This is a genomic window from Nonomuraea sp. NPDC001831, assembly GCF_042892035.1.
Taxonomy (GTDB): Bacteria; Actinomycetota; Actinomycetes; order Streptosporangiales; family Streptosporangiaceae; genus Nonomuraea.
Genome location: NZ_JBIATU010000023.1, coordinates 1 through 111,964, shown reverse-complemented (window position 1 = coordinate 111,964; position 111,964 = coordinate 1). Strand labels below are relative to the sequence as shown.

The following is a 111,964-nucleotide window of genomic DNA, read 5'->3' as shown; positions in this document are numbered from 1 at the left end:
GGTGGTGGGAGGCTCCATGGCAGTAGGACCTAGTCAGCCAAGAAGTCGACGGCAGGCCATTACTAGCAAAATCGCTAACGGATGGACAGATCACCCATTAGCGGACCTACTGATTCTACTCGTCGTCGGCGCACATCTACTCACCGTCGTCATATGGCAATCAGGCGATGTAATAGCATGGTCCTCGACTGGTAATCGCCTCGCTACATATGCGGCCGGCGCCGGTGCAATGTCTCTGATCGCAGGCTTCGCCGGGACGGCGATCGCACAATATGGAAGCTCTTCTGGCCCCATAGTGAATGCCCTGCGCGGCCGTTTTAGCCGTACCATCAGGCGCAACTGGATCAGTATCACTAGCTGGCTTCTCATCTGCGCAGTGCTGTGCATAGTGGCGATGTCCATAGATGGAGAGAAGGCAAATACGCGTGGATCTCAATGGATATTTGAGGCAGCTCTAGCGGTTGCGGTCATGAAGTTCACGCGACTGATCTTCCTCTTCAATCTTATTCTTAAGACTGTCGATGCAGACAGCAACGCAACCCCGAAAAGCAAGCCACCCGCAATGCGTGACTTCTAGCATGACGCCTTGCACTGGAAGATTCGGCCGTTGAGGGCCTGCCTGTAGCCACGCTGCTCGGTGAGCCGTGCTGAGGAACGAAGCACGGATCGTCGATCGCCCCCAGCCATCTACCGCGTCCAGCCATGCAGTGGCGATCGTAGGGCTGCATCTGTGCGGCGGCGCGGCAACCCCGGTCGGAGCGTTCGGTCGGTACGGCGGGGCTGGCGTGCGGCGGGCCGGCCCGGTGTCCCGCCGCCGTTCGGGACCGGCCCCCAGGCCGCACGCCCGGACGGCGGGCGGGCGGCGGGCCGGGGGTACGGCGGCGCGCCGCGCCGCCGCTTGATTCTTATGAGCACAATTCGGCAGTGCTCCAACCCTCCAAAGATATTCAGAGGCTCGTATCATGGACCGCCCGCTTTCAGACAGGACAATCGCCCTACTTGGTTGATTGAAGCCATAGTTACCTAGTGGCAAGGCCCGGCGGAGGAGGGCCTTGCCAGCGATCGCCCCAGCCCGTACAACGGGTGTCGAAGTCCGCGATCGTCACGGCCTCAGTCACAAGGCTGCCTTCTGATCCGTAGCAAGGTCACAGTCATCCGCAGGTGTCCGTGGTTGCCTGTCGGCTCTGGTTACGCCCGGGCGTGAAGACTCAGATCCAGATCCGTACAAGGTCATCCATGGCTCCTGTTAGCTACCATGCTGGCAAGATCACCCCGCCCATCCCCGGAAACCCGATGGTAGCCCCGACAAAGGAGGCTCTGGTGGTGATTCAATGCGGGGATGCTGATCGCTGCGACCGGCCGGACGACCGCAGCGCGACCAGCGACCGCTCGACGCGGGGCGACTACTGCCCAGCCCGCCCAGAGGAGAAAGGCTCACCGGCCCCGCAAGGCAGCCCTGGGAATGCAAAGGGCGATCGTCAAGGAACAGGTGAGCGTAACCGTACCACTGCTGATCACGGTTTCGTTTGTCAACACGGGAAGAGCTCAATGCAGTGAAGCTTTTTATGGACGAGTCCGGCAATGGAAACTTCGCCCAACCGTTAATTGTCGGCGCAGTTGAGCTAGGCGATGATGCAGATGATATAGAGAAGCGAATCCGGGAGCTACATAGTCGCCTATCCGCCAGGAGCAACTTGGCGGGGCTTCGCGGCTTCGAGAAATTTCGCGAGAGTGGTTTTCATAGCTCGATTGACCCGCGAGAGGTCTCTGGGCCATTTCTGGAATTAATGCGGTCCGTCTTCTTTAGGGTATACATGGTCGTCACCGACCGAACAGGCGTTCCCGGTGAAACCGAATCCGAGCAGATCGAGTTCATGTACGTGAAGTTGTTGAGCGATATATTAATCAGGCACCGCAATAAACCCGAGTTGCTGTGCTATATAGAGCAGAGCGAAGGCATGACTTCAATCATTAGCCGACTTCCCATAAGCGTCGCCAGGCAAGCCCACAAAACGGCCGGTAAAACTCTATCTTTGCCGAAACTGAAAATCCAAATGGTCACTAAGACCGATTACATGTCGACTGCTATCATTGACTACGTCATGGCAGCCGTAAGCAGATGGCTCCAAGCGGACTGTACTACCAGCCCGAAAGACTGGCCATATAGAGCATTTCGTGAGATTGAATCGTCAGTTTCCGTGCTCTATTCATTCGAACGCGGTCGCATCTCTAGCCGGAAGGATTCCCTTCATTGAAGTGTGATATGATCACTCCCAAGGTAGAGCCGCAGTCAACTTTGTGCGCGAGTTCGCGTGCGTTGCTTGATAGTCCTTGCGTGCGACTGCGGCTCTACCGCCTGACGCTCTGCTGCGTGAGGAGGAATAGTGACCTTCTCAGTCGACGACTTGGCGGAGCATGCAGGCACGTCAGTTGAAGTCCTGGAATGGCTTTCCTCGGCTCTCCCCGTAGGTGCCGGGCGACTCTATGCGCAGCGGCCATTCCGAAAGAAACACGGCGGAATACGAGAAGTATTCAAACCGGAACCTCCATTCGACGCCATTAGCAAGAACTTGCATAGAAGCTTCACAGACGTGTTGTCGTATGAAGCTCCCGATCACGTCCACGGATTTGTCCGCGGACGCTCTACGGTCAGCAATGCTAGTCACCACCTCGCAAAAGAGTGTGTATTACGCATAGATCTCGAGGATTTCTTCCCATCAATTAGTGCCGCAATGATCGGGACGGCACTGCAAGCGCAGGGTTATCAGGAGAAGGCCGCGGAACTAGCCGTAAGTCTTGTTACTATCGGCGGCAAGCTGCCAATCGGACTGAGCACGTCGCCCTTCTTGTCTAATCTGGTCTTCCTGACTACGGATCGCTCCCTTGTCGAGTACGCACAGGCGGAGAGCCTTTCCTTTACGCGTTATGTGGATGATCTAACATTTTCCGGCGAAGTGGCTGACCGCCACTTGGCGGATATCAGCCGCATTTTGGGCGACGCTGGCTGGTCCGTTAATACACGCAAGACCGCTTTCATGCGTCGTGGTGGTCCACAATACGTTACCGGCTTGTATGTCGGCCGGCCGGAAGGGCCGCGAATACCGCGCAAGATAAAGCGTCAAATGCGATGGATTTTACATGTGATTTCAAAATTCGGGTATGACGCTTACATGGAAGAGTTCGGCGGCGAGGGCGAGGAGATGCATAGGAATCGCCTATTAGGCTGGGCGTGCTACATCGCCGCAGTCGAGCCGGAGTTGGGTTATCCCCTTCTGCGAAAACTCGATGAACTGATTCCGGAAGGGTATGGCCGCCTAGCAGAGCGAGGCTATGGAGTAGAGGATCTATAGACTTGCCTTAGCGCTCACGCGACGGCGCTCGCTTGGCTGCAAGGGGCGGCCGGTCCCGGCGCGGCGGGCCAGGCCGCGGACGCCCTCGTCGCGCATAGCCGAGAGCCAACCATGGCAACGGTATAAGCAACATCTCGGGCTTTGTTCCGGCAGACAAGAAGGTCCGCTCCAGGTTCTCCTGGTAGTGGCCCTTCTGCTGTGCGCGGCCGAGAGAGGACTCGAATCTCTGATCTCTTGGTCCGCAGGGCAAGGCGCGAAGCATGATTCTGGTCCTCAGCTGTAGTTCCGCAGGTCAACACGACCTGCGGCAGAGGATCGTGTGGAGCCCTGTTTCTGTACCTACTGCTGTATCGGGAGGGAGGTCGGAACGGGCGCGGGCTTCGTGAGGGATGCGGGTCGTCCGACCCGCATCAGGCCGGAGCGACATCACCAGCAGCCGCCTTGGTCCGATGGATCAGGGGAACCTGGCGGCCGGGCGGGAAGTTGATCAAGCATCTACCTGCCCCTTTTGCTCAAGTTGTAGATGTAGGTTTGCTATGGAAAAATTTCCTATGTGGACCTACACCCCCGCGAGGCCGTACAGCAGTACCTGCAGTGCTACGGCGACCACCTGAGCATCGTCCGGGACCTCCTTGACGCCAGCATCCAGGATGCTGCCGCTTACTGGGAGGAGGAGATCCCCAACTTCAGAGACATGGATCCCTGTTCGAGGGCGAGCCACATCCGCCAGTACTTCAGCGCCAACTGGCGTTCCCCCAACGACTTGAAGCATGTCCTCAAGCTGGAGGTGCGCTTCAACAACGGACTGCACCTGTTCGCCCCGAACGACGTGCGTATGCGGATCAAGACTCGCCCCAAGAACCCGAAGAACGGTCTCCCGTTGGACGTCACAGAGTGGGTCGTTCAGGAGGACCTCTTCGGCAACGAGGTCGGCTCTGGCCCCTATGAGTTCGCGGTCCTGTGGACGATCGACTTCAACGCCTCGGCTCTGGGGACTGCCACGCTGGCTGCTGTCGATTTCGGCCAGGATGATAACGGCCCCGCGATCATCTATCACGAAGAAGAGATCCCTCAGCTCTCGACCGCGAGGGGTAGCAGGGACAATGATGACGCCCGAGACATACACTCCGAGTCTGCCGGCCCGGGGACGGACGACTTCAATGAGTTCCTGGAGGATGACGGAGAGGGTTACGGTCAAGACCCAGCCTGAGCCGCCCTTGTCGGCGCTTGTACAGCAAGCGCCGACGCGACCACAGTGAGTAATATACTATGACGTCCATGATTTATGGAGATCGACTTCGCCAAGCTCGCATTCTTCGACATGAGAAGCTTGCCGACATAGCCGCCATTCTTGGACACACTTCGTCTGCGCTCTCTAAGCGAGAGCGCAGTGAAACTATCGAAATCTCGTCCGAGCAGCTGGAGCTCCTGGCCAGCAAGCTGCGATTCCCTAAGGAATATTTCACCCACCCTCCCATTTCCCCTTTGGGTGAAACCGATCTACTATATCGAGCTCCTAAAAGCACGCTTAAGCGCGAGAAGGACTTTCTCCGCGAATTCATGCGGTTCACATCAGAGCTTATTGAATGGCTTGACGATAGGCGACAGTTGCCGCCGGTAAGCATTCGCCCTCAAGCACGCGAGGGCATCGATATCAAGGAAGCTGCTCGGGCTACCCGAGAAAGTCTTGGCGTTAGCGCCACGGATCCAATCGACTATCTAACACATCCCGTGGAACGTGCAGGGGTAGTGGTGGTCGTACGGCGTCGAAGGCTCAGCGATAACACGACTGGCAGCGAGAGTGCTCCCGTGCCCCTTGAGCGACATGAAGGCTGTTCGGCCTGGGTGGGAGAGTTCCGTGACAGGCCGCTCATTGTAATGCGTTCGGTCCAAACTTGGGAGAAGACCCGCTGGGTACTTAGCCATGAGCTTGGCCATCTTATTCTTCATGCTGGCCGTATGCCTGTTACAGAGCACGCAGAAGAAGAAGCTAGCCAGTTCGCTAGTGAGTTGCTAGCTCCCATCGATTGCGTTCGTCGCGATCTCCCGAAAACTATAACGCTGTCCAATCTAATTAGAGTAAAGCTGAAGTGGGGCATCTCATTGGCGGCCCTAATTAGGCACCTGCACGGCAACGGACTCATCAGCGATAAGCGGAAAAGTACGCTTTATGCTCAGCTCTATACGCGCAAGAATCCGGATACGGGACGCACGTTTGGAGTGACAGAGCCTGGTTGGGATGCTAGGAATCCCGAGCGCCCGAGACTTATAGCTGCTTGGTTGAGTCGCGTGGTGGGAAGCGCCATCCCTGAAGCCGTTGCCTCTAGCACGAAGATGTGGCCCGTTGATTTACTGTCAGAAATCATCGCCGAGCAACGTCCTGCCCCCACAAGGGCGCCTACTGCTACGTCCAAAAACGCAGAGTCTAAGCCGGGTCAGGTCATTCAGCTGTCGTTGAAGCGAAAAGTGTCATCCGATGATGAACTGTCAATGGATCTGACGTCAGATGGGCGGAGTTGAGATACCGGAGCGTGGTCGCCCTATAGACATCACCTGCCTGATCACCTCGTACGCCGTCCACTCACCGCGTAGTGGCAGCGGGGCCGGGGACGGAAGGTCGAGCCCGGCTTCGCGTGTACGTTTGCCAGTCGCCGTTCCTCTAACATTCGTTGCCCTGCGGTGTCACAGCCGAGGTTGATACGGAGGAGCCGGTCTGCTGGACTTGCTTGAGTCGATGGTGTGCGAGGTGATCAGCCCCGGTCATACATTTACTTTCGGGGCCGTGCGGCGATCACCTGTGGGGCCCGACTGCTCCCGCGGGAGGCATCCTGCAACCTCATCGATGCAGTCCGGGAGTCAGCGTCTCACATGGTGCTGATAGACATCCTGCGTGCCTGTTCTGCCTGCGTTTGTTGGTACGGCGGGGTGGCAGGGCGAACGGGACCGGACAGGCCGGACGCCCGTCCGCACCGTCCCGCCGCCTGCAGCCCATCAGGCGGCGGCTTGGTTGCGTGGAGATATTGCTCATCCGTTGATGTGTCGGTACTTCGTGCTGGGTGAGTGGTAGAACCTCGATGTGGATGAGCGGCGGGGTCGGTTGAAGGCGCTGGGAGAGTTGCTGCGGAGACTACGGCGGGAAGCCGGCCTTACTGGTAAGGATCTTGCGGTGCGGGCACAGGTGGCGCAGCCTACGATCTCTCGGATTGAGACCGGGCAGTTGCTTCCGGCACCCGAGACGGTAGAGCGCTTGGTTGCTGCACTTGGCTTGGAGAGTCGTCATCGAGCCGAGTTGGATGCTCTTCTCCTGCGGCTTCGCGAAGAGATTTCGCAGTTGAAGGGTGGGCTCGCCGGCCGGGAGGCCGCGAACGCTGCACGGCTGAAGACCGGTCGGCAACTTGCGTCCTTCCAGTCGGCAGTGATTCCTGCCCTACTCCAAACGGCGGAGTACGCGCGGTTGGCACTCGTTGTGGGGCGGGACGTCGAGGAGAGCGACGCGGCGAAAGCTGCGGCTGTACGGATCGAAGCTCAGGCCGTGCTCTTCGATGCCGGTAAAGAGTTCTCGCTTGTACTGACCGAAGGTGCTGTGCGGACGTGGCCGGGGCCGCCGTCGTTGATGCTGGCACAGCTTGATCGGTTAGCTCAGGTGTCCACCCTTTCGCATGTGAAGCTCGGGATCGTGCCGTGGGCGGTACAGGTGCCAACGTTTCCGCTGCATGGGTTCACGATCTATGACGGGGCCGTGAGCGTGGTGGAGAGCTTGACCGGGGATCTGACGATGACCGATCCCGGGGAGCTGGCCGCTCATCTCCAGGCGTTCGAGGCGTTCGCTGGCGTGGCTGTCTACGGGGACGAACTCCGCGAACTACTGCGAACCATCGCCGATGACTACCGGGAGCTGGTCAAGCGGCTTGCGAAGTGACGCATTTATGCGTCGAATAGCTTGAGGTAGTTCTAGGGTCGCTCATACTCTGACGCCATCCGATGTATAGCCCCCTAGACGACGGAGCTCCTTCATGTCGGCTTGGCGCTTCTCCCGCTACTTCCTCGGCTCCGCCCCATCCATCACGGAAGCACGGCGCTTCGTCACCGCGCTCCTGCAAGGCTCCCCGACCATCGACGAGGCAGAGCTTGTCGTCAGCGAGCTGGCCACGAACGCGATACGGCACTCCGCGAGCGGACGCTTCGGTGGCCGGTTCCTGGTCACCGTCCAGGCCCACCCCGACCGGCTTTGGCTCGGTGTCCTCGACGAAGGAGGGCCGTCCTCCCCAGCGGTCTTCTGTCCTTCCATGGGAGCGGAAGGCGGGCGTGGCCTGCTGCTCGTCTCCGCTCTGGCGCTCGACTGGGGCGTCTGGGGTGATGACGGTGGGCGGACGGTCTGGGCGGTGTTGCGGTACCAGCCACAGACGGCCTCCTGCTCATGAGCTCCTGCCTGTCGCCGCACGTACCGCTGCCCCAGGGCGCCTGCGCAAAGCTCACCTGGTATCCGTCTCGGCGGGATGAACCGTGCCGCGTTACCGACTGGACTTGCGCCTGCCGGAGCGTCTACTACGAGCTGTGCCGGGCCGGCGGCTTGGCCTTCGTCCGGCGCATCACACAAGGCGAAGAACTGGTTGCGGCGGAGACCCGCCGAGTGCGGCTCGCCCAAGCCCAAGCGATGTGGCACGCCCTGCTCACGGGCCTGGCACGATGAGCCCGAGAGGCGTCCCTAACCGGCGATCAGCGATTCGTGCAGTCAGTTCCAAAACCGGCGAACCACTACACTTCGTTCTGTCGAGGGGGATAGACGGCAAACCGTCTAGGGGCCTAGACTCACGTGTAGTGATCAAGGGGGGACCTGTGCCGCCGAGCGACGTGGATCGCATTGCCGCGATCGAAGACCCGTTCCAACTGCTGCGGGTCGCGACCGAACGCCTCAATGCCGCACAGCAAGAGGTCACTGAGTTGGCCCGGCTGCGTCGCCGCGTGATCCAGGACCTCCACGCGCAGGGCCTGTCGTACGCGCAGATCGCCAAGGAAGCCGGGCTTACCCGGGGACGCATCCACCAGATCCGTCACACCGGGCCGGCCCCTGAAGGCGCCTTCCTCGGAACGGGGACCGTCACCCTGGCCATTCCTCTCAAGCGCGAGGCGAACAACGCCCGTCCCGTGGTCGCGATGGAGGACGTCACCGCAGCCAAGCGCCTTGAAGACCTCGTCCGCGGCTTCGACCTGGCGATGGAGCTGGAACACGTCCCGCTCAATGGCGAACTCAACCTCAACCGGCCGAACCTCATGGTTCTCTGCGGCCCTCGCCTCTCCCCTGTCACCGGAGCTCTGTATGAGTCCGACCCAGTTCTGAAGTGGGTCAAGGACGACGTGTGGACCCTGCACGACACCCGCACGGACACGATCTACCGTTCCGGCTCCGACAGCGAACCGGCCCGGCCCGTCGACTACGCCTACCTCGGGCGGCTCGCACGGCCGGACAACAACGGCAACCTGCTCATCTTCACTGGCATCCACCCCCAAGGCTCGCTCGGTGTGGTGCAGCTCCTCCAGACCGAGATCGCGACCCTGTGGGGACAGGTCGGCGACAAGCGCTTCTCCACGGTGGTCAGCGTCGAGTACGACCCGTCAACAGGCGAGCCCATCAAGGCCGAGCTGGCCAGCCCGCTCTACCGGCACGAAGAGGAGTAGGTGGTGCGGGTCACCTTCGCCACCCAAGCAGCCCCAGGCCGGCCGAACGAGGACTTCGTCGCCGCCACCCCGGACACCGCCGTACTCCTCGACGGCGCAGGCACCCCGCCCGGGTCCGACTCCGGCTGCTCGCACGGCGTGGCCTGGTACTCCCGCACCCTCGGCACCACCCTCATCACCTCGATCAGCCAAAATCCCAACCCGCTGTCTGAACTGCTAGCCGAAGCGATCAAGACGGTCAGCTCACGCCACGACGACACCTGCGACCTGAACCACCCTGGCTCCCCCTCGGCCACCGTCATCATGCTCCGCCGCAGGAACGAGCTGCTCGAATGGCTCGTCCTGGCCGACTCCGTCCTCGTTCTGGACGTCATCGGCGCCCCGGACCCGACGGTCATGTGCGACGACCGGGAAGCCCAGGTAGGTGCCCGCTACAGAGCGGAGATGGACGCCCTTGACTCCGGTAGCGACGCACACGTCTCGGCCCACCGGCGCTACGTTGAGACCCTGCGCTCCTACCGCAACCGCGACGGCGGCTTCTGGGTCGCCGCCACCGATCCCCTCGCCGCCGACCAAGCCCTCACCGGCAACATGCCCGCCAACCGGGTACGCGCAGCCGCCCTGCTCAGCGACGGCGCCTCCCGTCTCGTCGACCGCTTCCACCTGGCCACCTGGCGCGAAGCCCTGGACACACTCGACCAGCACGGGCCGGCCAACCTCATCTCCACAGTCCGGGCCGCCGAACACTCAGACCCGCACGGCGAACGCTGGCCCCGCGGCAAGACCTACGACGACGCCACCGCCGCTCACATCTCATTCACTTCGACGGAATAAGCATGTGACGTTGTCGTGGCGGTTGAGGGCGGCTACCAGGACGCTGGTGGCCATCTGCTCCAGGTGCCACCCCTGAGCCTCGATCGCCTCGATGATCGAACTGATCACGGGGAGGCTTCTGCCTTGCGGCGCCCTGTCCAGAGGGGCGCTGAATCGGGCGACGAAGACCTGCCGCCCCTCTGCATAGGCTTGTTCGGCATCCTCGACGACATGCTGCTGGCTACGGCTAGGCCCACGAAGCACCATTAATGGCGCACCTTTCTGTCATTTACGGAGAGCTGCCTCAACACAAGACACAACGGGCATAATCCCAGCGCATGACCAATGGACATCGCGGTAATTTCGGCCATTTCGCCGCAGCACTCCAATCGTCATTCCGAAAACACGCCCATTAGCGTTTACCCCCCTAGACAGTTTGGGGAGACTCTGGCTATCGTCCTCTGCATAGCCCCCTAGACAGCTCACGAAGCGAGCCGATCGCAACTGTCTAGGGGGGTAGACGAAGGAGGTGGTGGACGATGGCACTTCAGGGACCGATCCCGGTGACGTTCGACATGGTCTTCCCGTACGGCTGCTACATCGTCGGAGACGTCGAGCCGGTCAAGGACTTCGACGCTTCGACGAACGGGCGCTTCGTACAGGCCCGTGACAAGCAGACCGCTGAGCTGGTCTGGCAGGTCTCGGTCATGGACGCGGACCCGTCACTCAAGGCCGCACAGAAGACGCTGGCGGTGAAGATCCTCAGCCCGGTTCAGCCGGCTCCCCTGCCCGCGATGCCGGGGCTGCCGTTCACCCCGGTCGAGTTCGACCAGATGACGGTCACCCCGTACGTCAACGGCAACGGACGGCTCGCCTACTCGATCCGGGTCCGTGAGATGCGGGCTCCCCGGCCGGTGGGCAAGCCCGCCACCACGAAGGACGCGGCCTGATGGGGCGGCGAGTACAGGCACGCCCGACAGGCGTGATCACCCTCAACACCGGCTCCGGCGCCGACGCGAAGAACCACGCCTACCCGCTGCGGACACCCGTCCTGGCTCTGGCCTTCGGACTGGTTCAGGTACAGGTCACCACGGGCTCGACGGACAAGGTCACGGCGGCCGACGTCGAGTTCGCGCGCAAGCTCGCCCGCCAGGCCCAGGACTTCGCCAGGTGCATCGAGCGCATCCACCGGCGCGGCGTGGCGGCCTGACATGCAAGACGGGGCCGCAGGAAGCGGCTACTTCCGGCGGCCCCTCGATCTTCCACACACTCCACATGCTTGGAAGGACTCCAGCCTAATGTTCAAGAAGATGCCCGGCGAAGAGCCGTCCCGCATCGTTTCCACCACCCCGGACACGGCGGTCGTGTTCAAGCCCGCCGTCGTCAAGACACCCGCGATCATCACCTTCATCGTCCTCGGCTGGCGCGCCGTCGTGAGCCTGGTCCTCACCGTGTGGCGGCACCCGGTTGCCGTGCTGGTCGTCACGGTCCCGTGCGCCCTGTCGGTGCTGTACGGCTGGCGGACCGCACTGCTCCTCGTCACCCCGGCACTTGTCGGGATCGTCAGCTGGGGCATCCTCGACCGGCCGACCTTCATGCGCTGGATCGGCTGGCGACTGCTCGCCTGGTGGCGACTGGTCTCGGTGTACCGGCGACACTGGCAACCGGTGATGATCGTCTCCGGCCTCGGCAGGCACATCCGAGGACGCGACTACCTGCCCAAGCTGGGCAAGGTCACCTGCACCTCATGGGCCGACCTGGTGACAGTCCGCATGCTCTCCGGCCAGGCGGTCAAGGACTGGGCCGACCGTACGGACAACCTCGCCTGCGGGTTCGGCGCGCGTTCCTGCCGCATCTCAGTCATAGAGGGTGGCCGGCTACAGCTCACCTTTCCACGACACGATCCGCTCGCCACTCCCCTGCCTGCCGTTCCGATTCACGAGACAGCCTCTGTCGGACCAATCGAGATCGGCAAGCAGGAGGACGGGCAGCCGTGGCTGCTCAAGGTGCATGGCACTCACGTCCTGGTCGCCGGCGCGACAGGGGCCGGCAAGGGGTCGATCATCTGGTCCGCGATCCGCGGGCTGCTCCCAGCCGTCAGCGCTGGTCTGGTCGAGATCTGGGCGCTCGACCCCAAGCTGATGGAGCTGTCCTTCGGCCGCGCGCTCTTCGGCTCCAGGTACGCCGCTGACCCCGGCGACTGCGCAGACCTGCTCGACGACGCCGTCAAGGTCATGCAGTCCCGGGCCGCTCGCTTCGCCGGTCACCGCAGGTCGCACACGCCCACTGTGGACGACCCGTTCGTCCTGGTCGTCGTCGACGAGGTGGCGTTCCTCACCGCCTACCAGCATGACAAAGAGCTGCGACGCCGCATCTCCGCAGCGCTGGCGACGCTCACCACTCAAGGCCGCGCGGTCGGCGTCGGAGTCCTCGCGGCGCTTCAGGACCCCCGCAAGGAGGTCATGAATATCCGCAACCTGTTCCCGGACAAGATCGCCCTGCGCCTGGACGAGTCGGAACAGGTGGACATGGTCCTCGGCGACGGCGCTCGTGACAGGGGAGCACTGGCCGACCAGATCTCCCCCAGGCCGGAGGTGGGCGCTGGCATTGGCTACGTCCGTCTGGAGACCTCGCCCGACCCTCTGCGGGTCCGCGCGGCCTACGTCTCCGACGAGGACATCCGCGACATGGTCACCGCGTACGGAGAGGAGGCCCATTGAACAGTCCACAGCACCCGACGGAGACCGGGAAAGCAGCAACCCACCGCTCCGTTCCTCGGAAGGTCCGGATGGCGCAACCGCTCGCCCGCGAGGTCGCCGAAGAGGTCGCCAAGCTCAACGGCGTCTGCATCCGTCCCGTCGCACTGCGGCGGCTCGACCTGGTCACCGGCAAGGACGAGGTTATTGACGTCCCGTGCGGGGCGACGCTGGAGAGCAAGTGCCCGTCCTGCGCCAAGCGCAACCGGCAACTCCGGATTGCCCAGTGCCGTGAAGGCTGGCATCTCACCGAAGAGCCCATCGTCAGCCCTGACGCGGCCACCGAAGAGCAGCGCTGGCTGGTCGAGTTCCGAGCCGACATGCAGGCACGCCGAGACACGGCCGAACGCGCGGGCGAGGAAACCCACGACTGGGACGCCGTCCTCGCCGGCCTCGACGAAGAGATCAACGCGGCGGGCATGCGCGGCAAGATCGTGGGGCGAACAGCACCCAAGCGCATCCGCTCGACGAGGCGGCGGCAGGACGCTCCGGACCTGCCCAAGCGCAAGATGGCCAGTACCACCCTTGGACGCACCTTCGAGGCTGGCGACGGCAAGGTCTACCGCCCCTCCCTGTTCGTCACCCTGACCCTGCCCTCATACGGCAAGGTTCGTGACGGGGTCCCGGTCGATCCAGAGACATACGACTACCGACGCGCGGCCCGCGACGCCCTGCACTTCTCCAAGCTGGTCGACCGGTTCGTGCAGAACCTTCGCCGGGTGGCGGGCTACGACGTCCAGTACTTCGCCACGGTGGAGCCGCAGAAGCGCCTGGCCCCGCATCTCCACATGGCAATCCGCGGCACGCTGCCTCGCGCAGAGGTCAAGCAGATCGCCGCAGCCACCTACCACCAGGTCTGGTGGCCACAGGCAGAAGAGGTGCGCTTCGAGGGCGAGCACCTACCCGTCTGGGAGGAAGAGGCCGGCTACCTCGACCCCAACACCGGCGAGGTCCTGCCGACCTGGGAACAGGCCCTCGACCAGCTCGACACCGACGAGGACGCCAAGCCCCTGCACTTGATCCGCTTCGGCGACCAAGTGGACGTCAAGGGCGTGCTCGCGGGCACTCCCGACTCAGACCAATGCGTCCGCTACCTGTCCAAGTACCTCACGAAGAGCCTCGGCGATGGCCTCGACAACCCAGCCCAGCGGCACCACACCGCCCGCTTCGTCGAGGCGCTGCGCTACGAGCCATGCTCACCGACCTGCCCGAACTGGCTCCGGTACGGCATCCAGCCCAAGGGAGCCAAACCCGGCATGACTCCGGGCCGGTGCCGCAGCAAGGCCCACAAGCCCGAACACCTCGGCTACGCGGGCCGTCGCGTCCTGGTTTCCCGCAAGTGGTCGAACAAGACGCTCGCCGAACACAAGCAGGATCGCCGCACCTGGGTCTTGGAAGCCCTCGGCCAGGCCGACGAGCCGACCGACCCACACCGCTACGTCTGGCGACCAGTCAGACCGGGAGACCCGGACATCGCCCCAGTTGGCATGCGTCTGCTGCGCAGCGTCGCAGAACGCCAGCGCTGGCGCGCCCACCTGCGCGAACTCGAAGCCAGAACCAACGGACAAGATCTTTCGGCAACCGGAGAGGAGGCAGCGTGATGGACAAGCTTCTCAACGTCGAGGAGGCAGCAGAACTCCTCAACACCTCCCCCAGGTTCGTCCGGCGGCTGATCGCCGAACGCCGCATCGAGTTCGTCAAGCTCGGCCGGCCCGTCCGCATACGCGAGTCCGCCCTGATCGCCTACGTCATCGCCGGGACCGTCGAGCCGATGCGCACGGCCGATGCAACGTCGTCAGCAGGGAGGGCCGCCTGATGCCGAACAAGGACGGCCACCGGCGTTTCGGCAACATCCGCAAATTGCCTTCCGGACGCTTCCAGATCCGCTATCCCGGCCCTGACGGCAGGATGCACACCGGCTCGACGACCTACCCCACCAGGACGGACGCCGACCGGGCACTCACACTCATCGAAGCCCAGATGATCTCAGGGGACTGGACGGACCCTGACCGCGGCAAGGTGCTCCTCGGCGACTACGCGCGTACGTGGCTCAAGGAGCGTCCCGGCCTACGCCCCAAGACCAAAGAGCTGTACTCCTGGCTGCTGGAACGACACCTCATCCCCGGCCTCGGCGGAGTCGCGGTCGGCAAGCTGACCACGCCACTGATCCGCTCCTGGCGGGCCGGCCTCATCGACAAGGGCGTCTCGGTCTCCACAACCGCGAAGGCGTACCGCCTACTGAGGGCCGTACTGATGACGGCCGTCGAGGAGGACAAGCTGATCGCGCGCAACCCATGCCGCATCAGGGGCGCCGACAACGAGCACACCCAGGAACGCCCAGTCCTGACGGTCACCCAGGTCTTCGAGCTGGCCGACCGGATGGCGGACCGGCGCTTCAAGGCCCTGGTCCTGCTGGCCACGTTCGCCAGCCTGCGCTGGGGAGAGGTGACGGCCCTTCGCCGCAACAACATCGACCTCGAAGCCCGAACCGTGGACGTACGAGAACAGCTCATCGAACTCGACGGCGGCGAGATGCGACTGGGCCCGCTCAAGTCACGAGCAGGACGCCGAAGGGTGAGCATCCCGGCAGTCATCATCCCCGTGCTGACCGAACACCTGGCCGCCTACGTCGCCCAACCGGACGATGCCTTCGTCTTCCTCGGTAAGCGCGGGGCCTTCCTCAGGGGCGGCAACTTCCGACGAGAGGCCAAGTGGGCGGAAGCGCTCAAGGAGATGGGCGTACCGGGGCTGCACTTCCACGATCTCCGGCACACCGGCAACACCCTGGCCGCCCAGTCAGGGGCCAGCCTGGCCGACCTGAAGGCGCGCATGGGACACGACAGCGACCGAGCAGCACTGATCTACCAGCACGCCACCCGCGACGCGGACCAGAGAATCGCCGACGCGCTGAGCGCCCGCGTAGAAGCCGAACAGAAGAAGATCGCCAAAGGCTAATGGCACGTTAATGGCACGAACGCCGCTTCCCATGATCAGAGAAGCGGCGTTTTGGCTGGTGGAGCCTAGGAGATTCGAACTCCTGACATCCTGCTTGCAAAGCAGGCGCTCTGCCAACTGAGCTAAGGCCCCTTCGACGAAGATAGCTTACCGGGCCGGGGAAGCCACCCGCGTCGTCCCGAGGTCGTCGCTCAGCACCAGGTCCGGGAAGTCCGCGATGGAGTCCAGGATGTGCGTGGCGCCGCCCTTGAGCAACCGTTCCCTGCTGTGCACGCCGGTCATCACCCCCGCCACCACGGAGGCTCCGGCCCGGCGCCCGCAGAGCATGTCGCTCTCCGAGTCGCCGACGACCGCCACGTGCCGTACGTCCGTCACGCCGAGTCGCAGCACGGCGTGCAGGACCATGTCCGGCCAGGGACGGCCGCGGCCGCCCGCGTCCTCCGGGGAGATGGCCAGGTCGATCTTGTCGTGCCAGCCGAGGACGCCGAGCACGCGGCTGAGCGTCGTACGGCTGAACCCGGTGATCAGGGCGAGCTTGACCCCGGTGCCGCGGAGTTTGTCGAGCACCTCCAGGACGCCGGGCACGGGCTCCAGCCCGGCACGTTCCAGCGCACCCTCGTAGGAGCGCTCGAACGTCAGGTTCGCCGCCTGGGCCTGGGCCTCGTTGCCGGGGAAGATGCCCCGGAAGACATCGATCTTGGGACAGCCCCGGGACCGGTGCACGTGAACCATGGCACGCGCGTACGCTCCGGTCCCGGGCACTATGCCCTGGGTGGCGATCGCCTCGGCGAAGGCGCGCTCGACCATGGCGATGTCACCGACTGTGGTGCCTGCCAGGTCCAGGCACGCCAGCTCGATGGGGACGACGTCACTCATCGCCTCGCCGGTCGGTTAGTTCTCGCTGCCGGTCGCCTCGGTCCAGAGATCGAGCTCGGCGCGGTCAGCCTGCACCTTACGCCAGATCAGCAATCCCCCAAGGGCGACCAGCGCCAGAACGAGCAGCTTCTTCACGGTGTGACCCCACTTCTTCGACGGTCTCACCTGCCGGGGTGAGACCCAACGGTTGACATGCAGCCTAGCAAGGGATGGCTGCGCTCCTTGTGTTGCGCACGAACCTGATGTGCGGCTTGTGCGTAGAACGAGCCTTCAGCTGGGCCTGGATCACCCCTTCGACCCCGGCCTGTCTCCATCCCGTCCTGGGCACACCTGCCAATCACTTCGGACAACATCCCGATCATGCCAAATATCCGGACGTCCCGCGCGCGCGGTATACCCCCGCAGGTATGTTACATGCCCACTGCGGCCCAGTTCATGGTGATCAGGGACGTGTCCGTCATGGACATCGCATTGCCGGCCTGGTCGACGCGCGACCGGCAGGTCTCCGGCGTGCATCCTCGCAAGGCATGGCCAGGTGGCGTCCGGTGGAGGCTGGTCCTCTGACGGTTTTCGGGCCGCCTTCCCGGGCAACGCGGTGGTGGCCGTCAGGGATGCGGCGCGTCGAGGCGCAGGCCGTCCGTACGCGGAAGCGTGAGCTGAATCTCACGCCCTCCGGAATACCCCGGGGGGGTACTGTGTTAGAGTATTCGGCAGGAACCGGAACCACGTTGAAGGAGACCGTAATGAGCACCGCCACCTACACCGTCAAGGGCATGACCTGCGGCCACTGCGTGAGCTCGGTGAAGGAGGAGGTCGGCGGCGTGGCCGGCGTCACCGGCGTCGAGGTCGACCTGGCCAGCGGCCGGCTCACCGTGACCAGCGAGAGCCAGGTCGAGGAGTCCCAGATCGCCTCCGCGGTCGAGGAAGCCGGCTACGAGCTGGTCGGACAGTCATGAACACTGCCGCCAAACTCGGCGCCTACGCCCTGGGGCTCGCCGTCGTCTTCGGCGGGGCCCTGGGCGTGGGCCGGGCGGTCGGCCCGGTGGCCGAGCCGCCGCCGACACAGAGCCACGCCGCCATGACGAAGGCCCAGGAGGGCCACGAGGGCCGGAAGAGCGAGAAGAGCCAGGAGCACGGGACGCCGGAGCAGACGTCTGGTGACACCCCCGGGGGGCTGCAAGTGTCGCAGAACGGATACACCCTCAACCCGCTGACCCCGATCGAGACCGGCAAGGCCACCGACTTCCGCTTCGCGGTGACCGGCCCGGACGGCCGCCCGGTGACCGAATACCAGGTGGAGCATGACAAGAAGCTGCACTTCATCGTGGTCTCCCGCGACCTGACGACCTTCCTCCACCTGCATCCGGAGATGACGCCCGACGGCATCTGGTCGGTCGGGCTGACGCTGCCGGCGGCGGGGGCGTACCGGGCCTTCGCCGACTTCGCCCCGACCGGCGGCGAGAAGCTGACGCTCGGCGCCGACCTGCAGGCCGCCGGCGACTACCGGCCGCAGCCGCTGCCCGAGGCGAGCCGCTCCTCGAAGGTCGGCGACTACACTGTGAGCCTCGACGGAGACCTGGTCCCCGGGCGGGCGAGCAAGCTCACCCTCTCGGTCAGCAAGGACGGCGAGCCGGTCACCGACCTGCAGCCCTACCTGGGCGCGTACGGCCACCTGGTCGCCCTCCGCGCCGGCGACCTGGCCTACCTGCACGTGCACCCCGAGCAGAGCGAGAAGGCCGGTCCGCAGATCACCTTCTACGCCGAGGTGCCGAGCATCGGCGACTACCGGCTGTTCCTCGACTTCAAGCACGGGGACGAGGTCCGTACCGCGGACTTCACCGTGCGCGCCACGCAGGGCGACGCGACCGCCGCGGAACCGTCGGCCCCCCACGGCCACTGAAAACACACTGCAAACACACTGAGACCGGGAAAGGAGAGGTGATGTCTTCCCTCACCGAGGAAAAGGCCGTCGAACTCGCGATCGGCGGAATGACGTGCGCGTCCTGCGCCAACCGCATCGAGCGCAAGCTGAACAAGCTTGAGGGCGTGACCGCGACGGTCAACTACGCGACGGAGAAGGCGAAGGTCACCTTTCCCGACGGGCTCGACCCCCAGGCGCTGATCAGCGAGGTGGAGAAGGCCGGGTACACCGCCGCGCTCCCGGCCCCCAGAGAGCAGGAGGAGCAGGCCGAGCCCGCCGACGAGCTGCGTCCGCTGCGCGACCGGCTGATCACTGCCGTCGCGCTGAGCGTGCCGGTGATCGCGATGGCGATGGTCCCGGCGCTGCAGTTCACGAACTGGCAGTGGTTGTCGCTGGTGCTGGCCGCGCCGGTCGTGGTCTACGCCGGCTGGCCCTTCCACAAGGCCGCCTGGACGAACCTGCGCCACGGCGCCGCCACCATGGACACGCTGATCTCCATCGGCACGCTGGCCGCGCTCGGCTGGTCGTTGTGGGCGCTGTTCTTCGGCACGGCGGGCACGCCGGGCATGACGCACCCGTTCGAGCTGACCATCGAGCGCACCGACGGCTCGGGCAACATCTACCTGGAGGCCGCGGCGGGGGTGACCGCGTTCATCCTGGCCGGACGCTACTTCGAGTCGCGTTCCAAGCGGCGGGCGGGGGCCGCGCTGCGGGCCCTGATGGAGCTGGGCGCCAAGGACGTCGAGCTGGCCGACGGGCGGCGGGTGCCGGTCGAGCAGCTCAAGGCGGGCGACACGTTCGTCGTGCGGCCGGGTGAGAAGATCGCCACGGACGGCGTGATCGAGGAGGGCACCTCCGCGGTCGACGCCTCGATGCTGACCGGCGAGTCCGTGCCGGTCGAGGTGCGTCCGGGCGACGCCGTCACCGGGGCGACGGTGAACGCGGGCGGCCGGCTGGTCGTCCGGGCCACCCGGGTCGGGGCCGACACGCAGCTCGCCCAGATGGCCAAGCTGGTCGAGGAGGCCCAGACGGGCAAGGCCGAGGTGCAGCGGCTGGCCGACCGCGTGTCGGGCATCTTCGTGCCGATCGTGATCGCGCTGGCCCTGGGCACGCTGGGCTTCTGGCTCGGCACCGGCAATGGCGCGGGGGCCGCGTTCACCGCCGCGGTGGCCGTGCTGATCATCGCCTGCCCGTGCGCGCTCGGCCTGGCCACCCCCACGGCGCTGCTGGTCGGCACCGGCCGCGGCGCGCAGCTCGGCATCCTGATCAAGGGGCCGGAGGTGCTGGAGTCCACCCGCCGCATCGACACCATCGTCCTGGACAAGACCGGCACGGTCACCGAGGGCAGGATGACGCTGGTCGGCGTGCACCTGGCCGAGGGCGAGAGCCGCGAGGAGGTGCTGCGGCTGGCGGGCGCTCTGGAGCACGCCTCCGAGCACCCGATCGCCCAGGCCATCGCCAAGGAGGCGAAGTCCGACGCGACCGTCGAGGACTTCGCCAACGTCGAGGGCCTCGGCGTGCAGGGCATCGTGGACGGGCACGCGGTCCTGGTGGGCCGGCCGAGGCTGCTGGCCGAGTGGTCGCAGCACCTGCCCGCCGACCTGGCGGCCACCCTTGAGGAGGAGCAGGCCAAGGGCCGCACGGTGGTCGCGGCCGGCTGGGACGGCAAGGCCAGGGCGCTGCTGGTGGTGTCCGACGTGGTCAAGGAGACCAGTGCGGAGGCCATCGCCAGGCTGCGCGCGCTGGGCCTCACCCCGGTGCTGCTGACCGGCGACAACGAGGCCGTCGCCCGGCAGGTCGCGGACGAGGTCGGCATCGACGAGGTGATCGCCGAGGTGCTGCCCGCCGACAAGGTGGACGTCGTCAAGCGGCTGCAGTCGGAGGGCAAGGTCGTGGCGATGGCCGGCGACGGCGTCAACGACGCGGCCGCGCTCGCCCAGGCCGACCTGGGCCTGGCCATGGGCACCGGCACGGACGCCGCCATCGAGGCGTCCGACCTGACCCTGGTCAGGGGCGACCTGCTGGTGGCCGCCGACGCGATCAGGCTCTCCCGCCGGACGCTCGGCACGATCAAGGGCAACCTGTTCTGGGCCTTCGCCTACAACGTCGCCGCCCTGCCGCTGGCCGCGCTCGGCCTGCTCAACCCGATGATCGCGGGGGCCGCGATGGCCTTCTCCAGCGTGTTCGTGGTCAGCAACAGCCTGCGGCTGCGCCGCTTCAAGTGACCGCCGAGGGCCCTGCGCCGGTTCACGTGATCGTCGAGGCCCTGCGCCGGTTCACGTGACCGCCGGGTCGAGTGATCGCTGAGCCCATCTGACGGCCGGTGCCATCGCGGCGCCGGCCGTCATGAACGCCAGCCCCAGCAGCAACCAGCCGACGGTCCCGCCGTCGAGCACCAGGGTGGTGAGCACGGCCGGGCCGAGCATCCGCGCCACGGCCGTGCCGGTGCCGAAGAAGCCCTGGTACTGGCCCTGCCTGTCGTCCGGGGCCAGGCCGAAGCCGATCTCCCAGGCCCCCGCGGCCAGCAGCATCTCCCCCGCGACCTGCAGACAGCCGGCCGCGATCAGGAAGACCCAGCCGTGCGGGCTGAGGGCGAACACCGCGCAGGCGGCGAACAGCACGACACCCGCCCGGCGGACGGCTGTGGACGCGTCCCGCAGGTCGCGCACCCGGCGGGCCACGCGTACCTGGAAGAGCAGCACACTGCCGGTGTTGAGCACGAGCAGCACCGAGACCATCCAGGCCGGCCCGGACGTGCGCTGCGCGATCCACAGCGGCACCACGAGGCTGAGCAGCGGCATGTAGAACAGCATCACGGCGTTGATCACCGTGACCAGCGCGTACGGCCGGTCCCTGAGCACGGCCAGCCGCGGCCCCGGCGCGGCGGGCGCGGGCCGCACGGCGGGCAGCCTGAGCAGGACCAGCGCGGCCACCAGGAAGCTCAGGGCGTCGAGCGTGAACACCGCCACGTATCCGGCACGGGTGCCGACGGCCAGCGCGACGCCGCCCAGCGCGGCCCCGACGGCCATGCCGCCGTTGAGCGTGGACTGCAGCACCGCCCGCACGACCGTGCGGCGGGCCGGCTCGACCAGCCCGGCCAGCAGCGCCTGCCGGGCCGCCGACAGGCCGGTCTGCGCGGTCCCGTAGAGGCAGGCGACCAGCAGGAACAGCGGAAACGAGCGGACGAACACGAACGAGCCGGCCGCCACCGCGGTCGTGAGCGCGAGCAGCACCGCCACGCCGCGCGGCCCCCGCCGGTCGGCCAGGTGCCCGAGCGGCACCCCCGCCACCGAGCCGACCGCCCAGCCCAGCGTGAGGCCGAGGCCGATCTCAGTGGCCGACAGCCCCACGACGTCGGCGAAGTAGAGCGCCGAGGTGACCAGGTACGCGCCGTCGCCGATGGAGTTGGCGAGCTGCGCGGCGGCGAGCACGCGCTGGGTTCTCATGACTTGTATGACTCCGGGGTCATCCGGGTGGCGACGCCCATCCTGTTCCAGGCGTTGATGGTGGCCACGGCCACGGTCAGCGCGGCCATCTGCTGCTCGTCGAAGTGCGCGGCGGCCTGCGCCCAGACCTCGTCGGTGACGTCGTCGGTGGACAGGCGGGTGGCGGCCTCGGTGAAGGCCAGGGCGGCGCGTTCCTGCGGGGTGAAGAACGGGGCCTCGCGCCAGACGGCCACGGCGTGCAGCCTGGCGTCGCTCTCCCCCGCCTGCTTGGCGTCGGAGCTGTGCATGTCCACGCAGTAGACGCAGCCGTTGATCTGGCTGGCGCGCAGCCGTACGAGTTCGAGGAGGGGCTTGGGGAGGGTGCTCTGGGCCACGAACCGGTCCAGGCCGGCCATCGCCTTGTACGCTTCGCCGGCGAACTTCCCGAGTTCCATGCGTTCGGTCATATGCCCATCTTGGCCGTACTCTTGTCCCGACATAAGCTCCAATTTCCGCCAAGTTGATTGGGCCAAGTTGGACGTTCACATCAGCCTTCAAGGGCGCGGTGACCTGGCCGCACAGGTCTACCGGCAGCTGCTCGACGCCATACTCGACGGACGCCTGCGCTCCGGCGAGCGGCTGCCGCCCACCAGGGAGCTGGCCGGCCGGCTGGAGATCTCCAGGAACACGGTGGCGGTGGCCTACGACCGGCTGGTGGCCGACGGCTTCCTGGTCGGCCGGGCGGGGGCGGGCACGTTCGTGTCGGCCGAGCCGGTGCGCGGCCGGGCCGCGCCCAAGGGGGTGGTCAGGCCGCGGGCGTTCTGGCGGGAGCTCGAGGAGACCGCCGAGGTGCCGCCTGCCCGGTACGACTTCCGCGTCGGCGTGCCGGACGCGCGGCTGTTCCCGATGGAGACCTGGCGCAGGCTGGTGGCCAGGGAGCTGCGGGTGGGGCTGGCGACGTACGAGCCGTCGTCCGGCTATAAGCCGCTACGTGAGGCTATTTCGCGTCATATCGGGATCAGTCGGTCGGTGCATGCGGGGCCCGACGACGTCCTGATCACCAACGGCGCTCAGCAGGCCCTCGACCTCATCGGACGCGTCCTGATCGAGCCCGGGACGACCGTCGCCGTCGAGGAGCCCGGCTACCCGCCCGCCCGCCGGCTGTTCCGCTCGCTCGGCGCCCGCGTGATCGGCGTGCCCGTGGACGCCGAGGGCCTGGACGTGGCGGCCATCCCCCGCTCGGCGAGCCTCGTCTACGTCACGCCCTCGCACCAGTTCCCGCTGGGCACGCCCATGTCGCTGGCCCGCCGCGCCGCCCTGCTCGCCTGGGCAGAACGCCGCGCCGCCGTGGTGATCGAGGACGACTACGACAGCGAGTTCCGCTTCGGCGAACGCCCGCTCGAACCCCTGCAGAGCCTCGACCGGTCGGGCCGGGTGATCTACGTGGGCTCGTTCTCGAAGACACTGCTGCCCATGCTCAGGCTCGGCTTCCTCGTCGCCCCCGCCTCGCTCGGCCCGGCCCTGTGCGCCGCGCGACAGCTCTCCGACTGGCACGGCGACATGCCCACGCAGGCCGCCCTGGCCCGTTTCATCGACGAGGGCCTGCTGGCCAGGCACATCAGGAAGGCGACCCGCGAGTACGCCGCCCGGCACGAGCTGGTCACCGCGGCGCTGGCCGGGGACGAGCGGCTGCGCCTGATCCCGTCCGCCGCGGGCCTGCACGTGTGCGCCCGCCTGGCCCCCGGCGTGTCCCTGGGGCCCGTGCCGGACCTGGCCGTCGAGCAGCTCGACGCCTACTGCGGAGAGACCCCGGCACAGCCGGGCCTGGTGCTCGGATACGGCGCGATCGGGCCGCGCGACATCGGCCCCGGGCTGCGCCTGCTCACCGACAACCTCAGGACGGCGACGCCCGGTCAGTAGACGCCCGGTCAGTAGACGCCCGGTCAGTAGACGCCCGGTCAGTAGTCGCGCCGGCTCCAGAACCGCCGCGCCCGGTCCCCCGTCAGCTCCGGATCGTCCGGCGGCGAGGGCTGCTGCACGATGACGACGGTCGTCTTGGCGTGCCGGGCGCAGTACATGCTGGTGGAGGGCAGCAGGATCCGGCTCAGCAGCCGCCGCCGGCCCCGGCCGAGCACCAGCAGGTCGCCCTCGCGGGCCAGATCGACGAGGTGGTAGCCGGGGTCGCCGACCTTGCTGAGCGTCGCCACGCGCAGGTCGTCGGGCACGCCCCCGGCGACGTCCTCGAACACGCCCGCGATCACCTCCGCGCAGCGGGACTCCTCGCCCTGCCGGATGGCGTGCTGCACGGGCAGCGCCTCGGGAAAGGGATGGACGGGCGCACGACTGACGTGAACGGCCACCAGGGCCATCCGGTGCAGCCTGGCCGCGCCGATGGCCCAGGCGAGTGCCCAGCGCGAGGCCGGGGACTCGTCCACCCCCACGATCAGCCTCACACCGCCAGGCAGATCCTGTTCCACGGTGCCTCCTGGAAATGAAGTACGACCATAGTGCGCCAACCGGCCAGTTACCGGGAGGTGGCACTTTGCGAACTCTGGAGTCCCCCGCGAGCCCGGGCGTAGCATGCGGGGGTGGAACGAGGGTGGGTGCAACCCCGTCCCGCCCTCGACCGGCGGCTCGACGGGGCGCTTACGCACAGGCTCACCACGCTCGTGGCCTCTACAGGCTACGGGAAGTCGATCGCGCTCGCCGGTTGGAGCCACGCCGTGGGCGGCGTCCTGCACCTGCTCGGGCCCGCCGACCGCGACCTGCCGACGCTGGCGGGCTCGGTGGCGTCGGCGCTGGCCGAGGCCGTCCCGGGGTTGCCCACCGACCTGCTGGCCGCGGCCGGGGCGCCGCTCGGCCCCGACGCCGACGAGCTGTCCAGGGCCGCCGCCCTGGCGGGCGCGCTGGCCGAGGCGCTGGCCCGGCGGCTGACCAGGGGGCTGGCGCTGGTCTTCGACGGCGTCGACGCGATCACCGGCGCGCCCGGCTCGGTGCGTTACGTCGAGACGCTGGTCCGCGCCGCGCCCCGGCACCTGCACCTGGTCACCGCCTCGCGGGCGCCGCTGCCGTTCCCGACGGCCCGGCTGCGCCAGGACCACGAGGTGCTCGACCTCGACGCCACCGACCTCGCGCTCACCCCGTCCGAGAGCGCGGCCTGGGCCAGGGAGCGGCTGGGCGAGCAGGGGGCGGGCATCGCCGCCAGGCTGCACGAGGCGTGCGCGGGCTGGCCGGCCGCCGTCCAGGCCGCCCTCGACGCGCTGGCCAGGGAGGAGCCGGCGAGCTGGCCGCGTACCGCGGCGAGCCTGGCCGCCAACTCGGCCACGCTCGAACACCTGACGCTCGCCGCGTTCAAGGACCTGCCGGCGGGCATGCGGGAGCTGCTGCGCGCGGCGACCGTCCTGCCGGTGCTGACGTCCGGGCTGGCCGCCACGCTCGGCGCGCCGCCCGACACGCTCGCGGCCCTGACCAGCCGCGGCCTGTTCATCGAGGCCGACCAGGACGGCCACCGGCTGACCACGACCAGCAGGCACGTCCTGGCCAGGCACGCCCCGCTCGACCGGCACGAGGCCCACGACGTGGCCGCCGTCGCCGCCCGCTGGTACGTCGAGCACGACCAGCCCGAGCTGGCCCTGCGCGCCGCCGTCGCGACCGCCCACCCCGACCTGGCCGCGTCGCTGCTCAACTCCCACGGCCCCCGCCTGGCCGAACGCGGCGACGTGATCGCGGCCCTCGACCTGCTGCCCGAGCAGGCCAGAGGCTCGCCGCCGATGCTCAGGCTGGCCGGCATCGCCGAGCAGAACCGCGGCCACTGGACCCGCGCCCACGACCTGCTGGCCCGCGTGGCCGACGGCCCCGCCTTCGACGCGTTCGTGGCCAGGCGGCTCGGCTTCATCGACCACCTGCGCGGCGACCTCGACGCCGCCATGACGATGTACGCCATGGGTCACGCCTACGGCTCGCCGCCCGCCGACGCCGCCATGTGCGCCGCCTCCATGGCCTCGGTGCTGTGGCTGAAGGGCGACCGGGCGGGCTGCGCCGAGCTGGCCGACCGGGCGCTGGAGCAGGCCGGCGGGCTCGGCGACCCCGGCGCGCTGGCGATGGCCAACACGGTCCTGGCCATGCTCGCCGCCCTCGACGGCGACCGCCGCGCCAACGACGCCTACTACCTGCGCGCCCTGGAGTACGCCGAACGCGCCGGCGACGTCGTCCAGCTCATCAGGATCCGGGCCAACCGGGCCTCCCGCCACCTGGACGAGGGCGCCTACGCCGAGGCGCTGGCCGAGACGGAGGCCGCGAGCAGGCTGTGCGACCTGGTGTCGTTCGCGCCGTACGCCGCGCTCAACGTGGCCAACCGGGCCAAGGCGCTGGTCGGGCTCGGCCGGCTGGAGGAGTCGGCGATCGACGCCGCCGACGCGGTGGCCAGGTGGGAGGCGATGGGGTCGCGGCTGGTCAGCGTCGGGCTGGTGCGGCTGGGCGAGATCCACGCGCTGCGCGGCGACCGCGGGCAGGCGGCCGCCGTCTACCGCCGGGTGATCGCCGAGACCGGCCCGCTGGGCGAGGTGCAGACCCGCTCCAACGCGCTCAACGCGCTGGCCGAGCTGCTGGCCGAGGACGATCCCGAGGAGGCGGCCGAGGTGGCCGAGCAGGCGCTCGCGTACGCCGGCGGCATCGCCGGGGTCTCCGCGCGGGTGGCCGCGGCGCACGTGGCCCTGGCCGCCGGCCGTCGTGACGAGGCCGCCCGGCTGGTCGGCGAGACCGAGCCGATCGCCGTGGAGCGCAGGGACCACGCGGCCCAGGCCGTGCTGCACGAGCTGCGCGCCCGGCTCGACGGCGATCCCGCGCAGGCCGACGAGGCGGTGCGCAGGTGGGCGGCGCTCGGCGACCCGATCGGGCGGGCCAGGGCCGAGCTGGTGCGGGCGGCCCTGTCGGACCCGGTGAGCGGGGGTGAGGTGGCCGTACGGGTGCGCGAGCGGATGCACGCGATCGGCTGCCGGGCGCTCGACGACCGGATCGACGAGCTGATCGCCCGCGCGGCGCCCGTGCCGGGGGCGGCGGTGGTGATCGAGACCATGGGAACGTTCCGGGTGCTGCGCGGCGCGGTGCCGGTCCCGCGTACGGCCTGGCAGTCGCGCAAGGCCCGCGACCTGCTGAAGATCCTGGTCAGCCGCCGGGGCGGCGCGATCAGCAGGGAACGCCTGGTGGAGATCCTGTGGCCCGAGCAGCGCGACGACGCGGTCGGGCTGCGGCGGCTCAACGTCATGGTCTCCACGCTGCGGGCGGTGCTCGACCCGGCCCACGAACGGCCCGCCGACGACGTCGTGGTCTCCGAGGAGGGCGCGCTGCGCCTGGACCTGACGCACGCCGACGTCGACGTGGAGCGCTTCCTCGACCTGACCGCCGGAGCCGTGCGGCTGGAGCAGGCGGGCCGCGCCGCCGAGGCGCTGGAGCGGTGGACGGCCGCCGAGAGCGCGTACGGCGGCGAGTTCTGCGAGGAGGACCCCTACGCCGACTGGGCGGTGGGCCTGCGCGAGCAGGCGCGGCTGGCCTACGTGCAGGCCGCCGCCCGGCTGGCCGTGGCGCGCACCCGCGAGCGGCGCTACGACGAGGCCGCCCGCTACTGGCTGCGCCTGCTGGAGCGCGACGGCTACGACGAGCGCGCCCACCTGGGCCTGGTGCGCGCGCTCGACCTGGCGGGCCGGCGCGGCGACGCCCGCAGGCGCTACCACCTCTACGCCGAGCGCATGCGGGAGCTGGAGGTCGAGCCCGCGCCCTACCCCACCTGAACCAGACCTGAACCGTCCGGGGTGATGGTGATCAGATGAGGACGGTCATCGTACGGCTGGTCGAGCCCGAGCAATCCGGCGGCCAGCTCCGCGGGCTGCTCGAAGAGGTGGGGGGCGAGCCGGTGCCGTTCAGCGGCGCCGACGCCGTGATCACCCTGTTGCTGAACGCGGCCGGCCTGAACCGCGATCCCGCCTGAACCTCGCGCGAACCTCGGCTCGCCACCATCTGTGGTGAGAGGAGGCACGATGAGCGAGCAGCTGGGGAGTGGATGGCCGTTCGTCGGGCGAGGGGGATCGATCGCGACCGTGCGCGCGGCGCTGCGGTCGGGAGCGGGCGCGATGATCGCCGGTGAGGCGGGCGTCGGCAAGAGCAGGCTGGCCGCGCAGGCGCTGGCCGGTCTCGACGGGTACGAGGTCGTGCGCGCGCTGGGCACGGAGACCGCGTCGATGATCCCGTTCGGGGCGTTCGCCCATGTGTTGACGGGGCCGCCGCAGGGCGGCGAGAACCTGCTGCGCTGGGCCGCGCGGCACCTGCGCAGGGGAGAGGGAGAGCTGCTGGTGAGCGTGGACGACGCCCACCGGCTGGACGCGGCGTCGGCGGCGCTGGTGCACTACCTGGCCGCGGGCGGGGAGGCCAGGGTGCTGGTCACGGTGCGTACGGGCGGCCCGCTGCCCGCGCCGGTGGCCGCGCTGTGGAAGGACGAGCTGCTGACCAGGGTCGAGCTGCCGCCGCTCGGCCGGGACGAGGTCGGCCAGGTGCTGGCGGGCGCGCTCGGCGGCGAGGTGGCGGAGGGGACCGTCCGGCGTCTGGCGGCCGTCACCGGCGGGAACGTGCTCTACCTGCGCGAGGTCGTCCATGCCGGGCGCACGTCCGGCTGCCTGGCCGAGTGCGGCGGCGAGTGGCGCTGGCGGGGCGAGCTGTCGCTGACGACCCGGCTGCGCGAGCTGGTCGCCGCCCGGATCGGCCACCTGGACCAGGACGAGCGGGAGGTGCTGGAGCTGGTGGCGTACGGCGAGCCGGTGGGCGCGGAGCTGCTGGTCGCGCTGACCTCGCCGCGCGCGGTGGAGCGGGTCGAGGCCCGCGGCCTGGTCACGGTCGCCGGCGACGGCAGGCGCGAGCAGGTACGCCTCGGCCACCCCCTGTACGGCGAGGTGGTCCGCGGCGACTGCGGCACCCTGCGGGCCAGGCGGCGGTTGCGGACGCTGGCCGAGGCCCTGGAGTCCGGCGGCCTGCGGCGGCGCGAGGACGAGCTGCGCGCGGCCGTCTGGCGGCTGGACAGCGGGTCGGCCGCGGCGCCGGAGATGTTGTTGTCGGCCGCGGGCCTGGCCTGGGCCAGGCGTGACCCGCGGCTGGCCGCCCGGCTGGCCAGGGCCGCGATCGAGGCGGGCGCGGGCGTGGCGGCGGTCGCGCTGCTCGGCCAGGTGCTGATGGTGCTGGGCGACCAGGACGCGGCGCTGACGGCGCTGCGGCAGGCGGCCAGGACCGCCGTCACCGAGGGCGAGCGCGCCCAGCACGCCTTCAGCCTGGGCATGAACCTCGCCTGGGCGGGCGCGGACGCCGAGGCGTGCCGGGTGCTCGACCTGGCCGCCAGGTCGCTGACCGAGCCGGCCTGGCGGCAGGAGGCGCACGTCTACCGGGGCGTCGCCGACTTCTTCGCCGGCCGGCTGGCCGGAGCCGCGGACGCGCTGGCGCGGGCGCGCGCCTGCGAGCCGATGACCGTGCGCGGCGCGGCGCACGCGGCCGCGCTGGAGTCCTGGACGGACGCCTACTCGGGCCGCACGGAGAAGGCGCTCGCCGTGGCCGGGCGGGCCCTCGCGGGCCGGGACGACTGGGACGACGACGCCCCGCACGCGCTGCCGGCGCTGCTGGACGCGCGCTGCGCCGCCCAGGTGTTCTCCGGCCGCCTGGACGCGGCGGCGCGGACGGCCGCGGAGGGCATGGAGCCGGCAGCGGCCGAGCTGTCGGTGTCGGGGTTCGGGGCGTACCGGGCGATGGTCGCCAGGCTGCGCGGCGACGCGGCCGGCGCGGCCCGCTGGGCCAGGCAGGACGCGGCCCGGCTGCCTCCCGGGACGCCGTACCGGGGGCGCTGCCTGGCCGAGCTGGCCCACGCGCGGGCGCTGCTGGGGGAGACGGCGGCGGCGCGGGCCGCGCTGGCCGAGGCCGAGGGGCCGGCCTCGCGGTGGGCGTTCACCCGCCAGCCGGTGTTGCAGGCCGCGGTGTGGGTGACGGCCTCGGCGGGCGACCTGGACCAGGCGGTGAGCCTGTGCCTGACGGCCGCCGGGCTGGCCGAGCGGCACGAGCAGTCCGGGTACCTGATGTTCGCGCTGCACGACCTGGTGCGGCTGGGCACGCCCGCCCTGGCGGCCCGGCGGCTGGCCGCGCTCGCCGAACGGGTGGACGGGCCGCTGGCCGGGCTGTTCGCCCGGCACGCGCGAGCCGCGGGCGACCCGGCCGAGCTGCGGGACGTCGCCGCCGAGTTCGAACGGCTCGGCCTGGTCCTGTACGCCGCCGAGGCCCTCGCCCAGGAGTCGGCGGCCCACCGCCGGGACGGCCGGGGCACGCTGGCCAGGGGTGCGCAGACCAGGGCGTGGGCGCTGGCCAGGCGGTGCCCGGGGGTCTCGACGCCCGCGCTGGTCGAGCTGGCCACGCCGGAGCTCACGCCGCGCCAGCGGGAGATCGTCAAGCTGGCGGCGGCCGGGCTGACGAACCGGCAGATCGCCGACCGGCTGACGCTGTCCACCCGTACGGCGGCCAACCATCTGCAGGCGGCCTACGAGAAGCTGGGGGTCAACGACCGCACGCAGGTGGGCCGCCTGCTGGCGGCGCTTTAAACAAGGCTCAGGAGGCCGGCGTACAGGGCCTGGCGGTCGTCGTCCGTCATGGCCCGGTACGGGTCGGCGGCCCGCCGGTTCGTCCCGGCCTCGATCGCGGCCCGGACGGGACCGTCCCTCAGCGCGACGATCCCGGCCGCGGTCAGCCCGGCCGCGCGCCAGGACTCGGCGTGCGCGTCGGCCCGGTGGTAGCGCAGCGCGGCGAGCCGGTTGAACAGCAGCAGGCCGGCGGGGGCGGCGTCCGGCTCGTACGGCGGCGCCATCACCTCCAGGGCGCCGCCCGGCACGCGTACGGCCCGGCCGAGCACCCCGCCCACCGACCCGGCCAGACCGGCCACGTCACGGCCCGCCCAGACGCGGCCGGCCGCCTCGGCGTGCGCGGCGTACAGGCCGTCCACGAACGCCCGTCCCTCGGGGGTGAGCCGCAACGCCCCGCCGGCGTCCCGTTCGAGCGTGCCCTCGCGCAGGTGGACGCCGACGCCTTCGGTGACGTCGCCGTACCGGTGGACGGCGGCGAGCGCGGCCGTGGTCACCGGGCGCAGCGGGAGCACGAAGCGCAGGTCGTTGAGCAGGCCGCAGGTCAGGCCGGAGCGCTCGGCCAGGTCCAGGACGGCCCTGCCGGCGGCGGCGTGCACCTCGACGTGGGCCGCGTCGATGACGGGGGCAATCGCCGCGGCGAACTCCTCCAACCCCTGAAATTTCGGCATTGAGCGTCATTATGGCGCTGAATCCGTAGCTCATCAGCAGGAAACCGTAATCGCCTGGCTCCAGGGTGAGGTCAACCGTCCGGCGTCCGCCGGTGTTCTTCCACCGCCCGGTTCCTCCCTTCCCTGGAGTCCCTGATGTCCCTCCGTCCTCGCTGGGCGGCCCTGCCCGTGGTGCTGGTCGCGGTGTTCATGACCACGCTCGACTTCTTCGTCGCGAACGTGGCCGTGCCCTCGATCCGCGCCGACCTGGGAGCGGGCGACGCGGCGAGCCAGTTCGTGGTCGCCGGTTACGGGCTGGCGTACGCGGCGGGCCTGATCGTCTCCGGGCGGCTCGGCGACCTGTACGGGCCGCGCCGCCTCTTCGCCGCCGGGCTGGCCCTGTTCACGCTCGCCTCGGCGGCCTGCGGCGGCGCGCCGGACGCCGCCGCGCTCGTGCTCGCCCGGGTGGCGCAGGGCGTCGCGGCGGCGCTGCTCGCGCCGCAGGTCCTGACGCTGATCGGGACGTTGTTCCCGGGCGCGGGCCGGGCCAGGGCGTTCGGCTGGTACGGCACGGTGGTGGGCCTGGCCGGGATGAGCGGCCAGGTGGTGGGCGGGCTGGTGGTGGCGGCCGACCCCCTCGGGCTCGGCTGGAGGGCGTGCTTCCTGGTCAACGTGCCGATCGGCCTGGCGGCGCTGGCGCTGACCGGGCGGCTGGTCCCCCGCGTCGCCGGGGTCGGGTCGCGTGCGGGGCTGGACCTGCCGGGCGCGGCGCTGGTCGCGGCGGGGCTGGCAGGCGTCGTGCTGCCGCTGGTCCAGGGCCGCGAGGAGGGCTGGCCGCAGTGGACGTGGCCGTGCCTGGGCGGCGCGGCGCTCATGCTGGCGGCGTTCGTCCGGCGGCAGCGGCGGCTGGCGGCGACCGGCCGGGAGCCGCTGCTGGACCTGGCGGTGTTCGGCGAGAAGGGGTTCACGGCCGGGCTGGCGGCGGTCGCGCTGCTGTTCGGCACCTCCGCGGGACTGTCGTTCGTGCTCGCCCTGCACCTCCAGGACGGCCTCGGCCTCGGTCCGCTGGCCGCCGGGGCGGTGTGCACCGCGCTGAACGTGGGCTTCTTCCTGGCCTCGCCGCGCGCGGCCCGGGTGCCGCGCCCGGCCGGTCCGCTGGCGCTGCTGCTCGGGCTCGGGCTGCTCCTCCAGGCGGGGGAGTCGCCGTACCTGGTGGCGGGCGCGCTGCTGGTGGCGGGCGCGGGGATGGGGCTGGTCATGTCGCCGCTGCTGTCGTCGGTCCTCGCGTCCGTACGCCGGGAGCGCGCGGGCGCGGCGGCCGGGGTGCTGGGGACCGTGCAGGAGACCGGCGGCGTGCTCGGCGGGACGATCACCGGCGCGGTGTTCTTCGGCTCCCTGGACGCCGGCTGGCCCGCGGCCACCAGGGCGGCCCTGCTCGTGCTCATCGTGGGCGCGCTGGGCGTCCTGGCCCACTCGGTACGCCGCCACCGCCGCCCCCGCCGCCCCGAGCCGTGCCCGGCGATGTCCCTGGAGCCGAACCGCTGATCACGGGGGCGTCCGGGGCGTCAGCCGTACCGGCCGGCCGTGGGCGGGCGCAGGGCGGCGGCCAGGTCGTCGGCCAGGCGCGGCAGCTCGTCGGGCCGCAGCGTGGAGACCGTCAGCCGCAGCGCGGGCGGCGTGCGGACGCGGTTGCGGGCGCCGGGCGCGGCGGCCCAGCCGAGGCCCAGCAGCCGGGTGACGGCGGTGGTCTCGTCGGCGACCGGGACCCAGACGTTGAGCCCGCTGCGGCCGTGCGCCCGCAGGCCACGCGCGGCCAGCGCGTCGATCAGGCCGTCCCGCCGACCGGCGTAGGCGGCGGCCACGGCCGCGGTGTCCACAGCCTGTGCACGCCACAGGTGGGCGACCGCGCGCTGCAGCAGATGGCTGACCCAGCCCGCGGCCAGCCGCTGCCGCCCGCGCAGCCGGTCGAGCGTGACGGGATCGCCGGTGACCAGCGCCAGCCGCAGGTCGGGGCCGAGCGCCTTGGCCGTCGAGCGGGTGAGCAACCAGCGGGTGGTCACGCCGGCCAGGGGATGGAGGGGGAGGTCCACCAGGCTCGCGCCGTGGTCGTCCTCGATCAGCACCACGTCGGGACGGGTGGCGAGCAGGGCGCGCAGGTCCGCGGCCCGCCGGGCGGTGACGGCCGCGCCGGTGGGGTTCTGAGCGCGGGCGGTGATCACCACCGCTCGCACGCCCGCCCGCAACGCCCGGTCCAGCTCGTCCGGCAGCGGGCCCTCGTCGTCCAGGCGCATCGGGACCGGCCGCAGCCCGAGGGCGGCGACCAGGTCGAGCAGGGCCGTCCAGCCGGGGTCCTCGACGCCGATCGCGTCGCCGGGACGAAGGTGGGCGTTCAGGACGCGTTCCACCGCGTCGAGGGTGCCGGAGGTGATCGCCAGCGGCGCGGCGGGCACGCCGTCCGCGCGCAGACGGGTGGCGGCCAGCGAGAGCAGCTCCTCGTCGTCGCCCGTGCCGTACATGGCCGGACGCTGCTCGTGCGCCCTGGCGGCGGCGGCGAGCGCCTCGTGCAGCGGCGGCAGCAGGGCCGGGTCGGGGTTGCCGTGCGACAGGTCGCGCACGCCGGGCGGCACCTCGACGCGGATCTCCTCGCGGGTCGTGGTGGCCGGGCGCGGCCGGACCCGCGTGCCGCGCCGGCCCGCCGTCTCGACGATCCCGCGCTCCCGCAGCAGCCGGTACGCGGCCGCGGCGGTGTTCGGGCTGACCTCGGCCGTGGCGGCCACCTCGCGCACCGGCGGCAGGTGCGTCCCGGGAGGCAGCAGGCCCGCGGACACGGCGGCCTCGACGCCGGCCGCGATCTCGCTGGCCGTCCCACCGGCGATCCTGTATGTTTCTGACACAAAGTACATTATGTACTAATACAAAGCTCGGCGGGAGGGTTTCACGTGCTCATTCATCCCTGGGACGCGGCACGGGACGACGACGAGTGGCGCACCTGGCTCGCCACCCGCGACTTCGGCCAGCTGGCCGCGAACGGCCCCGGCGGCGGCCCGCCCGTCGTCGTCCCCACCCACTTCCTCTTCGACGCCGCCGCCGGGGAGGTGCTGCTCCACCTGGCCAGGCCCAACCCGGCGTGGGCGGCGATCGAGCGCGATCCGGCGGTCCTGCTGAGCGTGCACGACGACTACGCCTACATCCCCGGCGGCTGGCGGACGGGCGACCCCGAGACCGGCGTGCCCACCAGCTATTACGCCTCCGTCCAGCTCACCTGCCGGGCCGAGGTGGTGGACGACCCCGAGGGCAAGGCCGAGATCCTGCGCCGCCAGCTCGCCCACTTCCAGCCCGACGGGGCGCACGGCGTCGTGGCGGCCGGCGAGGGTCCGTACCACCGGCAGCTGCCCGGCCTGCGCGGGCTGCGGCTGGCGGTGGTGGAGGCGCGCGCCAAGTTCAAGTACGACGGCCGCCAACCCGTCGAGGTCCGCGAGCGCGTCGCCGGCCTGCTGGCCGAACGCGGCCTGCCGGGCGACGCCGGAGCCAGGGAGCAGCAGCTCAGGCGGATGACCGAGCGCTGACCCAGGACCCCGCGGCCGAGGTCGGCCGTCACGGACACCAGCATTGGCAGCCCACGTCTCATTGCTCTTAGTATTTGACGACTCACACAGAGCGATGCCGACGGAGAGGGCCCCACATGCAGTCGCCGGACGGTCCGGGCCGGGAGCAGGTGCTCGACTGGGTCGAGCGGGTGGCGGACTTCGTCTCCGACGAGTGGGGGCTGGCCCCGATCACCGGCCGCGTCCTGGGCTGGCTCATGGTCTGCGACCCGCCCGCGCAGACGGCGTCCGACATCGCCGACGCCATCGGCGCAAGCCGCGCTTCCCTGACGACGACCATGCAGCTCCTCACGTCGATCCGGCTCGTCCACAGGCTGCGCAGGCCGGGGGAGCGCAACGTCTACTACCGGATCGAGGACGACGCCTGGTCGAAGGTCCTGCGCCAGAAACTGGCCGCGTTCACGGCCTTCGACGCGCTGGCCGAGGAGGGCCTGCGGCTCGGCTGGACGGACGAGGCCCAGACCGCCCGCATCCGCTCCGCGCACGACTCCATCGCGGCCGTCGCCACCGCTCTCGACAACCTGTGGAAAACCGACGAGCCTGTGGATAACTAGCCGTCGGCGTCCGGGTACTGGAAGACGTCGTCCAGGGGCACCCGGAACACCCGGGCGATCTGAAAGGCCACCTCAAGAGAGGGTGAATACCGGCCCTGCTCGATGGCGATGACGGTCTGCCGCGTGACACCCACCCGCTGGGCCAGCTCGGCCTGCGTCATCTCCCCGTGCGCGAACCGCAGAGCCCTGATGGAGTTGGTGACCTTGGTCGGTTTGCCCATGCCTACAGGCCCCTCCGGTAGGCGAGCAGCCGCAGCGGGGTGGCCACCAGAGTGGACAGGACGAGTGCGGCGTAGATGGCGTTGGCGATCCAGAAATGGTCGGCTTCCGCCATGGTCAGGCCAAGGGGGACCATCATGGAGGCGGCGAGGACGACGCCTCCGACATGTTGGGCGGAACGGTTGATTTCCCTGTCTCGCACGTCGCTCTTGTGACTCTCGCTGGGCTTCACGATCTCGACCACGATACGGCCCGCGACGGACAGGACGACGCTGATCCCGATCGCCCACGCCATCGGCGCGACATAGGGGACGGCGCTGAGCGGGCCGTCGCCGGCCCGGCTCAGGATGACGATGACGTAGGCCACGTAGGCGCCGGCCGTCGCCACGAGATAGACCCAGGCGCCCTTTTCCTCGTACGACATCACAAGCAGGCAAGGTAAAACGATCCAGACATCGTGTCAATGATTTCAGACTTGTCCACCACTGTGGACAACTGTCCCCAACCTGTGGATAACTTCGCGCCATCTGTGCGGCCGTCCACGGGAGCCCTTCCGCGCCGCGCACCTCGCCGCGGGCTGGGCGCCTCACCGCGGGCCGGGCGCCTCGCCGCGGGCCGGGCGCCTCGCCGCGGGCCGGGCGCGTCGCCGAGGCGAAAAGCCTCCGCCGGGGCGGGCCCGTCCACCATGCTTGCACCTGTCTAAGGACAGGAGGCCAACCTTGCGCTACTTCCTCGAGGTACCCCTCGACGACGGCGGCACCGTGCTCGTGGAGGTCAACGATCAGCCCGGCGACGAGCCGCTTCCCGCCGGACGGGCCCGCGCGGCCGTCGAACGCATGCCGGAGGCGCTGGGCGCGGGCCTCCAGCGCGTCCAGAGCTTCGCCGGCGACGTTCTGCGCCGCATGCGGTCATGCCCGGAGCCGCCGGACGTGGTCGCGGTCGAGTTCGGGATGAAGCTGACCGCCAAGGCCGGCGTGGTCGTCGCCGAATCGACCGGGGAGGCGCACCTCAAGGTCACCGCGGAATGGCGGAAACCGGAAGGCGGCTGACCCGGCCTTCCCGCCAAGCCTGGTCAGGTCACGCCTTGATGGCCGTGCCCTGCGCCGAGACCAGCCGGTGGCGTCCGTCGGGGCCGAGGGCGTACACGTGCGTGTACCGGCTGCCGGCGCTGAACGTGCTGCCGTCGGGGTTCGTGAAGTTCATCCCCGTACGCCCCACGACGATCCCGACGTCCCCGATCACCCGCACGATGGCCTCGTCCGGGAACGAGTCGATCTTCGGGAACCGCAGGCCTCCCGACTTCACCAGGTCGAGCAGGACGTCCTTGCCGGCGACCGCCCCGTCCTCGACCCCCACCAGGACGAAGTCGTCCGCCAGCAGGTCCATCAGGCGGTCGTGGTCGTTGGCCACCAGGGCGTCGAAGAAGCTCTGGTCCAGCTCGACCAGGGTGGTGCGGTGGGTGCTCACGGGCGTCGTCCGTTCTCGTCGATGTGCGGGCCACGAGGGTAGACGTTGACGCCGGTGGCAAGGTCAAACCGTCAGGCCGCGAACCGCTTCAGCAGCAGCTCCAGCCTGCGTTCGTGCTGCTCGGCCGGCAGCCGCTTGCCGCGCATGAGCGTGACCAGCCCGTGCAGGGCGGCCCAGTAGGTCTCGGTGAGCAGGGGCAGGTCCTCACCCTCGCCGGCGTGCGGGCGCAGCCCCTCGACCAGCTCGCCGAACGCCGCGTGCAGGGCCGCGGGAGCCTCCGGCGTGGCGAACGGCAGGTCGACGTTCTGGCTGAAGATGACGTCGTAGAGCGCCGGACGCCGCTCGGCGAACGCCGTGTAGGCCGCGCCCACGGCCGCGAGGGCGCTGCCGGCGTCCGGAGCCGAGGTACGGGCCGCGCGCAGCTCGTCCGCGAGGATCACGCAGCCCTCCACGGCCACGGCCGCCATGATCGCGCCCTTGCCCTTGAAGTGGCTGTAGAGCACCGGCTGGCTGTACTCGATGCGCTCGGCCAGCCGCCGCGTCGTCACCGCCTCCCAGCCCTCCGCCTCGGCCAGCTCGCAGGCGGCCGTGATGATCAGCTTCTCGCGTTCCGCACGTTCGCGCTCCCGGCGCGCCTGAATCGACATGCTCCCGATCCTAGCATCGCTAGCGCTTCTGTCATCGTTCTGCTAGCGTCGTCCTCGTTCCTAGCAACGCTAGCTTCTGGAGACGGACATGCTCACCACCCTTGCCTACGGCCTCGCCATCGCCCTCAACCTGCTGGTCGTGCTCATCGGCGCCCGCTTCCTGTTCGTCCCGGTCGCCGCGGCCGCCGGATACGGCGTCCCCGCCAAGCAGGACGGCGACCGCGCCTACCTGACCATCAAGGGGCTGCGCGACGGCACGTACGGGCTGCTCGGCCTGGCCCTGCTGGCCTTCGTGGGCGCCCGGGCCGAAGCCTGGTTCATGCTGATCGTCGCGCTGCTCCCCCTGGGCGACACCCTGATCGTGCTCCGCAACGGCGGCACCAAGGCGGTCGCCTTCGGCGTGCACTTCGCGACCGCCGTCGCCCTCCTCGTCAACGCCGCCCTGCTCTTCGCCGTGTGACCCGGCGATCCCAGAGCTATCCCGCCGTCGCCGTCCGTACGTCCCGCTCGATCTCCCGCCGGGACGTGCGCAGCGGCGAGAACCACATGACCACCGGACCGGCCAGCATCCCGGCCGAGAACACGACCAGCGTGCCGCGCATGCCGATCAGGCCGGCCAGCGCCCCGGCGAGGACCGCGCCGACCGGTGTGGCGGCCCAGGTGAGCCAGCGGGACGTGGCCGCCAGCCGTCCCTGCATCTCCCTGGGCGTCAGGAGCTGCCGCAGACTGCGCTGGGTGCTCTGGAAGACGAGCGTGACGATGATCATCAACGTCCACGAGACGCCCACCACGACCTGCCCGGCCAGTCCCGGCCCCACCAGCCCGATCGACCCGCTGCACAACGGGTACGCGAAGGCGGCCCCGAGCAGCACGCGCGGCATGCCGTACCGGTCGGTGAGCGGCCCCGCGATCGCCCCGGCCGCCAGCCCGCCGGCCATGCTCACCCCGAACACCAGGCCGGTCGCCAGTCCCGACCAGCCGAGCTCCCGTACGACGTAGTTGACCTCCAGCGCGCCCAGCCCGGCGATGCAGAAGCTGACCGTGGCCATGTAGAGCACCAGCGGCCCGATCACACGATGACGGACGACGTACCGCAGCCCCTCCCCGATCTGCTCGCGCAGCCGAGGGGCCCGCTCCTTCCGCTCCGGCCCGGCCTCCGGCAACCGGATCAGCGCGAGCGCGAGCGCGCCTGCCAGGTAGGACAGAGCGTCGGCGAGCACCGCCTTGGCCGGCCCGAACAGCGAGATCAGCACCCCGCCGACCGGCTGCCCCGCCATCCCCGCCACCGTGACCGTGCTGGTGAGCTTGGCGTTCCCCGCCATCAACCGCTCGGGCCCGAGCAACGTCAGCGGGTACGTCTGGTAGGCGGGCGTGAAGAACACCTCACACGTCGCCACCACCAGCGCCACGGCGTAGAGCTGCCCGAGCGTGAGCCCGCCGGCCACGGCCGCCAAGGGGATCGTCCCCATCGCGCACCCGGAGACCAGGAACGTGACGATCATCACCGGCCGCTTGCGCCACCGATCGCTCAGGGCCCCCGCCGGCAACGACGCGAACAGCACCGGCAACCGCCGCGCCGCCGCCAGCAGCCCGAGCTCCACCGGCGAGGCGTCCAACATGAGCCCCGCGACCAGGGGTAACGCCAGGTAGGAGATCTCGTTCCCGAACGAACTGGTGGTCTGGCTGCTCCCCAGGAGCACGAAATCCCGCTGCCGCCACAACGATCCCGCCCTCGACATCCGCGACATTCTGCCACCGCGCCTGGGGTTCCGGTGCTAACTCGCCAACCACCCGAAGTCCGGCGCCGGGACGTCGAGGACCGTCCCTTCACGGATGTGCCAGCATCGTGCCTGGCCGCGCTCGTCGGTGAGCACGAAGACTCCCCGCGGCCGGTCCCCGTCCTCGTCCACCGGCGGCAGGGCGGCCAGTCGTTCGACCTTGGCCCGGATCTCGTGCAGCGCGCCCTCCCGGACGTCGCCGCCGTAGAACAGGTAGAGCGTCCAGTTGAAGGGTTTCGCCGGCCACGCCCACCCGCCGGAGTAGGGGTCGTCGTCCCCGATGATGCGCTCGGCGTCCGGCTTCTGAGCGAACCCCAGCTCAACCCACCCTCTGACCGAGACGTACATCCCCATGCAGCCGATCCTACGAACCGAGCCGCCGTCGATCAGGGGCCGCGTTGCGTCAATGCTGACTCTGCGGCGGCTTCCAGATGAGAACGGCCCATCTGGCCCCTTTGGGCGCCTCCACCTTGACGCTACGGACAGCCACGTCGTCGGGGATCGTGCTGACGCGTACACCCCCAGGGCCGGCAGAGCACTGATGAGGAAGCTGAGTTTCGCCGACGCGGACAATTATCGTCCCGCTTGCTCGCACGCAGTCGACCTCCAGGCGAAACGATGTGCCCATCCGGATTTTCGTGGACCAGCGGTCACTCCGCCCCTCATCGACATGTCGAAGCAACACCTTGCCTTTGGCGCTTTTCGCAAGGTCTGCAAGCGGGCGATCCACAGGGCGAGGATCGATCACGAAGCGAGGTGACGGTTCTGCCTGCCGTCCCGGAAACGAAATCGCACAACCGGCCATGAGCGACGAGACGACGACAACGGCCACCACGTATGTGCGCATGCCACCCCTCAGTTGATCAAACCGCGACAAGGCTACGCCAGCACCACCAGCCCCCCTCGTAGGCAGTGTGGACGTCCACGCGAGGAGGCCAGGTACTACGCGCCGGGCAGGACCATCGTGGCGGCTCATCCCGACGGCGTGCCCTCCGGCGCCTACACCGGTCTCGTCGACGAGGCCATCCCGATCGACGCCGGCATGTACCGGAACCCCGCACGCCTGGACGTGACGCGCATGAAATACAGCAAGTAGGAGGCGAGTCCGCACGCTCCCGCCGTTCTACCCGAGTAGGTCCTCAGCCGGGTGCGGCCGTGGAGGATCGGGGATCGAGTGACGGACCGTCCGACCCGCCACTATTCACCCCAGCCCGCAATTCCCCACGCCAAGCGCCGCCCGGCCGGCGTCAATACGAATGGACCCCTGTCACCTGATGATCTCGGCGGCACATTGATGGCGAACACTCAAAAGGCCGTCTCCCGATCTCCGGGAAACGGCCTCTGAACTGAGAAAATCTGTGGGGCTACCAGGACTTGAACCTGGGACCTCTTCCTTATCAGGGAAGCGCTCTAACCGTCTGAGCTATAGCCCCGCGCACACCGAACGGTATCGCATTCCCCTGGGGGGAGGCGAACCAGTTGTTCGGACGAGAAAAGCTTACCGTGTCCGACGGGCTGCTCGTGCCGTACCAGCCACCCCGGTACGGCACGAGCCCCCGCCCGAACCTGCTATTCGGCCTCGCTGAACGTCACCTCAACGCCCCCGACCAGGTCGGAGGCGATGTTGTAGATGACCGCACCGAGCGTGGACAGAGCGGTGATCAGCACCACGTTCACGGCGCCGATCAGCGCGGTGTACCCGAGGATGCGCACCGGCTCGAACCACGAGGCGATGTTGATCGGGATCGAGCTCTGTCCCTGCTCACCCTTGCCGAGCTGGTTGACCAGGTCGACGAGTGAGTCGAACACCCCCAGGGCCGACAGCACGCCGTACAGGACGGCCACTGCCACGAAGAGCACCACGAAGCAGACCAGTGACACCACGAAGCTGAACTTCATGGCCGACCACGGCTCGATGCGGCGCAGCACCAGGTGTGCCTTGCGGGGCAGCCTGGACCCCGCGTTGTTCGACGACTTCTTCTTGGGCATCTCGACGGGCGGAGGTGCCTCGCTGGTGAGCGACGGACGGATGCGCACCGTCTCGTTGCCCTCCGCCTGCGGCTCGTCCTTGGAGCGGGGCTGAGCGGCGGCGCCCTTCGCGGGCGTCCTGTCCTGCTCGCCGTCAACCGAACTGAAGATCTCCGGCTCAGCGGACTTCTTCGGCTGCTGTCCGTTACCCGACGCCGCCTGGGCTCTGGCGGTGCCACCCTGGGCGCTCATGACTTACTCTCCTCCCCCGTCTTCCTCATTCTCCACCGGAGTCTCCAACGACTCCGCGTTCCGGGCGAGGGCAACCACGCTGTCGCCTTCGGCGAGGTTCATCAATCGCACTCCCATGGTCTGGCGGCCGGACTGCTTGATCTCGCCGGCACTCGTCCGGATCACCCCGCCGGCGGACGTGATCGCGAAGACCTCGTCCTCTGGGTTGACCATGACGGCTCCGACCAGCTTGCCACGGGAACTCACGATTTTCGCAGTCAGCACGCCCCTACCGCCACGTCCTTGAACTGGATACTGCTCCACTGGCGTCCGCTTTGCGTACCCAGCCTTCGTGGCGATAAGCACATCTTGACCGTCGGCGATGCGATTCATGGCGAGAAGTTCGTCTCCTTCGAGGAACCTCATGCCGATGACACCGCTGGTCGCGCGGCCCATGGGCCGCAGCGCCTCGTCGGAGGCGGTGAACCTGATCGACTGCGCGCCCTTGGAGACGAGCAGCAGATCGTCGGTCTCGGAGACCAGGCGGGCGCCGATGACCTCGTCGTCCTCGCGCAGGTTGATCGCGATCAGACCGCCCGACCTGGGGGAGTCGTACTCGGACAGGCGCGTCTTCTTGACCAGGCCGCTGCGCGTGGCGAGCACCAGGTAGGGGGCGACGTCGTAGTCGCGGAGGTCGAGAACTTCCATGACTGTTTCGTCGGGCTGCATGGCCAAAAGGTTCGCGAGATGCATGCCACGGGCGTCACGCCCGGCATCAGGCAGCTCGTACGCCTTGACCCGGTACACCCGGCCCTTGTTCGTGAAGAACAGCAGCCAGTGGTGCGTCGTGGTGACGAAGAAGTGGTCGACGATGTCGTCCTGGCGCAGCTGGGCGCCGCGGACGCCCTTGCCGCCCCGCTTCTGCGCCCGGTAGAGGTCGGTACGGGTGCGCTTGGCATAACCGCCGCGGGTGATCGTGACGACGATCTCCTCCTCGGCGATGAGGTCTTCGATCGACATGTCGCCGTCGTAGGCGATGATCTCGGTCTTGCGCTCGTCGCCGTAGCGGTTGACGACCTCGGTCAGCTCGTCGCCGATGATCTCGCGCTGGCGGGCCTCGCTGGCCAGGATCGAGTTGTACTCGGCGATCTGGGCCATCAGGCCGTCGTACTCGTCCTGGATGGCCTGCCGCTCCAGGGCGGCCAGCTTGCGCAGCTGCATGTCCAGGATGGCCTGCGCCTGGACCTCGTCGATCTCCAGGAGCCCCATGAGGCCCTGCTGGGCGTGCGAGGCCGACTCCGAGGCCCGGATGAGGGCGATGACGTCGTCGAGCCGCTCAAGGGCCTTCAGCAGCCCGCGCAGGATGTGCGCGCGCTCCTCGGCCTTGCGCAGCAGGTAACGCGTCCGGCGGACGATGACCTCGACCTGGTGGGCCACGTAGTGGCGGATGAACTGGTCGAGCCGCAGCGTGCGCGGCACGCCGTCGACCAGCGCCAGCATGTTGGCGCCGAAGGTGTCCTGGAGTTGGGTGTGCTTGTACAGGTTGTTGAGCACGACCTTGGCGACCGCGTCGCGCTTGAGCACGATCACCAGGCGCTGCCCGACCCGCGAGGAGCTCTCGTCGCGTACGTCGGCGATGCCCGAGAGCTTGCCCTCGCGCACCAGCTCGGCGATCTTCAGCGCCAGGTTGTCCGGGTTGACCTGGTAGGGAAGCTCGGTGACGACGAGCGCCTGCCGGCCCTTGTCCTCCTCGACCTCGACCACCGCGCGCATGGTGATCGAGCCGCGCCCGGTGCGGTACGCGTCCTCGATGCCCCGGCGTCCGACGATCAGCGCCTTGGTCGGGAAGTCGGGCCCCTTGACCAGCCTGATCGAGGCTTCCAGCAGCTCCTCGTCGTCGGCCTCGGGGTTCTCCAGGTACCACCTGACGGCGGCCGAGACCTCGCGCAGGTTGTGCGGCGGGATGTTGGTGGCCATGCCGACCGCGATGCCGCCCGAGCCGTTGACCAGCAGCTGCGGGAACCGCGCCGGCAGGACGTCGGGCTCCTGCGACTTGCCGTCGTAGTTCGGGCGGAAGTCGACGGTGTCCTTGTCGATGTCGCGCAGCATCTCCATGGCGATGGGCGCGAGCTTGCACTCGGTGTACCGCATCGCGGCCGCCGGGTCGTTGCCCGGCGAGCCGAAGTTGCCCTGCCCGTCGACCAGGGGATAGCGCAGCGACCACGGCTGGGCCAGGCGGACCAGCGCGTCGTAGATCGAGGTGTCGCCGTGGGGGTGGTAGGTGCCCATCACGTCGCCGACGACGCGGGCGCACTTGAAGTAGCCGCGGTCGGGACGGTAGCCACCGTCGTACATCGCGTAGAGCACCCGCCGGTGCACCGGCTTGAGGCCGTCGCGTACGTCCGGCAGCGCCCTGGACACGATGACGGACATCGCGTAGTCCATGTAACTGCGCTGCATCTCGGACTGGATGTCCACCGGTTCGATGCGGTCAGCCGGGGGAGTGGTGTTCACGTCCGTCACAGGTTCAGGTCCTTCTTAAACGTCGAGGAAGCGAACGTCGCGCGCGTTGCGGATGATGAAGTCGCGCCGCGCCTCGACGTCCTCGCCCATGAGCACGCTGAACAGGTCGTCGGCCTGGGCCGCGTCGTCGAGCGTGACCAGGCGCAGCAGTCGCGTCGCCGGGTTCATGGTGGTCTCCCAGAGCTGGCCGGCGTTCATCTCGCCGAGGCCCTTGAACCGCTGGACGTTGTCCCGCGGGCGCGGGTCTGCCTTGCCCTGCGCGATGCCGTCGTTGATGACCGCGTCGCGCTCGGCGTCGGAGTAGGCGTAGGAGGCGTCCTCGCCCTTCCGGTCCCACTTGATCTTGTAGAGCGGCGGGCAGGACAGGTAGACGTGCCCGGCCTCGATCAGCGGCCGCATGAACCTGAACAGCAGCGTCAGCAGCAGGGTGTTGATGTGCTGGCCGTCGACGTCGGCGTCGGCCATCAGGATCACCTTGTGGTAACGCAGCTTGGCGATGTCGAACTCGTCGTGCACGCCGGTGCCCAGGGCGGTGATGAGCGCCTGGACCTCGTTGTTCTTCAGGACCTTGTCGATCCGCGCCTTCTCGACGTTGAGGATCTTGCCGCGGATGGGCAGGATCGCCTGGAAACGCGAGTCGCGGCCGCCCTTGGCCGAGCCGCCGGCCGAGTCGCCCTCGACGATGAACAGCTCGCACTTCTCCGGGTCGTTCCACTGGCAGTCGGCCAGCTTGCCGGGGAGGCCGCTGCCGGACTCCAGGAGCGACTTGCGCCGGGTCAGGTCGCGGGCCTGGCGGGCCGCCAGCCGGGCGCGGCTGGCCTGGAGCGACTTGTTGATGATGTCCTTGGCCTCGCCGGGGTTGCGCTCGAACCAGTCGCGCAGGTGGTCGTTGCAGGCCTTCTGCACGAACGACTTGGCCTCGGTGTTGCCCAGCTTGGTCTTGGTCTGGCCCTCGAACTGCGGGTCGGACAGCTTGACCGAGATGATCGCGGTCAGGCCCTCGCGGACGTCCTCGCCGGAGAGGTTGTCGTCCTTGCCCTCCTTGAGGAACTTCTGCTCGCGCGCGTAGCGGTTGACGATGGTCGTCAGCGCCGCGCGGAAGCCCTCCTCGTGGGTGCCGCCCTCAGCCGTGTTGATCATGTTGGCGAATGTGTAGACCGACTCCGAGTAGGAGTTGTTCCACTGCATGGCGATGTCGACCGCGATGCCGTCGCCCTCTTCCTCGAAGGCGACGATCGACGCGTGCGCCGCCTCCTTCTTGGCGTTGAGGTGCTTGACGAAGTCGGCCAGGCCGCCCTCGTAGTGGTATTCGACCGTGTGGGGCTCGCCGTTGACGTGGTCGGGCCGCTCGTCGGTGAACGTGATCGTCAGGCCCTTGTTGAGGAAGGCCGTCTCCTGGAACCGGCGCGAGAGCGTCTCGTAGTTCCAGGTGGTGGTCTCGAAGACGTCGGGATCGGGCCAGAACGTGATCGTCGTGCCGGTCTCGTCGGTCTCCTCGCCCTGGGCCAGCGGCGCGGTGGGCTTGGAGTGCTCGTAGCGCTGCCGCCAGTAGTGGCCGTTCTGCTTGACCTCGACGTCCATGGCGGTGGACAGCGCGTTGACGACGGCCGAGCCGACGCCGTGCAGGCCGCCGGAGACCGCGTAGGACTGGCTGTCGAACTTGCCGCCCGCGTGGAGCGTGGTCAGCACGACCTCGACGGCCGAGCGCTTCTCCACGGGGTGGATGCCCGTGGGGATGCCACGGCCGTTGTCGACCACGCGCACGCCGCCGTCGGCCAGCAGCGAGATGTCGATCCTGGTGGCGAAACCGGCCAGCGCCTCGTCCACCGCGTTGTCCACGATCTCGTAGACGAGGTGGTGCAGGCCGCGCTCACCGGTGGAGCCGATATACATACCCGGGCGTTTGCGAACCGCCTCAAGTCCTTCGAGTACGGTGATTGAGCTAGCGTCGTAGGACAACTGCGAAATCCTCCTGCCGCGGACACGCGGCGGGGGAGGCCGTCAACTTCATGCTGCCCCTACCGTGCCCGTCACCGTCGTGAGTGCCCCGATGCGCGGTCACCCGGGGGAGTCGGCTTACTGCCGGGGTGACACGCAAGCGGACGTGTCCGGAATCCTTTTTCATTCTACCGCTTCCCGGAGCCCGTGGTGGCAATACACGCGCCTGTGATGCGCCCTAGCTCGATTTGCCCCCCACTCAAGCATCCCCCCTTCGGAAAGGGGGCTTATCGCGTCTGCGGCTGTCTGATCGCCCCCGGCGCCTAACCATAGGTGTCGCCGGGGCCTCTGCTTCCGGTCACCCGCAAACCCCCTGTGGGCCGGGGTGCGTTCTGCGGCCCCCTGACCTTGACCTTTGTCACCGAACCGTCACCCAGCTCCTCGTTGAGCCTGCGGATGAGGGTGCGCGCGAGCAGCCTGACCTGCGTCGCCCAGGCCGTGGAATCGGCCGCGATGAGCACCTCGCCCTCGTCGAAGGACTCCGGCCGGGTGTGGGCGGCCAGGTCGGGGCCGACGATCTCCTTCCACCGGCCGAACACCGCACCGACGGCCGCCGAGCGCTCCCAGCCGCGGTCGGCCAGCAGGTCGGCGATGGCCCGGCCGAAGAGCTGGGGATCGCCGGCCTCCCGGCGCGGGCCGGCCTTGCGCCTGGGCTCGCGGCGCGGGAGCTGGCCGCGCTTGGCCGCGTCGGCCTTCGCCTGCGCGAGCTTCTCCCTCGCCATGGCGGCCCCCCTGGCCGCCGCGTTGTGCTGCTCATCGGACACGGGTCACGCTCCCCTCAGCGACGTCGAAACGGGCCCCCGCCAGCTCCTTCGGCACGTCGTCGGGCACGGCGGCGGTGATCAGCACCTGTTCGGCCGGCGCGACGATCTCGGCCAGCCTGCGCCGGCGCTGGCTGTCGAGCTCGGCGAACACGTCGTCGAGGATCAGCACCGGGTCGCCGCCGTCGGCCCGCAGCAGGTCGTAGGCGGCCAGCCGCAGCGCCAGCGCGAACGACCACGACTCGCCGTGGCTGGCGTAGCCGCGGGCGGGCAGGTCGCCGAGGCCCAGGATCAGGTCGTCGCGGTGGGGGCCGACGAGGGTGACGCCCCGTTCCAGCTCGGCCTGGCGGACCTCCGACAGCCGGTCGCGGAGCTGCTGTTCAAGGGTTTTCCCCAAGTCTGTGGATAACGTCTGCGCCTCGGGAGATCCCCGCTCACCGGCGACTTCGTCCTCCGCGCCGTCCCCACCTGTGGACAACGTGCTGCGGTAGGCCAGCGTCGCGGGGGCGCTCGTGGGGGCCAGCGCGGCATAGGCCCCGGCCACCAGCGGGCGCAACGCCTCGATGAGCTCCAGCCGCGCCCGCAACAGCTCCGCGCCGTGCCTGGCGAGGTGGGCGTCCCACACCTCCAGCGTGCTCAGGACGTCGCCGGCGCCCGCCGCGGCGAACGCGGTGTCGCTCTCCGCCCGCCGGGCGCTCCTGCTGCCCCTGCGGGCCTGCGCGGCCGTGCGCAGCAGGGCGCCGCGCTGCTTCAGCACCCGGTCGTAGTCGGCCCGGACCCCGGCGAACCTGGGGGCCCTGGCCACGAGCAGGTCGTCGAGGAAACGGCGGCGCTCCGACGGGTCGCCCTTGGACAGCGCCAGGTCCTCCGGCGCGAACAGCACCGTGCGCAGCAGCCCGATGACGTCGCGCGGCCTGGACACGGGGGAGCGGTTGAGCCGCGCCCGGTTGGCCTTGCCCGGGTTGATCTCCAGCTCCACCAGCGCCCGCCGGTCGTCCCTGTGGACGGCGCAGCGCACGATGGCCCGCGCGGCACCCCGCCGCACCAGCGGCGCGTCGTTGGCCACGCGGTGGCTGGAGTGCGTCGCGACATAGCCGAGGGCCTCGACCAGGTTGGTCTTGCCCTGGCCGTTGGGCCCGACGAGAGCCGTGACGCCCGGTTCCAGACCGAGCTCCACGGACGCGTAGGACCTGAAGTCGGTCAGCGAGAGGTGGGCGACATGCACCCCACGAAGGTTAGTCCGCCGCGGGGGCCGCCCGTGTCACCGGCTTGCCGTCCTGTGGAAAACCTCGGGCTTCCCCGGACGGCCTGTGGACCACCGACCGGACCGACCGGCCGGACCCCGGCTGGGCTGGTCGGCCGGGCTACTCGGCTTCGCGCGGCGGGGCCACGTCGGCGCCGGGCGAGTCGGCGCCCTTGCCGGTGCTGCCCTCGGTCGAGGTGATCGCGTGGCCGCCGAACTGGTTGCGCAGCGCGGCGACGACCTTCATCGCGGGGGAGTCGTCCTGGCGCGAGGCGAACCGCGCGTAGAGGGCCGCGGTGATCACCGGCAGCGGCACGGCGTGGTCGACGGCCGCCTGGACCGTCCAGCGGCCCTCGCCGGAGTCCTGGGCGTAGCCGCGGAGCTGGTCGAGGTGCTCGTCGTCGTCGAGCGCCCGCACCATCAGGTCGAGCAGCCAGGAGCGGATGACGGTGCCGGTGCGCCAGCTGCTGAAGGAGCCCCTGACGTCCTTGACGACGTCGGACGCCTCCAGAAGCTCCCAGCCCTCCGCGAACGCCTGCATCATGCCGTACTCGATGCCGTTGTGGACCATCTTCGCGAAGTGGCCGGCGCCGACGTCACCGGCGTGGACGAAGCCGTCCTCGCCCTCGGGCTTGAGCGTCTCGAAGATCGGCATGAGCCGGTCGACGTCGGCCTGATCGCCGCCGCACATGAGGGCGTAGCCGTTCTGGAGCCCCCACACGCCGCCGCTCACGCCGCAGTCGACGAAGCCGATGCCCTTCTCGCGCAGCTCGGCGGCGTGCTTCTGGTCGTCCACATAGTGTGAATTACCGCCGTCGACGACGATGTCGCCCTCGTCGAGCAGCTCGCCGAGCTCGTCGACCGTCTGCTGGGTGGGCTTGCCCGCGGGAACCATGACCCAGACCGCGCGCGGCGCGGACAGCCGTTCGACCAGCTCCTTCAGGCTGGCCACGTCGCTGATGCCGGGGTCGCGGTCGTAACCGACCACCTCATGGCCGCCGCGGCGCAGCCGCTCGGCCATGTTGCCGCCCATCTTGCCCAGTCCCACCATGCCGATCTGCATGACGCTCCTCTACCCCCTTGTCAGGCTTCCATCATCCCCGATGACGGGATCAGCCCGACAGGCGGATGGGCATGATCAGGTAACGGTAGTCCGTACCTGCGCCTTCGTCCACAGGCTTGCCCCCGGTGAGGATGGCGGGTTTGGTCGAGGTCGTCATCTGCAGGCGCGCCACGTCGGAGTCGATCGCGCCGAGCCCCTCCAGCAGGAACTGGTGGTTGAAGGCGATGTTCATCTCCTCGCCCTCGTAATCCACAGGCAGTGCCTCGACGGCCTGCGCCTCGTCGCCGCTGCCGGCCTCCAGCACGACCTCGCCGCTCTTGAACGCCAGGCGTACGGGGGTGTTGCGCTCGGCGACCAGGGCCACGCGCTTGACCGCCTCGACGAACGGGCCTGTGGACAGGTCGGCGCGCGCGGAGAACTCCGTGGGCAGCAGCGAGCGGTACTTGGGGAACTCGGGGTCGAGCAGCCGCGTCGTGGTGCGACGGCCCGCGCTGGAGAAGCCGATCATGCCCTCGCCGGTGCCGCCGGCCGAGCTGAGCGCGATCTCCACCTCGGCGCCGGTGGTGCCGAGTGCCTTGGCGGTGTCGGCGAGCGTCTTGCCGGGGATCATCGCGATCGCGGCGAAGTCGGGCTGGCCCGGCTGCCACTTGAGCTCGCGCACGGCGAGCCGGTAGCGGTCGGTGGCGGCGAGGGTGACGGTGTCGCCCTCGATCTCCATGCGCACGCCCGTGAGCATCGGCAGCGTGTCGTCCCGGCCCGCCGCGACGGCGACCTGGCTGACGGCGGAGGCGAACACGTCGCTGCCCACCCGCCCGGCGGCCGGCGGCATGGCCGGGAGCGACGGGTAGTCCTCCACAGGCATGGTCAGCAGGGTGAACCGGGCGCTGCCGCACGTGACGACGGCCTTGGCGCCTTCCACCACGAAGTCCACAGGCTGTGCGGGAAGCGCGCGCGTGATCTCGGCGAGCAGCTTGCCCGAGACCAGGACGACGCCCGCCTCACCGGTGTGGAGTTCGAGCGTGACCTCGGCGGAGACCTCGTAGTCGAACCCCGACAGCTTGAGCTGCTGGCCCTCCGTCACCTCCAGGCGCATGCCGGCGAGCACGGGCACCGACGGGCGCGCCGGGAGACTGCGTGCCGTCCATGCCACCGCCTCAGCGAGGACGTCTCGCTCGATTCGGAACATCACGGTGATCAGCCTCCTGGGTTCGTCGTTGATTCAAGTGTTCACTCTCCCGCACCGCGGTTCGGGGAGAACCCCTCTATGGGTCTTTGATTTTCTTAGTAAGAGAGATAAGAGGTCATCACACTAGGGGCTGTGGGAACTGTGGACAACTGATGTCCTCGCAGCTCAGTGCCCCTGTTTTCATCCACCGAGGGTGTGGGTGACGCCTGGGGGAAACTTCGCCGCCTGGGGATGGAGATTCGTCGCCCACAGGCCGTCCCCAGATCATGGGGTGTTCATCCACCGGTTATCCACGAGGTTTCCACAGGTTGTCCACGGGGTAAGAGGGGGCCTTCTGGAGTCCCAGATCGACTGTTCACAGGCCGTCCACACGTTATCCACGAGTCATCCCCAGGTTCTCCTCAGGATGTCCCCAGATTCGTCCCCAGCCCTTGTGGGTGGATTTTTCCCGGCATTGGCGGTCGTACCGACGCGCCGATTTTGCGTTTCCGCTGGTCCACAGTGTTTTCCACAGGCTGTGTACGAGCATCAAGATCCACGCTTGCTCTGTTTGATACGCATTGTCAGCTCGTTGACCTGGTTGTACATCGACCTGCGCTCGGCGATGAGCGACCGGATCTTGCGCTCGGCGTGCATCACGGTGGTGTGGTCGCGGCCGCCGAACTGCTGGCCGATCTTCGGCAGCGACAGCTCGGTCAGCTCGCGCGCCAGGTACATGGCGATCTGCCGGGCGTTGACGAGCGCGCGGCTGCGCGAGGTGCCGCACAGGTCTTCGATGCTGATGCCGAAGTAGTTGGCGGTCTCGGTCATGATGGCCGCGATCGTGATCTCGGTGTCGGACTCCGAGGTGATCAGGTCCTTCAGCACGACCTCGGCGAGCTGCAGGTCCACACCCTGCCTGTTGAGGCTGGCGAACGCGGTCACCCTGATCAGGGCGCCCTCCAGCTCGCGGATGTTGGTGGAGATCCGGCTCGCGATGTACTCCAGCACCTCGGGCGGCGCGGCCAGGCCCTCCTGGATGGCCTTCTTCCGCAGGATCGCGATGCGGGTCTCCAGCTCGGGCGGCTGGACGTCGGTGATCAGGCCCCACTCGAACCGGTTGCGCAGCCGGTCCTCCAGCGTGATGAGCTGCTTGGGCGCGCGGTCGCTGGAGATGACGATCTGCTTGTTGGCGTTGTGCAGGGTGTTGAAGGTGTGGAAGAACTCCTCCTGCGTCTGCTCCTTGCCCTCCAGGAACTGGATGTCGTCCACCAGCAGGATGTCGATCGCGCGGTAGCGGCCGCGGAAGCCGTCGGCCTTGTGGTCGCGGATGCTGTTGATGAAGTCGTTGGTGAACTCCTCCGAGCTCACGTATCTCACCCGGGCGCCGTCGTACAGGCTCTGCGCGTAATGCCCGATCGCGTGCAGCAGGTGGGTCTTCCCCAGGCCGGAGTCACCGTAAATGAAGAGCGGGTTGTACGCCTTCGCGGGGGATTCGGCCACCGCCACGGCCGCAGCGTGCGCGAACCGGTTGCTGGCGCCGATGACGAATGTCTCAAATGTGTACTTCTGGTTGAGTCTGGCCGGCTCGCTCGGCTTGTTGCTCTTCGCTTCCCAGCGATTCGGCGCCGGCTCCGGCGCTTTCTCCACAGGCGGTGTGTACGGCTGCACCTGTTCAAAAGAGAACGAAGGCTGTGGATATTCGGTGGACGCCGGAGGCTGCTCGGGCTGTGGAGAATAGAACTGCGGGGGCTCGGATGCCTGGTAGTGCTGGGGTTGCACCGGCTGTGTGTAACGCGGCTGGCTATCCACACTCTGGGGATAAGACACATTCACAGGCTGTTGATGGGTGTCCGGCAAAGGCTGTTCGGGGGCCGTGGTGTCGATCATCACGGCCAGCCGCATCGTCATCCCCAGTTCCTGGGACAGCGCGTGGGCCACCAGCGGGCGCAACTTGCCCTCGATGAGGTCCTTGAGGAAGTCGTTGGGGACGCCGAGCACGATCGTGTCGTCCGCGAGAGCGATCGGACGGACCATCGACAGCCAGGTGCGCTGCTGGATGGGCACGTTCTCGTTGAGGAAGTTGCCCAGGGCCCTCGCCCATACCGTGCCGAGGTCGACACCACTCATGGTGCGGCTCCCCTCCTTCCTCTCGCGGCCCCCCGCGATCGTTTATCCACATGACCGTGGTCGCCCCGAGCGGTCGGCGACCCCTTCGTCCACAGCGTGGCGGCAGGGCTTCGTACCCAGGTCCTCCACAGGAGATCCACAGGCTGTGCACGGTGTTTCCGGTGGTCCAGAAGGGCCGACAGTATCCATGTGCACAGCTGTGTTCAAGACGTTGTCCACAGCGTAGTGGCACCTGGATGCACAAACTGTGGACGCGGGCCCGGCGGTGGAAAAGTCGCCTGTGGATCAGTGGATAACCCGTTCAGTTTGACCTGGGACGCCGTTGGCCCGTAACGTACGACGGTCGGCTTGCCACGCGACGGCTATTTCGCGTGCCCTCGCTCCCACGGCAGGCCAGCCATGTGTGTATAAGCGCCCCTGGGCGCACCTTCAAGCCTGGAGCCCACCCGTGAGCAAGCGTACTTTCCAGCCGAACAACCGTCGCCGCGCGAAGACCCACGGCTTCCGGCTGCGGATGCGCACCCGGGCCGGTCGCGCCATCCTCGCCGCCCGTCGCCGCAAGGGCCGCGAGAAGCTGTCGGCCTGATCGACCCGCGCCCGAAGTCCGGCCCGTCGGTGTACCTCGCCGACGGGCGTTAGGCGTATACGGTGCTGTCCCGTCAATCCCGCATGCGGCGCGGGGACGAGTTCGAAGCGGCGGTCCGGCGCGGAAAGCGCGCCGGACGCCCCACTTTGGTGGTGCATCTCAACCTTTCTGGGGAAGAGACACCTCTGGTTGGTTTCGTGGTGAGCAAGGCCGTTGGTGGCGCGGTGACCCGGAACAAGGTCAAACGACGGCTCCGACACCTGATGCGCGACCGTCTCGACCGGCTGCCGCGAGGTAGCCTGCTGGTGGTACGCGCCAATCCACCGGCCGCGTCTGCGTGCGTCGAGCAACTGGCCGCCGAGCTCGACGCCGCGCTGGATCGTTTGCTCAGGCGGCGCGAGTCCTCGACGGGTGGACACAGATGACGGAGCAGCCGCAAGGGATGCCGGGCCTCGCCGCCCGGGCGCTGATCATCCCCATTCGGTTCTACCGGGCTTTCATCAGCCCGATGCTCGGTCCACGCTGCCGGTTCTACCCGTCGTGCAGCGCGTATGGGCTCGAGGCGATTGCCGTACATGGGGCATTGCGCGGCACATGGCTGACTGTCCGGCGCATCGGGCGGTGCCACCCATTCCATCCCGGAGGTATAGACCCGGTGCCCCCACGCCCGGTCCGGTCCCACGAAACGCAAGGGAGCTAGCTCGGTGGAGCTGTCCTGGCTCAATTGGCTGTACACGGCCGTCGCCCAAGTCATCACCTGGATCCACCAGGTCTACAGCACTTTCCTCGACCCCAACAGCGGGTTGACCTGGGCGCTGACCATCGTCACGCTGACCGTCTGCATGCGGATCCTCATCTTCCCGCTGTTCCTCAAGCAGATGCGGTCGTCGCGGAAGATGCAGGAGCTGGCACCGAAGGTCCAGGAGCTCCGCAAGCGCTACAAGAACGACAAGCAGCGCATGAACCAGGAGGTCATGGCGCTGTACCAGGGCGCCGGCGCCAACCCCCTCGGTGGCTGCCTCCCCGTCGTGGCGCAGTTCCCGATCTTCATCTCGATGTTCACCGTGCTGCGGGCCATCGCCGCCGACCAGGCCAAGTTCGGCATGTCGCAGGAGCTGGTCGACAGCGCCAAGCACGCGCTGATCATCAACGCTCCCCTGCCCGCCACGTTCTTCGAGGCCCCTGACATCGCCCAGAAGGTCGTCATCGGCTGCTTCGTGGCGATCAGCTCGCTGACCACGTTCCTCACCGTCCGGCAGAGCGTGACCCGCTCGATGGCGCAGATGCCGGACAACCCCATGGCGCAGCAGCAGAAGATCCTGATGTACATCTCGCCGCTGTTCGCCTTCTTCAGCCTCAACTTCCCGCTGGGCCTGATCCTCTACTGGGTCACCACCAACCTGTGGACGCTGGGCCAGCAGCACTGGTTCTACAGCCGGCACCCCATGCCGCAGTTCGACGCCAAGGGCAACGCCATCCCCGTGACGCCCAAGCCCGGCCTCGTGGCCAAGATGCGCAAGACCACTCCGGCAGAGGAGGCCCCTCCCGCCGCTCCGGAGCCTAAGATCATCAGGCAGCAGCCCAGCCGCCAGTCCCGCAGCAAGCGCACCGGCAGCAAGAAGTCTTGAACACGAAGGAGAGGCCGGCGATGACCGAGGCCGAGCAGGAGAAGGCTCCTGATCTCAACGCGCTTGAGCAGGAAGGCGAGATCGCTGCCGACTACGTCGAGGGCCTTCTCGACATCGCCGACATCGACGGCGACATCGACATGGACGTCGAGGGCGACCGCGCCATGGTCTCCGTCGTGGGGCTCAAGGGCAACGAGCTGGTCGGGCCCGCGGGGGAGGTCCTGGAGGCGCTGCAGGAGCTGACCCGGCTGGCCGTCCACCGGCAGACCGGGGAGCGGTCGCGGCTCATGCTCGACGTCGCCGGCTACCGCGAGCGGCGCCGGGCCGAGCTGAGCAAGCTCGGCACCGAGGTCGCCAACCAGGTCAAGGAGAAGGGTGAGCCGAAGGCGCTGCACCCGATGACGCCGTTCGAGCGGAAGATCGTCCACGACGCGGTGGCGGCCGCCGGGCTGCGCAGCGAGTCCGAGGGTGAGGAGCCGCAGCGGTACGTGGTGGTCCTTCCCGCCTGAAACGTGCATGGTGAGCCGGTTCGGCCGTCTGTCGGCGCTTGGTTGCGCTGATGGGCGGCCGTTTCCGTATCTATAGCTGTACGTACGGGATGCGGGGGTTGTGTGGGCCACTGGCGGGTTCGCGGGCTTGCCTCCGTGTTTGTGCGGATCGACCCCTGTTCCTTGTATGTGGAGCGATGTTCGGCGCGTTTGTGCGCTGGCGTTTGGGTTCGGTGCTGTTAGCGGGGAAGCGCACGGTTTTGTGTGTTGGCCTTGCTGTTCGTCCCGGAAGATGCCTCTGAGTGTTTCTTTCGGGTGATATGCGCTTTATGTCGTTTGTAGGGGATTTGGGGTCCAGGGTGGATCAGGAGGGTGCGCGGCGGCGTGCTCGACCGTCCCTCACATGCCAGCCCGCTAGTCTTCCAGTGTGATCTCACATCTAGCCTTGGGTGGACACCGCCCCTAGAACGTCGAGACCTCCACCGTCGAACGCCCACCGGCATCACCGCCGAGCAGGCAACCTGAGTACGAACACCACCTGAAACTGAGAAAGGGCCAGCATCCAGTGAGCGAAGAGCTTCCGGCGCCGCCGGACATAGCGCGGGACGTCTTCGCCGGGGAGGCATGGGATCGCGCGAACGCGTTCGCCGCGCTGCTGGCGGGCCCGGGCGTCGTCCGGGGACTGCTGGGGCCGCGCGAGGTGCCGCGTATCTGGGATCGCCACCTGCTCAACTGCGCGGTGGTCGCCGAGGCCGTGCCGCCGGAGGTGCGGCTGGTGGACATCGGCTCGGGGGCGGGACTGCCGGGGCTGGTGCTGGCCATCGTCCGCCAGGACATCGAGGTCACGCTGCTGGAGCCGTTGCTTCGCCGTACGGTGTTCCTGGAGGAGTGCGTCGAGGCGCTCAAGCTGGACAACGTCGAGGTGCTGCGCGGGCGGGCCGAGGATCTGGCGGGGGAGCGGGAGTTCGACGTCGCCAGTGCTCGGGCGGTCGCGCCGCTCGACCGGCTGCTGAAATGGGCCATGCCTCTTCTGCGTGAGGGCGGCGAGCTGATAGCCATGAAGGGGGAGCGAGCCGCCGGCGAGCTCGCCGAGGCGGAGTCCCAATTGCGGGCCTGCGGGGCACGAACGGCCGAGCTTGTGACCGTCGGGCACGGTAAGGTCGAGCCGCCTGCAACATTGGTTCGGGTGGTAGCGGGTCGCGCGCCGGAGCGAGCCAGGCGGCGACGAAGGAGGTGACGGTTGTGCCAGTCGCGTCTTGCGGTCTTGGCTGGCCGGACAGCCGTCTGTCCGAGAGCCCAACCGGGGTTGGATGGCCCGAAATGGGCGTGTCGCAACAGCAAATTCCCGGCACCGGCACACCACTGGTTGAAAGGATGGCCAACGTGACCCAGACCCCCCTGAACCCCGGTGATTCGCCGTTGGTACGAGAGGCGCTCAGTTCAGTGGTTTCACGTGAAACACCTGCCACCACCCAACCGGCCGTCACCCAGCCAGCCGCCGAGCAGCCGGCCGCCACCCAGAGGGGCGGCACCAGCGGCGACGGCGACAACGCCTGGCCTCGGCCGGCGAAATGCAGAGTGATCGCGGTGGCCAACCAGAAGGGCGGCGTCGGCAAGACCACCACCTCGGTGAACATCGCCGCGGCCCTGTCGATGCACGGCCAGCGCGTCCTCGTGGTGGACCTCGACCCGCAGGGCAACGCCTCGACGGCCCTGGCCACCGAGCATCGCGGTGACGTACCGGATGTCTACCAGGTGCTCGTCGACGATCTGCCCATGGTGGAGATCGTCAAGCAGGTCCCCGAGATGCCGAATCTCTACTGCGCGCCCGCCACGATCGACCTGGCCGGCGCGGAGATCGAGCTCGTCTCGCTGGTGGCGCGGGAGGCGCGGCTCCGGCGGGCGCTGGCGGCGTACGAGGCGGAGTTCGACTACATCGTCATCGACTGCCCGCCGTCCCTCGGCCTGCTGACGGTCAACGCCCTGGTCGCGGCGGAGGAGGTCATGATCCCGATCCAGTGCGAGTACTACGCGCTGGAGGGCCTCGGGCAGCTCCTCAGGAACGTCGACCTCATCAAGGCGCACCTGAACCCGGCCCTGCGGCTCTCCACGATCGTCCTGACGATGTACGACGGGCGTACCAGGCTGGCCTCGCAGGTCGCCGACGAGGTGCGGTCGCACTTCGGGGAGACAGTGCTGAAGACGGTCATCCCGCGCAGCGTCCGGCTGTCGGAGGCGCCCAGCTATGGGCAGTCGGTCATGACGTACGACCCGGGGTCGAGCGGGGCGATGGCGTACATGGACGCGGCCCGGGAGATCGCCCACCGCGCCACCGTGGCCTGACCTCTGGCCGCTCGCGGGTCTTTTTCGGGTACGGCTTGAGGGCGTGGGTTCCCATGCCCGTGCTCCGGTGTTCCTCCGCCGGGTTGGTGCGGTGGACTCCGGTGGTGGGTGGTCTCGTTCGGCGTGAGTCGTGAGTTGGGCAGATTTGTAGCCGTGTCGGCGTAAATCCCACAGGACTGTGTGTGGCGTGGCGGCACCCCGCTGGGCCCGCAACGGTAACCTCTCCTGGAGTGACCGGAATCGACCGGCTGGATGAGGAGACGCAGTGAGTCAGCAGCGGCGGGGATTGGGCAAGGGACTCGGGGCGCTCATCCCGACCGGACCCATCGTTGACGGCCCGGGTGCGGCGCCCGCTCCCTCGAACGGTTCCACGGTCGAGGCAGGCCCGAAGCCGATCGCCGGAGCGTATTTCAAAGAGGTCGCGCTGACCGCGATCGTGCCCAACCCTCGTCAGCCGCGTGAGGTGTTCGACGACGAGCGCCTCCAGGAGCTCGCCGACTCCATCCGCGAGGTCGGCCTTCTGCAGCCGATCGTGGTGCGCTCCGTGGGTGGCGGCCAGTACGAGCTGATCATGGGGGAGCGGCGTTGGCGGGCGTGCCAGCAGGTCGGTCTTGACCCGGTCCCGGCGATCGTCCGGAACACCCAGGACACCGACCTCCTCCGGGACGCGCTCATCGAGAACCTCCAGCGCGAGCAGCTGAACGCTCTGGAAGAGGCGGCCGCCTACCAGCAGTTGCTGGACGACTTCCAGGCGACCCACGAGCAGCTGGCCAGCAAGGTGGGGCGCTCTCGCTCGCACATCACCAACACGCTGCGGTTGCTCAACCTCCCGCCGGAGGTTCAGCTCCGCGTGGCCGCCGGCACCATCAGCGCCGGGCACGCTCGCGCTCTGCTCGGCCTGAGCAGTGCGGAGGAGCAGGTTGAGCTGGCCAAGCGCATCGTGGCGGAGCTGCTGTCCGTGAGGGCGGTGGAGGAGATCGTCGCCATGGGCAGTGCGAAGGCCGCTCAGAAGGCACCTCGGGAGCGGCAGGCGCCCAAGCCTACGGCTCCTGGCCTGACCCATCTAGCGGACCGGCTCTCCGATCACTTCGAGACGAAGGTCAAAGTCGACCTGGGGCGGCGTAAGGGACGGATCGTGGTGGAGTTCGCGACGATCGACGACCTTGAGCGCATCATCGGGACGATGGCGCCTGAGGCGGCACGGGCGATGCGGGAGCGCGAGGACTGACCTGGCCTGTTTCACGTGAAACCACTCGCCGTTTCACGTGAATCCACTTCCCTTCCTCCGGCCCCCTCTTCTCTTCTCTTCGGTTCTCCCCTCTTCTCTGTGCGCCGGTGTCCGGTCTTGCTTCGTCTTGCGGGTGTGCCCGCAGGGTTGCGCCGCGGGTGCTGTGTGCGGGGCGAGCGTGATGGCCGGTCAGGCTGCCGCCTTGAGGTCTCTCCAACGCGCTCCAGCTCGCCGGACGCTCTGCTTCAGCTCCGCGGGCTCGCCGGACTCTCCGGCCTTCCGGCTCCCGGGGCTTCTGGATCTCCTGGCTTCCCGGCCTTCCGGCCTTCCGGCCTTCCGGCCTTCCGGCCTTCCGGCCTTCCGGCCTTCCCGGCTCCTCGGCCTCCCGCCTCTCTGGGCTCCCCAGTTCTCCGGGCTTCCGGCTCTCCGAGCTCTCCAGGCTCCCCGGCCCACCGAGTTCCTCGGCCTCCCGGCTGCTCTCTGGGCTCCCCAGTTCTCCGGGCTTCCGGCCCTCCGGGTTCCCCGGCTTGCCCGCCCTGGCCTTTCGGCTCCTCGGTTCGGTCGGCTCTCCGGGCTGGCCGGCTCCCCGGATTGTGTCTAGCTCGGTCAGTGTCATGTGATGGCGCCGGATCGCGGTGACCGTCGGATAGCGGGCGAACCCGGCCAGGAACAGTGCCAGCGCCGCCGTCTGCGCGAAGGCCGAGTCTTACCACGCGGGAGGCGGCGTCCTGAGAGTCCTTCGCCTGGACGGGCGCGGGCCCCGGAACCTCCGTGACTGGAGCGTGAGCCGAGATCGCCTTCGCCGGCCACCCGGCTACCCAGCCACCCAGCAGCCCGGTGGCTCCGGTTACCTCGGAGCGGCGTGGCTGTGGTCGCCCTGGAGGTGTTGTTTGGTCTTGGACGCTAGGGGGGCTGTTGAGCCTCGGTCGCTTCGCGGGCCGGGGCGTGGGCGGTTGGGCCCTCCACGCCCGCGCCCCACGCCCGCGCCCCACGCCCTGCGCCCCACGGCCCGCGCATCCGCTCGTGGATGGGTGAGTGGGCGTGTTTCACGTGAAACCCCTGCGGGACTCCGACGGGGGAGCGTAGTGGGAGGCCGTGTTTCACGTGAAACGGCGTCGGCGGTTAGAGGGCGGCTGCCTTGTGGAGGGCGGCTAGGAAGTCGTCCACGTGTTCTTCGGTGGTGTCGAAGGCGGTCATCCAGCGGACTGTGCCTGCGGTCTCGTCCCAGTAGTGGAAGAGGTAGTTCTGCAGGAGGGCTTGAGAGGTGGAGTGGGGGAGGGTGGCGAAGACGGCGTTGGATTCCACGGGGTGGGTGAGGGTGACGCCGGGGACGTCCACGATGCCGTTCGCCAGGCGGAGTGCCATCTGGTTCGCGTGGGAGGCATTGCGGCGCCACAGGTCGTCGGTCAGGAGAGCGGAGAGCTGGGCTGAGACGAAGCGCATCTTGGAGGCCAGCTGCAGTGACTGGCGACGGAGGTAGGGGACTGCGTCCGTCAGGGACGGGTCCAGGACGACCACCGCTTCGGCGGCCATGGCGCCGTTCTTGGTGCCGCCGAAGCTGAAGACGTCCACGCCGACGTCCGTGGTGATGGCCTTCAGGGAGCAATGCAGGTGGGCGGCGGCGTTGGCGAGGCGGGCACCGTCCACGTGGAGGCGTAGGCCGGAGGCGTGGGCCGTTTCGGCCAGGGCGGCGATCTCGGTGGGGGAGTAGCAGGTGCCCAGCTCGGTCACCTGGGAGATGGAGACGACCGTCGGTTGGGGCTCGTGGTGCTGGCCGATGAGGTGGAGGTGGGCCTTGATGTCGTCCGGGTGGAGCTTGCCCTGGGGGGTGGGGATCGTTCGCAGCTTCACGCCCAGGAGGCGTTCCGTGGCGCCCGTTTCGTGGGTGGCGATGTGGGCGGTGTCGGCGCAGAGGATGGCGTCGTAGCGTCCGAGCATGAGGGCCAGGCCGACCATGTTGGCGCCAGCTCCGTTGAGTACGGCGAAGCCTTCCGCCGTGGGGCCGAACGTTTCCTTGATTTTGTGCTCGAAGGTTGAGGTCCAGGTGTCGTCGCCGTAGGCGGGGGCGTCTCCCTGGTTGGCGGCGGTCATGGCGTTGAGGATGTCGGGGTGCACGCCTGCGTGGTTGTCGCTGGCGAAGCTCTTTGGGTGGGCGGGATTGATCGGCACACCGTAAGGCTATGCAAGGCGCTGGTGCTGAGGCCGGGAGGGGCGGGGGCGCTGGGGGATGGTTCTCGCCGTTGCCTCGTGGTCGGCCGCGACCAAGCGGTCGTAGCGGGCGCCGTGCTCCTGCTGTCGTTGATGGTGGTGCCTCCCGCCGGCATGCGCCGATGCTTCAAGCGCTGGCCGTCGTCGCGAGCTCTGGGACGGTGCGGGGGCGACCGGTCGCCTGTGCGGTATGGCGGTGGGATGGTGCGCCGGGGTGGTCGACGGGGTCCGGTGGGCGGATCCACGGCTGCTCTTCATGAGTTAGCGGTCGCAGCCAGTCGAGATATCGAGAGAAGGCAGGGACGCCGCGTCGGAGAGGGAGGCGGCCGGTGGGGGAGAGGAAGGGCGGTGACGTCGGAGGCATGCGGTTCCGGCACGCGGGGGGATGGAACAGCACCACGCGGAGCAGGAGAGCGCTCGTTGCCTGGCGGACGACGAGAGCTGTCGTGGTGGATACGGAGGCGCAGCACCAGGGACGAGACAGTAGTAGCGGCCGCAGGGGCGGCGGCGAGAGCGGTCGGCTCCTATCGGACAAGGGCGCTGTCGTGTTGTGGACAACGGGTGGCTTCGCGGCACGACAAGAGGCAGTAGCTGCGCAGGGACGAGGGGGACAGGCGTGCAGGTGACGAGAGCGGTAGTCGCTTGGCGGGCGAAGAGAGCTGGCGTGGGGGATGACGGGAGGCTCCGGACGAGGGGTGAGAGCGCGCAGTAGGTGTGTGGGGAACGGGAGCGGTCGTCGCCTGACGGGCAGAGAAGCTGTCGTGTTGCGGGGAGCGGGTGGCTTCGCGGCACGACAAGAGGCAGTAGCTGCGCGGGGGCGAGAGGGCAGCCGTGCAGGAGAGGGGGAGCGGTGGTCGCCTGGCGGGCGAAGAGAGCTGTCGTCGAGGATGACAGGAGGCTCCGCACGAGGGACGAGAGAGCAGAGGTGCGCGGGGGCGCGGGCGGGGACAGTCGGCTTCTGACGGATAAGGCGGCTGTCGTGCCGCGGACAACGGGCCGCGCCCGCGGCACGACAAGAGGGCAGCAGCCGCGCGGCGGCGGAGAACAGCACCGCGGTAGCGGAGAACAGCCTCCGCGCGGTGGAGAGGACGCGCAGGGGGAGAAGTGGGTGAGGAGAGAGGCTAGGGGCGGGGGCGGTGGGCGGCGTTTTGGAGGAGGGTGCGGCAGAGGTCGCCGAGGTCGCGCCCCGCTGCCTCCGCCGCCATCGGCAGCAGCGACGTCTCCGTCATCCCCGGCGCCACGTTCACCTCAAGGAAGTGCGGGTCGTCGGACGCGTCCACGATCAGGTCGGTACGGGAGATGTCCCGCAGCCCCAACGCCGTGTGCGCCGTAACGGCCATCCGGGCGCAGGCTTCGGCGGCGGCCGCGGAGAGGCGGGCGGGGGCGAAGAACTCGGTGTGCCCGGCGGTGTAACGGGCGGCGTAGTCGTAGACGCCGGCGTCGGGGACGATCTCCACGGCGGGCAGCGCCACGGGCCCCTCACCGAGGTCGACGACCGAGACCGACACCTCGACGCCCTCGACGTACCGCTCGATGAGGGCGGTGTCGCCGTAGGCGAAGCAGCCGACCATGGCGGCCGGCAGCTCGTCGGCCGTACGGACGATGGACGCGCCGAGCGCCGAGCCGCCGCGGGCGGGCTTCACGAACAGGGGGAGGCCGAGCCGGTCGATGATGCGGCCGAGCACGACGGTGGCGCCGAGGTCGTGGAAGGTCTCCCTGGGGAGGGTGACGGACTCGGGGGTGCGCAGGCCGACCGAGCGTACGACGGCCTTGGCGGTGGGCTTGTCGAAGGCCACGCGGCAGGCGTCGGGACCGGCGCCGACGTAGGGCACGTCGAGGAGTTCGAGCACGGAACGGATCGCGCCGTCCTCGCCCGCGCCGCCGTGGAGGGTGACGAACACCGCCTCGGGCGGGTCGGCCAGGATGGCGGGGACGAGGGAGGCGTCGGTGTCGCGGGCCTCCACGTCGATGCCCGTGGCGCGCAGCACCTCGCTCACCCGGCGGCCGGAGCGCAGGGACACCTCCCGCTCATAGGAGAGGCCCCCGGCCAGCACGAGCACGTGGCCCAGATCGCTCATCACATCTCCTCCGCTGATCGTACGCGTCCAACCGTACCGGCGGCTGGCGGCGAATGGTGTAGGTGAGGCCCGCACACGAGTACGGCCGGCGTCCCCGTCCCCGGGGAGCGCCGGCCGTACCGAGGAAAGCTAGGCCAGTTCGGGCCCCGGCGTGTCAACGCCGGCCCGCTCGGGACCGGAGCCGGTGCCGAACATGTCCCGGAGCTGCATCTCCTGCTCGATCACCCCGGACAGGCGCCGGACGCCTTCGCGGATGCGATCGGGCTCGGGGAAGCAGTAGGACAGTCGCATGTGCCGGGCGCCGCTGCCGTCGGAGAAGAACCCGGTGCCGGGCACGAACGCCACCCGCTCGGCCACGGCCCGCGGCAGGATCGCCTTGGAGTCGAGCCCTTCGGGCAGGGTCGCCCAGACGAAGAAGCCGCCGGCCGGCCGGGTCCAGGTGACCTCGGGCGGCATGAGGGCCTCCAGGGAGTCCAGCATGGAGTCGCGCCGCTCGCGGTAGAGCTCCTTGAAGGACTTGATCTGCTCCCGCCACGGCTGCGTGGCCAGGTATTGGCCCACGGCGAGCTGCGTGAACACCGAGTGCGACAGCACGGCCGACTCCATGGCCAGGATCAGCTTGTCGCGGATGGCGTGCGGCGCGAGCGCCCAGCCGACGCGGAAGCCGGGGGCGAGCGTCTTGGAGAACGACCCCAGGTAGACCACGCCGTCGGGGTTGTCGGCGCGCAGGGCGCGCATGGGCTCGCCGTCGAAGCCGAGCAGCCCGTACGGGTTGTCCTCGATGATGAGGATTCCGGCACGCTGGCAGATGTCGAGCACCTGCTGCCGCCTGGCCAGGTTGAGCGTGACGCCGGCCGGGTTCTGGAAGGTCGGGATCGTGTAGAGGAACTTGACGGGAGCTCCGGCGGTCTCCAGCGCGTAGATGGTCTGGGCCAGCGATTCGGGCACGATGCCCTGATCGTCCATGGCGATGTGGACCACTTTGGCCTGGTAGGCGGAGAACGTCCCGAGGGCCCCGACGTACGAGGGGCCTTCGGCCAGCACGACGTCGCCCGGGTCGATGAAGATCCGGGTGATCAGGTCGAGCGCCTGCTGTGAACCGACGGTGACGACGACGTCGTTCGCCCCGGCCTCGATCCCCTCCAGCCGCATGACCTCGCAGATCTGCTCGCGCAGGTGCGGGTCACCCTGGCCGGAACCGTACTGCAGCGCGACCGTGCCGCGCGTGGTGACCAGGTCGGAGACCAGCTGGCCGACCATGTCGAGAGGGAGCGCCGTGACGTACGGCATGCCGCCGGCGAGCGAGACCACCTCGGGTCTCGACGCGACGGCGAAGAGAGCTCGGATCTCGGAGGCGACCATCCCGGTAGCTCGCGCGGCATACCGGTCGACGTAGGCGTCGATGCGCGACCCTTGGGTCGCGGGTGTCTGACCGTGATCCAGCTCTTCCGTCACGGCCCACCTCCTAGGTGTCATATCGGACCGAAATACCAGATTACGCCAGTCGGACATGTCCTTCGTGACCGGGCTCGACCGTCGTGGTATCCGCTGGCTCCATCTTCACTGAGCTACCATGCCACCAACGGACGCGGTTTTCGCGCGCTTTTCTGGGTCGACGATAGGGGCCGTAGTTGTCGCGCCGGCTGGTCAACATAACCCTGGACAATCTCGAAGATCTGCCTCGCCGCTGCCGGCGGTGCGTGTTCTGGGAGCTCGATCCCGTCAGCGGCGAGCGTGCCATCCATTCCGGCGACTCCGGGCTGGAGAAGGAGGCCTGGATCTCGGGCACGCTGCTGGAATGGGGGAGCTGCGGGAAAATCGTCTATGTCGACGGGGTTCCGGCCGGGTTTGTCCTCTACAGCCCGCCGCTCTACAGCCCGCGTTCGCTGGCCTTCCCCACCTCGCCGGTGAGCGCCGACGCCGTGCTGCTGATGACGGCCCACATCATCCCCGAGTTCTCGGGCGGCGGGCTGGGCCGGATGCTGATCCAGGGCGTGGCGAAGGATCTGACCCGGCGCGGGGTGAAGGCCATCGAGGCGTTCGGCGACCTCAAGTGGGAAGAGCCTAGTTGTGTAGTTCCTGCTGAATACTTGCTTTCTGTGGGTTTTAAGACGGTTCGACCGCATTTGCGATTTCCGCGCCTGCGTTTGGAGCTGAAGAGCGCCATCTCGTGGCGTGAGGACGTCGAGGTGGCCCTCGAACGCCTTCTGGGGTCCATGAGCCCGGAGCGCGCCCTTCGTCCCGTCTGACGGCTCTTGGGGGCCGAAGAAGGGCATACGAAAGCCCCCCGCGGGCACCGCCGCAGGGGGCTCTCACATGAGGGCGACTAGATGATGCCGTCGAGCTCGCGCAGCAGCATGGCCTTCGGCTTGGCGCCGATGATCTGCTTCACGACCTCGCCCCCCTTGTAGACGTTCATCGTGGGGATCTGGAGCACGCCGTACTGGCGGGGAACCTCGGGGTTCTCGTCGATGTTCAGCTTGACGATCTCAAGCTTGTCGCCGTGCTCGTTCGCGATCTCCTGCAGGATGGGCGCGACCTGACGGCACGGGCCGCACCACTCGGCCCAGAAGTCGACCAGCACGGGCTTGTCGCTCTTGAGGACCTCGGTCTCGAACGTGGCGTCGGTAACTGCCTTCACGGTGCGCTCCTTACTTCTCGTTGTTGGCCAGCCAGCGCTCGGAGTCGAGCGAGGCGGCACAGCCGGTGCCGGCCGCGGTGATGGCCTGGCGGTAGGTGTGGTCGACGACGTCGCCGGCCGCGAACACACCGTCGATGTTGGTGGCGGTCGAGGGCGAGGCGACCTTGACGTACCCGTCCTCGTCGAGTTCGACCTGGCCCTTGACCAGGTCGGTGCGCGGGTCGTGGCCGATGGCCAGGAACAGCGCGTCGGTGGCCAGCTCGCACTCCTCGCCGGTCTTGACGTTGCGCAGCTTGACCGCCTCGACCTTGGTGTCGCCGAGCACGTCGACGACCTCGGAGTCCCAGACGAACCGGATCTTCTCGTTGGCGAACGCGCGCTCCTGCATGATCTTGCTGGCGCGCAGCTCGTCACGGCGGTGGACGACCGTCACCATGCGCCCGAACCGGGTCAGGAACGTCGCCTCCTCCATGGCGGTGTCGCCGCCGCCCACGACCACGATGTCCTTGTTGCGGAAGAAGAAGCCGTCGCAGGTGGCGCACCAGGACACGCCGTGGCCGGACAGGCGCTTCTCGTTCTCCAGGCCGAGCTCGCGGTAGCCCGAGCCCATGGCCAGGATCACCGACTTGGCGTAGTAGGTGTCGGTGTGGGTCTTGACGACCTTGGGGTTGGCCTCCAGGTCGACCTCGACCACGTCGTCGGCCACCAGCTCGGCGCCGAAGCGCTCGGCCTGCTTGCGCAGGTTGTCCATCAGGTCGGGGCCCATGATGCCGTCGGGGAAACCGGGGAAGTTCTCCACGTCGGTGGTGTTCATGAGCGCACCGCCCGCCGTCACGGAGCCCTCGAAGACCAGCGGCTTGAGTTCGGCGCGCGCGGAGTAGACGGCCGCGGTGTAGCCCGCAGGGCCCGACCCAATGATGATCACGTTACGAACGTCGCTCAACGCTCCCACGCCTTCCTCGTCTGCTGTTTGCTTCGGGCTCAACAGATCCTAGGCCGCGCTGATTCCCGGCCCTGCCCGCGAAACGAAAGAGCCCGCCGAAGCGGGCTCTGACGTGGGCTTTCGATTACCAGCGGCCCAATGTGGGCTTGCGCAGGTTCTTGCAGTTGAACGGGTCGACGATGTCGATGCGCAGCTTCTTGGCGGCCTGGTCCTTCCATGAGGCCACGATCAGCGCCTCCTGGCCGTTGTACTGGCCCTGGTCGACCGCGAACGTCTTCAGCTTCGAACGGGCCGCCACCTTGCCGACGCATCGGTCGACCCTGGCGGTGTCCGTGGGGCCTTCGAGGGCCGGAGCGGCGCCGAAGTACCCGAGCAGCGGCTGGCGCAGCTCCCGGTCGCTGTAGTTGTAGTTGCTGTCGGTCAGCGCGTAGGCCCTGGCCCGCAGATGGGACGGCTTCGACGGCGTCGCCGGCTGCGCCACCGTGGGCCCGGACGAACCGCCCGGCCCGCTCCCGCCGGCCAGCAACCCGCCGGAGACCGCCAGCGTGCCGACCACCACCGCGGCCGCCGCCGACGCCGCCACGGCGGGCATGGCCCACCTGCGCCGCCGTGCCGACCTGGTCCGGGCCGGGACGATCGTGCCGTCGTCGGAGACCACGCCGAGACGTACCGGCTCAGGCGTCTCCGCCGCCGGCTGCTCCCACGGGGAGTCCCGCATGAGCCTGTCCCAGTCAGGTGCCTCCACGAGGTCGACGCCCCCTCGGCGGGACTCCGCCTCGGCGGCCAGCGCCTTGTCGATGCGCAGTGCGACGCCCATCGGCATGGCCGGTGTTGGGGTCGCCGCGAGCACCTCGCGAACCGCCGCCAGGTCTGCCAGCAGCTCCCCACAGGGGTCGCAGACCGCGAGATGCTCGCGGACCCGGCGTGCCGTCGCGGCGTCCAAGAGACCCTCTGCCAGCTCGGCTAGGACCTCAAGATCGTAGTGCGTATCACCCGTCACGAAGTTCTGCTCCCTTCGCGGATGAGACGCGATTGAGGTCCGAACGGTTCCGCAGATGCGAAAGAATTGGGGCAAGTTTCGCGCGACCCCTCGCGCATCTGCTCTTCACGGTGCCGCTGGGCACCTGAAGCACCTGAGCTGCGTCTTCGACGGAATACCCCATCATGTCCACGAGCACGAGAGCCGCCCGCTGGTCGGCGGGCAGCAGTTTCAGAGCGGCCGAAACCTCCATCGAGACCTCGCGCTCGACGGTCTGGTCGGGGAGCGGGCTGTCCCGCTCGGCGGCCTCGATCAGTTCGTCGTCGGCCACCGGACGGACGGACTTGCGCCGCATCCGGTCGAGGCAGGCGTTGACGACGATGCGGTGGAGCCAGGTGGTGACGGCCGCCTCGCCTCGGAACGAGGCGGCCTTGCGATATGCGGAGACGAACGCGTCCTGAACGGCGTCCGCCGCCTCGTCAGGGTCACCGAGAGTACGCAGCGCCACCGCCCACATGCGGTCACGGTGCCTTTTGACGATCTCGCTGAACGCGTGTGGATCCCCGTTGATGTGCGCGGTGAGCAGCTCGGCGTCTGTGATCGCCGGCCGCTCCGCTGGTGAGGGTGTCTCGGGTGGGGAGTTCACAAGAGAGATTCCTGATTTATGCCGATCCGGGAGAATGCACCACTACTTCATAGATGGTGCCACGAAACTGGCCCGCATCTGCCGGAACGCGCGTAAACCAGATCAAAACGTACCGACCGCTTGCTGAGTCCTCGGGGGTCAGGGTGGTCTTGCCCGAGGCGCTCTTCTGGGTCGCCACGGTCTTGAGCGAGCCGAGCTCGGGGGAGTCGCCGACCTTCAGCTCGACGCTCGCGCCGTCGGCCTTGCCCAGCGTAGCCACCACGTCGCTGATCTGCATGGACTTGCCCATGTCGAGCAGCAGGCCGACGCCCTTCTTGAGGTTTCCCAGCTCGGCGTTGCCGTAGCTCTGGGTCGTCCAGGCCGTGCTGGGCTTGCCGTCGATGGCCAGCTCGGCGATGTCGGACTTCTCGTCGCCGTCGTCGCCGAGCGGGTCGAAGCCCTTGGCCTTGTCGGCCTTGACGGCCTGGACCGAGGCCGAGGCGGAGGACTTGCCGGTGGTCGGGCTGACCGAGGCCTCCGGGGTGGCGGGGCTGCCGAGGCTGCGGCCGATCGTCCAGGCGCCGACGCCCACGGCGGCGATGACGAGCAGCACCACCAGCGTCATCAGCACCCGGTTGAGCACGCTGCCGCCGCCCTGGCTGGGCGGCCGGCGCGGCACGGGCGGCGGGGGCGGCATCGTGCGCTGCTGCCGGTGGGCGATGTCGAGGCCCTCGGTGTGGGAGGCGGAGGCGACCGCCGGCGTCGAGGGGTAGGAGATGGCGATCGGCATGGGCCGGGCCACGTCGGCCAGCGCCTCGGCGACCTCGGACGGGCTCGACAGCGCGCCCTGCCCCTTGCGCGACTCGGGAAGGCAGGCGCGGACGGTGACGGTGTCCAGATAGTTCGGGACGCCGGCGGTGACCTGCCGCGGCGAGCAGAAGTGCCCGTCGATCATGGGGGCGGCAGGCAGGCCGCCCTCCTCCTCGTCGCCGGGCCAGTGGCCGGTCAGGCCGGCGTACAGCAGCCTGCCCAGCCCCTCGGCGTCGTCGAGGGCGGGCTGGTCGGTGGTGAGCCCGGACAGCGCGGCGTCGACGGCCACGCCGAGCACCTTGACCGTGTTGCCCGTCGTCCAGATCAGGTGGGACGGGCGCAGGCACAGGTGGTAGAGCTTGGCCTCGTGGGCGTGCGCCAGCGCCTCGGCGGCCTCGGCCACCAGGCCGGCCGCGCGTTCGGGCTCCAGCGGGCCGGCGGCGAGCAGGTCGGTCAGCGACTCGCCGGTGACCCACTCGCTGACCACGTAGGAGTGCTTGTCGTCCTCGGCCGCGTCGAACACCTGCGTCAGGCGCGGGTCGGTGAGCCGGCTCGCGGCACGGGCGGCGGTGACGACCTCGTGCACGCGCGGGAAGTCGGGGCCGAACGTGTGCACCGCCACCGGGCGGGCGAGGATCTCGTCGATCGCCTTCCACAGGGTCGCGCCATCGGACTCGCTGACGCGGTCCTCCAGCCGGAAGCGCTCGGCCAGTCGGGTGCCGGGTTCCACGGCCGACGTGCTCACAGGCTCTCTCCGCTAGGCCGATCGGGCGTGCTCATGACTCGACTCACCTGCGTGGTGGTGTCCCACGTAGGCACGCTATGCCGGGTGGATCCGCCCACGCCCCTCCTGCTTCCATTCGCGCGTGTCGGGCACCATGGTAGTGCCGAGTCGATTCCCCCCGCGTTCTTTGCCAACGGGAAACTCGTCAGCCGTCGTGGTCAAGTCCGTCCATATGCCGGATTTCCCAATTACTACCGACCTACGCGTCTGGCGACCATACCAACGAGTGAGTTGACCTCCGCTATGCGCATCCTGTGGGCGACGGCGAGATAGAGCAACAGTCCCAGCCCACCACCCACGGCCAGGACAATCAGCGAGTTGACGAAACCCAGACCACCGAACAGCTGAGTGACCACCCAGACCGTGAGCAGCCCCAGCAGGGCAGTGGGCAGCGACGCCAGGTACATCCTGGTCAGCGCCGTGCCGATGGTCCAGCCGCCCAGGCCCTGGACGCGGCGGCTGGCCAGCGTCCAGGCCAGGACCGCGCCCAGCCCGTACGCGACGGCGTACGCCAGCGCCAGGCCCATCACCGCGTAACGGGCGGGCAGCAGCACGAAGAAGATCACCATGAGCAGCGCGTTGACCGCGGTCGTGCCGGCCCCCACGAACACCGGCGTACGGGTGTCGCCGAAGCTGTAGAACACCCGCAGCAGGAGCTGGAACACCGCGAACGGCACCAGCGCCAGGCCGTAGACCTGCAGCACGTTCCCGATGTAGACGGCGTCGGCGACGCTGTTGGCGCCGTGGCCGTAGATCGGCACGGTGATCGCGGGCCCGAGCACCATCAGCAACAGCGAGACCGGCACCATGAGCGAGCAGATCAGCCGCACGCTCGACCCGAACTCGCTGCGCACGTCGTCGAGCCGGCCCTCGCCCACCGCCCGGCTCATCCGGGGCAGCATCGCCGTGATCACCGACACCCCGATGATCCCGTACGGCAGCTGGAAGAGCTGGAACGCCAGCGTGTACGGGCTGATGCCGTGGCCGGCCACCTCGTTGCCCGCCGAGCTGGCCAGGTTGGTCGTCAGCATGAACCCGAGCTGGGTGACCACCACGTAGCCGATGGTCCAGACCCCGGCCCTGCCCATCTCGCCCAGCCGGGCGTTGCGCACGTCGAAGCGCGGCGTGAACGAGAACCCCACCCGCTTCAGCGCGACGATCAGCACCACCGCCTGGGCGACGATGCCCGCCGTGGTGCCGAGACCGAGCAGCGCGAGGTCGCCGGTGGTGACCGCCTCGATGTCGGACCCGCTGCCGACCACGGCGTAGGCCACGAACACGCAGATGACGACCAGGTTGTTGAGCACCGGCGCCCACATCGGAGCGCCGTAGCGGTCGCGGGTGTTCAGGATGGCGCCGGCGACCGCGCCGATGCCGAAGAAGGCGAGCTGCGGCAGGATGAACCGGGCCAGCATGACCCCGGTCTCGAACTTGATGCTGCCGCGGTCCCAGTCGGTGTAGAGGTCGATGAGCAGCGGCGCGCCCAGCACGGCCAGCGCGGCCACCACGACCAGCACGGCGGTGGCCAGCGTCAGCAGGCGCTGCTCGTAGGCCCGGCCGCCGTCGGCGTCGTGCTGCTGCGCCCGGACGATCATCGGCACCACGACGCTGCTCAGCACGCCGAGCAGCAGCAGGTCGAGGATGCTGTACGGGATCGCGTAGGCCGCGTTGTAGGAGTCGCCCAGCGCCGCGGTGCCGATGGCGTAGGCCAGCACCATCGTGCGGGCGAACCCGGTGACCCTGGACACCATCGTGCCCGCCGCCATGATGGCGCTGGCCCGCAGCATGCGGCTCATACGGTCTCACTCTCCCGGGATCTGCCCGCTCGCGCGAGCCGTCGCTCCGACCGGCGGCGCAGGATCCGCGTCACGACGGCGGCGAGCATCACCGTCAGCGCGGCGCCCACGATGACCAGGGCGATGCCGGTGTAGCCGGTGGTGCGGATGGTCAGTCGCTCCGGCTTGCCGTAGGGCAGGCCGTCGATCGTGCGCAGTTGCACGGTGACGGTGGCGTCGCCGCTGGTGGTGGCGGTCATCTTCACCTGCAGCGTGCCGCTCTGGTTGCCGCCGATCACCAGCGGCTCCTCCGACACGGGCTCCTCGATCTGCAGCCGCCCGCGGTCGTTGGACTTGACGTCGATGTGCAGGGTGACGGGCTGGTCCAGCGAGTTCTTCACGCTGATGGGCACCACGCCGTTGCTGCCGGCGAGCGTGCGCGGCGCGTCGGTGATCTGGATCTTGTCGATGCGCTCGTCCACGGCCGTGCCGACGAGCTTGGTCACCGCGCGGCCGGCTCGGGTGTTGTTGCGCCAGGCCGACGAGGTGAGCCTGAGCACCGCGGCGTCGAAGGCCGAGGGCGCCTTGGTCCCGGCGACCGAGGCGGTGACGGAGGCGGTGAGCTGCGCCTGCGTGGCCACCTCCTTGACGGGGGCCAGGTACTTGGCGCTCAGCTCCTCCTTGCGGTCCTGCTCGGTGTAGGTGAGCCCGGCCCGCGGCGTGGCCGCCTTGCTCGGCTTGATCGAGTCGAGGGTGGTCATCGAGAGCCACGGCAGCTTGCGCGCGGTCTTCAGCAGGCTGGTGACCAGCGTCGGGTTGGGGTCCCAGCGGCGCGACGGCGCGACGACCAGCGACCGCGGCTCGACCTGCCCGGTCTCGGCGGCGATCATCGCGGTCTCGGCGATGAAGCGCTGCGTGCTGAGCAGGACAGTCGTGGGCGCGGTCGGCTCGAACAGCCGGCTCAGCTCGGCGTCGGCGACCAGCGCCTTGACCGGGCCGGCGACGCTGTCGAGGGTGGCGACGGCGTCGGGCGTGTGGGCGACGGGCGGCTGCGGCGGCAGGTTGGTGGAGTTGAGCAGGACGGTGGTGACCTTGCCGGGGCTGACCGCGAGCAGGTCGAGCGCGTCGGCGTCGAGCACGCCCGCGGGCGGCCAGTTGATCGAGGTCTGCGCGTTGCGGTTGAGCAGCGCCCTGGCGGTCTGGCCGCCGAGCTCGATCGCCCGGCCGGGCTGCGCGTCGAGCCCCTGATGGGCCAGCGCCGCCACGTCGGGGTCGCCGTAGGGGGTGGCGATGACGGGGGAGTCGGCCAGCGCCGTGCTCATGGTGGACAGCCAGGTGCCGGCGGTGTCGTTGGCCGGCTTGCCGTCGGTGCCGTCCTTCGTCTTGACGTGGTAGCCCTTGGTCATCGCCTTCAGGTCGTCGAGCAGCGACGGCTCGACGAACCAGGTGACCTCCTTGGGCGCCGTCTGCGCGATGCGGGCCAGGTCGGCCAGGCGGCCCTTGCCGCTGAGCGACTGGCTCAGCTTGTCGTCGACGAACAACGTCTCGTCGTAGCCCCGGTGGGGCTGGTCGATGACGGGCAGGGCGACGGCCAGCTTGTTGCGCGGCAGCTTCGGCGTGGTGGGCGGGGCATAGGTGAGGAACGTGCGCTGCGCCGAGATCGGCACTTCGTTCTGGGAGACGTCGACGGCGATCCGGTAGACGCCGAACGCGCGGTAGCCGAGCTGGATCGGGGTCGCCGTGAACGTCCAGGTGGCCTGCCCGCCGACGGCCAGGGCCGGGATGTCCATGGCCGAGGTGCGGGAGACGTTCGCGGGCAGCGTGGCGTTGTTCTGGTCGATCTGGTACGCCGCCATGGAGGCGCGGTCGTAGAAACGCTCGCTCGTGTAGCGCAGGCGTACGCGGAGGGGGCCAAGCGCGGTTCCGGTGTCGTTGCGGACCGTGCCGGTGAACTTGATCTCGTCGGTCGGGCTGCTCGTCACCTGCGGCGTGATCGAGGTGATGGAGACCGAGAGCGACTCGCGCGCCGCCTCCACCGTGGCAGCAGAGTTCGGCGCCGCCGCCACCATGGGGGCGAGCGACGCGACGGACATCACGGCGAGCAGCGCGACCTTACGGATCACACGCATGCCAGAGCTGGGGTACGACGGCGCACGCCCGCAATGGTACGGGTTCAGTGCCGCGGCGCGACCGCCTCGCGTGTTCCCCGCGGTCGGGGCGTACGCAGGTCGACGGTCTTGCCGGTGAGGAGATTCAGCAGGTCGAGCGCACGAAGACAGAGCGCGGTGTGCCGTTCGCCGGTGGCGGTGAAGACCGCCATGTCGTCGGCGACGAGCCGGTCGTCGATGAGCACCGGCAGCGTCTCCGGCAGCAGCAGCGGGCAGACGAGCCCGTCGGTGTAGTCGGTGGCCGAGTTGACCAGGAAGGCCGGCGCCGGCCGCACCTGGCGGGCGCCCAGCAGGCCCCCGACGACGCCGGGCTGGGGCGGGGTCGCCGCGGTGGCGACGACGGCGACGACGACCTCGCTGCCGATCCTGGTGGCGACGTCGAACACGGTGACCACGACGCACCGCCCGGGCTCCGCGGAGACCGTCTCCGGCAGTTCCTCCGCGCAAGTCATGGGGCGCGGAAGGCGTACGATCTCATGATGGACCTGGTGTGCGAGGAGCCAGCGGTGGATCGCGAGGGCGTCCTTCATGAAGTCCTCCTCCGTCTCGCCCTGTTCCATGGCCCCCGACGGTCCCCAGACCGAAGGTAACCCGGACCTGATGTGGCTCGGGGGATATGTTCCGGAATCGAAGGACCGACAGGGTTTGTCCGACTCAACAATGACCGAAAGCCAGCAGCGGGCGATGCACGACCTGTTCCGCAAGATCGCACCGGTGGCCGACGAGCTCGGCCGCCTGTTCGCCGACCACGGCCACGAGCTGGCCCTCGTCGGCGGCCCCGTGCGCGACATCCTGCTGGGCCGCGTCGGCAACGACCTCGACCTGACCACCGACGCCAACCCCCACAGGGTGCTCGACGTCGTCCGGGACTGGGCCGACTCCGTGTGGACGATCGGCATCGACTTCGGCACCGTCGGCCTGCGCAAGGGCAACTGGCTGATCGAGATCACCACGTACCGGAGCGAGTCCTACGACCCCAAGTCGCGCAAGCCCGAGGTCGCCTACGGCGAGACGCTGGAGGCCGACCTGGAGCGGCGCGACTTCGCGGTCAACGCGATGGCGGTGCGCCTGCCCGGACACGAGTTCGTCGACCCCTACGGCGGCCTCGACGACCTGCGCGCCAAGCGGCTGCGCACGCCCGGCACCCCCGAGCGCTCGTTCGCCGACGACCCGCTGCGCATGCTCCGCGCCGCCCGGTTCGCCTCCCAGCTCGGCTTCGGCGTCGACCGGGCCGCCCTGGCGGCGATGACCGCGATGGCCGAGCGCATCGAGATCGTCTCGGCCGAGCGCATCCGCGACGAGCTCGACAAGCTCGTCTGCGGCGCCAACCCGCGCGAGGGCCTGCGCCTGCTGGTGGAGACCGGTCTGGCCGCGCACGTGCTGCCCGAGCTGCCCAAGCTGCGCCTGGAGATCGACGAGCACCACCGGCACAAGGACGTCTACGAGCACACGCTGACCGTCCTCGACCAGGCCATCGCCCAGGAGGAGGACGGCAAGCCCGACCGGATCCTGCGCTGGGCCTCGCTCATGCACGACATCGGCAAGCCCAAGACCCGGCGCCACGAGGCCGGCGGGCGGGTGTCGTTCCACCACCACGAGGTCGTCGGCGCGCAGATGACCAAGAAGCGCATGGCCGAGCTGAGGTTCCCCAAGGACGTCGTGGCCGACGTCTCCCACCTGGTCGAGCTCCACCTGCGCTTCCACGGCTACGGCACGGGGGAGTGGACCGACAGCGCCGTGCGCCGCTACGTGCGCGACGCCGGCCACCTGCTCGACCGCCTGCACAAGCTGACCAGGGCCGACTGCACCACCCGCAACAAGCGCAAGGCGGCGGCGCTGTCGCGCACCTACGACCAGCTCGAAGAGCGCATCGCCCGGCTCGCCGAGGAGGAGGAGCTGGCCAAGATCCGGCCCGAGCTCGACGGCAACGAGATCCAGGCCGTGCTCGGCGTGGGCCCCGGGCCCGTGGTGGGCCGGGCCTACAAGTTCCTGCTCGACCTCAGGCTGGACAAGGGCGTGCTCGGCAAGGAGGCGGCCACCCAGGCGCTGCTCGACTGGGCGAGGTCAAACGGCCTGGGAGCGTGACGCCGACGTCGTGACCATCCGGTAGGCCAGCGCCGCGAGGGGGTAGCCGACCGTGATGATTACGACGGCTGCGTACGACTTGCCGTTGGGCGGCAGGATCGCCGCCGAGAGCGCGGCGGCCAGCACGTACATGCCGTTGAAGAGCATGTCGTAGAGCGAGAAGGCGCGGCCGAGATAGGCGTCCTCGACGTCGCGCTGGACGGTCGTGTCGGCGCAGATCTTGACGCTCTGCCCGGCCACGCCCAGCACGAAGCCGGCCACCGGCAGCCCCCACGTCTGGAACGGCAGGACGAGCGCGCCCGCCAGCACGCCGGCCGAGGACAGCGCGATGACCACCCAGGGGCCGATGCCGAACCGCTCGGTCGCGTAGGGGGTGATGATCACCGCCAGGAAGTAGCCGAAGCCGGAGGCGGCCACCACCAGGCCGATCCCGCGCAGGGCGGCGTCGGAATCGCCGTCGGTGAAGTAGTAGCGGTAGAGGATGATGCCGAGGGCGGTGGCCATGCCGTACAGGAAGCGGTGGGCGGCCATCGCGCCCATGGTCGCCGCCGCTTCGCGATGGCGCGCCAGGTGGCGGGCGCCGTCGACCAGGCCCACGACCACGTTGCGCAGGGCCTCGCGGGCCTGCGGCTGGTGAGGGTCGTAGGAGGGGCCGAGCAGCGCGCGGTCCATCGTGCGGGCGACCAGGGCGCTCAGCCCGAACATCACGCCGGACACGGCCAGCAGCAGCCCGATGCCCCGGTCGCCGTCGCCGAACACCTCGCGCAGCAGGAACCCGACGCCCGCGCCGACGAACGTGACCACCGTGCCGCAGGTCGGCGTCACCGCGTTGGCCGCCATCAGCCGGTCGGACGGCACCACGTGCGGCAGCGAGGCGCCGAGCGCGGCCAGGAAGAAGCGGTTGACCCCGAGCACGCCGAGCGCGGCCGCGTAGAAGACGGGATCGGGCGCGTCGGAGGCGACCAGCGCCGCCGCGACCAGCAGCAGCCCACCGCGCACGAACGGCGCTATGACCAGGATCTGCCGCCGCGACCACCGGTCGATGAACACCCCGACGAACGGCCCCAGCACGCTGTACGGCAGGAACAGCACGGCCAGGCCGGCGGCCACCGCCAGGGCCGTCGTCTGCTTCTCGGGGCTGAAGAACGCGAAGTTCGTGACGCCGAACTGGAAGATCCCGTCGGAGAACTGGGAGACCAGCCGCGTGCCGAACAGCCGTCGGAAGTCACGGCCCTGGAGGACGACGCGGAGATCGGCGACGAATGACACCCCGTCAGCCTAGCCGGGCGCACCGCGGCATAGGATGCGCCGGAGGTGGCCGGGCGGGTTCCGAACGCGCATGACGATCTCGTACGCTTCATAGCGTGACGATCGAGGAACACGTTGTGCTGGTCGACCGCGAGGGGCGCGCGCTCGGCACCGCGCCCAAGACGTCGGTGCACGGCCGGGAGACCCCGCTCCATCTAGCCTTCTCCAGCTACGTCTTCGACCGAGAAGGCCGCGTGCTGCTCACCAGGCGGGCCAGCCACAAGATCACCTGGCCCGGCGTCTGGACCAACAGCTGCTGCGGCCACCCGCTGCCGGGCGAGGCGCTCGGCAGCGCGGTCATCCGCAGGCTCTCCTACGAGCTGGGCCTGCACGCCGGGAGCGCCGATCTCATGCTGCCCGGCTTCTCCTACCGCGCCGTCATGGGCAACGGCATCGTCGAGCACGAGCTGTGCCCGGTCTACCGCGTCACGGTCGACGCCCCGGTGGCGCCCAACCCCGACGAGGTGGGCGAGGTGCGCTGGATGCCGTGGAAGGAGTTCGCCGAAGGCGTGCGCAGCGGCCTGCTGGCGATCTCACCGTGGTGCAGGGAACAGGTGCCGCTGCTCAGCGAGCTGGGCGCCGACCCGATGAGCTGGTCTCCCGCCTCCGACGACGAACTGCCCCCCGCCGCGCGCGGCTGAAGCCGCGGCCGCGAGGGGCCCACAGGTCAGCGCTCGACCTCGCCCCTGATGAACTTCTCGACGTACTCGCGGGCCTCGTCGTCGGAGTACTGCTCCGGCGGCGACTTCATGAAGTACGACGACGCCGACAGGATCGGGCCGCCGATGCCCCGGTCAAGAGCGATCTTGGCCGCGCGCACGGCGTCGATGATGATGCCGGCCGAGTTGGGGGAGTCCCAGACCTCCAGCTTGTACTCCAGGTTCAGCGGGGTGTCGCCGAACGAGCGGCCCTCCAGGCGCACGTACGCCCACTTGCGGTCGTCGAGCCACGGCACGTGGTCCGACGGGCCGATGTGCACGTCGGCCTTGCCCATCTCGTGCGGGATCTGCGAGGTGACCGACTGCGTCTTGGAGATCTTCTTCGACTGGAGCCGGCTGCGCTCCAGCATGTTCATGAAGTCCATGTTGCCGCCGAAGTTGAGCTGGTACGTGCGCAGCAGCTCGACGCCGCGGTCCTCGAACAGCTTGGCCAGCACGCGGTGCGTGATGGTGGCGCCGACCTGCGACTTGATGTCGTCGCCGACGATCGGCACGCCGGCCTCGGTGAACTTCTCGGCCCACTCGGGGTCGGAGGCGATGAAGACCGGCAGCGCGTTGACGAACGCCACCTTGGCGTCGATGGCGCACTGCGCGTAGAAACGGTCGGCCTCCTCCGAGCCCACCGGCAGGTACGACACCAGCACGTCGACCTGGTTGTCGCGGAGCACCTTGACCACGTCGACGGGTTCCTCGTCGGACTCCTCGATGATCTCGCGGTAGAACTCGCCCAGACCGTCGAAGGTGTGGCCGCGCAGCACGGTCACCCCCGTCGGCGGCACATCGGTGATCTTCACGGTGTTGTTCTCGCTGGCGACGATCGCCTCGGACAGGTCGCGGCCGACCTTCTTGGCGTCCACGTCGAAGGCGGCGACGAACTCGACGTCACCCACGTGGTAGTCACCGAACTTCACGTGCATCAGGCCCGGCACTCGCGCGGCCGGGTCCGCATCCTTGTAGTAGTGGACGCCCTGGACCAGCGAAGACGCGCAGTTGCCGACACCGACAATGGCCACGCGAACCGAACCCATCGCACTCGCTCCCTTACTCATCAGTTGACGTGGTATCTCTCTCGGGCCCTTCCGAGGCCCGCCGCTCCGTGGCGATCAGCTCGTTCAGCCAACGCACCTCGCGTTCGACCGACTCGAGCCCATGGCGCTGCAGCTCCAGCGTGTAGCTGTCGAGCCGCTCCCTGGTACGGGCCAGCGCCGTGCGCACGCTGTCGAGGCGCTCCTCCAGGCGGCTGCGGCGGCCTTCGAGGATGCGCAGGCGCACCTCGGCCTCCGTGTGCCTGAAGAAGGCGAAGTGCACACCGAAGCTCTCGTCCTCCCAGGCTGACGGGCCGGCCTGGGTCAGCAGCTCCTGGAGGCGTTCCTTGCCCTCCGCGGTGAGCTTGTAGACGATTTTCGACCGGCCGCCGACGATCGTGGCGGGAGCGGGCTGCTCCTCCACGATGAGGCCCTGGGCCAGAAGTGATCGCAGACAGGGGTACAGCGATCCATAGGAGAACGCACGGAACATGCCCAGCAGGGCGTTGAGCCGTTTGCGCAGCTCATAGCCGTGCAGCGGCTGTTCGTGCAGCGACCCGAGCACGGCTAGCTCCAGAACTCTGCCTTGTCCGCTGGCCACTGGAACCGCCCCCTCTCGCGTCGATGTATCGAGTCGATACATCCAGAGGATACGTCGATTCGCTATAAGGCCGCAATCAAAGGATTTGCCAAGCCGTTGGGATGAATCGGTAAAACGCCGTAGTCTGGCGCTCATGTGGTCACAGCGGAGGGTGGTGGACTACGGCCTCGCCAAGCGGGCAGCGGTCCGTTCCCTGGAGGTGGGCCGTGCCTCGCGCGGGGACCTCTGTGACGCACAGCCGTACCTCCTTCGCGCGGCCCGCGTGTTCGGCGAGCCGACCGAACGTCTCTGCCCGGTGTGCGAGAGGGAGAACGTCACCAACGTGACCTATGTCTTCGGCGATTCGCTGGGGCGGCATGCCGGTCAGGCAAAGGCCACGTCAGAGCTTGTCGAAATGGCCCATGATTACGATGAGTTCCGGGTGTACGTCGTCGAGGTCTGCCAAGGTTGTTCCTGGAACCACCTGACGGTCTCGTTCGTCCTCGGCAACGGACCGCCAGACCTCGTCGGCCAACCGTGAACACCGAGGGCGGCGAGTCACCTCACGCCCATACGCCGTTTTATCCGACGACGATGCGAGGACGTGTGAGTAACAGCATGAATGAGGGGACGGCCCGCCCGGGAAGGCGCCGTCGCTCCAACTCATCCCGTTCTGTGCCCCCAGGTTCTCCTCCCCAAACCGGCGATTCCGATTGGGGTGCTTCGCAGCAGCAGCGTCGTCCTGAAGCCGCTTATGAGCAGACGGGCGCGATGTCCGCGCAGCCGTACGGCGACCCCGCCTCCGGGCCGCAGCCCCAGCGCGGGGCGCCCCAGGGGCGTGAGGAGCCGGCGCCGCGCGGCCGCTCCCGGGCCCGGCAGGACACGCGTTCGCTGAGCAACCAGGAGACGATGGTCAGCGACGCGCCGCCCAGGCGTTCGCGCAGGGCGAGCGGGCAGGGCGAGCCGCCCGAGCCGCCGGGCCCGCCCGGCCGGCCCGACGGGAAGCGCGGCGGCTGGCGCCGGTTCGTGCCGAGCTGGAAGATCGTCGTGGCCAGCGTCGTCGTGCTGGCGGCCGGCATCTTCGGCATGATCATGGTCGCGTACAACCTCACGCCGGTGCCCGAGGGCACGCAGGCGTCGGCGGTGGCGCAGCAGAGCACGCTCTACTACCGCAACGGCAAGGTCCTGGCCAAGCTCGGCGTGCCCCGGCAGACCGTCACCATCGACAAGATGGCCCAGACCGTCAAGGACGCCACGGTCGCCATCGAGAACAAGACGTTCTACGAGGACTCCGGCGTCTCCATCTCGGGCATGGCACGTTCGGTGTGGATGACCGCCACCGGCCAGCAGCTCCAGGGCGCCTCGACCATCACCCAGCAGATGGCCCGCGGCTACTACGACGGCCTCAGCCAGGAGGTCTCCGTCAAGCGCAAGCTCAAGGAGATCTTCGTCGCGGTCAAGCTCAACCAGTCGCTGAGCAAGGAAGAGATCCTCGCCCGCTACCTCAACACCGTGAACTTCGGCCTCGCCTACGGCGTCGAGGCCGCCTCGCAGGCGTACTTCGGCAAGAACGTGCACGCCAAGGACCTGACCCCCGAGCAGGGCGCCTACCTGGCCGCCCGCATCCAGCGCCCGAGCTGGGGCCCCGACGACCCCGGCCTGCGCGAACGGTGGAGCACCACCATCAAGTACATGGCCGAGCAGTGGCCCGACAAGTACGGCGACCTGCCGGCGAAGGCGAAGTTCCCCAAGGTCTACAAGGGCGACACCAAAGAGGTCTACGCGGGCCTGCGCGGCTACATGATCACGCAGGTGCTGGAGGAGCTGAAGCAGCGCAAGCTCACCCCTGACATGGTCAGGAGCGGCGGCTACCAGATCACCTCGACCTTCGACGAGAAGCTCATGAAGGCCGCCAAGACGGCGGTGGAGACCGAGCTGGCGACCAGGTCGAAGGAGTACCACGCCGGGCTGGCGGCCGTCGATCCGCGGAACGGCCGCGTCCTGGCCTTCTACGGCGGCTCGAACTTCCTCACCGACCCGTTCAACGAGCCCTTCGACGCCAACAAGCAGGCCGCGTCGGCGTTCAAGCCGTACGTGCTGGCGGCCTGGCTGCAGGCCGGTTACTCGCTCAAGAGCTACGTGCCGGGCAACCAGACCGTGCCGAAGGTCATCCCCGGCCAGCAGAACGGCGGTTTCCGCAACAGCCACAACGTCGGCCAGGCCGTCGACGTGGTGAAGGCCACGGCGCAGTCCGTCAACACCGCTTACGTGTCGATGGCGTTCAAGCTGCCCAGGAAGCTCGACGAGGTGAAGGAGCTCGTGGAGAACGCCGGGTTCGACAAGGGGCGCATGGACCAGGACGTCAAGGAGCACCAGTTCCAGTTCGCCATCGGCAGCGCCCTGGTCAAGCCGGTCGAGCAGGCCGCCGGATACTCGATCTTCGCCAACGGCGGCAAGTACACCAAGTACCACGTGGTCCAGGACGTCAAGCTCAACGGCCAGGTCGTCTACCCCGAGCAGCGGACCTCGACCAGGGTCATCGACGCGGAGGTGGCCGCCGACGCGACGACCGCCATGCAGGAGGTGCTGAGGAGCGGCACCGCCGCCGGCCAGGGCCTCGGCAACCGGCCCGCGGCCGGCAAGACCGGCACCAACAACGACGAGAAGGAAGCCTGGTTCGTCGGTTACACCCCGCAGATCTCCACGGCCGTCGGGTTCTACCGCGAGCAGTGCGTGACCAAGACGGGCAAGATCGTCCAGCCCCGTCACTCGAACTGTCCCGTGACCCCCGACGAGAAGAAGCCGAGCAAGAAGTACGGCCCGAACAACCCGTACACCAGGGCCAAGGAGGTCTCGCTCGGCTTCGAGGGCGCCGGCCCGCCCACCGCGACCTGGCGGCGGTTCATGCTCGCCGCCCACGAGGGCAAGCCGATCGAGCAGTTCCCGCAGAAGGCCGACATCGGCCTGCCGGAGAACATCGTGGAGCGCCCGGTGCCGACGCCGACGCCGACCGCCACGAACCCGTTCGACGACGGCGCGGACAACCCCTTCGACGACGGCGGCGACCAGAACTGCCTGGCCGCGCCGTGCAACGACGACAGCGGCGACGTCACCGACGACTCGCAGGACACCGGCATCCCCGAGGCCGACGACCACGGCATCCTGAGCGGCGGCGGAGGCGGCCGGGCGCCCGACTCCCGGCCGACGGGCAGCTCGCAGATGAGCGCCCGGCACGAGGAGTGGTGACCACGACCGAGGCACGCGTCCCGCTGGCGGCGCGTGCCGTGCCGTACCTGCCCCTGGGGCTGATCGCCGCCCTGGGGGCCGTCCTCGGCTACGTCGTGCGGCTGCCGTGCCGGACCGGCGGGTGGAACGACCAGGTCCAGACGTACACGAACTTCTGTTACACCGACATCTACCCGCTGTACTTCGATCGGCAGCTCGCGACCCAGAACCCGTACTTCGCCGACGTGCCGTTCGACAAGCAGGTCGAGTACCCCGTGGTGCTCGGCGAGGTGATGCAGGCCATCGCCTGGATCTCGCGGAAGCTGGAGCTCGACCAGGTCGCGCAGGCCGTCCGGTTCTACGACCTCACGGTCCTGCTGCTCGGCGTGTGCCTGGTGGCCGGCGTCCTGCTGATGGCGGCGGTGGCCGGGCCCACCCGCCGGTGGGACGCGCTGTGGTACGCGATCTCGCCGGCCGTGATCCTGGCCGCGTACATCAACTGGGACCTGGTCGCCGGCGCGCTGTCGATGGGCATGCTGCTGGCCTGGGCGCGCAGGCGGCAGGTGCTCGCGGGCGTGCTGCTCGGGCTGGCGATCGCGACCAAGTTCTACCCGCTGATGTTCCTCGGCGCGCTGTTCCTGCTCACGCTGCGGACCGCGCGCTGGCGGCCGTTCCTGGTGACGGTGGGGTCGGCCGCGGGGGCCTGGCTCGTGGTGAACGTGCCCTTCATGGTCTTCGCCTGGGACGGCTGGCGCCGGTTCTACGTCTTCTCCCAGGAACGCGGGATCGACTGGGGCTCGCCCTGGCTGTTCTTCCAGCGCAAGGGCTGGGGGATCCTCGGCGAGGCCGACGTCAGCACGCTCGGCATGGTGACGCTGGCCGCGCTCTGCCTGGGCATCGCCGTGCTCGCGCTCACCGCGCCGCGCCGGCCCCGGCTGGCGCAGCTGTGCTTCCTCGCCCTGGCCGCGTTCATGATGACGAACAAGGTGTGGTCGCCGCAGTTCGTGTTGTGGCTGGTGCCGTTCGCGGTGCTGGCCAGGCCCAGGTGGAAGCCGCTGGCGTTGTGGCAGCTCGCCGAGGTCTGGTACTTCGCGGCGATCTGGCTCTACCTGCTCGCCCAGCCCCCGCTCAGCAGGGACGACCTGGGCATCGGGGACAACACGTACTTCACCGCCGTCTGGGGACGGGTCATCACCATCGGGATCATGATGGCGTTCGTCGTCCGTGACATCCTGCGTCCGGACCGGGACGTGGTGCGCCAGGACGGCATCGACGACCAGGCGGGCGGGGTGTTCGACGACGCCCCCGACCGGTTCGTGCTGAAGACAAGATGATCACCCGCTCGGCCGCTCGGGACGCGCTGCTGCTGTGGCTCGGATCGCGGGCCGGGCTCCTGCTGTCGACGCTGCTCGGCCTGACCCTGGCCGAGTACGCCGGCAAGTGGCGCCAATGGGACGCCGGCCTGTTCCTCACCATCGCCCAGTACGGGTACGACGGCGAGCCGGGCAAGCCACGCGACGACGGCCTGCCCGCGTTCTTCCCCGGCCTGCCGGTCGTGCTGCGGGCGGTGCATCTCGTGGTGCCCGACTGGGCGATCTGCGGGCTGCTGATCTCGCTGGTCGCCGGGGCGGTGGCCATGGTCGCGCTGGCCCGGCTGGCCGAGTTCGAGGGCGCGACCGGCTGGATGGCGGTGCTGGCGCTGCTGCTGTTCCCGATGGCCGTGTTCCTGGCGGCGGGCTACAGCGAGTCGCTGTTCCTGGCCTTCGCGATCCCCGCCTGGCTGGCCGCCCGGCTCGGACGCTGGCCGCAGGCCGTCCTGCTGGCGGCGGGGGCGTCGTGCGTGCGGATCACCGGGCTGTTCCTGGCGGTCGCGCTGGCGGTGGAGTTCGTCAGGAGCAGGGAGTCGTGGCGGCGGGCCGGCTGGCTGGCGGTGCCGTTCCTTCCGCTGGCGGCGTACTCCTTCTACCACTACCGGCGCTCGGGCGACTGGCTGGCGTGGAAGCACGCGCAGGAGGCCGGCTGGGGACGCGACTTCGTCTGGCCCTGGGAGGCGTGGCGCACGACGTGGAACTCGGCCATGGGCACCGACGACTTCGCGGTGGCCTTCCGCATGGAGATCGCCGGCGCCGTGCTGGCGGTGGGCGTGCTGGTGTGGCTGCTGGCGCTGCGCAGGTGGAGCGAGGCCGTCTACTGCGGGTTGCCGGCGGCGGCGCTGATGACCTCGGCGTACTACCTGTCCATCCCGCGCTCGCTGCTGCTGTGGTTCCCGCTGTGGGTCCTGGTCGCCAAGGTCGCGACCAGGAAGCCGTGGGTGATCGTGCTGTACGCGGTGCTCTGCGGGCCGCTCATGTACCTGAACGCGGCCCGCTTCCTCACGGGCGCCTGGGCGGGCTGAGATCTCTACCCGTTTCTTCGCCTCGGTAATCCAGGGAAGTTATCCACAGGCTGTGTGTTTTCGGTCGGGAGACGTTCAGAGGTTCTTGCGCAGGAACGCGATGTCGTCGGCCTGGCCCTCGCCCGGCGTCTCCACCACGACCGGCGCGCCCGCCGCGCGGCAGACCGCGAGGATCAGCTCGGGGTCGATCTTCCCCTGACCCAGGTTGGCGTGCCGGTCGGCGCCGGAGTCGAAGTCGTCGCGCGAGTCGTTGCAGTGGACGAGGTCGATGCGGCCGGTGATCGCCTTGACCCGCTCGACCAGGTCGACCAGCTCCTCGCCGCCCGCGTGCGCGTGACAGGTGTCGAGGCAGAAGCCCACGTCGAAGCCGTCGAGCGCGTCCCACAGACGGGCGATGCGCTCCAGCTTGCGGGCCATGGCGTTGCCGCCGCCCGCGGTGTTCTCGATGAGCACGGGGATCGGGCACTCCATGCGCTCGAACACCTTGCGCCAGTTGTCGAAGCCCACCTGCGGGTCGTCGCTCTTGTTGACGTGGCCGCCGTGCACGACCAGGCCCTTGGCGCCGATCCCCGCGGCCGCCTTGAGGTGCTGTTCGAGCAGCTTGCGGCTGGGGATCCTGATGCGGTTGTTCGTCGTGGCGACGTTGATCAGGTAGGGGGCGTGGATGTAGACGTCGACGCCCTCGACCGGCTTGTCCGGCAGCACCGGCTTGGCGTAGCCCTGCGGGTCGCCGAGGAAGAACTGCACGACCTCCGCCCCGACCCGTTCGGCGTGAGCGGCGGGATCGTCCTGGTCGACGTGAGCTCCGATACGCACCATGTCAAGGAGCTTATCCGTTTGGCGCAACGGCCTCCGGGAAGACGCCCGGCACCCCCTACCCCCGAGGAGAGCGCACATGACACGCTGGCGGCTGCGGGCGCTGATCTTATTGGTCTACGTGATCGTCGGAATCTACGTCGCCTGGCTCCACGACTACATCACCCCGGGTCTCCTCCGGGACGTCGCCGAGGCCCTGCTCGCGGTGTTCCTCTGGTTCCTGGTGCTGCTCGGCATCGACCTGCACATCGGCAGGTGAGTCACATATGCCCGACGGCCCCGGCGTCACCGGGGCCGTTCGCCGGGTGCGGGGCCCGTCAAGGATGCGGCAGGAAGCCGCCGTGGGCGATGCCGAGCACGGCCCCCACGAACGAGGCCACCAGGCCCACGATGTTGACCGAGCGCTGCGGCGTGGTCACCGAGATGTACTGCGAGTAGAGCCCGGTCCCGAAGCCGAGCGTGCCGATCCAGGACGAGATCACGTGGGCGGCGGGGAAGAACGCGGCGACGAACGCCACGAGCCCGCACACCAGTGTCGCGATCGCCAGGCCGTTCTCCACCGGGTGAGAGCGTCCGTCGGTGTTGAGCGTGAGCCTGAACCGCTCCCTTTCGGAGGGATGAAGCACATGTGGCACAGCCGCCACCCCCTTGGTTTCCTACAGGCCTTCCCACCTACTCGTGGCTGGTAACCTGGGCAGCGCTGCGTTGTGATGGGTGACCCATCGCCCCGGGGCGCCGAAATGGGGCGCCGCGGCCTGACGTCAGCGTCCTCCTGTCACGGCAGAGTGTCGTGACCGCAAAAGTCCAGAGGAGGTTGGAGTCCCGCATGCGTCGTTACGAAGTAATGGTCATTCTGGACCCTTCGCTCGATGAGCGCACTGTCGCGCCGTCCCTCGACCAGTTCCTCACCGTGGTCCGCAACGACGGCGGCACCGTGGAGAAGGTCGACGTCTGGGGCCGTCGCCGTCTCGCCTACGACATCGACAAGAAGTCGGAAGGCATCTACGCCGTCATCGACCTGTCCGCGGAGCCCGCGACGGTCAAGGAGCTCGACCGCCAGATGAACCTCAACGAGGGCATCCTGCGCACCAAGGTCCTGCGCCCGGACGTGCACTAGCCACAGGAAAGCCGCGAAGCGGGCCGTCCCTCCGGGAGGCGGCTCAACGAGCGGGTTTCTTGTTGACGACCACCGGCTTTTTGTCGGAGAGCACCCGTACTCTGAGCCGTAATCCAAGCGAAGGCGTGCAGGAAGGCGAGCGCTAGCCATGGCAGCAGGCGACACCGTAATCACCATCGTCGGCAACCTTGTCGACGACCCGGAGCTGCGCTTCACCCCGACGGGTCAAGCGGTGGCTCGATTCCGCATCGCGTCCACTCCGCGGTTCATGGATCGCCAGACCAACGAGTGGAAGGATGGCGAAAGCCTCTTCCTGACCTGCAACGTGTGGCGGCAGGCGGCGGAGAACGCCGCCGAGAGCCTCCAGCGCGGCATGCGGGTCATCGTGCAGGGGCGGCTCAAGCAACGGTCTTACGAGACCAAGGAAGGCGAGAAGCGCACGGTCTATGAGGTCGAGGTCGACGAGGTCGGCCCGTCCCTGCGCAACGCCACGGCCAAGGTCAACCGCACCACCCGCCAGGGTGGCGGCGGTGGCGGCGGCTTCGGCGGCGGTCCCGCCGACGACCCGTGGGCCTCTGCCTCGCCCGCCCCGCCCCAGGGCGGCGGCTACCAGGGCGGCGGCGGCGGCTTCGGCGGCGGCGGTGGCGGCAACCAGGGCGGCGGCTTCGGCGGCGGCAACGACTTCAGCGACGAACCGCCTTTCTAACACCTGTCCACAAGCCCGAGTCCATTCCCGCCCGAAAGGCGGGGCTCTGAGAGGAGCACCACGATGGCTAAGCCGGCACTGCGCAAGCCCAAGAAGAAGGTTTGCCTGTTCTGCCACGACAAGATCTCATACGTCGACTACAAGGACACGGCGCTGCTGCGGAAGTTCATCTCCGACCGCGGCAAGATCCGTGCGCGCCGGGTGACGGGCAACTGCACCCAGCACCAGCGCGACGTGGCGACCGCGATCAAGAACGCCCGTGAGGTGGCTCTGCTGCCTTACACGAGCACCGCGCGCTAAGGAGGTCTGTCGACATGAAGCTCATCCTCACCAACGAGGTCTCCGGCCTCGGCGCCCCTGGCGACGTCGTCGAGGTCAAGGACGGCTACGGCCGTAACTACCTCATCCCGCGCGGCTACGCCATGCGCTGGACGCGTGGCGCCGAGCGCCAGATCGAGACCATCAAGAAGGCTCGCGACGCTCGCGAGATCCGCGACCTCGGCACCGCCAAGGAGGTCGCCGGCCAGCTCGGCGCCCTGCGCGTGCGGCTGTCCACCCGCGCGGGCGAGTCGGGCCGGCTGTTCGGCTCGATCACCACGGGCGACATCGCCGACGCCGTCAAGGCGGCCGGCGGCCCGATCCTCGACCGCCGTCGCATCGAGATCCGCAACCCGATCAAGAGTGTCGGGTCGCACAAGATCACCGTCAAGCTCCACCCCGAGGTGTCGGCGTCCGTCGACGTCGACGTCGTGGCCGGCTGACGAACGCTGATCAAGCCCCTCTCCGCCAGGAGGGGGGCTTTTTCGCGTTCCGGGCGACCGGCTGCCACGGCGACGCGTTCCCCGGCGGGCCGGCTGACCTGGTGACCTGCGCACTTAATCCCTATCGGGGCAGCGTAGAATGCCTGCGTTCTTTGTGTGTGTTTCCCCCTGGAGGCTCTGCCATGGCCCGTTCCACGATGCTGCTCGCGATCGGTGTGCTCGCGGTAGGGGCCGTCGCATGTGCCCCGGCCGACCAGCCGGCTGCCACGGCGACCGGTCCCGCCGCGACCGGCTCCACGGCGGCCGACGCCTGCGCCAAGGACCAGCTCAAGCTCGTCAACGGCGGCAAGCTGACGGTCGGCACCGACAAGCCGGCCTACGAGCCGTGGTTCAAGAACGACGACCCGAGCAACGGCCAGGGGTTCGAGAGCGCGGTGGCGTTCGCGGTGGCCGGTGAGCTCGGCTTCGACCGGACCGAGGTGGAGTGGAGCACGGTCAAGTTCGACTCCGCGTTCGCACCCGGGGCCAAGCAGTTCGACTTCGACGTCAACCAGGTCTCGATCAACCCCGACCGCGCCAAGGCCGTCGACTTCAGCAAGGGCTACTACACGGTCAAGCAGGCCGTCGTGGCGATCAAGGGCAGCAAGTTCGCCGAGGCCAAGAGCGTGGCCGAGCTCAAGGACGCCAAGTTCGGCGTCCAGGTGGGCACCACGTCGCTGGCCGGCGTGAAGGACGTCGTCAAGCCCTCCGCCGAGCCCAACGTCTACAACGACCAGGTCGACGCCGTGAACGCGCTGAAGAACAAGCAGGTGGACGCGATCGTCGTCGACCTGCCCACCGCGTTCTACGTGACGGCCGCCCAGGTGGAGAACTCCAAGATCGTCGGCCAGTTCAGCTCGACCGGCGGCACGCCGGAGGAGTTCGGGCTGGTCATGGAGAAGGGCAGCGCGCTCAAGCCCTGCGTCGACAAGGCCGTCGACGCGCTGAAGTCGAAGGGTGAGCTGGCGAAGATCGAGCAGGAATGGCTGGGCTCGGCGGCGGGCGCGCCCGAACTGTCGTGAGCCCGACCAGTAAGCCCGTGAGCGAGCACGTCCCCTCGCAACGGCAGCTTGAGCGCGAGCGCGTCCGCCGGTCACGGGCGCGCCGCTCGGCCTCGATCGCGACGGCCTCGACGATCGTGTTCATCGTCCTGGTCGCCGTCCTGGTCACGAACTCGCCCGGCTGGCCCCGGGTCCAGGAGGCGTTCTTCGCGCCCGAATGGTTCGTCGCCGCGCTGCCCAAGGTGCTGGAAGGGTTCCTGCTCAACATCAAGATGTTCCTGATCGCCGAGCCGCTGATCCTGATCGTCGGGCTGCTGGTGGCGCTGGCCAGGGGCATCACCACGCCCGCGTTCTTCCCGATCAGGGCCCTGGCCACGCTCTACACCGACGTCTTCCGCGGCGTGCCGACGATCCTGGTCATCTACCTCATCGGGTTCGGGCTGCCCGCGCTGCGGTTGCAGGGCATCCCGACCGACCTGGCGACGCTGGGCGTGATCGCGCTGACGCTGTCGTACGGCGCGTACGTGGCCGAGGTGTTCCGCTCCGGCATCGAGTCGGTGCATCCGAGCCAGATCGCCGCCGCCCGCTCGCTGGGCCTGAGCCACTTCAAGGCCATGCGGTTCGTGGTGCTTCCGCAGGCCACCCGCAGGGTCGTGCCGCCGCTGCTCAACGACTTCGTCTCGCTGCAGAAGGACACCGCCCTGGTGGCCACCATCGGGCCGCTGGAGGCGCTCAGGCAGGCTCAGATCATCGCCACCAGCAAGTTCAACTACACCCCCTACCTGGTCGCCTCGCTGGTGTTCATCCTGCTCACGATCCCGATGGCCAGGTTCACCGACCACCTGGCCGCCCGTACGCGCAGGAGGCGTGGCGCATGAGCCTGCTGACCATCGAAGGGGTGTGGAAGAACTTCCACGGCCACAGCGTGCTGCGCGGGATCGACCTTGAGGTGCAGGCGCACGAGGTCGTCAGCCTCATCGGCGCGTCCGGGTCGGGCAAGTCCACCCTCCTGCGCTGCGTGAACCTGCTGGAGACCGTCGACGACGGCGCCATCCACCTCGACGGCCAGGAGATCACCGACCCCCGCGTGGACGTCGACGACGTGCGCAAGCGGCTCGGCATCGTCTTCCAGGCGTTCAACCTGTTCCCGCACATGAGCGTGCTCGACAACATCACGCTCGCGCCCCGGCGGGTGCTCAAAACGTCCAAGGAACAGGCCGAGGAGCAGGCGCACGAGCTGCTGGCCAGGTTCGGGCTCGCGGCCAAGTCCGGCGCGTACCCCGACCAGCTCTCGGGCGGGCAGCAGCAGCGGGTGGCGGTCATCCGGGCGCTGGCCATGCAGCCCAGGCTGATGTTGCTGGACGAGGTCACCTCGGCGCTCGACCCCGAGCTGGTGGTGGAGGTGCTGGGGATCGTCAGGGAGCTCAAGGAGTCGGGGATGACGATGATCCTCACGACCCACGAGATGAGCTTCTGCCGCGACATCTCCGACACTGTGTGCTTCCTCGACGGCGGGGTGCTGGTGGAGAAGGGCCCGCCGGAGAAGATCTTCGCCGCGCCGGAGCAGCCGCGCACCAGGGAGTTCCTGCGCAGCGTGCTCGAATCCGGACGCCTCTAGCGACGGTGGCGGCCCCGGCCGGGCTCGGCCGGGGCCTCCCGCGGGGTGGCCAGCAGGCTGTGGCGGCGGCCGTACAGAAGGTAGACCAGCAGGCCGAAGGCCATCCACAGGACGAACCACGCCCAGGTGAGCAGGCGCAGGTTGAGCATCAGCCACAGCGTGGCGACCAGCGACAGCGCGGGCAGCAGCGGCGAGAGCGGCACGCGGAAGCCGCGTTCCAGGTGCGGCATGCGCCGCCGCATCACGATCACCCCGGCCGCCACGAACAGGAACGCGAAGAGCGTCCCGATGACGACCAGTTCCTGCATGGTGAGCACCGGGACGAACTCGGCCAGCACGATCGCGATGAACCCGATCACCAGCGTCACCCGCGACGGGGTGTGGTACTTGCGGCTGACCGTGGCCAGGCCGCGCGGGATCAGCCCGTCGCGGGCCATCGAGAACAGCACCCGCGTCTGACCCACGATCAGCACCAGGATCACGGTCGTCAGCCCGAGCACCGCCCCCGCGTCGATGACGTGCACCATCCAGTCCACGCCCACGGCACGGAACGCGCTGGACAGCGGCGCATCCCCACTGATCTTCGTGTACGACACCATGCCCACCATGACCAGCGCGACCGCCAGATAGATGACCGTGGCGATCACCAGGCTGCGGATCATGCCCTTGGGCACCGACTTCGGCGCGTTGACGCTCTCCTCGGCCGAGGTCGCGACGATGTCGAAGCCGATGTAGGCGAACGCGATCGCCGAGGCCGCGGCGAAGACGCCGAACCAGCCGAAGGCCATGCCGTGCCCGGCGAAGAGCTCGATGATGGTCTGCGGACGGACGGGCAGGGCCTTGGGCTCGACGTAGAAGTCGCCGTAGTTGGCCACGTCGATGTGGGTCAGGCCCACGACGATGACCGCCCCGATGGCCAGCAGCTTGGCCGACACCATGATCCACAGCGCCCGGAGCCCCACCCGCGCGCCGACGGCCACGATGCCCGTGAGCAGCACCAGGATGACCAGGACGAGCACGTCGTCCACACCCTGAGGCACCCGCACGCCGAAGTCGGCGACCGCCTTGACCGCGATGGACGCCCACGCCCTGGCCACCACCGCGGCGGCGAACTGCAGCTCCAGGATCAGCGCCCAGCCGATGATCCAGGCCCAGACCTCGCCGAAGATGACGTACGTGAAGGTGTAGGCGCTGCCCGAGGTCGGCATCGTGGACGACAGCTCGGCGTAGCACAGGCAGGCGAGCAGGCACGCGATACCGGCAATCATGAACGAGAGGATCACGCCGGGACCGGCCATGGTGTGGGCCTGCTCGCCGGCGATGCTGAAGATGCCGGCGCCGATGATGACGCCGAGCCCGAGAACGACGAGGTCGGCCGGGCGGTAGACCTCGGGCAGGCTGTGCCGGGCGCCGGTGCGTAACCCGGTCGCCTCTGACGGTGGCAGTCGTCGAAGAATCGTGGACACGGAACACCCCGCTCAGGGAACTCGCCCACTCTGTCTCACCACTTGGACAACGGCAAGCACAGGACGATTACGGTGACCCGGCGTCCGGGCGTCCGCAGGGGGGGACGCGGCTGGTCGGATCGGCTACGCGCCGGTCACCAGCCAGGCCGTGCCGACCGCGCGCCGCCCGAGGGTGATCAACCGGGCGATCATCCACACCCCGAGCGCGCACCAGAGCGCGACCACGCCGAACCCGGCGGCCAGGAACGCCGCCGGCAGGTACGCCAGCGTCGTCCACACCCCGGCCCAGGCCAGGTAGCGCTGGTCGCCCGCGCCGATCAGCACGCCGTCGAGCACGAACACCACGCCGCAGATCGGCTGGAACAGCGCGACCGGCCACAACACGGCCAGGAGCTCGCCGGTCACCGCCGGGTCGGCGCCGAACAGGCCGGGCAGCAGCGGCCTGGCCGCCACGACCACCACGCCCAGCGCCAGGCCCGACCACAGGCCCCACTGCATCATCCGCCTGGTCGCGGCCCTGGTGGCCACCGTGTCCCCGGCGCCGAGCGAGCGTCCGGTGATGGCCTGGCCGGCGATCGCGATCGCGTCCAGGGCGAAGGCCATCAGGTTCCACACCTGGCCGGCGATGGCGTACGCGGCCAGTTCGGCCTGGCCCATCCTGGTGGCGACCACCGTGCCCACGATGAGCACGATCCGCAGGCACACCGTACGGATGAGCAGGGCGAAACCGGCCGTACCGGCCTGCCGGACGCCCGCCAGGTCGGGCATGAGCGGCGTGCCGAGCCGTCGCGCGCCCCTGACCACCACGACCAGGTAGACGGCCGCGCCCAGCGTCTGGGCCAGCGTGGTGCCCCAGGCGGAGCCGGCGATGCCCCACTGCAGCCCGAGCACGAACCAGGCGTTCAGCGCCGCGTTCAGCGCGAACGAGCCCACGGCCACCACCAGCGGCGTGACGGTGTCCTGAAGCCCGCGCAGCACCCCGGTGCCGGCCAGCACGACCAGCATGCCGGGCGCGCCGAGCAGGCTGATCCGCAGGTACGTCACGGCCAGCGCGGCCTGGTCGGGACCGGCTCCGAACAGGTCCACCATGGCCGGCGCCAGCGGCCAGCCCAGGGCGATGAGCACGACGCCGATGGACAGGGCGAGCCAGATGCCGTCCACGCCGTTGCGCATGGCCCGCGTGTGGTTGCCGGCGCCGCTCTGCCGCGCCACGGATGCCGTCGTGCCGTAGGCCAGGAAGACGCAGAGGTTCACCAGCGTCGCCAGGACGGCCCCCGCCACCCCCAGCGCGCCCACGGCCGTGGTGCCGAGGCCGTGGCCGACGATGGCGTAGTCGGCCAGCAGGAAGAGCGGCTCGGCGACCAGCGCGCCGAACGCCGGCAGCGCGAGCCGCAGAATCTCCCGGTCCTGGGGTGTAATGGGCATTTGTCTATTATGGCCATTACACGGCGTGTCGGGCCAACTTTCTTTCCTCCACAGTCGGTGGACACTGTTTGCCCAGGTCAGACGATGATCGGTGCATATCCGAAAGAGTTATCCCCAGGCTCGTCCACAGAGCTTTCACACCCTGAGCGCGATAGTGCACAGCTCACCCACAGCGTTGTCCACAGGCCGCGTTGCCCTCACGCGCCGAACGAGCGAAACTGTCACACCGGTCGGCTACAAGTGGGGGTGGTGCGACCGCCTGCAAGGTTGTTCGAGGGGGCGCGGTGAGCATTGACGAAGAGGGCGGCGGAGGCCCCGGTTTCGAGCGCACCCCGCCGCACAACATCGAGGCGGAGCAGTCGGTGCTCGGCGGCATGCTGCTGTCGAAGGACGCCATCGCCGACGTCGTCGAGATCCTGCGGTCCGACGACTTCTACCGGCCCGCCCACCAGATGGTCTACGACGTCATCACCGACCTCTACGGCCGCGGCGAGCCCGCCGACGCCGTCACCGTCTTCGACGAGCTGCAGAAACGCGGCGAGATGGCCCGGGTGGGCGGCGCCGCCTACCTCCACACGCTCACGGCGGTCGTCCCCACGGCCGCCAACGCCGGCTACTACGCCAAGATCGTGCGCGAGCAGGCGATCCTGCGCCGTCTCATCGAGGCCGGCACCCGCATCGTCTCCTTCGGCTACGGCGGCCAGAACGAGGAGGTCGACGACCTCGTCGACCGCGCCCAGGCGGAGATCTACAAGGTCACCGAGCGCCGCACGTCGGAAGACTACGCGCCGCTGGCCGACATCATGCCGGGCGCCCTCGACGAACTGGAGGCCATCGGCAGCCGCGGCGGCCAGATGGTCGGCGTCCCGACCGGCTTCCAGGACCTCGACCAGCTCACCAACGGCCTCCACCCGGGCCAGATGATCGTCGTGGCCGCCCGCCCGGCCATCGGCAAAAGTACCCTTGGTCTAGATTTCGCACGATCTGCGGCGATCAAGCATGGAATGACCACTGTCATCTTCTCGCTGGAGATGTCCCGCAACGAGATCACCATGCGTCTGCTGTCCGCCGAGGCCAGGGTCGCCCTGCACGCGATGCGCTCGGGCATGATGGGCGACGACGACTGGACCCGCCTCGCGCGCAGGATGAGCGAGGTGGCCGAGGCGCCGCTGTTCATCGACGACTCGCCCAACATGTCGATGATGGAGATCCGGGCCAAGTGCCGGCGGCTCAAACAGCGCAACGACCTGCGGTTCGTGGTCATCGACTACCTCCAGCTCATGAGCTCGCCGAAGAAGACCGAGAGCCGCCAGAACGAGGTCTCGGAGATCTCCCGTGCCATCAAGCTGCTGGCCAAGGAGCTGGAGGTGCCGGTCATCGCCATCTCCCAGCTCAACCGAGGCCCCGAGCAGCGCACGGACAAGCGCCCGGCGGTCAGCGACCTTCGCGAATCGGGCTGCCTGGCCGCCGCCACCCGCATCATGCGCGCCGACACCGGCGCCGAGGTGTCGATCGGCGAACTGCTGGAGAGCGGCGCGCGGGACATCCCGGTGTGGTCGCTCGACGAACGGCTGCGGCTGGTGCCGCGCACGATGACCCACGCCTTCCCGAGCGGGGTCAAGGAGGTCTTCCGCCTGCGCCTGCGCTCGGGGCGTGAGATCGAGGCCACCGCGAACCACCCCTTCCTGACCTACGACGGCTGGCGGCCACTGGGTGAGCTGACCACCGGGTCCCGGCTGGCGGTCCCACGTCACGTTCCGGCACCGCAGGGCCTCCAGGAGTGGCCGGAGGCGGAGATCGTGCTGCTCGCGCACATGATCGGCGACGGCTCCTTCGTCAAGCGCCAGCCGATCCGCTACGCGAGCACGGACGAGGCCTGCCTGACGGCGGTCACGCGGGCGGCCGAGCACTTCGGGATCAGTGCGGTCCGCGACGAGTACGCTGCCGCCCGGGTCACCACCTTGAGGTTGCCGGCTCCGCACCGGCTGACGCACGGCAGGCGCAACCCCGTCGCCGCCTGGCTGGACGGCTTGGGGCTCTTCGGGTTGCGGAGCCATGAGAAGTTCGTCCCTGATGGGGTCTTCTCCCTGCCCAAGAAGCAGATCGCGCTGTTCCTGCGGCACCTGTGGGCCACCGATGGCTGTGTGTGGTGGGACGCGAAGAGCGGTCAGTCGAGGATCTACTACGCCTCGACGAGCCGCAGGCTGGTGGACGACGTGGCTCGGCTGCTCCTCCGGTTCAACGTGATGACCCGCGTGAAGGAGGTGCGGAAGGACGGTCACAGGCCCGGATACCAGTTGGCCGTCTACGGTGCCGAGAACCAGCTGCGGTTCCTGGACGAGGTGGGCGTGCACGGCGAGCGGTCGGCGCAGGCGGACGCGTCCGCGGGCCGGCTGCGGGAGATCAAGGGCAACACCAACCTGGACACGGTTCCCCGCGAGATCTGGGACCGCGTGCGCGGCGTGCTGTCGGAGCGCGGAATGACTCACCGGGAGTTCTCCGCCCGGCTCGGTACCCAGTTCTGCGGCAGCACGTTGTGGAAGCACGCGCCGAGCCGGGAACGTCTGGGCAAGGTGGCTTCGATCCTCGACGACGCCGACATGGAGATGCTGGCGACGAACGACGTGTTCTGGGACGAGGTCGCATCCATCGAGAGCCTGGGCGATCAGCCGGTGTTCGACGCCACGGTCCTCGGCACCCACAACTTCGTCGCCAACGGCATCGCGGTGCACAACAGCATCGAGCAGGACGCCGACATGGTCATCCTGCTGCATCGTGAGGACGCCTACGAGCGGGAGTCCCCCCGGGCCGGTGAGGCCGACCTGATCGTGGCCAAGCACCGTAACGGTCCCACCGCCACGGTGACCGTGGCCTTCCAGGGTCACTACAGCCGTTTCGTGGACATGGCCCAGCACTGACCCCGCAGAACCACGAAAGCCGGGTCAAGGTGTGACAAAGCAGACAGCGCGGAAGGGATGGCGATCGATCACCGGGGCGCTTTACCCGATGACTGAAGCAAAGGGGAGAACGCCATGACCATCCTGATCGCCTACGACGGCTCGGCCGACTCGCGCAGCGCCATCGAGTTCGCCGCCAAGCACCTGGCCGCCCAGCCGGCCGTCGTCGTCACCGTGTGGGAGCCGCTGCTCGTGCAGGTCAGGAAGCACCCGCTGGCGGCGGGGGCGATCTCCCCCGAGACCGAGACCGAGGGGCAGGCCCAGGCCGAGTACTACGCCAAGGAGGGCGCCGAGCTGGCCACCGCCGCCGGGCTGCCCGAGGTGAGCCACCGCGCGGTCGCCGACAACGAGTCGATCTGGAAGACGATCGTCGACGTGGCCGACGAGCTGGACGCCTCGCTCATCGTGACCGGTTCGCGTGGCCTGGCGGGGGTCAGATCGGTGCTGCTCGGCAGCGTGTCCAACCATGTGCTGCACCACGCCCGCCGGCCGACGCTCATCGTTCCGCCGGCTGCGCAGCCGAAGGCGTGACGCAGCAGACCTTGGGCGGGGACAGCCGGGTGTCCATGCGACGGGCGCCCGGTCCCTCCTCGCCGAGCCGGTCGCGGGGGTTGGCCACCGGGCACCGGTCGAGCGACAGGCAGCCGCAGCCGATGCAGTCGGTCAGGTCGTCGCGCAGCCGCTGAAGTTGTTCGATGCGGTCGTCGAGCTCGCCGCGCCAGGCGGCCGACAGCCTGGCCCAGTCCTCCCGGGTGGGGGTGCGCCCGTCGGGCAGCTCGGAGAGCGCGTCCTTGATGGTCGCGAGGGGGATGCCGAGGCGTTGCGAGAGCCGGATGAAGGCGACCCTGCGCAGCGTGTCGCGGTGGTAGCGGCGCTGGTTGCCCGCTGTGCGGCGGCTGGCGATGAGCCCCTTGGTCTCGTAGAAGTGCAGGGCGGAGACGGCCACGCCGCTGCGCTCGGCGAGCTGTCCGACCGTCAGTTCTCTGCTGTTCCAGGCGACCATACCTGAAGCTTACTTGAGGGTTCGTTCGAAGAACGTCTCCAGCACGACGACGGTCTGGGTGCCCGTCACGCCGTCCACCTCGAAGATCTGGCGCAGGACGTCCTGGAGCTCTTTGGTGCTGGACGTGCGCACCTTGAGCAGCAGCGACGCGGGCCCGGCGATGACGTGGGCCTCCTCGACGGCGGGAATCCGCGCCAGCAGGCCGGCGCTGTCGCCCATCCAGCTCGCGCCGTCCACCAGCACGTAGGCGGTCACGGTGCGGCCGAGGGCGGCCTGGTCCACCTCGATCGTGGTGCGCCTGATCACGCCGCGCTCGCGCAGCTTGCGCACGCGTTCGTGCGCGGCCCCGCTGGACAGCCCCACCGCCTTGCCGAGCGCGGCGTACGACTGCGTCGCGTCCTCCAGCAGCAGGCCGATCAATGTCCTGTCGATCTCATCCACAACCGAATGCTATCTGGTGAAATGTGGTGATGGTCGAATGGCGTATGGTGGCCGCCATGGACACGATCCCCACCGAGTTCGAGGTTCTGGACGAGCGCTTCGCCACGATCGGCGGCGACGACCGGATCGAACGCCTCCACACGGGCACCCGTTGGGCCGAGGGCCCGGTCTACTTCCCGGCCGGCCGCTTCCTGGTCTGGAGCGACATCCCCAACGAGCGCATGCTGCGCTGGGACGAGATGACCGGCGCCGTCGGCCCGTTCCGGCAGCCGTCCGGCTACACCAACGGCAACACCCTCGACCGCGAGGGCCGGTTGATCTCGTGCGAGCAGGGCAACCGCCGCGTCACCCGCACCGAGCCCGACGGCTCGATCACCGTCATCGCCGACCGCTGGCAGGGCAAGCGCCTCAACAGCCCCAACGACGCGGTCGTGCGCTCCGACGGCTCCGTCTGGTTCACCGACCCCCCGTACGGCATCACCAGCAACTACGAGGGCGTCGTGGCCGAGCAGGAGATCGACGGCTGCCACGTCTACCGCGCCGACCCGGTGACCGGCGAGGTGCGCGTGGTGGCCGACGACTTCGTCCGCCCCAACGGCCTGGCCTTCTCCCTCGACGAGAAGCTGCTGTACGTCGCCGACACCAGGGCCAGGCACCTGCGCGTCTTCGAGGTGCGCGAGGACGGCACGCTGTCGGGCGGCCGGGTCTTCGCCGAGGGCACCCAGGCCGACAACTTCGACGGCATGCGCCTCGACGACACCGGCCGCGTCTGGGCCGCGGCGGGCAAGGCGCTGCTCTGCTACGACCCCGACGGCACCCTGATCGGCCGGCTCAGGCTGCCGGAGTTCACCGCGAACCTGGTGTTCGGCGGGCTGAAGAGGAATCGGCTGTTCATCGCCTCCTCCTCTTCGCTCTACTCCCTGATGACCAACGTCACCGGCGCCCGCCCGGTCTGGGCCCGCCGCTGACGTCCCTACTCCCATCGGAACAGCCGCACGGCCAGGCCCCCGAACACCGCCAGCCCCGCGGCCATCACCACCAGGTGCAGGAGTTGGGGGCTCTGCCCCGCCCAGGTGTCCTTGAGCGCCTGGGCGAACGGCCCGGCCACGGAGAAGTCGCTGACCTTGCGCAGGGCGTCCGGCATCATCTCGCGCGGCAGCCACATGCCGCCGACGAACATGAGCGGGAACATCACCGCCGAGCCGATCCCCGAGGCCGCCTTCCCGTTGGGCGCCAGCGCCGCGATCACCAGGCCGATGGCCATCAGCGCGGCGGTGCCGAGCAGGAAGACCAGCACGAACCCGAGCCACTGCCTGGGCGCCGACGTCCCGAACGCCGCCATCCCGGCCACGATCAGCACGACCGTGGACACGGCCCCGACGGTCAGGTTGATCAGGAGCTGGACGGTCAGCAGCCGTCCGGGATGCACCGGCGTGGTGGACATGCGCCTGAGCACGCCCTGCTCCCGGTAGCCGGCCAGCACGGTGGGCAGCACGCTGCAGGCCAGCGTCAGCAGCGCGAGCAGGGTCATCATGGCCGGCATGTGGGCGTCCACCGACCGCAGTCCGGAGGCGTCGGGCTTGGTCATGTCCGGCACGCTGAGCCCCAGCACCAGCAGCAGGCCGACCGGCAACCCGATGGTGAAGATCATGAACGGCCAGTCGCGCAGGTGCAGCTTGGCCTCCACGAGCAGGATCTTCGTCATGACAACTTCCTTCCGGTGAGCGCGAGGAACGCGTCGTCCAGGGTCGCCTGCTCGATGCGCAGGTCGGCGGGGATGATCTGGTGCTGTGCCAGGGCCAGCGTGACCACGTGGGCGAGGTTGCCGGTGCCGGACACCGAGACCTGCCCGCCGTGCCGGACGACCTCGCGCACCTCGGGCAGCGCCAGCAGCACGGCGTCGTCCAGCGGGCCGGAGGGGCGGAACCGTACGTGCTGCTCGGCCTCCACCTGGGCGATCAGCCCCGCGGGCGTGTCGGTGGCCACCACCTTGCCCGCGTCGATGAGCGCGAGCCGGTCGCAGAGCCGCTCGGCCTCCTCCATGAAGTGGGTGACCAGCACGATCGTCACGCCCGAGTCGCGGACCTGCTCGATCAGCTCCCAGGTGTCCCTGCGGGCCTGCGGGTCGAGGCCGGTGGTCAGCTCGTCGAGCACCGCCACCCGGGGCCGGCCCACCAGCGCCAGCGCGACCGACAGCCGCTGCCGCTGGCCGCCGGACAGGCTCTTGAAGGCGGCGTCCCGTTTGTGCGCCAGGCCGACGTGTTCGAGCAGTTCCCGCCAGTCGGCCGGGTCGGGGTAGAAGGAGGCGTACAGGTCCAGGGCCTCCCACACCTTGATCTTCTCCGGCAGCGCGGCGCTCTGCAGCTGCATGCCGAGCACCCGGCGCAGCTCGTCGCGGTCGCGCCGCGGGTCGAGGCCGGCCACGCGTACGGTGCCGCCGTCCGCCTGGCGCATGCCCGCCACGCACTCCACGGTCGTGGTCTTGCCGGCGCCGTTGGGGCCCAGGATGCCGAAGATCTCGCCCTCGGCGACCTCGAAAGACACGTCGTCCACCGCGAGGTGGTTCGGATACTGCTTGCGCAGGTTCCTCACTTCGATCACCTTCATGGCATCGACGCTAGGAGCTGCGGGTTTTCCGGGGAATCTCGGTAGATGCCGAGCAAGGGTGTATCTAGGTGCAATGTCCCCGGCGGGGATGTTGGCGCAGACTAGGGGCATGCTGCAACGGTTCGGGCAGGTCGCGGTCTTGTTCGCGCTGCTGCTGGTCGAGGTGGCGCTGATCCCCTTGGCCGGCGCCATGATCACGCTGTCGTTCGCGCTGGGGATGGTCTTCTTCTTCCCGTGGCAGGCCAGGCTGGTCAGGCGGACGGCCGAGCGCCACCGCCACCTGCTGCGCGCCTGGACCGGCGTCGAGATCGAGGCGCCCTACCTGCCCGAGCCGCCGCCGCCGGTCCCCATGGCCGACGGCCTCTACCGCGTCGACCGCACGCTGTACAAGTCGCCGCGCATGCCGGCCTGGAACGACCGGTTCAAGTGGCTGCTCACCGACCCGGCGACCTGGCGCGACACGCTCTGGCTGACGCTCGACCCGATCGTCAAGATCGGCCTGCTGCCGCTGTTCGTCCTGCTCCCGGCGCGCGGCCTGCGTCTGTACGCCCTCACCGTCCGACTCCTGCTCGGCGCCACCTCCGCCAGCCGGCTGGCCGTCCAGATCACCCATCTCCGGCAGGTGCGCAACCTGGCCGCCGACTCCCAGGCCGCCGAGATGCGCAGGATCGAACGCGACCTGCACGACGGCACCCAGGCCCGGCTGGTGGCCATCGGCATGACGCTGGGCGCGGTCGAGCAGCTCATCGACGACAACCCGGCCGCCGCCAAGGCCCTGCTGGCCAAGACCAGGGACGCCTCCGCCGAGACCCTGACCGAGCTGCGTACCGTCATCCGCGGCATCCACCCGCCGGTGCTGGCCGAACGCGGCCTCGCCGACGCCGTGCGCGCCCTGGCCATGGACAGCCCGCTGCGCGTCAAGGTGGACGTCGAGCTGCCCCACCGCCTGGAACCCCCGGTGGAGGCGGCGGCCTACTTCGCGATCAGCGAACTGCTCGCCAACGCCGCCCGGCACAGCGGCGCCGAGTCGGTGGCCATCGACATCAGCGTCAACGGCGCGGCCCTGCGCGTCACCGTCAGCGACGACGGCATGGGCGGCGCCGACCCGGCCAAGGGCAGCGGGCTGACCGGCATCGAACGCCGCCTGGCCGCCTTCGACGGCGTGCTGGCCCTGCACAGCCCGCCGGGCGGCCCCACCACCGTCACCCTGGACGTCCCGCACGTCCTTCCCGACCAGGCCGAGCAGGCGAAACTGCCGCCCAGGAAGGCCGCCACGATCGCCGTCCTGTACGGCACGGCCTGGTGCCCGCTGTTCCCCCAGGGCCTCGTCACGGCCATCTTCAAGGCGTTCCACATCGACGAGCGCAGCTGGTTCCTCGCCCTGTACCTGCCCGAGCCCCTGCAGTGGCCGGTGATCGTGGCCAACATCGCCCTCGGCACGCTCATGTACATTGCGGCCATGCGCATCCGGCTCGTCCACAACAGAAGCCTCGTGCTCGGCCGCGTCGGCGGTCTGGGGCCGTGCTGATGCAGCGGGTGCTCGTCGCCGAAGACCTCTACCTGCTCAGAGACGGCCTGGTCCACCTGCTGCAGGCGCACGGGTTCACGGTCGTCGCCGCCGTCGAGAGCGGGCCGGAGCTGCTGAAGGGCCTGCTGGAGCTGCGTCCAGACGTCTCGGTCGTCGACGTACGGCTGCCGCCCACGTTCACCGACGAGGGCCTTCAGGCCGCGCTGGCCGCCCGCGCGCAGATCCCGGGGCTGCCCGTCCTGGTGCTGTCGCAGCACGTCGAGCAGCTCTACGCCCGCGAGCTGCTGGCCGACGGCTCGGGCGGCATCGGCTACCTGCTGAAGGACCGGGTGTTCAACGCCGAGCAGTTCGTCGACGCCGTGCGCAGGGTGGCCGAAGGCGGCACCGCGATGGACCCCGAGGTGATCGCCAAGCTGCTGGCCAGCAACGCCAGGAACGAGCCGCTGGCCGCGCTCACGCCCCGCGAGCGCGAGGTGCTGGAGGCCATGGCGGAGGGCCGCTCCAACGCCGCGATCTCCCAGCGGCTCTTCCTCAGCGAGAGCGCGGTCGCCAAGCACACGGCCGGCATCTTCGCCAAGCTCGGCCTGGCCCCCTCCGACGACGACAACCGCCGCGTCCTCGCCGTGCTCGCCTACCTGAACAGCCGCGCCTGATCCCACCAGGCTCATGGTGCACAGGGCGCTCAGCCGTGCCCGGACACAGCCGGAGTTGTCGGTGGGAGCGGCTATTTTCATAGAGGCACGGCGCGACGAAAGGGTGGATCCTCGTGAAGATCCGGGTTAACCGCGATGTACTGGCAGATGCGGTGGCATGGGCCGCCAGAGTCCTGCCCAGCCGCCCGGTGGTGCCCGTACTCTCCGGGTTGTTGCTGGAGGCGGGCGAGGAGCTGAGCCTGTCCGCCTTCGACTACGACGTCTCCGCGCGCGCCCTGGTCGACGCCGACGTGGTCGAGTCCGGGAGCGTGCTCATCCCCGGCCGCCTGCTCGCCGAGATCAGCCGCAGCCTGCCCGCCGAAGACGTCGAGATCGTCACCGAGGGCGCCGAGGCCGTGCTGACCTGCGGCAGCGCCGAGTTCGGGCTGATCACGATGCCGGTCGAAGACTTCCCGGCCCTGCCCACGATGCCCCCGAGCATCGGCGCGATCGGCGGCGGCGTGTTCGCCTCCGCAGTGAGCCAGGTCGCGCCCGCCGCCAGCCGCGACGACACGTTGCCGATGCTCACCGGCATCCGGGTCGACATCGAGGGCGAGTCCGTGGCGATGGCCTCCACCGACCGCTACCGCATCGCCGCCCGCGACTTCGCCTGGCGTCCGGCCGCTCCCGACGTCGCCGTCTCGGCCATGGTGCCGGCGAAGGTGCTGGTCGAGGTGGCCAAGTCGCTGCGCGGCGGCGAGGTGTCGGTCGCGATGGGCGACGGCGTGGCCGGGTTCGAGAGCGTCGGCCGCAGCACCACCGTGCGCCTGCTCGACGAGCAGTTCATCGACTACCGGGCCAGGCTGACCTCCGACTGGTCGATCAGGGCCGACGTCGCGGTGACCCCGTTCGTCAACGCGATCAAGCGGGTGGCCCTGGTGGCCGAGCGCAACACCGCGATCCGGCTGTCGTTCTCGCAGGGCCAGGTGCTGATCCAGGCGGGCGGCGGCGACATCGGGCGCGGCACCGAGGTGGTCCCGTGCGAGCTGCGCGGCGACGACATCCAGATCGCCTTCCAGTCGCAGTTCCTGCTCGACGGCCTGACCGGCATCGAGACCGAGCTGGCCAGGCTCAACATGGAGTCGCCGACCAGGCCCGCCCTCATCCAGGACGTGCCGGGCGACGCCCAGCCCGCCTTCCGCTACCTGGTCATGTCGCTGCGCCTGACCTGAGGTCGCCTGCCCCGAGCCGTCACTCCGCCGCGCCCGTCTGCCGCTCGGCGACCAGCTTGAAGACCCTCTTGAACTCCGCGTACGCCTGCTCGCCCACGGCCCGTGCGTGCGCGGCCTCCATCTCGGCGATGATCGCGTCCGACTTCGCCATGTGGTCCAGCGCCTTGTCCGTCGGCACGATCAGCTTGGCCCGCCGGTCGGCGGGGTCGGGCTGCCGCTCCACGTAGCCGAGCGCGACCAGCTCGTCCACCAGCGTGCCGATCACCTGCTTGTGCTGCCCCGACTGCGCGGCCAGGTCGGTCGCCCTGCTGCCCTCCTCGTCCAGGTAGGCCAGCACGGCGCCGTGCCGCGGCCGCAGCCCCGGATGCCCCTGCTCGGCCAGCTTGGCGAACAGGTCGCGTTGCAGGGCGAAGAGCGTGCGCCCCGCCAGGACGCCGAGGTCTGGTTCGTCCTGCTTGCGATGACTCCTGCGCACGGGTGGCCCTCCAATTAGTCACTGATTTTGACTGTCACTGATTCTTACTATATCGTCGTGCCATGACCACGACAGTGGAACTCACCAGATTCAGAGTGTCCCCGGAACGCGCCGACCAGTTGCTGGCGGCCCGTCCGGGCATGCTCGCCGACTTCGCGGCCGACCGCGCCGGCTTCCTCGGCGCCCGGCTGGTCCGCCTGTCGGACGACGAATGGCTGGACATCGTCGACTGGCGCTCGGGCGACGACTTCGCCGCCTCCCGGGCCAAGGGCGCGAACCTGCCCGGCATCCAGAAGTTCTTCGACCTGATCGACGAGTTGATCTCCGCAGAAGAGGGGACATTGCGATGACCATCCTGATCACCGGCGCCACCGGCACCGTCTCCGGGGCCGTGCTGAAGTCGCTGGGCGACCTGAGCGACGTGCGCGTCCTGGTGCGCGACGCGGCCAGGGCCCCCGAGGGCGTCGAGGTGGCCGTCGGCGACCTCGACCAGCCCGCCACGCTCGACGCCGCCTTCGAAGGGGTCGACACCCTGTGGCTGCTGACCGCCATGGGCCCCCAGGCGCCCCATGCGAGCATGAACGCCCTCTGGGCGGCCCGGAAGGCCGGGGTGCGGCACGTCGTGCGCCTGTCGGCCATCGGAGCCGCCCACGACGCCCCCACGCGCAACGGCCGCCTGCACGCCCTGTCCGACGTCGAGCTGGCCGCCTCGGGCCTCGACTGGACCGTCATCCGCCCGGCCTTCTTCATGCAGAACCTGCTCGGCTCGGTCGCCGGCGACACCCTCTACGGCGGCACGGGCGAGGGCCGGATCGGGCTGGTCGACGTCCGCGACATCGGCGACTTCGCCGCCGCGGTGCTGCGCGACCCGGCGCCGCACAAGGGCCGCATCTATACGCTCACGGGCCCGGCCAGCATCTCGCTGGGGGAGGCGGCCGGCGCCCTGACCGACGTCTACGGCACGCCGATCGCCTACCAGCCGGTCGCCCCCGACGACGCCTACCGCTCGATGCTCGACGCCGGCATGCGCGAATGGGACGCGGCTGTCACCAGGGAATACCTCACGGCGTACGCCGCGAACTGGGGCGACCTCACGACGACGGCCTTCACCGACGTGACCGGGCGCCCTGGCCGCAGCTTCGCCGAGTTCGCCAAGGACCATGCGGCCGAGCTGCGCCCCGCCGCATGAGGGCCGGTCAGGAGTCGGTGAGGGCGATGAGGATGTGCTCCATGCACGCGTGCCCGGCCCGCTCGGCCGCGGTGGCGTCGCCGGCGGCGATGGCGCGGGCGATGGCGTCGTGCGGGATGTAGCTCTTGTTGAACGACGTGCCCGCGGCGGTGATGCTGGCCCGCAGAGCCGCCGAGAAGTCCTCGTAGAGGTCGATGAGCACGAGGTTGTGGGTGGCGTGCGCGACCGCCATGTGGAAGGCGAGGTCGGCCTCGACGAAGAAGTCGGGGTCGTCCAGCTCCCAGGCGCGGTCGCGTTCGGCCAGCGCGGCCTCGATGCGGCGGATGTCCTCGTCGGTGCGCCGGGTCGCGGCCAGCCGGGCGGACTCGACCTCCAGCGCGCGCCGCACCTCAAGGATCTCCAGCTGCTCGGCCTGGCGCAGCCGGCGCAGCATCGCCCCCGACAGCTCACTGGTCGCCCGGACGTAAGTGCCGTCCCCCTGACGGCACTCCAGCAGCCCGGCGTGCGTCAACGCGCGCACGGCCTCGCGAACGGTGTTGCGTCCCACTCCGAGTTGCTCGGCGAGCACGGTCTCGGTGGGGATCTTGCCGTTCATCTGCCACGACCCTGAGGTGATCTGCTCCTTGAGCTGATCGATCACCTGGTCGACGAGCGAAGCCCGCTGCGCCGTACGCAGACTCACAGTCCGCCTCCTCCGGGGAAACCAATCATCCTATGAGTCAATGACTGGTCGACCCTAATTATTCCAGACTCAAAAGTCCAAATCTGGAGCTCCCGGAGGTTCAGTGCGCGACCGTGGCCTCGACCGTCACCCCTGCCAACGCGGAGCGAACTCCGGCAGCTTCAAGGGCTTTACGATATGCGGCGGTCTGCTGTGCCCTCGCCCCGACCCTGCCGTAGAGGTCACCCAGCTCCCGCCAGCAGCGGGCGGCCGGCCTGTCGGACCCGAACACCGGACGGTCGAGCGAGTCGAGCAGCTCGTGCGCGGTACGGAGCTGCGTCATGGCACTGCCGTCGAGGTCGAGCGCGACGGTGGCGAGCACGAGGTTCGCCTCGGCCGGCGTGGTGCCCGAGCCGTCGTGGGCCAGCCCCAGCGCCGTGGTGGCCAGCTCGGCGGCGCCCGCCTGGTCGCCCGCCCGCAGCCGCACCCGAGCATGCGCGACCAGGCTCTCGCCGTGCTCGCGGACGCTGCCGGGAGAGGACGCGAACGCCCGCGACGCGGCGGCGGCCAGCCGCTCGGCCTCGTCGAGCGGCGCGGTGACCAGCCTGGACCAGTGCATGGCCGCCCGCGCGAGCTGGAGCGCGAGCCGGGACTGACGACCGGCCATGATGGCGTCGTCGGCCAGGCGCACGGCCAGCGCGGAGTCCTCACCGGCGGCGGCGGCGGAGCTCGCCTGCCACAGGGCGTGGATCTCCTCGGAACGGTCCATAACTTCAGGAACGCCGCTGTTGTCCAGCACCCGCTTGACGTACTCGAGCTCGGGGGAGTCGCCCTGACGCTCGCTGCGCGCCTCGACCAGAGCGGTGGCCAGGTCGACCGCGATCTCGCCCTGCGAGATGGACAGCCGCTCCGCCTGCTCCAGCGCGGACGCGGCCAGATCACGGGCCCGCAGCCGGTCGCCGGCCCGCTGGTAGCAGCGGCTCAGCGCGATCGTGAGCGGCAGGTCGGCCAGCCGCTCGGGATGCGCGGCGGCCTCCCTGCGCAGCCGTTCGAACGCCTCGACGGCCTGGCCGAGACGCCCCTGCACCTCCAGCGCACGGGCCCGGCCGAAGCGGGCGTGCGCGGTGAGCATGGCGTTCTCCTCGTCGGCCGCCTTCACGATCTCCGTGAAGCGGTCGGCCGCCACCGCGGGGTCGCCGTGCTGCAACTCCAGCTCGGCATGGCGAAGACCCAGCTCGGTGTCGATGCGCTGCCGCGGCTCGATGCCGTGCAGGAGGAACTCGGTGGTGCACCCCAGCCGCTCGGCGAGGAGGCGGGCCACGACAGGAGTCGGCGTGCGCTTGCCCGACTCGATGAGCGAGACATAACTGTCAGACAGGTCGGGTCCGGCCAACTGGGCCTGGGACATCCGCCTGTTCAGCCGCAGTCCACGGACGCGGTCACCGATGGTTCCCTGACTCGGCATCTCATCTCTCAAGGCGGGGAAGGGTCAACAACACGCAATGATTGCATGAAGTAGCCGAATCTGGTATCCCCGCGTGAAGAATTTGCCACGCGGAGTTTAATCGTCGCTGTCGTCCTTGCTGGGGAAAAGCATCTGGCAGACCTCCAGGTAGAGGGTCTCCGGATACGGAATGTACTCGACCGTTGACAGAGCCTGGTCCTGACCAGCGGACTCGAGGATGAACTCGCCGTAACCGAGCATGCGCCCCAGGAGAGATCGCTGGAAGCTCATGTCGGTGACCTTGCCGAGCGGCATCATCGCGACCTTGCGCGTGATCAGCCCGGTGGTGAGCAACATCCGCTTGGACGTCACCACAAAGTAATCGACCGACCACTCGGCGACTTTCCACACGAAGCGCACGAGCAGCAGCAGCCACAGCCACCACACCACGACGAGCGCCGTGCCGCCGGACTCCCCGCCACCGAAGAACTTGCTGAGGAGCCCGGCGATGACCAGGCCGCCGAAGACCTCGGCGACCGGGCGCAGCAGCACGGCGGGATGACGCCGCACCATGATGACCTGTTGTTCGTTGGGGAGGAGGTAGCGGTTGACCGACGACGGAGCAGAGTCCCCGTGGGTCACCAGTCTCATGCGAGGTTGTTCACAAATTGGGCCAGAGAGTCGGCCGCGTTGAACACCGTGTCGAACGCCCCCTTCACCGCGTCTGCGGCATCAGCTGGTCGTGCGAACAGGTAGTACGCCACAAATGCGATACCACCGTATGTGAGGACTTTTTTGACCTGCACTGTCGCCTCCGTGCCACTAACCCACTCCACCCGCCGTATACATTACCCACCCGGTAGCCGGGGTAAAGGTAACTTGGCGGGTTAGTTTCGATCTTGGATTGGCTCTTGCTCAGCCACGTTCGCTGGCGACCAGCGCCAGGACGTGAAGGTGCTTCCGGGCGATGCGCTCCACAAGGCTCGGATGCGCATAGCCGGTGACCTCCAGCGCGCCGTAGTGCGCTGCTTCCACACAGCGCGTTACGGTGGTGGAGGAATGCACGCCGGCGAACTCGTCGCGCAGCGCGGCCTCGACCTCCGCGTACGGGGTCGGGTCGGCCTCGGTGTGCTCGCTCATGCGCCCTCCTGTGCTGGTCGCATGAGACGGGGCGCTGCTGTTGCCGGTCGGTCGCTCGTTCACGAGGACTCCTCGGCACCGGGCATGTCGCTCATCGTGCTTCCCCCACGCGCATGCGGAAGTTCCCTTCCTGTCTCTTCGTACCCACCCAACCACAGTATGTAACGAAGTGACGACCCAGCGTAAGGAGAAGGGGAGCCGATGGAAGGGTCAGACCACGCCGTAGAGGCGGTCGCCGGCGTCGCCGAGGCCGGGGACGATGTAGCCGTTCTCGTTGAGCCGCTCGTCGAGGGCGGCGGTGACCACGCGGATGGGCCTGCCGGAGCCGGCGAACACCTTGTCCATGTACGCCAGGCCCTCAGGGGCGGCCAGCAGGCAGATCGCCGTGACGTCGACCGCGCCCCGGTCGAACAGGAACTGCACGGCCGCGGCCAGCGTGCCGCCGGTGGCGAGCATCGGGTCGACGACGAAGCACTGACGCCCGGACAGGTCGTCGGGCAGGCGGGTGGCGTACGTCTCGGCCTGGAGGGTGGACTCGTTGCGGATCATGCCGAGGAAGCCGACCTCGGCGGTGGGCAGCAGCCGGGTCATGCCGTCGAGCATGCCGAGCCCGGCGCGCAGGATGGGCACGACCAGCGGCTGGGGCTTGGCCAGCCGCACGCCGTGGGCGGGGGAGACCGGGGTCTGGACCGTCACGTCGGTGACCCGGACGTCGCGCGTCGCCTCGTACGCCAGCAGCGTCACCAACTCGTCCGCGAGCCTGCGGAAGGTCGGGGAGTCGGTGCGGACATCGCGCAGCGTGGTGAGCTTGTGAGCCACGAGCGGATGGTCGACGACGAGGGTTTCCATAGCGCCCAACGGTATCCGGTGGACGGAGTGGTGGCATCCCGGGCCTTTGGTTTTGATCACAATTTGGTCGGAGAAGCACACGCCGCGTGGCCTGTTCTGGAACGATTGGGGTCTGGTGCGAACCTGTCGTGTCAGAGGCTCGGGTGGGGATGGCGATGACAGACGAAGATGCGCTCGACTTCGCCATAGTGATTTACCGCGAGGACGAGCGGTGGCACGCTGAGCTGCTGCCCGTCACGCTCACGTCCGACCTCGACGGCCTGATCCAGGCCCTCAGGCAGCAGCCGAGCGAGAGCGGCACCATCGGCCTGATCGCCGTCGGCGACGAGTTCTTCGTGGCGCTGCGCGTGCTCGGCGAGCGGGTCGACGTCTTCCTGTCCGACATCGCCGCCTCCTGGGACTTCCCGCTCGCCCGCCAGGTGCTGCACTACCTCGACGTGCCGGTCCCCGACGAGGAGGAGCTCGACGAGATCCTCCAGGACGAGGAGACCGTGCTGCCGGCGGGAGATCTGTCGATCTTCGCCGATCTCGGATTGGACGAGATGGAGCTGGGCATCCTCTCCGGCGACATCGATCTCCTCCCCGAAGATGTGCTGTCCAGCATCGCCGCGCGGCTCGGCTTCTCCGAGCCGTTCGAGCGTGCCATCGAATCGGTCTTCGGCTGAACCCCCCTGGAGTGCGGGCATGGCGTCCAACACCTTCTCTGCGGCTTTTGTCAGGACTTCCGACGGCTGGACCGGCGCCGAGGTCGATCTGCGCGACGCGGAGATCGTCGACGACTTCGGTGACGCCGTCATCGAGACGCTGGGCCTGACGGGCGACGAGCTGGCCCTGCTCTGCGTCGAGGTCGAGGACGAATGGTTCGCCATCGCCCGCTACCGCGGCGAGGACGAGCCCCGGGTGTTCCTGTCGGACGTGCACGCGATCGCCTCCAACAGCATGGGCGAGCTGTTCGCCGAGTTCGCCGGCGTGGCCCCCGACAAGGAGGGCAACGGGCTCGGCGTGCGGCCCGCCGGTGACTTCGAGCTGCTCGGCGACCTCGGCGTGAGCTCGGAGGAGCTGCTGGAGCTGAGCATGGAGGAGGGCCTGCTGCCCGCCGACGTCCTCTCGGTGATCGCCGAACGGCTGTCGTTCGCCGACGAGCTCGACCGGTTGCGTTGACCCACGAGGAAGCGATGCGGCTGGCCCTGGCCGAGGCCGTCGCGGCCGGCGGCAGGGGCGAGATCCCCGTCGGCGCCGTCGTGCTCGGCCCGCTGGGCGAGGTGCTGGCCGCGGCGGGCAACGACCGCGAGTCCGCCGCCGATCCCACCGCGCACGCCGAGGTGCTCGCGCTCAGGCGGGCCGCCGCGCTGCGCGGGCAGTGGCGGCTGAGCGGCTGCACGCTGGTCGTCACGCTGGAGCCGTGCACGATGTGCGCGGGCGCGTCCGTGCTCGCCCGGGTCGACCGGATCGTGTACGGCGCCGTCGACGCGAAGGCCGGCGCTGTGGGCTCGCTCTGGGACGTCGTACGAGACCGCAGGCTCAACCATCGGCCCGAGGTCGTCATGGGCGTATTGGCCGAAGAGTGCTCTGCCGTCCTCAAGGAGTTCTTCGCTACTCGGAGAATCCGGTAAGCTCGTCCGCGGTGGTGTCGCCTAGTGGCCGAGGGCGCACGCCTCGAAAGCGTGTGATGGGGCAACTCATCCGTGGGTTCAAATCCCACCACCACCGCCATGTGATGTCTCGGGACATCGGAAACCCTCGAACCTACGGGTTCGGGGGTTTCGTCTTGTTCGGGTTTGCCTGGGGCTGGTAGTCGCGGGCAGGGT

The 111,964-nt window shown here is 69.1% G+C and carries 112 protein-coding genes and 3 tRNA genes; 63 read left to right on the top strand and 52 right to left on the bottom strand.

From position 1 onward, the window contains the following. Window positions 1-229 precede the first annotated feature (229 nt). From ACFYYW_RS44715 to ACFYYW_RS44645, 15 genes are all read left to right on the top strand, one after another. Entirely contained in the window at window positions 230-577 is a 348-nt protein-coding gene (locus ACFYYW_RS44715) for a hypothetical protein (RefSeq protein WP_387659514.1), read from the top strand. 988 nt (window positions 578-1,565) lie between these two features. Beyond that, window positions 1,566-2,255, top strand: a complete 690-nt coding sequence (locus ACFYYW_RS44710; protein ID WP_387659511.1) for a hypothetical protein — start codon at window positions 1,566-1,568, stop codon at window positions 2,253-2,255. Window positions 2,256-2,384: 129 nt separating this feature from the next. Further along, window positions 2,385-3,350 (top strand): reverse transcriptase family protein, encoded by a 966-nt coding sequence (locus tag ACFYYW_RS44705; protein ID WP_387659509.1) that lies wholly within the window; start codon window positions 2,385-2,387, stop codon window positions 3,348-3,350. Window positions 3,351-3,903: 553 nt separating this feature from the next. Further along, the gene (locus ACFYYW_RS44700) at window positions 3,904-4,560 is read left to right on the top strand and encodes a hypothetical protein (protein ID WP_387659507.1); all 657 of its coding nucleotides are present in this window, start codon (window positions 3,904-3,906) and stop codon (window positions 4,558-4,560) included. A gap of 68 nt (window positions 4,561-4,628) precedes the next feature. Next, window positions 4,629-5,870 (top strand): XRE family transcriptional regulator, encoded by a 1,242-nt coding sequence (locus ACFYYW_RS44695; RefSeq protein ID WP_387659505.1) that lies wholly within the window; start codon window positions 4,629-4,631, stop codon window positions 5,868-5,870. 556 nt (window positions 5,871-6,426) lie between these two features. Continuing rightward, a complete protein-coding gene (locus ACFYYW_RS44690; protein WP_387659502.1) occupies window positions 6,427-7,269 on the top strand; it encodes a helix-turn-helix domain-containing protein in 843 nt (280 codons plus the stop codon). A 94-nt stretch (window positions 7,270-7,363) separates the two neighbouring features. Then, the gene (locus tag ACFYYW_RS44685) at window positions 7,364-7,771 is read left to right on the top strand and encodes an ATP-binding protein (protein WP_387659499.1); all 408 of its coding nucleotides are present in this window, start codon (window positions 7,364-7,366) and stop codon (window positions 7,769-7,771) included. Between the two features lie 415 nt (window positions 7,772-8,186). Beyond that, window positions 8,187-9,026, top strand: coding sequence for a sigma factor-like helix-turn-helix DNA-binding protein (locus tag ACFYYW_RS44680; RefSeq protein WP_387659496.1), 840 nt, complete (start codon window positions 8,187-8,189; stop codon window positions 9,024-9,026). Between the two features lie 3 nt (window positions 9,027-9,029). Then, on the top strand, window positions 9,030-9,860 hold the full coding sequence (locus tag ACFYYW_RS44675) for a protein phosphatase 2C domain-containing protein (RefSeq protein WP_387659493.1): 831 nt from the start codon (window positions 9,030-9,032) through the stop codon (window positions 9,858-9,860). A 518-nt stretch (window positions 9,861-10,378) separates the two neighbouring features. Next, window positions 10,379-10,789 (top strand): plasmid replication, integration and excision activator, encoded by a 411-nt coding sequence (locus ACFYYW_RS44670; RefSeq protein WP_358012012.1) that lies wholly within the window; start codon window positions 10,379-10,381, stop codon window positions 10,787-10,789. 32 nt (window positions 10,790-10,821) lie between these two features. Continuing rightward, window positions 10,822-11,049: a hypothetical protein gene (locus ACFYYW_RS44665; RefSeq protein WP_387659490.1), complete on the top strand. Its 228-nt coding sequence runs from the start codon at window positions 10,822-10,824 to the stop codon at window positions 11,047-11,049. Between the two features lie 88 nt (window positions 11,050-11,137). After that, window positions 11,138-12,559 carry an FtsK/SpoIIIE domain-containing protein gene (locus tag ACFYYW_RS44660; RefSeq protein ID WP_387659487.1) on the top strand — a complete coding sequence of 474 codons (1,422 nt, stop codon included), beginning with the start codon at window positions 11,138-11,140 and terminating at the stop codon, window positions 12,557-12,559. Window positions 12,560-12,627: 68 nt separating this feature from the next. Beyond that, on the top strand, window positions 12,628-14,196 hold the full coding sequence (locus ACFYYW_RS44655; protein ID WP_387659484.1) for a replication initiator: 1,569 nt from the start codon (window positions 12,628-12,630) through the stop codon (window positions 14,194-14,196). Further along, window positions 14,196-14,411, top strand: a complete 216-nt coding sequence (locus ACFYYW_RS44650) for a helix-turn-helix domain-containing protein (RefSeq protein WP_387659481.1) — start codon at window positions 14,196-14,198, stop codon at window positions 14,409-14,411. Before ACFYYW_RS44655 ends, ACFYYW_RS44650 begins: the two co-directional genes overlap by 1 nt. Continuing rightward, window positions 14,411-15,550 carry a tyrosine-type recombinase/integrase gene (locus ACFYYW_RS44645; protein WP_387659478.1) on the top strand — a complete coding sequence of 380 codons (1,140 nt, stop codon included), beginning with the start codon at window positions 14,411-14,413 and terminating at the stop codon, window positions 15,548-15,550. The genes ACFYYW_RS44650 and ACFYYW_RS44645 overlap by 1 nt, the downstream gene beginning before the upstream one ends. A 56-nt stretch (window positions 15,551-15,606) precedes the next feature. Here the strand turns inward: ACFYYW_RS44645 and ACFYYW_RS44640 are convergent. The 3 genes from ACFYYW_RS44640 to ACFYYW_RS44630 form a co-directional block, all read right to left on the bottom strand. Further along, window positions 15,607-15,682, bottom strand: a tRNA-Ala gene (locus ACFYYW_RS44640). A 15-nt stretch (window positions 15,683-15,697) separates the two neighbouring features. Next, complete coding sequence (locus tag ACFYYW_RS44635) at window positions 15,698-16,426, bottom strand: HAD-IA family hydrolase (RefSeq protein ID WP_387659475.1); 729 nt, start codon at window positions 16,424-16,426, stop codon at window positions 15,698-15,700. A 15-nt stretch (window positions 16,427-16,441) separates the two neighbouring features. Beyond that, window positions 16,442-16,561, bottom strand: coding sequence for a DLW-39 family protein (locus ACFYYW_RS44630; protein WP_013130296.1), 120 nt, complete (start codon window positions 16,559-16,561; stop codon window positions 16,442-16,444). Window positions 16,562-17,169: 608 nt separating this feature from the next. Between ACFYYW_RS44630 and ACFYYW_RS44625 the strand changes: the two genes are divergently transcribed. From ACFYYW_RS44625 to ACFYYW_RS44615, 3 genes are read left to right on the top strand one after another with little or no spacing between them, the layout of a single operon-like run. Then, the gene (locus ACFYYW_RS44625) at window positions 17,170-17,382 is read left to right on the top strand and encodes a heavy-metal-associated domain-containing protein (protein WP_352323852.1); all 213 of its coding nucleotides are present in this window, start codon (window positions 17,170-17,172) and stop codon (window positions 17,380-17,382) included. Next, on the top strand, window positions 17,379-18,326 hold the full coding sequence (locus tag ACFYYW_RS44620) for a hypothetical protein (protein WP_387659470.1): 948 nt from the start codon (window positions 17,379-17,381) through the stop codon (window positions 18,324-18,326). Before ACFYYW_RS44625 ends, ACFYYW_RS44620 begins: the two co-directional genes overlap by 4 nt. A gap of 41 nt (window positions 18,327-18,367) precedes the next feature. After that, the gene (locus ACFYYW_RS44615) at window positions 18,368-20,572 is read left to right on the top strand and encodes a heavy metal translocating P-type ATPase (protein WP_387659467.1); all 2,205 of its coding nucleotides are present in this window, start codon (window positions 18,368-18,370) and stop codon (window positions 20,570-20,572) included. 51 nt (window positions 20,573-20,623) lie between these two features. On the opposite strand, the gene ACFYYW_RS44610 is transcribed toward ACFYYW_RS44615, so the two are convergent. Both ACFYYW_RS44610 and ACFYYW_RS44605 read right to left on the bottom strand, forming a co-directional pair. Next, a complete protein-coding gene (locus tag ACFYYW_RS44610; protein ID WP_387659465.1) occupies window positions 20,624-21,793 on the bottom strand; it encodes an MFS transporter in 1,170 nt (389 codons plus the stop codon). Further along, window positions 21,790-22,239, bottom strand: coding sequence for a carboxymuconolactone decarboxylase family protein (locus ACFYYW_RS44605; RefSeq protein WP_352328679.1), 450 nt, complete (start codon window positions 22,237-22,239; stop codon window positions 21,790-21,792). Before ACFYYW_RS44605 ends, ACFYYW_RS44610 begins: the two co-directional genes overlap by 4 nt. A gap of 67 nt (window positions 22,240-22,306) precedes the next feature. On the opposite strand from ACFYYW_RS44605, the gene ACFYYW_RS44600 reads away from it, so the two are divergent. After that, window positions 22,307-23,692, top strand: coding sequence for a PLP-dependent aminotransferase family protein (locus tag ACFYYW_RS44600; protein WP_387659462.1), 1,386 nt, complete (start codon window positions 22,307-22,309; stop codon window positions 23,690-23,692). Window positions 23,693-23,730: 38 nt separating this feature from the next. Here ACFYYW_RS44600 and ACFYYW_RS44595 read toward each other — a convergent pair whose 3' ends face one another. Continuing rightward, complete coding sequence (locus ACFYYW_RS44595; RefSeq protein WP_364388717.1) at window positions 23,731-24,249, bottom strand: universal stress protein; 519 nt, start codon at window positions 24,247-24,249, stop codon at window positions 23,731-23,733. A gap of 111 nt (window positions 24,250-24,360) precedes the next feature. On the opposite strand from ACFYYW_RS44595, the gene ACFYYW_RS44590 reads away from it, so the two are divergent. From ACFYYW_RS44590 to ACFYYW_RS44580, 3 genes are read left to right on the top strand one after another with little or no spacing between them, the layout of a single operon-like run. Continuing rightward, window positions 24,361-27,558, top strand: coding sequence for a BTAD domain-containing putative transcriptional regulator (locus ACFYYW_RS44590; RefSeq protein WP_387659458.1), 3,198 nt, complete (start codon window positions 24,361-24,363; stop codon window positions 27,556-27,558). 35 nt (window positions 27,559-27,593) lie between these two features. Beyond that, the gene (locus tag ACFYYW_RS44585; protein ID WP_185844989.1) at window positions 27,594-27,755 is read left to right on the top strand and encodes a hypothetical protein; all 162 of its coding nucleotides are present in this window, start codon (window positions 27,594-27,596) and stop codon (window positions 27,753-27,755) included. 49 nt (window positions 27,756-27,804) lie between these two features. Then, the gene (locus ACFYYW_RS44580; protein WP_387659454.1) at window positions 27,805-30,390 is read left to right on the top strand and encodes a LuxR C-terminal-related transcriptional regulator; all 2,586 of its coding nucleotides are present in this window, start codon (window positions 27,805-27,807) and stop codon (window positions 30,388-30,390) included. Here the strand turns inward: ACFYYW_RS44580 and ACFYYW_RS44575 are convergent. Then, complete coding sequence (locus ACFYYW_RS44575; protein WP_387659451.1) at window positions 30,387-31,097, bottom strand: hypothetical protein; 711 nt, start codon at window positions 31,095-31,097, stop codon at window positions 30,387-30,389. The two genes, ACFYYW_RS44580 and ACFYYW_RS44575, sit on opposite strands and share 4 nt — an antisense overlap. Before the next feature lie 135 nt (window positions 31,098-31,232). Here ACFYYW_RS44575 and ACFYYW_RS44570 point away from each other — a divergent pair, with 135 nt between their 5' ends. Beyond that, window positions 31,233-32,621 (top strand): MFS transporter, encoded by a 1,389-nt coding sequence (locus ACFYYW_RS44570; RefSeq protein ID WP_387659448.1) that lies wholly within the window; start codon window positions 31,233-31,235, stop codon window positions 32,619-32,621. A 20-nt stretch (window positions 32,622-32,641) separates the two neighbouring features. On the opposite strand, the gene ACFYYW_RS44565 is transcribed toward ACFYYW_RS44570, so the two are convergent. After that, window positions 32,642-33,979 (bottom strand): aminotransferase class I/II-fold pyridoxal phosphate-dependent enzyme, encoded by a 1,338-nt coding sequence (locus ACFYYW_RS44565; protein WP_387659445.1) that lies wholly within the window; start codon window positions 33,977-33,979, stop codon window positions 32,642-32,644. 36 nt (window positions 33,980-34,015) lie between these two features. Here ACFYYW_RS44565 and ACFYYW_RS44560 point away from each other — a divergent pair, with 36 nt between their 5' ends. Further along, window positions 34,016-34,642 carry an FMN-binding negative transcriptional regulator gene (locus tag ACFYYW_RS44560; RefSeq protein ID WP_387659442.1) on the top strand — a complete coding sequence of 209 codons (627 nt, stop codon included), beginning with the start codon at window positions 34,016-34,018 and terminating at the stop codon, window positions 34,640-34,642. Window positions 34,643-34,758: 116 nt separating this feature from the next. Then, on the top strand, window positions 34,759-35,235 hold the full coding sequence (locus ACFYYW_RS44555) for a GbsR/MarR family transcriptional regulator (protein ID WP_387659439.1): 477 nt from the start codon (window positions 34,759-34,761) through the stop codon (window positions 35,233-35,235). Here ACFYYW_RS44555 and ACFYYW_RS44550 read toward each other — a convergent pair. Beyond that, window positions 35,232-35,456, bottom strand: a complete 225-nt coding sequence (locus ACFYYW_RS44550; protein WP_352324570.1) for a helix-turn-helix transcriptional regulator — start codon at window positions 35,454-35,456, stop codon at window positions 35,232-35,234. The two genes, ACFYYW_RS44555 and ACFYYW_RS44550, sit on opposite strands and share 4 nt — an antisense overlap. 2 nt (window positions 35,457-35,458) lie before the next feature. Then, a complete protein-coding gene (locus ACFYYW_RS44545) occupies window positions 35,459-35,878 on the bottom strand; it encodes a hypothetical protein (RefSeq protein ID WP_352324569.1) in 420 nt (139 codons plus the stop codon). 295 nt (window positions 35,879-36,173) lie between these two features. Between ACFYYW_RS44545 and ACFYYW_RS44540 the strand changes: the two genes are divergently transcribed. Further along, complete coding sequence (locus ACFYYW_RS44540; RefSeq protein ID WP_352324568.1) at window positions 36,174-36,503, top strand: CU044_2847 family protein; 330 nt, start codon at window positions 36,174-36,176, stop codon at window positions 36,501-36,503. Between the two features lie 28 nt (window positions 36,504-36,531). Here the strand turns inward: ACFYYW_RS44540 and ACFYYW_RS44535 are convergent, their stop codons facing one another. Then, window positions 36,532-36,921: a YybH family protein gene (locus tag ACFYYW_RS44535; RefSeq protein ID WP_387659435.1), complete on the bottom strand. Its 390-nt coding sequence runs from the start codon at window positions 36,919-36,921 to the stop codon at window positions 36,532-36,534. A 71-nt stretch (window positions 36,922-36,992) separates the two neighbouring features. Beyond that, on the bottom strand, window positions 36,993-37,568 hold the full coding sequence (locus tag ACFYYW_RS44530; protein ID WP_387659433.1) for a TetR/AcrR family transcriptional regulator: 576 nt from the start codon (window positions 37,566-37,568) through the stop codon (window positions 36,993-36,995). 88 nt (window positions 37,569-37,656) lie between these two features. Here ACFYYW_RS44530 and ACFYYW_RS44525 point away from each other — a divergent pair, with 88 nt between their 5' ends. After that, window positions 37,657-38,028, top strand: coding sequence for a DUF4267 domain-containing protein (locus ACFYYW_RS44525; protein WP_352324565.1), 372 nt, complete (start codon window positions 37,657-37,659; stop codon window positions 38,026-38,028). A 16-nt stretch (window positions 38,029-38,044) separates the two neighbouring features. Here ACFYYW_RS44525 and ACFYYW_RS44520 read toward each other — a convergent pair whose 3' ends face one another. Continuing rightward, on the bottom strand, window positions 38,045-39,307 hold the full coding sequence (locus ACFYYW_RS44520; RefSeq protein ID WP_387659430.1) for an MFS transporter: 1,263 nt from the start codon (window positions 39,305-39,307) through the stop codon (window positions 38,045-38,047). A gap of 36 nt (window positions 39,308-39,343) precedes the next feature. Next, window positions 39,344-39,700: a hypothetical protein gene (locus ACFYYW_RS44515; RefSeq protein WP_352324563.1), complete on the bottom strand. Its 357-nt coding sequence runs from the start codon at window positions 39,698-39,700 to the stop codon at window positions 39,344-39,346. Window positions 39,701-40,310: 610 nt separating this feature from the next. On the opposite strand from ACFYYW_RS44515, the gene ACFYYW_RS44510 reads away from it, so the two are divergent. After that, window positions 40,311-40,442 (top strand): hypothetical protein, encoded by a 132-nt coding sequence (locus tag ACFYYW_RS44510; protein ID WP_387659426.1) that lies wholly within the window; start codon window positions 40,311-40,313, stop codon window positions 40,440-40,442. Between the two features lie 263 nt (window positions 40,443-40,705). Here the strand turns inward: ACFYYW_RS44510 and ACFYYW_RS44505 are convergent. From ACFYYW_RS44505 to dnaA, 9 genes are all read right to left on the bottom strand, one after another. Further along, window positions 40,706-40,779: transfer RNA gene (locus tag ACFYYW_RS44505), tRNA-Ile, on the bottom strand. 136 nt (window positions 40,780-40,915) lie between these two features. Beyond that, window positions 40,916-41,566: a DUF3566 domain-containing protein gene (locus ACFYYW_RS44500; RefSeq protein ID WP_352324560.1), complete on the bottom strand. Its 651-nt coding sequence runs from the start codon at window positions 41,564-41,566 to the stop codon at window positions 40,916-40,918. A gap of 3 nt (window positions 41,567-41,569) precedes the next feature. Further along, the gene (gyrA, locus tag ACFYYW_RS44495) at window positions 41,570-44,068 is read right to left on the bottom strand and encodes a DNA gyrase subunit A (RefSeq protein WP_387659424.1); all 2,499 of its coding nucleotides are present in this window, start codon (window positions 44,066-44,068) and stop codon (window positions 41,570-41,572) included. A 15-nt stretch (window positions 44,069-44,083) separates the two neighbouring features. Next, window positions 44,084-46,027, bottom strand: coding sequence for a DNA topoisomerase (ATP-hydrolyzing) subunit B (gene gyrB / locus ACFYYW_RS44490; RefSeq protein WP_352324558.1), 1,944 nt, complete (start codon window positions 46,025-46,027; stop codon window positions 44,084-44,086). A 302-nt stretch (window positions 46,028-46,329) separates the two neighbouring features. Continuing rightward, the gene (locus tag ACFYYW_RS44485; RefSeq protein ID WP_352324557.1) at window positions 46,330-46,830 is read right to left on the bottom strand and encodes a DciA family protein; all 501 of its coding nucleotides are present in this window, start codon (window positions 46,828-46,830) and stop codon (window positions 46,330-46,332) included. Then, window positions 46,820-48,052, bottom strand: a complete 1,233-nt coding sequence (recF, locus tag ACFYYW_RS44480) for a DNA replication/repair protein RecF (RefSeq protein WP_352324556.1) — start codon at window positions 48,050-48,052, stop codon at window positions 46,820-46,822. The genes ACFYYW_RS44485 and recF overlap by 11 nt, the downstream gene beginning before the upstream one ends. 139 nt (window positions 48,053-48,191) lie before the next feature. Further along, window positions 48,192-49,133, bottom strand: a complete 942-nt coding sequence (gnd, locus tag ACFYYW_RS44475; protein WP_352324555.1) for a phosphogluconate dehydrogenase (NAD(+)-dependent, decarboxylating) — start codon at window positions 49,131-49,133, stop codon at window positions 48,192-48,194. A 49-nt stretch (window positions 49,134-49,182) separates the two neighbouring features. Beyond that, window positions 49,183-50,322, bottom strand: coding sequence for a DNA polymerase III subunit beta (gene dnaN / locus ACFYYW_RS44470; RefSeq protein ID WP_387659418.1), 1,140 nt, complete (start codon window positions 50,320-50,322; stop codon window positions 49,183-49,185). Between the two features lie 525 nt (window positions 50,323-50,847). Next, a complete protein-coding gene (gene dnaA / locus ACFYYW_RS44465; protein WP_352324553.1) occupies window positions 50,848-52,428 on the bottom strand; it encodes a chromosomal replication initiator protein DnaA in 1,581 nt (526 codons plus the stop codon). 448 nt (window positions 52,429-52,876) lie between these two features. On the opposite strand from dnaA, the gene rpmH reads away from it, so the two are divergent. The 8 genes from rpmH to ACFYYW_RS44425 all read left to right on the top strand — a co-directional run bounded on the left by rpmH (window position 52,877) and on the right by ACFYYW_RS44425 (window position 58,701). Further along, window positions 52,877-53,014: a 50S ribosomal protein L34 gene (rpmH, locus tag ACFYYW_RS44460; protein WP_043614899.1), complete on the top strand. Its 138-nt coding sequence runs from the start codon at window positions 52,877-52,879 to the stop codon at window positions 53,012-53,014. An 83-nt stretch (window positions 53,015-53,097) separates the two neighbouring features. After that, on the top strand, window positions 53,098-53,439 hold the full coding sequence (rnpA, locus tag ACFYYW_RS44455) for a ribonuclease P protein component (RefSeq protein ID WP_387659416.1): 342 nt from the start codon (window positions 53,098-53,100) through the stop codon (window positions 53,437-53,439). 17 nt (window positions 53,440-53,456) lie between these two features. Next, on the top strand, window positions 53,457-53,714 hold the full coding sequence (gene yidD, locus ACFYYW_RS44450; protein ID WP_352322972.1) for a membrane protein insertion efficiency factor YidD: 258 nt from the start codon (window positions 53,457-53,459) through the stop codon (window positions 53,712-53,714). A gap of 4 nt (window positions 53,715-53,718) precedes the next feature. Then, entirely contained in the window at window positions 53,719-54,642 is a 924-nt protein-coding gene (gene yidC, locus ACFYYW_RS44445; protein ID WP_352322969.1) for a membrane protein insertase YidC, read from the top strand. 20 nt (window positions 54,643-54,662) lie between these two features. Then, window positions 54,663-55,151 (top strand): R3H domain-containing nucleic acid-binding protein, encoded by a 489-nt coding sequence (locus ACFYYW_RS44440; protein WP_352322968.1) that lies wholly within the window; start codon window positions 54,663-54,665, stop codon window positions 55,149-55,151. Window positions 55,152-55,695: 544 nt separating this feature from the next. Next, window positions 55,696-56,367: a 16S rRNA (guanine(527)-N(7))-methyltransferase RsmG gene (gene rsmG, locus ACFYYW_RS44435; protein WP_352322967.1), complete on the top strand. Its 672-nt coding sequence runs from the start codon at window positions 55,696-55,698 to the stop codon at window positions 56,365-56,367. Window positions 56,368-56,504: 137 nt separating this feature from the next. Beyond that, window positions 56,505-57,473, top strand: a complete 969-nt coding sequence (locus ACFYYW_RS44430; RefSeq protein WP_387659412.1) for a ParA family protein — start codon at window positions 56,505-56,507, stop codon at window positions 57,471-57,473. A gap of 265 nt (window positions 57,474-57,738) precedes the next feature. Next, the gene (locus ACFYYW_RS44425; RefSeq protein WP_387659409.1) at window positions 57,739-58,701 is read left to right on the top strand and encodes a ParB/RepB/Spo0J family partition protein; all 963 of its coding nucleotides are present in this window, start codon (window positions 57,739-57,741) and stop codon (window positions 58,699-58,701) included. Between the two features lie 1,122 nt (window positions 58,702-59,823). On the opposite strand, the gene ACFYYW_RS44420 is transcribed toward ACFYYW_RS44425, so the two are convergent. From ACFYYW_RS44420 to ACFYYW_RS44410, 3 genes are all read right to left on the bottom strand, one after another. Beyond that, complete coding sequence (locus ACFYYW_RS44420; RefSeq protein WP_387659406.1) at window positions 59,824-60,870, bottom strand: threonine aldolase family protein; 1,047 nt, start codon at window positions 60,868-60,870, stop codon at window positions 59,824-59,826. A 1,160-nt stretch (window positions 60,871-62,030) separates the two neighbouring features. After that, window positions 62,031-62,987 carry a D-alanine--D-alanine ligase gene (locus ACFYYW_RS44415; protein ID WP_387659403.1) on the bottom strand — a complete coding sequence of 319 codons (957 nt, stop codon included), beginning with the start codon at window positions 62,985-62,987 and terminating at the stop codon, window positions 62,031-62,033. Between the two features lie 129 nt (window positions 62,988-63,116). Further along, a complete protein-coding gene (locus ACFYYW_RS44410; protein WP_387659400.1) occupies window positions 63,117-64,463 on the bottom strand; it encodes a PLP-dependent aminotransferase family protein in 1,347 nt (448 codons plus the stop codon). A 155-nt stretch (window positions 64,464-64,618) separates the two neighbouring features. Between ACFYYW_RS44410 and ACFYYW_RS44405 the strand changes: the two genes are divergently transcribed. After that, window positions 64,619-65,236, top strand: coding sequence for a GNAT family N-acetyltransferase (locus tag ACFYYW_RS44405; protein WP_352322962.1), 618 nt, complete (start codon window positions 64,619-64,621; stop codon window positions 65,234-65,236). Between the two features lie 77 nt (window positions 65,237-65,313). Here ACFYYW_RS44405 and trxA read toward each other — a convergent pair whose 3' ends face one another. The 8 genes from trxA to ACFYYW_RS44365 form a co-directional block, all read right to left on the bottom strand. Next, window positions 65,314-65,628, bottom strand: a complete 315-nt coding sequence (gene trxA, locus ACFYYW_RS44400; RefSeq protein ID WP_352322961.1) for a thioredoxin — start codon at window positions 65,626-65,628, stop codon at window positions 65,314-65,316. Window positions 65,629-65,638: 10 nt separating this feature from the next. Further along, entirely contained in the window at window positions 65,639-66,571 is a 933-nt protein-coding gene (gene trxB / locus ACFYYW_RS44395) for a thioredoxin-disulfide reductase (protein WP_352322960.1), read from the bottom strand. Between the two features lie 124 nt (window positions 66,572-66,695). Beyond that, window positions 66,696-67,571: an anti-sigma factor family protein gene (locus ACFYYW_RS44390; RefSeq protein WP_387659395.1), complete on the bottom strand. Its 876-nt coding sequence runs from the start codon at window positions 67,569-67,571 to the stop codon at window positions 66,696-66,698. Next, window positions 67,561-68,196 (bottom strand): RNA polymerase sigma factor SigM, encoded by a 636-nt coding sequence (gene sigM / locus ACFYYW_RS44385; protein WP_352322958.1) that lies wholly within the window; start codon window positions 68,194-68,196, stop codon window positions 67,561-67,563. The genes ACFYYW_RS44390 and sigM overlap by 11 nt, the downstream gene beginning before the upstream one ends. A 16-nt stretch (window positions 68,197-68,212) precedes the next feature. Further along, the gene (locus ACFYYW_RS44380; RefSeq protein ID WP_352322957.1) at window positions 68,213-69,730 is read right to left on the bottom strand and encodes a protein kinase family protein; all 1,518 of its coding nucleotides are present in this window, start codon (window positions 69,728-69,730) and stop codon (window positions 68,213-68,215) included. Window positions 69,731-69,960: 230 nt separating this feature from the next. After that, on the bottom strand, window positions 69,961-71,565 hold the full coding sequence (gene murJ / locus ACFYYW_RS44375; protein ID WP_387659391.1) for a murein biosynthesis integral membrane protein MurJ: 1,605 nt from the start codon (window positions 71,563-71,565) through the stop codon (window positions 69,961-69,963). Continuing rightward, the gene (locus ACFYYW_RS44370) at window positions 71,562-73,673 is read right to left on the bottom strand and encodes a DUF6049 family protein (protein WP_387659388.1); all 2,112 of its coding nucleotides are present in this window, start codon (window positions 73,671-73,673) and stop codon (window positions 71,562-71,564) included. Before ACFYYW_RS44370 ends, murJ begins: the two co-directional genes overlap by 4 nt. A 44-nt stretch (window positions 73,674-73,717) precedes the next feature. Further along, window positions 73,718-74,242, bottom strand: coding sequence for a YbaK/EbsC family protein (locus ACFYYW_RS44365; RefSeq protein WP_387659385.1), 525 nt, complete (start codon window positions 74,240-74,242; stop codon window positions 73,718-73,720). Between the two features lie 130 nt (window positions 74,243-74,372). On the opposite strand from ACFYYW_RS44365, the gene ACFYYW_RS44360 reads away from it, so the two are divergent. Then, window positions 74,373-75,797, top strand: a complete 1,425-nt coding sequence (locus ACFYYW_RS44360) for a CCA tRNA nucleotidyltransferase (RefSeq protein ID WP_387659382.1) — start codon at window positions 74,373-74,375, stop codon at window positions 75,795-75,797. Here ACFYYW_RS44360 and ACFYYW_RS44355 read toward each other — a convergent pair. After that, window positions 75,777-77,066 carry an MFS transporter gene (locus ACFYYW_RS44355; RefSeq protein WP_387659379.1) on the bottom strand — a complete coding sequence of 430 codons (1,290 nt, stop codon included), beginning with the start codon at window positions 77,064-77,066 and terminating at the stop codon, window positions 75,777-75,779. The two genes, ACFYYW_RS44360 and ACFYYW_RS44355, sit on opposite strands and share 21 nt — an antisense overlap. 95 nt (window positions 77,067-77,161) lie before the next feature. Here ACFYYW_RS44355 and idi point away from each other — a divergent pair, with 95 nt between their 5' ends. Then, window positions 77,162-77,746: an isopentenyl-diphosphate Delta-isomerase gene (gene idi, locus ACFYYW_RS44350; RefSeq protein ID WP_387659376.1), complete on the top strand. Its 585-nt coding sequence runs from the start codon at window positions 77,162-77,164 to the stop codon at window positions 77,744-77,746. 26 nt (window positions 77,747-77,772) lie between these two features. Here the strand turns inward: idi and ACFYYW_RS44345 are convergent, their stop codons facing one another. Together ACFYYW_RS44345 and ACFYYW_RS44340 are read right to left on the bottom strand one after the other, a co-directional pair. Further along, the gene (locus ACFYYW_RS44345; protein ID WP_352322950.1) at window positions 77,773-78,852 is read right to left on the bottom strand and encodes an inositol-3-phosphate synthase; all 1,080 of its coding nucleotides are present in this window, start codon (window positions 78,850-78,852) and stop codon (window positions 77,773-77,775) included. 13 nt (window positions 78,853-78,865) lie between these two features. Beyond that, complete coding sequence (locus ACFYYW_RS44340) at window positions 78,866-79,450, bottom strand: PadR family transcriptional regulator (protein WP_352322949.1); 585 nt, start codon at window positions 79,448-79,450, stop codon at window positions 78,866-78,868. 133 nt (window positions 79,451-79,583) lie between these two features. Between ACFYYW_RS44340 and ACFYYW_RS44335 the strand changes: the two genes are divergently transcribed. The 4 genes from ACFYYW_RS44335 (at window position 79,584) to ACFYYW_RS44320 (ending at window position 85,049) form a co-directional block, all read left to right on the top strand. After that, window positions 79,584-79,970, top strand: a complete 387-nt coding sequence (locus ACFYYW_RS44335) for a DUF5318 family protein (protein ID WP_352322948.1) — start codon at window positions 79,584-79,586, stop codon at window positions 79,968-79,970. Window positions 79,971-80,200: 230 nt separating this feature from the next. Further along, the gene (locus ACFYYW_RS44330) at window positions 80,201-82,675 is read left to right on the top strand and encodes a transglycosylase domain-containing protein (protein WP_387659371.1); all 2,475 of its coding nucleotides are present in this window, start codon (window positions 80,201-80,203) and stop codon (window positions 82,673-82,675) included. After that, a complete protein-coding gene (locus ACFYYW_RS44325; RefSeq protein WP_352322946.1) occupies window positions 82,672-83,988 on the top strand; it encodes a glycosyltransferase 87 family protein in 1,317 nt (438 codons plus the stop codon). The genes ACFYYW_RS44330 and ACFYYW_RS44325 overlap by 4 nt, the downstream gene beginning before the upstream one ends. After that, on the top strand, window positions 83,985-85,049 hold the full coding sequence (locus ACFYYW_RS44320) for a mannosyltransferase family protein (RefSeq protein WP_387659368.1): 1,065 nt from the start codon (window positions 83,985-83,987) through the stop codon (window positions 85,047-85,049). The genes ACFYYW_RS44325 and ACFYYW_RS44320 overlap by 4 nt, the downstream gene beginning before the upstream one ends. Window positions 85,050-85,124: 75 nt before the next feature. Here ACFYYW_RS44320 and ACFYYW_RS44315 read toward each other — a convergent pair whose 3' ends face one another. Next, window positions 85,125-85,868 (bottom strand): deoxyribonuclease IV, encoded by a 744-nt coding sequence (locus tag ACFYYW_RS44315; protein ID WP_364413102.1) that lies wholly within the window; start codon window positions 85,866-85,868, stop codon window positions 85,125-85,127. Between the two features lie 76 nt (window positions 85,869-85,944). Between ACFYYW_RS44315 and ACFYYW_RS44310 the strand changes: the two genes are divergently transcribed. Next, a complete protein-coding gene (locus tag ACFYYW_RS44310; protein ID WP_352322943.1) occupies window positions 85,945-86,124 on the top strand; it encodes a hypothetical protein in 180 nt (59 codons plus the stop codon). A 58-nt stretch (window positions 86,125-86,182) separates the two neighbouring features. Here the strand turns inward: ACFYYW_RS44310 and ACFYYW_RS44305 are convergent, their stop codons facing one another. Then, window positions 86,183-86,425, bottom strand: a complete 243-nt coding sequence (locus ACFYYW_RS44305) for a hypothetical protein (RefSeq protein WP_358291234.1) — start codon at window positions 86,423-86,425, stop codon at window positions 86,183-86,185. A gap of 266 nt (window positions 86,426-86,691) precedes the next feature. On the opposite strand from ACFYYW_RS44305, the gene rpsF reads away from it, so the two are divergent. The 7 genes from rpsF (at window position 86,692) to ACFYYW_RS44270 (ending at window position 91,107) form a co-directional block, all read left to right on the top strand. Next, window positions 86,692-86,982, top strand: coding sequence for a 30S ribosomal protein S6 (rpsF, locus tag ACFYYW_RS44300; RefSeq protein ID WP_026214314.1), 291 nt, complete (start codon window positions 86,692-86,694; stop codon window positions 86,980-86,982). A gap of 148 nt (window positions 86,983-87,130) precedes the next feature. Then, window positions 87,131-87,688 (top strand): single-stranded DNA-binding protein, encoded by a 558-nt coding sequence (locus ACFYYW_RS44295; protein WP_352322941.1) that lies wholly within the window; start codon window positions 87,131-87,133, stop codon window positions 87,686-87,688. Between the two features lie 63 nt (window positions 87,689-87,751). Beyond that, the gene (gene rpsR, locus ACFYYW_RS44290) at window positions 87,752-87,988 is read left to right on the top strand and encodes a 30S ribosomal protein S18 (RefSeq protein WP_020543048.1); all 237 of its coding nucleotides are present in this window, start codon (window positions 87,752-87,754) and stop codon (window positions 87,986-87,988) included. A gap of 14 nt (window positions 87,989-88,002) precedes the next feature. Further along, complete coding sequence (gene rplI, locus ACFYYW_RS44285; RefSeq protein WP_352322940.1) at window positions 88,003-88,449, top strand: 50S ribosomal protein L9; 447 nt, start codon at window positions 88,003-88,005, stop codon at window positions 88,447-88,449. 182 nt (window positions 88,450-88,631) lie between these two features. Beyond that, on the top strand, window positions 88,632-89,510 hold the full coding sequence (locus ACFYYW_RS44280; protein ID WP_387659362.1) for an ABC transporter substrate-binding protein: 879 nt from the start codon (window positions 88,632-88,634) through the stop codon (window positions 89,508-89,510). A 17-nt stretch (window positions 89,511-89,527) separates the two neighbouring features. Beyond that, entirely contained in the window at window positions 89,528-90,367 is an 840-nt protein-coding gene (locus ACFYYW_RS44275; RefSeq protein ID WP_387659359.1) for an amino acid ABC transporter permease, read from the top strand. Then, window positions 90,364-91,107 (top strand): amino acid ABC transporter ATP-binding protein, encoded by a 744-nt coding sequence (locus tag ACFYYW_RS44270; protein WP_387659356.1) that lies wholly within the window; start codon window positions 90,364-90,366, stop codon window positions 91,105-91,107. Before ACFYYW_RS44275 ends, ACFYYW_RS44270 begins: the two co-directional genes overlap by 4 nt. Here the strand turns inward: ACFYYW_RS44270 and ACFYYW_RS44265 are convergent. Beyond that, window positions 91,104-92,573 carry an APC family permease gene (locus tag ACFYYW_RS44265; RefSeq protein ID WP_387659353.1) on the bottom strand — a complete coding sequence of 490 codons (1,470 nt, stop codon included), beginning with the start codon at window positions 92,571-92,573 and terminating at the stop codon, window positions 91,104-91,106. The genes ACFYYW_RS44270 and ACFYYW_RS44265 overlap by 4 nt on opposite strands. 123 nt (window positions 92,574-92,696) lie before the next feature. Further along, window positions 92,697-93,998 carry an MATE family efflux transporter gene (locus ACFYYW_RS44260; RefSeq protein ID WP_387659350.1) on the bottom strand — a complete coding sequence of 434 codons (1,302 nt, stop codon included), beginning with the start codon at window positions 93,996-93,998 and terminating at the stop codon, window positions 92,697-92,699. A gap of 284 nt (window positions 93,999-94,282) precedes the next feature. On the opposite strand from ACFYYW_RS44260, the gene ACFYYW_RS44255 reads away from it, so the two are divergent. Beyond that, a complete protein-coding gene (locus ACFYYW_RS44255; protein WP_387659347.1) occupies window positions 94,283-96,916 on the top strand; it encodes a replicative DNA helicase in 2,634 nt (877 codons plus the stop codon). A gap of 114 nt (window positions 96,917-97,030) precedes the next feature. Continuing rightward, the gene (locus ACFYYW_RS44250; protein WP_352318473.1) at window positions 97,031-97,486 is read left to right on the top strand and encodes a universal stress protein; all 456 of its coding nucleotides are present in this window, start codon (window positions 97,031-97,033) and stop codon (window positions 97,484-97,486) included. Here ACFYYW_RS44250 and soxR read toward each other — a convergent pair. Both soxR and ACFYYW_RS44240 read right to left on the bottom strand, forming a co-directional pair. Continuing rightward, window positions 97,452-97,958, bottom strand: a complete 507-nt coding sequence (soxR, locus tag ACFYYW_RS44245) for a redox-sensitive transcriptional activator SoxR (protein WP_352318471.1) — start codon at window positions 97,956-97,958, stop codon at window positions 97,452-97,454. The two genes, ACFYYW_RS44250 and soxR, sit on opposite strands and share 35 nt — an antisense overlap. 9 nt (window positions 97,959-97,967) lie before the next feature. After that, entirely contained in the window at window positions 97,968-98,399 is a 432-nt protein-coding gene (locus tag ACFYYW_RS44240; protein ID WP_387659343.1) for an Lrp/AsnC family transcriptional regulator, read from the bottom strand. A 56-nt stretch (window positions 98,400-98,455) separates the two neighbouring features. Here ACFYYW_RS44240 and ACFYYW_RS44235 point away from each other — a divergent pair, with 56 nt between their 5' ends. After that, a complete protein-coding gene (locus ACFYYW_RS44235) occupies window positions 98,456-99,367 on the top strand; it encodes an SMP-30/gluconolactonase/LRE family protein (RefSeq protein ID WP_387659340.1) in 912 nt (303 codons plus the stop codon). 5 nt (window positions 99,368-99,372) lie between these two features. On the opposite strand, the gene ACFYYW_RS44230 is transcribed toward ACFYYW_RS44235, so the two are convergent. Together ACFYYW_RS44230 and ACFYYW_RS44225 are read right to left on the bottom strand one after the other, a co-directional pair. Beyond that, window positions 99,373-100,104 carry an ABC transporter permease gene (locus ACFYYW_RS44230; RefSeq protein WP_352318465.1) on the bottom strand — a complete coding sequence of 244 codons (732 nt, stop codon included), beginning with the start codon at window positions 100,102-100,104 and terminating at the stop codon, window positions 99,373-99,375. Then, window positions 100,101-101,006 carry an ABC transporter ATP-binding protein gene (locus ACFYYW_RS44225; protein WP_387659336.1) on the bottom strand — a complete coding sequence of 302 codons (906 nt, stop codon included), beginning with the start codon at window positions 101,004-101,006 and terminating at the stop codon, window positions 100,101-100,103. The genes ACFYYW_RS44230 and ACFYYW_RS44225 overlap by 4 nt, the downstream gene beginning before the upstream one ends. Window positions 101,007-101,115: 109 nt before the next feature. Between ACFYYW_RS44225 and ACFYYW_RS44220 the strand changes: the two genes are divergently transcribed. From ACFYYW_RS44220 to dnaN (ACFYYW_RS44210), 3 genes are all read left to right on the top strand, one after another. Then, window positions 101,116-102,534 (top strand): sensor histidine kinase, encoded by a 1,419-nt coding sequence (locus ACFYYW_RS44220; protein WP_387659333.1) that lies wholly within the window; start codon window positions 101,116-101,118, stop codon window positions 102,532-102,534. Beyond that, window positions 102,534-103,187 (top strand): response regulator transcription factor, encoded by a 654-nt coding sequence (locus tag ACFYYW_RS44215; protein ID WP_352318460.1) that lies wholly within the window; start codon window positions 102,534-102,536, stop codon window positions 103,185-103,187. Before ACFYYW_RS44220 ends, ACFYYW_RS44215 begins: the two co-directional genes overlap by 1 nt. Window positions 103,188-103,300: 113 nt before the next feature. Next, window positions 103,301-104,398: a DNA polymerase III subunit beta gene (dnaN, locus tag ACFYYW_RS44210; protein WP_387659330.1), complete on the top strand. Its 1,098-nt coding sequence runs from the start codon at window positions 103,301-103,303 to the stop codon at window positions 104,396-104,398. Window positions 104,399-104,417: 19 nt separating this feature from the next. Here the strand turns inward: dnaN (ACFYYW_RS44210) and ACFYYW_RS44205 are convergent, their stop codons facing one another. Then, the gene (locus ACFYYW_RS44205) at window positions 104,418-104,873 is read right to left on the bottom strand and encodes a MarR family winged helix-turn-helix transcriptional regulator (protein ID WP_387659327.1); all 456 of its coding nucleotides are present in this window, start codon (window positions 104,871-104,873) and stop codon (window positions 104,418-104,420) included. Window positions 104,874-104,935: 62 nt separating this feature from the next. On the opposite strand from ACFYYW_RS44205, the gene ACFYYW_RS44200 reads away from it, so the two are divergent. Continuing rightward, complete coding sequence (locus ACFYYW_RS44200) at window positions 104,936-105,223, top strand: antibiotic biosynthesis monooxygenase family protein (RefSeq protein ID WP_387659324.1); 288 nt, start codon at window positions 104,936-104,938, stop codon at window positions 105,221-105,223. Beyond that, window positions 105,220-106,062: an SDR family oxidoreductase gene (locus ACFYYW_RS44195; RefSeq protein ID WP_387659321.1), complete on the top strand. Its 843-nt coding sequence runs from the start codon at window positions 105,220-105,222 to the stop codon at window positions 106,060-106,062. Before ACFYYW_RS44200 ends, ACFYYW_RS44195 begins: the two co-directional genes overlap by 4 nt. A 7-nt stretch (window positions 106,063-106,069) precedes the next feature. Here the strand turns inward: ACFYYW_RS44195 and ACFYYW_RS44190 are convergent, their stop codons facing one another. The 6 genes from ACFYYW_RS44190 to upp all read right to left on the bottom strand — a co-directional run bounded on the left by ACFYYW_RS44190 (window position 106,070) and on the right by upp (window position 110,156). Beyond that, the gene (locus ACFYYW_RS44190) at window positions 106,070-106,744 is read right to left on the bottom strand and encodes a FadR/GntR family transcriptional regulator (RefSeq protein WP_352318450.1); all 675 of its coding nucleotides are present in this window, start codon (window positions 106,742-106,744) and stop codon (window positions 106,070-106,072) included. Window positions 106,745-106,844: 100 nt separating this feature from the next. Further along, the gene (locus ACFYYW_RS44185; RefSeq protein WP_387659317.1) at window positions 106,845-108,188 is read right to left on the bottom strand and encodes a helix-turn-helix domain-containing protein; all 1,344 of its coding nucleotides are present in this window, start codon (window positions 108,186-108,188) and stop codon (window positions 106,845-106,847) included. Between the two features lie 96 nt (window positions 108,189-108,284). Next, a complete protein-coding gene (locus tag ACFYYW_RS44180; protein WP_352318446.1) occupies window positions 108,285-108,818 on the bottom strand; it encodes a PH domain-containing protein in 534 nt (177 codons plus the stop codon). Further along, window positions 108,815-108,973, bottom strand: a complete 159-nt coding sequence (locus ACFYYW_RS44175) for a hypothetical protein (RefSeq protein ID WP_352318444.1) — start codon at window positions 108,971-108,973, stop codon at window positions 108,815-108,817. Before ACFYYW_RS44175 ends, ACFYYW_RS44180 begins: the two co-directional genes overlap by 4 nt. Window positions 108,974-109,082: 109 nt before the next feature. Beyond that, on the bottom strand, window positions 109,083-109,307 hold the full coding sequence (locus tag ACFYYW_RS44170; protein WP_352318442.1) for a hypothetical protein: 225 nt from the start codon (window positions 109,305-109,307) through the stop codon (window positions 109,083-109,085). Window positions 109,308-109,517: 210 nt separating this feature from the next. Then, on the bottom strand, window positions 109,518-110,156 hold the full coding sequence (gene upp, locus ACFYYW_RS44165; RefSeq protein ID WP_352318440.1) for a uracil phosphoribosyltransferase: 639 nt from the start codon (window positions 110,154-110,156) through the stop codon (window positions 109,518-109,520). 149 nt (window positions 110,157-110,305) lie between these two features. Here upp and ACFYYW_RS44160 point away from each other — a divergent pair, with 149 nt between their 5' ends. From ACFYYW_RS44160 to ACFYYW_RS44145, 4 genes are all read left to right on the top strand, one after another. Further along, complete coding sequence (locus tag ACFYYW_RS44160; protein ID WP_387659311.1) at window positions 110,306-110,821, top strand: tRNA adenosine deaminase-associated protein; 516 nt, start codon at window positions 110,306-110,308, stop codon at window positions 110,819-110,821. 19 nt (window positions 110,822-110,840) lie between these two features. Further along, a complete protein-coding gene (locus tag ACFYYW_RS44155; protein WP_352318437.1) occupies window positions 110,841-111,317 on the top strand; it encodes a tRNA adenosine deaminase-associated protein in 477 nt (158 codons plus the stop codon). A 14-nt stretch (window positions 111,318-111,331) separates the two neighbouring features. Beyond that, the gene (gene tadA / locus ACFYYW_RS44150) at window positions 111,332-111,769 is read left to right on the top strand and encodes a tRNA adenosine(34) deaminase TadA (protein ID WP_387659535.1); all 438 of its coding nucleotides are present in this window, start codon (window positions 111,332-111,334) and stop codon (window positions 111,767-111,769) included. 10 nt (window positions 111,770-111,779) lie between these two features. Continuing rightward, window positions 111,780-111,869: transfer RNA gene (locus tag ACFYYW_RS44145), tRNA-Ser, on the top strand. The last annotated feature ends 95 nt before the right edge of the window (window positions 111,870-111,964 follow it).

Bases quoted from the DNA above. Each gene is read 5' to 3' on its own strand.
- ACFYYW_RS44715 (WP_387659514.1), top strand. From the start codon at position 230: ATGTCTCTGATCGCAGGCTTCGCCGGGACGGCGATCGCACAATATGGA.
- ACFYYW_RS44710 (WP_387659511.1), top strand. From the start codon at position 1,566: ATGGACGAGTCCGGCAATGGAAACTTCGCCCAACCGTTAATTGTCGGC.
- ACFYYW_RS44695 (WP_387659505.1), top strand. From the start codon at position 4,629: ATGATTTATGGAGATCGACTTCGCCAAGCTCGCATTCTTCGACATGAG.
- ACFYYW_RS44685 (WP_387659499.1), top strand. From the start codon at position 7,364: ATGTCGGCTTGGCGCTTCTCCCGCTACTTCCTCGGCTCCGCCCCATCC.
- ACFYYW_RS44670 (WP_358012012.1), top strand. From the start codon at position 10,379: ATGGCACTTCAGGGACCGATCCCGGTGACGTTCGACATGGTCTTCCCG.
- ACFYYW_RS44660 (WP_387659487.1), top strand. From the start codon at position 11,138: ATGTTCAAGAAGATGCCCGGCGAAGAGCCGTCCCGCATCGTTTCCACC.
- ACFYYW_RS44655 (WP_387659484.1), top strand. From the start codon at position 12,628: ATGGCGCAACCGCTCGCCCGCGAGGTCGCCGAAGAGGTCGCCAAGCTC.
- ACFYYW_RS44650 (WP_387659481.1), top strand. From the start codon at position 14,196: ATGGACAAGCTTCTCAACGTCGAGGAGGCAGCAGAACTCCTCAACACC.
- ACFYYW_RS44645 (WP_387659478.1), top strand. From the start codon at position 14,411: ATGCCGAACAAGGACGGCCACCGGCGTTTCGGCAACATCCGCAAATTG.
- ACFYYW_RS44635 (WP_387659475.1), bottom strand. From the start codon at position 16,426: ATGAGTGACGTCGTCCCCATCGAGCTGGCGTGCCTGGACCTGGCAGGC.
- ACFYYW_RS44625 (WP_352323852.1), top strand. From the start codon at position 17,170: ATGAGCACCGCCACCTACACCGTCAAGGGCATGACCTGCGGCCACTGC.
- ACFYYW_RS44620 (WP_387659470.1), top strand. From the start codon at position 17,379: ATGAACACTGCCGCCAAACTCGGCGCCTACGCCCTGGGGCTCGCCGTC.
- ACFYYW_RS44615 (WP_387659467.1), top strand. From the start codon at position 18,368: ATGTCTTCCCTCACCGAGGAAAAGGCCGTCGAACTCGCGATCGGCGGA.
- ACFYYW_RS44610 (WP_387659465.1), bottom strand. From the start codon at position 21,793: ATGAGAACCCAGCGCGTGCTCGCCGCCGCGCAGCTCGCCAACTCCATC.
- ACFYYW_RS44605 (WP_352328679.1), bottom strand. From the start codon at position 22,239: ATGACCGAACGCATGGAACTCGGGAAGTTCGCCGGCGAAGCGTACAAG.
- ACFYYW_RS44585 (WP_185844989.1), top strand. From the start codon at position 27,594: ATGAGGACGGTCATCGTACGGCTGGTCGAGCCCGAGCAATCCGGCGGC.
- ACFYYW_RS44580 (WP_387659454.1), top strand. From the start codon at position 27,805: ATGAGCGAGCAGCTGGGGAGTGGATGGCCGTTCGTCGGGCGAGGGGGA.
- ACFYYW_RS44575 (WP_387659451.1), bottom strand. From the start codon at position 31,097: ATGCCGAAATTTCAGGGGTTGGAGGAGTTCGCCGCGGCGATTGCCCCC.
- ACFYYW_RS44570 (WP_387659448.1), top strand. From the start codon at position 31,233: ATGTCCCTCCGTCCTCGCTGGGCGGCCCTGCCCGTGGTGCTGGTCGCG.
- ACFYYW_RS44565 (WP_387659445.1), bottom strand. From the start codon at position 33,979: ATGTACTTTGTGTCAGAAACATACAGGATCGCCGGTGGGACGGCCAGC.
- ACFYYW_RS44555 (WP_387659439.1), top strand. From the start codon at position 34,759: ATGCAGTCGCCGGACGGTCCGGGCCGGGAGCAGGTGCTCGACTGGGTC.
- ACFYYW_RS44550 (WP_352324570.1), bottom strand. From the start codon at position 35,456: ATGGGCAAACCGACCAAGGTCACCAACTCCATCAGGGCTCTGCGGTTC.
- ACFYYW_RS44545 (WP_352324569.1), bottom strand. From the start codon at position 35,878: ATGTCGTACGAGGAAAAGGGCGCCTGGGTCTATCTCGTGGCGACGGCC.
- ACFYYW_RS44530 (WP_387659433.1), bottom strand. From the start codon at position 37,568: ATGTCGATTCAGGCGCGCCGGGAGCGCGAACGTGCGGAACGCGAGAAG.
- ACFYYW_RS44525 (WP_352324565.1), top strand. From the start codon at position 37,657: ATGCTCACCACCCTTGCCTACGGCCTCGCCATCGCCCTCAACCTGCTG.
- ACFYYW_RS44520 (WP_387659430.1), bottom strand. From the start codon at position 39,307: ATGTCGAGGGCGGGATCGTTGTGGCGGCAGCGGGATTTCGTGCTCCTG.
- ACFYYW_RS44515 (WP_352324563.1), bottom strand. From the start codon at position 39,700: ATGGGGATGTACGTCTCGGTCAGAGGGTGGGTTGAGCTGGGGTTCGCT.
- ACFYYW_RS44500 (WP_352324560.1), bottom strand. From the start codon at position 41,566: ATGAGCGCCCAGGGTGGCACCGCCAGAGCCCAGGCGGCGTCGGGTAAC.
- gnd (WP_352324555.1), bottom strand. From the start codon at position 49,133: ATGCAGATCGGCATGGTGGGACTGGGCAAGATGGGCGGCAACATGGCC.
- dnaA (WP_352324553.1), bottom strand. From the start codon at position 52,428: ATGAGTGGTGTCGACCTCGGCACGGTATGGGCGAGGGCCCTGGGCAAC.
- rnpA (WP_387659416.1), top strand. From the start codon at position 53,098: ATGCGGCGCGGGGACGAGTTCGAAGCGGCGGTCCGGCGCGGAAAGCGC.
- yidD (WP_352322972.1), top strand. From the start codon at position 53,457: ATGCCGGGCCTCGCCGCCCGGGCGCTGATCATCCCCATTCGGTTCTAC.
- ACFYYW_RS44440 (WP_352322968.1), top strand. From the start codon at position 54,663: ATGACCGAGGCCGAGCAGGAGAAGGCTCCTGATCTCAACGCGCTTGAG.
- ACFYYW_RS44430 (WP_387659412.1), top strand. From the start codon at position 56,505: ATGGCCAACGTGACCCAGACCCCCCTGAACCCCGGTGATTCGCCGTTG.
- ACFYYW_RS44415 (WP_387659403.1), bottom strand. From the start codon at position 62,987: ATGAGCGATCTGGGCCACGTGCTCGTGCTGGCCGGGGGCCTCTCCTAT.
- ACFYYW_RS44410 (WP_387659400.1), bottom strand. From the start codon at position 64,463: ATGACACCTAGGAGGTGGGCCGTGACGGAAGAGCTGGATCACGGTCAG.
- murJ (WP_387659391.1), bottom strand. From the start codon at position 71,565: ATGAGCCGCATGCTGCGGGCCAGCGCCATCATGGCGGCGGGCACGATG.
- ACFYYW_RS44370 (WP_387659388.1), bottom strand. From the start codon at position 73,673: ATGCGTGTGATCCGTAAGGTCGCGCTGCTCGCCGTGATGTCCGTCGCG.
- ACFYYW_RS44365 (WP_387659385.1), bottom strand. From the start codon at position 74,242: ATGAAGGACGCCCTCGCGATCCACCGCTGGCTCCTCGCACACCAGGTC.
- ACFYYW_RS44360 (WP_387659382.1), top strand. From the start codon at position 74,373: ATGACCGAAAGCCAGCAGCGGGCGATGCACGACCTGTTCCGCAAGATC.
- ACFYYW_RS44345 (WP_352322950.1), bottom strand. From the start codon at position 78,852: ATGGGTTCGGTTCGCGTGGCCATTGTCGGTGTCGGCAACTGCGCGTCT.
- ACFYYW_RS44335 (WP_352322948.1), top strand. From the start codon at position 79,584: ATGTGGTCACAGCGGAGGGTGGTGGACTACGGCCTCGCCAAGCGGGCA.
- ACFYYW_RS44330 (WP_387659371.1), top strand. From the start codon at position 80,201: ATGTCCGCGCAGCCGTACGGCGACCCCGCCTCCGGGCCGCAGCCCCAG.
- ACFYYW_RS44320 (WP_387659368.1), top strand. From the start codon at position 83,985: ATGATCACCCGCTCGGCCGCTCGGGACGCGCTGCTGCTGTGGCTCGGA.
- ACFYYW_RS44315 (WP_364413102.1), bottom strand. From the start codon at position 85,868: ATGGTGCGTATCGGAGCTCACGTCGACCAGGACGATCCCGCCGCTCAC.
- ACFYYW_RS44310 (WP_352322943.1), top strand. From the start codon at position 85,945: ATGACACGCTGGCGGCTGCGGGCGCTGATCTTATTGGTCTACGTGATC.
- rpsF (WP_026214314.1), top strand. From the start codon at position 86,692: ATGCGTCGTTACGAAGTAATGGTCATTCTGGACCCTTCGCTCGATGAG.
- ACFYYW_RS44295 (WP_352322941.1), top strand. From the start codon at position 87,131: ATGGCAGCAGGCGACACCGTAATCACCATCGTCGGCAACCTTGTCGAC.
- rpsR (WP_020543048.1), top strand. From the start codon at position 87,752: ATGGCTAAGCCGGCACTGCGCAAGCCCAAGAAGAAGGTTTGCCTGTTC.
- rplI (WP_352322940.1), top strand. From the start codon at position 88,003: ATGAAGCTCATCCTCACCAACGAGGTCTCCGGCCTCGGCGCCCCTGGC.
- ACFYYW_RS44280 (WP_387659362.1), top strand. From the start codon at position 88,632: ATGGCCCGTTCCACGATGCTGCTCGCGATCGGTGTGCTCGCGGTAGGG.
- ACFYYW_RS44270 (WP_387659356.1), top strand. From the start codon at position 90,364: ATGAGCCTGCTGACCATCGAAGGGGTGTGGAAGAACTTCCACGGCCAC.
- ACFYYW_RS44260 (WP_387659350.1), bottom strand. From the start codon at position 93,998: ATGCCCATTACACCCCAGGACCGGGAGATTCTGCGGCTCGCGCTGCCG.
- ACFYYW_RS44250 (WP_352318473.1), top strand. From the start codon at position 97,031: ATGACCATCCTGATCGCCTACGACGGCTCGGCCGACTCGCGCAGCGCC.
- soxR (WP_352318471.1), bottom strand. From the start codon at position 97,958: ATGGTCGCCTGGAACAGCAGAGAACTGACGGTCGGACAGCTCGCCGAG.
- ACFYYW_RS44235 (WP_387659340.1), top strand. From the start codon at position 98,456: ATGGACACGATCCCCACCGAGTTCGAGGTTCTGGACGAGCGCTTCGCC.
- ACFYYW_RS44230 (WP_352318465.1), bottom strand. From the start codon at position 100,104: ATGACGAAGATCCTGCTCGTGGAGGCCAAGCTGCACCTGCGCGACTGG.
- ACFYYW_RS44225 (WP_387659336.1), bottom strand. From the start codon at position 101,006: ATGAAGGTGATCGAAGTGAGGAACCTGCGCAAGCAGTATCCGAACCAC.
- ACFYYW_RS44220 (WP_387659333.1), top strand. From the start codon at position 101,116: ATGCTGCAACGGTTCGGGCAGGTCGCGGTCTTGTTCGCGCTGCTGCTG.
- ACFYYW_RS44215 (WP_352318460.1), top strand. From the start codon at position 102,534: ATGCAGCGGGTGCTCGTCGCCGAAGACCTCTACCTGCTCAGAGACGGC.
- ACFYYW_RS44200 (WP_387659324.1), top strand. From the start codon at position 104,936: ATGACCACGACAGTGGAACTCACCAGATTCAGAGTGTCCCCGGAACGC.
- ACFYYW_RS44195 (WP_387659321.1), top strand. From the start codon at position 105,220: ATGACCATCCTGATCACCGGCGCCACCGGCACCGTCTCCGGGGCCGTG.
- ACFYYW_RS44185 (WP_387659317.1), bottom strand. From the start codon at position 108,188: ATGCCGAGTCAGGGAACCATCGGTGACCGCGTCCGTGGACTGCGGCTG.
- ACFYYW_RS44180 (WP_352318446.1), bottom strand. From the start codon at position 108,818: ATGAGACTGGTGACCCACGGGGACTCTGCTCCGTCGTCGGTCAACCGC.
- ACFYYW_RS44170 (WP_352318442.1), bottom strand. From the start codon at position 109,307: ATGAGCGAGCACACCGAGGCCGACCCGACCCCGTACGCGGAGGTCGAG.
- upp (WP_352318440.1), bottom strand. From the start codon at position 110,156: ATGGAAACCCTCGTCGTCGACCATCCGCTCGTGGCTCACAAGCTCACC.
- ACFYYW_RS44160 (WP_387659311.1), top strand. From the start codon at position 110,306: ATGGCGATGACAGACGAAGATGCGCTCGACTTCGCCATAGTGATTTAC.
- ACFYYW_RS44155 (WP_352318437.1), top strand. From the start codon at position 110,841: ATGGCGTCCAACACCTTCTCTGCGGCTTTTGTCAGGACTTCCGACGGC.
- tadA (WP_387659535.1), top strand. From the start codon at position 111,332: ATGCGGCTGGCCCTGGCCGAGGCCGTCGCGGCCGGCGGCAGGGGCGAG.